General features: G+C 59.8%; 115 protein-coding genes (2 of these 115 running past the window's edge). 50 read left to right on the plus strand and 65 right to left on the minus strand.

Features of this window, described 5'->3' with window-relative positions; translation table 11 throughout:
• The 3 genes from gltB to ACMGG9_RS20750 all read left to right on the plus strand — a co-directional run.
• On the plus strand, positions 1-3,214 hold the 3' portion of the coding sequence (gene gltB, locus ACMGG9_RS20740; protein WP_089192283.1) for a glutamate synthase large subunit. 1,247 nt of this gene lie to the left of the window's left edge; only the last 3,214 of its 4,461 coding nucleotides appear in the window; its start codon lies beyond the left edge, outside the window; it ends in the stop codon at positions 3,212-3,214.
• Between the two features lie 14 nt (positions 3,215-3,228).
• Positions 3,229-4,647 (plus strand): glutamate synthase small subunit, encoded by a 1,419-nt coding sequence (locus tag ACMGG9_RS20745; protein ID WP_033644505.1) that lies wholly within the window; start codon positions 3,229-3,231, stop codon positions 4,645-4,647.
• Positions 4,648-4,811: 164 nt separating this feature from the next.
• A complete protein-coding gene (locus tag ACMGG9_RS20750; protein WP_033644504.1) occupies positions 4,812-5,291 on the plus strand; it encodes a hypothetical protein in 480 nt (159 codons plus the stop codon).
• A gap of 61 nt (positions 5,292-5,352) precedes the next feature.
• Here ACMGG9_RS20750 and sspB read toward each other — a convergent pair whose 3' ends face one another.
• From sspB to zapE, 5 genes are all read right to left on the minus strand, one after another.
• Positions 5,353-5,853: a ClpXP protease specificity-enhancing factor gene (sspB, locus tag ACMGG9_RS20755; protein ID WP_025304365.1), complete on the minus strand. Its 501-nt coding sequence runs from the start codon at positions 5,851-5,853 to the stop codon at positions 5,353-5,355.
• 5 nt (positions 5,854-5,858) lie between these two features.
• Positions 5,859-6,500: a stringent starvation protein SspA gene (gene sspA / locus ACMGG9_RS20760; RefSeq protein WP_004937082.1), complete on the minus strand. Its 642-nt coding sequence runs from the start codon at positions 6,498-6,500 to the stop codon at positions 5,859-5,861.
• 325 nt (positions 6,501-6,825) lie between these two features.
• A complete protein-coding gene (gene rpsI / locus ACMGG9_RS20765) occupies positions 6,826-7,218 on the minus strand; it encodes a 30S ribosomal protein S9 (protein WP_004937080.1) in 393 nt (130 codons plus the stop codon).
• A gap of 15 nt (positions 7,219-7,233) precedes the next feature.
• Entirely contained in the window at positions 7,234-7,662 is a 429-nt protein-coding gene (rplM, locus tag ACMGG9_RS20770) for a 50S ribosomal protein L13 (RefSeq protein WP_004937079.1), read from the minus strand.
• Between the two features lie 275 nt (positions 7,663-7,937).
• Positions 7,938-9,065, minus strand: a complete 1,128-nt coding sequence (zapE, locus tag ACMGG9_RS20775; protein ID WP_033644501.1) for a cell division protein ZapE — start codon at positions 9,063-9,065, stop codon at positions 7,938-7,940.
• A 231-nt stretch (positions 9,066-9,296) separates the two neighbouring features.
• On the opposite strand from zapE, the gene zapG reads away from it, so the two are divergent.
• The 3 genes from zapG to degS all read left to right on the plus strand — a co-directional run bounded on the left by zapG (position 9,297) and on the right by degS (position 12,390).
• A complete protein-coding gene (zapG, locus tag ACMGG9_RS20780; RefSeq protein ID WP_004937074.1) occupies positions 9,297-9,698 on the plus strand; it encodes a Z-ring associated protein ZapG in 402 nt (133 codons plus the stop codon).
• Positions 9,699-9,872: 174 nt separating this feature from the next.
• Entirely contained in the window at positions 9,873-11,243 is a 1,371-nt protein-coding gene (degQ, locus tag ACMGG9_RS20785) for a serine endoprotease DegQ (RefSeq protein ID WP_025304368.1), read from the plus strand.
• An 88-nt stretch (positions 11,244-11,331) separates the two neighbouring features.
• The gene (degS, locus tag ACMGG9_RS20790; RefSeq protein WP_042785432.1) at positions 11,332-12,390 is read left to right on the plus strand and encodes an outer membrane-stress sensor serine endopeptidase DegS; all 1,059 of its coding nucleotides are present in this window, start codon (positions 11,332-11,334) and stop codon (positions 12,388-12,390) included.
• A 71-nt stretch (positions 12,391-12,461) separates the two neighbouring features.
• On the opposite strand, the gene murA is transcribed toward degS, so the two are convergent.
• The 7 genes from murA to mlaF all read right to left on the minus strand — a co-directional run bounded on the left by murA (position 12,462) and on the right by mlaF (position 17,273).
• Complete coding sequence (gene murA / locus ACMGG9_RS20795; RefSeq protein WP_019453131.1) at positions 12,462-13,721, minus strand: UDP-N-acetylglucosamine 1-carboxyvinyltransferase; 1,260 nt, start codon at positions 13,719-13,721, stop codon at positions 12,462-12,464.
• 55 nt (positions 13,722-13,776) lie between these two features.
• A complete protein-coding gene (gene ibaG, locus ACMGG9_RS20800) occupies positions 13,777-14,031 on the minus strand; it encodes a BolA family iron metabolism protein IbaG (protein WP_025304370.1) in 255 nt (84 codons plus the stop codon).
• A gap of 140 nt (positions 14,032-14,171) precedes the next feature.
• Positions 14,172-14,474 carry a lipid asymmetry maintenance protein MlaB gene (mlaB, locus tag ACMGG9_RS20805; protein WP_033644499.1) on the minus strand — a complete coding sequence of 101 codons (303 nt, stop codon included), beginning with the start codon at positions 14,472-14,474 and terminating at the stop codon, positions 14,172-14,174.
• Positions 14,474-15,103 (minus strand): phospholipid-binding protein MlaC, encoded by a 630-nt coding sequence (gene mlaC / locus ACMGG9_RS20810; protein ID WP_033644498.1) that lies wholly within the window; start codon positions 15,101-15,103, stop codon positions 14,474-14,476. The genes mlaB and mlaC overlap by 1 nt, the downstream gene beginning before the upstream one ends.
• 14 nt (positions 15,104-15,117) lie before the next feature.
• Positions 15,118-15,666 carry an outer membrane lipid asymmetry maintenance protein MlaD gene (gene mlaD, locus ACMGG9_RS20815; RefSeq protein WP_414161698.1) on the minus strand — a complete coding sequence of 183 codons (549 nt, stop codon included), beginning with the start codon at positions 15,664-15,666 and terminating at the stop codon, positions 15,118-15,120.
• Between the two features lie 4 nt (positions 15,667-15,670).
• Positions 15,671-16,453, minus strand: a complete 783-nt coding sequence (gene mlaE / locus ACMGG9_RS20820) for a lipid asymmetry maintenance ABC transporter permease subunit MlaE (protein WP_033644495.1) — start codon at positions 16,451-16,453, stop codon at positions 15,671-15,673.
• 4 nt (positions 16,454-16,457) lie between these two features.
• The gene (gene mlaF, locus ACMGG9_RS20825) at positions 16,458-17,273 is read right to left on the minus strand and encodes a phospholipid ABC transporter ATP-binding protein MlaF (protein ID WP_033644494.1); all 816 of its coding nucleotides are present in this window, start codon (positions 17,271-17,273) and stop codon (positions 16,458-16,460) included.
• Between the two features lie 302 nt (positions 17,274-17,575).
• Between mlaF and ACMGG9_RS20830 the strand changes: the two genes are divergently transcribed.
• The 13 genes from ACMGG9_RS20830 (at position 17,576) to ACMGG9_RS20890 (ending at position 26,633) form a co-directional block, all read left to right on the plus strand.
• The gene (locus ACMGG9_RS20830; RefSeq protein ID WP_033644493.1) at positions 17,576-18,553 is read left to right on the plus strand and encodes a calcium/sodium antiporter; all 978 of its coding nucleotides are present in this window, start codon (positions 17,576-17,578) and stop codon (positions 18,551-18,553) included.
• Between the two features lie 16 nt (positions 18,554-18,569).
• Positions 18,570-19,556, plus strand: a complete 987-nt coding sequence (gene kdsD, locus ACMGG9_RS20835; protein ID WP_033651252.1) for an arabinose-5-phosphate isomerase KdsD — start codon at positions 18,570-18,572, stop codon at positions 19,554-19,556.
• 17 nt (positions 19,557-19,573) lie between these two features.
• On the plus strand, positions 19,574-20,128 hold the full coding sequence (gene kdsC, locus ACMGG9_RS20840) for a 3-deoxy-manno-octulosonate-8-phosphatase KdsC (protein WP_004937049.1): 555 nt from the start codon (positions 19,574-19,576) through the stop codon (positions 20,126-20,128).
• A complete protein-coding gene (lptC, locus tag ACMGG9_RS20845) occupies positions 20,125-20,703 on the plus strand; it encodes an LPS export ABC transporter periplasmic protein LptC (RefSeq protein ID WP_033644491.1) in 579 nt (192 codons plus the stop codon). Before kdsC ends, lptC begins: the two co-directional genes overlap by 4 nt.
• Positions 20,672-21,211 (plus strand): lipopolysaccharide ABC transporter substrate-binding protein LptA, encoded by a 540-nt coding sequence (gene lptA / locus ACMGG9_RS20850; protein WP_025160121.1) that lies wholly within the window; start codon positions 20,672-20,674, stop codon positions 21,209-21,211. The genes lptC and lptA overlap by 32 nt, the downstream gene beginning before the upstream one ends.
• A gap of 6 nt (positions 21,212-21,217) precedes the next feature.
• Positions 21,218-21,943 carry an LPS export ABC transporter ATP-binding protein gene (gene lptB, locus ACMGG9_RS20855; protein ID WP_042785437.1) on the plus strand — a complete coding sequence of 242 codons (726 nt, stop codon included), beginning with the start codon at positions 21,218-21,220 and terminating at the stop codon, positions 21,941-21,943.
• A 52-nt stretch (positions 21,944-21,995) separates the two neighbouring features.
• On the plus strand, positions 21,996-23,429 hold the full coding sequence (gene rpoN, locus ACMGG9_RS20860; protein ID WP_004937039.1) for an RNA polymerase factor sigma-54: 1,434 nt from the start codon (positions 21,996-21,998) through the stop codon (positions 23,427-23,429).
• Between the two features lie 23 nt (positions 23,430-23,452).
• Positions 23,453-23,740, plus strand: coding sequence for a ribosome hibernation promoting factor (gene hpf / locus ACMGG9_RS20865; protein ID WP_004937038.1), 288 nt, complete (start codon positions 23,453-23,455; stop codon positions 23,738-23,740).
• Between the two features lie 155 nt (positions 23,741-23,895).
• Entirely contained in the window at positions 23,896-24,357 is a 462-nt protein-coding gene (gene ptsN, locus ACMGG9_RS20870; RefSeq protein ID WP_016930212.1) for a PTS IIA-like nitrogen regulatory protein PtsN, read from the plus strand.
• A gap of 127 nt (positions 24,358-24,484) precedes the next feature.
• Positions 24,485-25,339 carry an RNase adapter RapZ gene (gene rapZ / locus ACMGG9_RS20875; RefSeq protein ID WP_015379177.1) on the plus strand — a complete coding sequence of 285 codons (855 nt, stop codon included), beginning with the start codon at positions 24,485-24,487 and terminating at the stop codon, positions 25,337-25,339.
• Entirely contained in the window at positions 25,336-25,608 is a 273-nt protein-coding gene (gene npr, locus ACMGG9_RS20880; RefSeq protein ID WP_004937034.1) for a PTS phosphocarrier protein NPr, read from the plus strand. Before rapZ ends, npr begins: the two co-directional genes overlap by 4 nt.
• A 294-nt stretch (positions 25,609-25,902) precedes the next feature.
• Complete coding sequence (locus tag ACMGG9_RS20885; protein WP_004937033.1) at positions 25,903-26,214, plus strand: type II toxin-antitoxin system HigB family toxin; 312 nt, start codon at positions 25,903-25,905, stop codon at positions 26,212-26,214.
• Positions 26,211-26,633, plus strand: a complete 423-nt coding sequence (locus tag ACMGG9_RS20890) for a helix-turn-helix domain-containing protein (protein WP_033644489.1) — start codon at positions 26,211-26,213, stop codon at positions 26,631-26,633. Before ACMGG9_RS20885 ends, ACMGG9_RS20890 begins: the two co-directional genes overlap by 4 nt.
• A 4-nt stretch (positions 26,634-26,637) precedes the next feature.
• Here the strand turns inward: ACMGG9_RS20890 and ACMGG9_RS20895 are convergent, their stop codons facing one another.
• The 10 genes from ACMGG9_RS20895 to ACMGG9_RS20940 all read right to left on the minus strand — a co-directional run bounded on the left by ACMGG9_RS20895 (position 26,638) and on the right by ACMGG9_RS20940 (position 35,641).
• Positions 26,638-28,554 carry a BglG family transcription antiterminator gene (locus tag ACMGG9_RS20895; RefSeq protein WP_033644486.1) on the minus strand — a complete coding sequence of 639 codons (1,917 nt, stop codon included), beginning with the start codon at positions 28,552-28,554 and terminating at the stop codon, positions 26,638-26,640.
• Positions 28,555-28,605: 51 nt separating this feature from the next.
• Entirely contained in the window at positions 28,606-29,820 is a 1,215-nt protein-coding gene (locus tag ACMGG9_RS20900; protein WP_164106529.1) for a lactonase family protein, read from the minus strand.
• 285 nt (positions 29,821-30,105) lie between these two features.
• Positions 30,106-30,846, minus strand: coding sequence for a 2-dehydro-3-deoxy-phosphogluconate aldolase (dagF, locus tag ACMGG9_RS20905; protein WP_033651249.1), 741 nt, complete (start codon positions 30,844-30,846; stop codon positions 30,106-30,108).
• Positions 30,843-31,961, minus strand: a complete 1,119-nt coding sequence (locus ACMGG9_RS20910) for a DgaE family pyridoxal phosphate-dependent ammonia lyase (RefSeq protein WP_042785440.1) — start codon at positions 31,959-31,961, stop codon at positions 30,843-30,845. The genes dagF and ACMGG9_RS20910 overlap by 4 nt, the downstream gene beginning before the upstream one ends.
• Positions 31,945-33,084 (minus strand): amidohydrolase/deacetylase family metallohydrolase, encoded by a 1,140-nt coding sequence (locus ACMGG9_RS20915; RefSeq protein ID WP_414161699.1) that lies wholly within the window; start codon positions 33,082-33,084, stop codon positions 31,945-31,947. Before ACMGG9_RS20915 ends, ACMGG9_RS20910 begins: the two co-directional genes overlap by 17 nt.
• Before the next feature lie 63 nt (positions 33,085-33,147).
• A complete protein-coding gene (locus ACMGG9_RS20920; RefSeq protein WP_004937013.1) occupies positions 33,148-33,798 on the minus strand; it encodes a DUF4310 family protein in 651 nt (216 codons plus the stop codon).
• 11 nt (positions 33,799-33,809) lie between these two features.
• Positions 33,810-34,586: a DUF4311 domain-containing protein gene (locus tag ACMGG9_RS20925; protein ID WP_004937006.1), complete on the minus strand. Its 777-nt coding sequence runs from the start codon at positions 34,584-34,586 to the stop codon at positions 33,810-33,812.
• Positions 34,587-34,616: 30 nt separating this feature from the next.
• Positions 34,617-34,913, minus strand: coding sequence for a DUF4312 family protein (locus ACMGG9_RS20930; RefSeq protein WP_004937003.1), 297 nt, complete (start codon positions 34,911-34,913; stop codon positions 34,617-34,619).
• Entirely contained in the window at positions 34,913-35,278 is a 366-nt protein-coding gene (locus ACMGG9_RS20935) for a glycine-rich SFCGS family protein (protein ID WP_004937000.1), read from the minus strand. Before ACMGG9_RS20935 ends, ACMGG9_RS20930 begins: the two co-directional genes overlap by 1 nt.
• A gap of 36 nt (positions 35,279-35,314) precedes the next feature.
• Positions 35,315-35,641: a glycine dehydrogenase gene (locus ACMGG9_RS20940; protein ID WP_089192640.1), complete on the minus strand. Its 327-nt coding sequence runs from the start codon at positions 35,639-35,641 to the stop codon at positions 35,315-35,317.
• Between the two features lie 444 nt (positions 35,642-36,085).
• Here ACMGG9_RS20940 and rnk point away from each other — a divergent pair, with 444 nt between their 5' ends.
• Positions 36,086-36,496: a nucleoside diphosphate kinase regulator gene (gene rnk, locus ACMGG9_RS20945; protein ID WP_004936993.1), complete on the plus strand. Its 411-nt coding sequence runs from the start codon at positions 36,086-36,088 to the stop codon at positions 36,494-36,496.
• 37 nt (positions 36,497-36,533) lie between these two features.
• On the opposite strand, the gene ACMGG9_RS20950 is transcribed toward rnk, so the two are convergent.
• The 3 genes from ACMGG9_RS20950 to ACMGG9_RS20960 are packed head-to-tail and all read right to left on the minus strand — an operon-like array spanning position 36,534 to position 39,647.
• Complete coding sequence (locus tag ACMGG9_RS20950; protein ID WP_033644477.1) at positions 36,534-37,322, minus strand: sulfite exporter TauE/SafE family protein; 789 nt, start codon at positions 37,320-37,322, stop codon at positions 36,534-36,536.
• Complete coding sequence (locus ACMGG9_RS20955) at positions 37,315-38,196, minus strand: formyltransferase family protein (protein WP_164106536.1); 882 nt, start codon at positions 38,194-38,196, stop codon at positions 37,315-37,317. Before ACMGG9_RS20955 ends, ACMGG9_RS20950 begins: the two co-directional genes overlap by 8 nt.
• Positions 38,193-39,647 carry an FAD/NAD(P)-binding protein gene (locus ACMGG9_RS20960; protein ID WP_164106538.1) on the minus strand — a complete coding sequence of 485 codons (1,455 nt, stop codon included), beginning with the start codon at positions 39,645-39,647 and terminating at the stop codon, positions 38,193-38,195. The genes ACMGG9_RS20955 and ACMGG9_RS20960 overlap by 4 nt, the downstream gene beginning before the upstream one ends.
• Positions 39,648-39,929: 282 nt before the next feature.
• Between ACMGG9_RS20960 and ACMGG9_RS20965 the strand changes: the two genes are divergently transcribed.
• Complete coding sequence (locus tag ACMGG9_RS20965; protein ID WP_033644472.1) at positions 39,930-40,712, plus strand: AraC family transcriptional regulator; 783 nt, start codon at positions 39,930-39,932, stop codon at positions 40,710-40,712.
• A 4-nt stretch (positions 40,713-40,716) separates the two neighbouring features.
• On the opposite strand, the gene cybC is transcribed toward ACMGG9_RS20965, so the two are convergent.
• From cybC to ACMGG9_RS20985, 4 genes are all read right to left on the minus strand, one after another.
• Positions 40,717-41,103, minus strand: coding sequence for a cytochrome b562 (cybC, locus tag ACMGG9_RS20970; RefSeq protein ID WP_414161700.1), 387 nt, complete (start codon positions 41,101-41,103; stop codon positions 40,717-40,719).
• Positions 41,104-41,241: 138 nt separating this feature from the next.
• Positions 41,242-42,582: a metalloprotease PmbA gene (gene pmbA / locus ACMGG9_RS20975; protein WP_042785444.1), complete on the minus strand. Its 1,341-nt coding sequence runs from the start codon at positions 42,580-42,582 to the stop codon at positions 41,242-41,244.
• 175 nt (positions 42,583-42,757) lie between these two features.
• Positions 42,758-43,096, minus strand: a complete 339-nt coding sequence (locus tag ACMGG9_RS20980; RefSeq protein ID WP_197782258.1) for a helix-turn-helix domain-containing protein — start codon at positions 43,094-43,096, stop codon at positions 42,758-42,760.
• The gene (locus ACMGG9_RS20985) at positions 43,080-43,442 is read right to left on the minus strand and encodes a type II toxin-antitoxin system RelE/ParE family toxin (protein ID WP_033651242.1); all 363 of its coding nucleotides are present in this window, start codon (positions 43,440-43,442) and stop codon (positions 43,080-43,082) included. Before ACMGG9_RS20985 ends, ACMGG9_RS20980 begins: the two co-directional genes overlap by 17 nt.
• A gap of 190 nt (positions 43,443-43,632) precedes the next feature.
• On the opposite strand from ACMGG9_RS20985, the gene yjgA reads away from it, so the two are divergent.
• On the plus strand, positions 43,633-44,181 hold the full coding sequence (gene yjgA / locus ACMGG9_RS20990; RefSeq protein ID WP_004936968.1) for a ribosome biogenesis factor YjgA: 549 nt from the start codon (positions 43,633-43,635) through the stop codon (positions 44,179-44,181).
• A 30-nt stretch (positions 44,182-44,211) separates the two neighbouring features.
• Here the strand turns inward: yjgA and ACMGG9_RS20995 are convergent, their stop codons facing one another.
• From ACMGG9_RS20995 to aaeX, 5 genes are all read right to left on the minus strand, one after another.
• On the minus strand, positions 44,212-44,511 hold the full coding sequence (locus ACMGG9_RS20995; RefSeq protein WP_182074434.1) for a barstar family protein: 300 nt from the start codon (positions 44,509-44,511) through the stop codon (positions 44,212-44,214).
• Positions 44,512-44,516: 5 nt separating this feature from the next.
• Positions 44,517-44,984: a ribonuclease gene (locus ACMGG9_RS21000; RefSeq protein WP_182074433.1), complete on the minus strand. Its 468-nt coding sequence runs from the start codon at positions 44,982-44,984 to the stop codon at positions 44,517-44,519.
• A gap of 279 nt (positions 44,985-45,263) precedes the next feature.
• Positions 45,264-47,231 carry a p-hydroxybenzoic acid efflux pump subunit AaeB gene (gene aaeB / locus ACMGG9_RS21005; RefSeq protein WP_099783905.1) on the minus strand — a complete coding sequence of 656 codons (1,968 nt, stop codon included), beginning with the start codon at positions 47,229-47,231 and terminating at the stop codon, positions 45,264-45,266.
• Positions 47,231-48,166 (minus strand): p-hydroxybenzoic acid efflux pump subunit AaeA, encoded by a 936-nt coding sequence (aaeA, locus tag ACMGG9_RS21010; protein WP_414161701.1) that lies wholly within the window; start codon positions 48,164-48,166, stop codon positions 47,231-47,233. The genes aaeB and aaeA overlap by 1 nt, the downstream gene beginning before the upstream one ends.
• Before the next feature lie 7 nt (positions 48,167-48,173).
• On the minus strand, positions 48,174-48,377 hold the full coding sequence (gene aaeX, locus ACMGG9_RS21015) for a p-hydroxybenzoic acid efflux pump operon protein AaeX (protein WP_004936952.1): 204 nt from the start codon (positions 48,375-48,377) through the stop codon (positions 48,174-48,176).
• Positions 48,378-48,691: 314 nt separating this feature from the next.
• Between aaeX and aaeR the strand changes: the two genes are divergently transcribed.
• A complete protein-coding gene (gene aaeR, locus ACMGG9_RS21020; RefSeq protein WP_004936950.1) occupies positions 48,692-49,603 on the plus strand; it encodes an HTH-type transcriptional activator AaeR in 912 nt (303 codons plus the stop codon).
• Here aaeR and ACMGG9_RS21025 read toward each other — a convergent pair.
• Positions 49,594-49,938: a hypothetical protein gene (locus ACMGG9_RS21025; protein ID WP_042785446.1), complete on the minus strand. Its 345-nt coding sequence runs from the start codon at positions 49,936-49,938 to the stop codon at positions 49,594-49,596. The two genes, aaeR and ACMGG9_RS21025, sit on opposite strands and share 10 nt — an antisense overlap.
• Positions 49,935-50,210, minus strand: a complete 276-nt coding sequence (locus tag ACMGG9_RS21030) for a zinc ribbon domain-containing protein (RefSeq protein ID WP_042785447.1) — start codon at positions 50,208-50,210, stop codon at positions 49,935-49,937. The genes ACMGG9_RS21025 and ACMGG9_RS21030 overlap by 4 nt, the downstream gene beginning before the upstream one ends.
• Positions 50,211-50,417: 207 nt before the next feature.
• Here ACMGG9_RS21030 and ACMGG9_RS21035 point away from each other — a divergent pair, with 207 nt between their 5' ends.
• Both ACMGG9_RS21035 and ACMGG9_RS21040 read left to right on the plus strand, forming a co-directional pair.
• Positions 50,418-51,359, plus strand: coding sequence for a nucleoside hydrolase (locus ACMGG9_RS21035; RefSeq protein ID WP_047026566.1), 942 nt, complete (start codon positions 50,418-50,420; stop codon positions 51,357-51,359).
• A 693-nt stretch (positions 51,360-52,052) separates the two neighbouring features.
• On the plus strand, positions 52,053-53,732 hold the full coding sequence (locus tag ACMGG9_RS21040) for a Wzy polymerase domain-containing protein (RefSeq protein WP_414161702.1): 1,680 nt from the start codon (positions 52,053-52,055) through the stop codon (positions 53,730-53,732).
• A gap of 60 nt (positions 53,733-53,792) precedes the next feature.
• Here ACMGG9_RS21040 and ACMGG9_RS21045 read toward each other — a convergent pair whose 3' ends face one another.
• The 10 genes from ACMGG9_RS21045 to csrD form a co-directional block, all read right to left on the minus strand.
• Entirely contained in the window at positions 53,793-54,557 is a 765-nt protein-coding gene (locus ACMGG9_RS21045; RefSeq protein ID WP_033644908.1) for a CDP-diacylglycerol diphosphatase, read from the minus strand.
• Between the two features lie 151 nt (positions 54,558-54,708).
• Positions 54,709-56,154: a metalloprotease TldD gene (tldD, locus tag ACMGG9_RS21050; RefSeq protein WP_033651236.1), complete on the minus strand. Its 1,446-nt coding sequence runs from the start codon at positions 56,152-56,154 to the stop codon at positions 54,709-54,711.
• A 7-nt stretch (positions 56,155-56,161) separates the two neighbouring features.
• Entirely contained in the window at positions 56,162-57,022 is an 861-nt protein-coding gene (gene nit1 / locus ACMGG9_RS21055; protein ID WP_414161703.1) for a deaminated glutathione amidase, read from the minus strand.
• Positions 57,019-60,822, minus strand: a complete 3,804-nt coding sequence (yhdP, locus tag ACMGG9_RS21060; RefSeq protein WP_369606073.1) for an AsmA2 domain-containing protein YhdP — start codon at positions 60,820-60,822, stop codon at positions 57,019-57,021. The genes nit1 and yhdP overlap by 4 nt, the downstream gene beginning before the upstream one ends.
• An 88-nt stretch (positions 60,823-60,910) precedes the next feature.
• On the minus strand, positions 60,911-62,380 hold the full coding sequence (gene rng, locus ACMGG9_RS21065) for a ribonuclease G (RefSeq protein WP_019453170.1): 1,470 nt from the start codon (positions 62,378-62,380) through the stop codon (positions 60,911-60,913).
• A 38-nt stretch (positions 62,381-62,418) separates the two neighbouring features.
• Positions 62,419-63,003 (minus strand): Maf family protein, encoded by a 585-nt coding sequence (locus ACMGG9_RS21070; protein ID WP_033644452.1) that lies wholly within the window; start codon positions 63,001-63,003, stop codon positions 62,419-62,421.
• Between the two features lie 10 nt (positions 63,004-63,013).
• On the minus strand, positions 63,014-63,502 hold the full coding sequence (mreD, locus tag ACMGG9_RS21075) for a rod shape-determining protein MreD (RefSeq protein ID WP_004936918.1): 489 nt from the start codon (positions 63,500-63,502) through the stop codon (positions 63,014-63,016).
• Complete coding sequence (gene mreC / locus ACMGG9_RS21080; RefSeq protein WP_033644451.1) at positions 63,499-64,524, minus strand: rod shape-determining protein MreC; 1,026 nt, start codon at positions 64,522-64,524, stop codon at positions 63,499-63,501. Before mreC ends, mreD begins: the two co-directional genes overlap by 4 nt.
• A gap of 94 nt (positions 64,525-64,618) precedes the next feature.
• On the minus strand, positions 64,619-65,662 hold the full coding sequence (mreB, locus tag ACMGG9_RS21085) for a rod shape-determining protein MreB (protein ID WP_003855260.1): 1,044 nt from the start codon (positions 65,660-65,662) through the stop codon (positions 64,619-64,621).
• Between the two features lie 412 nt (positions 65,663-66,074).
• A complete protein-coding gene (csrD, locus tag ACMGG9_RS21090) occupies positions 66,075-68,009 on the minus strand; it encodes an RNase E specificity factor CsrD (protein ID WP_033644450.1) in 1,935 nt (644 codons plus the stop codon).
• Between the two features lie 204 nt (positions 68,010-68,213).
• On the opposite strand from csrD, the gene ACMGG9_RS21095 reads away from it, so the two are divergent.
• The 11 genes from ACMGG9_RS21095 to fis all read left to right on the plus strand — a co-directional run bounded on the left by ACMGG9_RS21095 (position 68,214) and on the right by fis (position 77,950).
• The gene (locus ACMGG9_RS21095) at positions 68,214-69,191 is read left to right on the plus strand and encodes an MDR family oxidoreductase (protein ID WP_033644448.1); all 978 of its coding nucleotides are present in this window, start codon (positions 68,214-68,216) and stop codon (positions 69,189-69,191) included.
• 156 nt (positions 69,192-69,347) lie between these two features.
• A complete protein-coding gene (msrP, locus tag ACMGG9_RS21100; RefSeq protein ID WP_414161704.1) occupies positions 69,348-70,349 on the plus strand; it encodes a protein-methionine-sulfoxide reductase catalytic subunit MsrP in 1,002 nt (333 codons plus the stop codon).
• Positions 70,350-70,949, plus strand: a complete 600-nt coding sequence (gene msrQ, locus ACMGG9_RS21105; protein ID WP_414161705.1) for a protein-methionine-sulfoxide reductase heme-binding subunit MsrQ — start codon at positions 70,350-70,352, stop codon at positions 70,947-70,949.
• A 287-nt stretch (positions 70,950-71,236) separates the two neighbouring features.
• Positions 71,237-71,689, plus strand: coding sequence for a type II 3-dehydroquinate dehydratase (gene aroQ / locus ACMGG9_RS21110; RefSeq protein WP_004936891.1), 453 nt, complete (start codon positions 71,237-71,239; stop codon positions 71,687-71,689).
• Positions 71,690-71,721: 32 nt separating this feature from the next.
• The gene (gene accB, locus ACMGG9_RS21115) at positions 71,722-72,189 is read left to right on the plus strand and encodes an acetyl-CoA carboxylase biotin carboxyl carrier protein (protein WP_033636178.1); all 468 of its coding nucleotides are present in this window, start codon (positions 71,722-71,724) and stop codon (positions 72,187-72,189) included.
• Between the two features lie 12 nt (positions 72,190-72,201).
• Complete coding sequence (gene accC / locus ACMGG9_RS21120; protein ID WP_033651233.1) at positions 72,202-73,551, plus strand: acetyl-CoA carboxylase biotin carboxylase subunit; 1,350 nt, start codon at positions 72,202-72,204, stop codon at positions 73,549-73,551.
• A gap of 151 nt (positions 73,552-73,702) precedes the next feature.
• The gene (locus ACMGG9_RS21125) at positions 73,703-73,945 is read left to right on the plus strand and encodes a YhdT family protein (RefSeq protein ID WP_033644445.1); all 243 of its coding nucleotides are present in this window, start codon (positions 73,703-73,705) and stop codon (positions 73,943-73,945) included.
• Positions 73,935-75,380 (plus strand): sodium/pantothenate symporter, encoded by a 1,446-nt coding sequence (panF, locus tag ACMGG9_RS21130; RefSeq protein WP_033636180.1) that lies wholly within the window; start codon positions 73,935-73,937, stop codon positions 75,378-75,380. Before ACMGG9_RS21125 ends, panF begins: the two co-directional genes overlap by 11 nt.
• 11 nt (positions 75,381-75,391) lie before the next feature.
• A complete protein-coding gene (prmA, locus tag ACMGG9_RS21135; RefSeq protein ID WP_033644444.1) occupies positions 75,392-76,273 on the plus strand; it encodes a 50S ribosomal protein L11 methyltransferase in 882 nt (293 codons plus the stop codon).
• Positions 76,274-76,667: 394 nt separating this feature from the next.
• Positions 76,668-77,672, plus strand: coding sequence for a tRNA dihydrouridine synthase DusB (dusB, locus tag ACMGG9_RS21140; RefSeq protein ID WP_033644443.1), 1,005 nt, complete (start codon positions 76,668-76,670; stop codon positions 77,670-77,672).
• Complete coding sequence (gene fis / locus ACMGG9_RS21145) at positions 77,654-77,950, plus strand: DNA-binding transcriptional regulator Fis (protein WP_000462905.1); 297 nt, start codon at positions 77,654-77,656, stop codon at positions 77,948-77,950. Before dusB ends, fis begins: the two co-directional genes overlap by 19 nt.
• Positions 77,951-78,079: 129 nt before the next feature.
• On the opposite strand, the gene ACMGG9_RS21150 is transcribed toward fis, so the two are convergent.
• Positions 78,080-78,421 carry a hypothetical protein gene (locus tag ACMGG9_RS21150; RefSeq protein WP_016930249.1) on the minus strand — a complete coding sequence of 114 codons (342 nt, stop codon included), beginning with the start codon at positions 78,419-78,421 and terminating at the stop codon, positions 78,080-78,082.
• Between the two features lie 248 nt (positions 78,422-78,669).
• Between ACMGG9_RS21150 and lpxO the strand changes: the two genes are divergently transcribed.
• From lpxO to ACMGG9_RS21170, 4 genes are all read left to right on the plus strand, one after another.
• The gene (gene lpxO / locus ACMGG9_RS21155; RefSeq protein ID WP_033651231.1) at positions 78,670-79,575 is read left to right on the plus strand and encodes a lipid A hydroxylase LpxO; all 906 of its coding nucleotides are present in this window, start codon (positions 78,670-78,672) and stop codon (positions 79,573-79,575) included.
• Between the two features lie 300 nt (positions 79,576-79,875).
• Positions 79,876-80,796 (plus strand): kdo(2)-lipid IV(A) palmitoleoyltransferase, encoded by a 921-nt coding sequence (gene lpxP, locus ACMGG9_RS21160; RefSeq protein ID WP_147838562.1) that lies wholly within the window; start codon positions 79,876-79,878, stop codon positions 80,794-80,796.
• 114 nt (positions 80,797-80,910) lie between these two features.
• Positions 80,911-81,606, plus strand: coding sequence for a CTP synthase (locus ACMGG9_RS21165; protein ID WP_414161706.1), 696 nt, complete (start codon positions 80,911-80,913; stop codon positions 81,604-81,606).
• A gap of 687 nt (positions 81,607-82,293) precedes the next feature.
• Entirely contained in the window at positions 82,294-86,232 is a 3,939-nt protein-coding gene (locus ACMGG9_RS21170; protein ID WP_342173927.1) for an amino acid adenylation domain-containing protein, read from the plus strand.
• A 41-nt stretch (positions 86,233-86,273) separates the two neighbouring features.
• On the opposite strand, the gene ACMGG9_RS21175 is transcribed toward ACMGG9_RS21170, so the two are convergent.
• Positions 86,274-86,963, minus strand: coding sequence for an LrgB family protein (locus ACMGG9_RS21175; protein ID WP_004936833.1), 690 nt, complete (start codon positions 86,961-86,963; stop codon positions 86,274-86,276).
• Positions 86,956-87,378 carry a CidA/LrgA family protein gene (locus ACMGG9_RS21180; protein WP_033644436.1) on the minus strand — a complete coding sequence of 141 codons (423 nt, stop codon included), beginning with the start codon at positions 87,376-87,378 and terminating at the stop codon, positions 86,956-86,958. Before ACMGG9_RS21180 ends, ACMGG9_RS21175 begins: the two co-directional genes overlap by 8 nt.
• 139 nt (positions 87,379-87,517) lie before the next feature.
• On the opposite strand from ACMGG9_RS21180, the gene ACMGG9_RS21185 reads away from it, so the two are divergent.
• The gene (locus tag ACMGG9_RS21185) at positions 87,518-88,405 is read left to right on the plus strand and encodes a LysR family transcriptional regulator (protein ID WP_033651228.1); all 888 of its coding nucleotides are present in this window, start codon (positions 87,518-87,520) and stop codon (positions 88,403-88,405) included.
• A gap of 76 nt (positions 88,406-88,481) precedes the next feature.
• Here the strand turns inward: ACMGG9_RS21185 and ACMGG9_RS21190 are convergent, their stop codons facing one another.
• The 5 genes from ACMGG9_RS21190 to ACMGG9_RS21210 form a co-directional block, all read right to left on the minus strand.
• The gene (locus ACMGG9_RS21190) at positions 88,482-90,131 is read right to left on the minus strand and encodes a Na+/H+ antiporter (protein WP_004936822.1); all 1,650 of its coding nucleotides are present in this window, start codon (positions 90,129-90,131) and stop codon (positions 88,482-88,484) included.
• Positions 90,132-90,328: 197 nt separating this feature from the next.
• Positions 90,329-91,690 carry an NCS2 family permease gene (locus ACMGG9_RS21195; protein WP_033644434.1) on the minus strand — a complete coding sequence of 454 codons (1,362 nt, stop codon included), beginning with the start codon at positions 91,688-91,690 and terminating at the stop codon, positions 90,329-90,331.
• A gap of 333 nt (positions 91,691-92,023) precedes the next feature.
• Positions 92,024-92,431, minus strand: coding sequence for a VOC family protein (locus ACMGG9_RS21200; protein WP_015379207.1), 408 nt, complete (start codon positions 92,429-92,431; stop codon positions 92,024-92,026).
• 47 nt (positions 92,432-92,478) lie between these two features.
• Complete coding sequence (locus ACMGG9_RS21205) at positions 92,479-93,147, minus strand: glutathione S-transferase family protein (protein ID WP_033644433.1); 669 nt, start codon at positions 93,145-93,147, stop codon at positions 92,479-92,481.
• Complete coding sequence (locus ACMGG9_RS21210; protein ID WP_033651226.1) at positions 93,144-93,587, minus strand: lipocalin-like domain-containing protein; 444 nt, start codon at positions 93,585-93,587, stop codon at positions 93,144-93,146. The genes ACMGG9_RS21205 and ACMGG9_RS21210 overlap by 4 nt, the downstream gene beginning before the upstream one ends.
• Positions 93,588-93,782: 195 nt before the next feature.
• Here ACMGG9_RS21210 and bhsA point away from each other — a divergent pair, with 195 nt between their 5' ends.
• From bhsA to ACMGG9_RS21230, 4 genes are all read left to right on the plus strand, one after another.
• Positions 93,783-94,043 (plus strand): multiple stress resistance protein BhsA, encoded by a 261-nt coding sequence (bhsA, locus tag ACMGG9_RS21215; protein WP_047573541.1) that lies wholly within the window; start codon positions 93,783-93,785, stop codon positions 94,041-94,043.
• Positions 94,044-94,193: 150 nt separating this feature from the next.
• Entirely contained in the window at positions 94,194-94,943 is a 750-nt protein-coding gene (locus ACMGG9_RS21220; RefSeq protein WP_046687892.1) for a 3-oxoacyl-ACP reductase family protein, read from the plus strand.
• Positions 94,944-95,206: 263 nt separating this feature from the next.
• Complete coding sequence (locus ACMGG9_RS21225) at positions 95,207-95,419, plus strand: DUF1471 domain-containing protein (RefSeq protein ID WP_033644427.1); 213 nt, start codon at positions 95,207-95,209, stop codon at positions 95,417-95,419.
• Between the two features lie 165 nt (positions 95,420-95,584).
• Positions 95,585-96,601, plus strand: a complete 1,017-nt coding sequence (locus ACMGG9_RS21230; protein WP_414161707.1) for a cyclase family protein — start codon at positions 95,585-95,587, stop codon at positions 96,599-96,601.
• Between the two features lie 85 nt (positions 96,602-96,686).
• Here ACMGG9_RS21230 and ssb1 read toward each other — a convergent pair whose 3' ends face one another.
• Positions 96,687-97,217, minus strand: a complete 531-nt coding sequence (gene ssb1, locus ACMGG9_RS21235) for a single-stranded DNA-binding protein SSB1 (RefSeq protein ID WP_004936793.1) — start codon at positions 97,215-97,217, stop codon at positions 96,687-96,689.
• Between the two features lie 277 nt (positions 97,218-97,494).
• Between ssb1 and uvrA the strand changes: the two genes are divergently transcribed.
• Positions 97,495-100,323 (plus strand): excinuclease ABC subunit UvrA, encoded by a 2,829-nt coding sequence (uvrA, locus tag ACMGG9_RS21240; protein WP_147838994.1) that lies wholly within the window; start codon positions 97,495-97,497, stop codon positions 100,321-100,323.
• A gap of 49 nt (positions 100,324-100,372) precedes the next feature.
• Here uvrA and ACMGG9_RS21245 read toward each other — a convergent pair whose 3' ends face one another.
• Positions 100,373-100,573, minus strand: a complete 201-nt coding sequence (locus ACMGG9_RS21245) for a hypothetical protein (RefSeq protein ID WP_145957780.1) — start codon at positions 100,571-100,573, stop codon at positions 100,373-100,375.
• 78 nt (positions 100,574-100,651) lie between these two features.
• Here ACMGG9_RS21245 and ACMGG9_RS21250 point away from each other — a divergent pair, with 78 nt between their 5' ends.
• Positions 100,652-101,458 carry a MipA/OmpV family protein gene (locus tag ACMGG9_RS21250; RefSeq protein ID WP_033651345.1) on the plus strand — a complete coding sequence of 269 codons (807 nt, stop codon included), beginning with the start codon at positions 100,652-100,654 and terminating at the stop codon, positions 101,456-101,458.
• A gap of 219 nt (positions 101,459-101,677) precedes the next feature.
• Positions 101,678-102,475: a M48 family metallopeptidase gene (locus ACMGG9_RS21255; protein ID WP_158524121.1), complete on the plus strand. Its 798-nt coding sequence runs from the start codon at positions 101,678-101,680 to the stop codon at positions 102,473-102,475.
• 13 nt (positions 102,476-102,488) lie between these two features.
• On the opposite strand, the gene maa is transcribed toward ACMGG9_RS21255, so the two are convergent.
• From maa to ACMGG9_RS21280, 5 genes are all read right to left on the minus strand, one after another.
• Positions 102,489-103,046, minus strand: a complete 558-nt coding sequence (gene maa / locus ACMGG9_RS21260; protein WP_047026577.1) for a maltose O-acetyltransferase — start codon at positions 103,044-103,046, stop codon at positions 102,489-102,491.
• A gap of 146 nt (positions 103,047-103,192) precedes the next feature.
• Positions 103,193-103,546: an MmcQ/YjbR family DNA-binding protein gene (locus tag ACMGG9_RS21265; protein ID WP_042785460.1), complete on the minus strand. Its 354-nt coding sequence runs from the start codon at positions 103,544-103,546 to the stop codon at positions 103,193-103,195.
• Between the two features lie 4 nt (positions 103,547-103,550).
• Positions 103,551-103,967, minus strand: a complete 417-nt coding sequence (locus tag ACMGG9_RS21270; RefSeq protein WP_016930264.1) for a secondary thiamine-phosphate synthase enzyme YjbQ — start codon at positions 103,965-103,967, stop codon at positions 103,551-103,553.
• 125 nt (positions 103,968-104,092) lie between these two features.
• Positions 104,093-105,286, minus strand: a complete 1,194-nt coding sequence (locus ACMGG9_RS21275) for an amino acid aminotransferase (protein WP_033644416.1) — start codon at positions 105,284-105,286, stop codon at positions 104,093-104,095.
• Positions 105,287-105,365: 79 nt separating this feature from the next.
• The gene (locus ACMGG9_RS21280) at positions 105,366-105,839 is read right to left on the minus strand and encodes an Lrp/AsnC family transcriptional regulator (protein WP_025304444.1); all 474 of its coding nucleotides are present in this window, start codon (positions 105,837-105,839) and stop codon (positions 105,366-105,368) included.
• A 215-nt stretch (positions 105,840-106,054) separates the two neighbouring features.
• On the opposite strand from ACMGG9_RS21280, the gene ACMGG9_RS21285 reads away from it, so the two are divergent.
• Positions 106,055-106,822 carry a transporter substrate-binding domain-containing protein gene (locus tag ACMGG9_RS21285; protein WP_033651220.1) on the plus strand — a complete coding sequence of 256 codons (768 nt, stop codon included), beginning with the start codon at positions 106,055-106,057 and terminating at the stop codon, positions 106,820-106,822.
• Between the two features lie 44 nt (positions 106,823-106,866).
• Here ACMGG9_RS21285 and alr read toward each other — a convergent pair whose 3' ends face one another.
• Entirely contained in the window at positions 106,867-107,946 is a 1,080-nt protein-coding gene (alr, locus tag ACMGG9_RS21290; RefSeq protein ID WP_047026579.1) for an alanine racemase, read from the minus strand.
• Positions 107,947-107,963: 17 nt separating this feature from the next.
• A complete protein-coding gene (dnaB, locus tag ACMGG9_RS21295) occupies positions 107,964-109,388 on the minus strand; it encodes a replicative DNA helicase (protein ID WP_025160134.1) in 1,425 nt (474 codons plus the stop codon).
• A gap of 167 nt (positions 109,389-109,555) precedes the next feature.
• Here dnaB and ACMGG9_RS21300 point away from each other — a divergent pair, with 167 nt between their 5' ends.
• Entirely contained in the window at positions 109,556-110,539 is a 984-nt protein-coding gene (locus tag ACMGG9_RS21300; RefSeq protein ID WP_033644412.1) for a quinone oxidoreductase, read from the plus strand.
• A 299-nt stretch (positions 110,540-110,838) separates the two neighbouring features.
• On the opposite strand, the gene pspG is transcribed toward ACMGG9_RS21300, so the two are convergent.
• Both pspG and dusA read right to left on the minus strand, forming a co-directional pair.
• A complete protein-coding gene (pspG, locus tag ACMGG9_RS21305; protein WP_033644411.1) occupies positions 110,839-111,057 on the minus strand; it encodes an envelope stress response protein PspG in 219 nt (72 codons plus the stop codon).
• Positions 111,058-111,214: 157 nt separating this feature from the next.
• Positions 111,215-111,423 carry the 3' portion of a tRNA dihydrouridine(20/20a) synthase DusA gene (gene dusA, locus ACMGG9_RS21310; protein WP_033644410.1) on the minus strand. 802 nt of this gene lie beyond the right edge of the window, so 209 of the gene's 1,011 nt are visible here — the last part of the coding sequence; its start codon lies off the right edge, out of view — the gene reads right to left on this strand; its stop codon occupies positions 111,215-111,217.

The raw sequence follows: 111,423 nt of genomic DNA on the forward strand, positions 1-111,423 counted from the left end.
AAGCCGCCACCCGTATAAAGAGTGGATGGAGAAAAACGTCAAACGCCTGGTGCCGTTCGAAGATCTGCCGGACGATCAGGTCGGCAGCCGCGAGCTCGACGACGCGCAGCTCGAAACCTATCAGAAACAGTTCGGCTACAGCAGTGAAGAGCTGGATCAGGTGATCCGCGTGCTGGGCGAAATTGGCCAGGAAGCCACCGGTTCGATGGGCGACGATACCCCGTTCGCCGTGCTCTCCAGCCGGCCGCGCATCGTTTACGACTATTTCCGCCAACAGTTCGCGCAGGTCACCAATCCGCCGATCGATCCACTGCGTGAAGCGCACGTCATGTCGCTGGCCACCAGCATCGGCCGCGAAATGAACGTGTTCTGCGAAGCCGAAGGCCAGGCACACCGCCTGAGCTTCAAATCGCCGATCCTGCTGTACTCCGATTTCAAACAGCTCACCACGCTGGAAGGCGAATACTATCGCGCCGAGACGCTCGATCTGACCTTCGATCCGCAGCAGCAGGATCTGGAGCAGACCATCCGCGCCCTGTGCGACGAAGCGGAACGCAAGGTGCGTGAAGGTGCGGTGCTGTTGGTGCTGTCCGACCGCGCCATCGCGCCCGGCCGCCTGCCGGTGCCTGCTCCGATGGCAGTCGGCGCCGTGCAAACCCGCCTGGTGGAAAAAAGCCTGCGCTGCGACGCCAACCTGATCGTTGAAACCGCCAGCGCCCGCGATCCGCACCACTTCGCCGTACTGCTCGGCTTCGGCGCGACCGCCATCTATCCGTATCTGGCCTATGAAACCCTGGCCAAGCTGGTGGACAGCCAGGCGATCGACAAGAAATACCGCGACGTGATGCTGAACTACCGCAACGGCATTAACAAAGGTCTGTACAAGATCATGTCCAAGATGGGCATTTCGACCATCGCCTCTTACCGCTGCTCCAAGCTGTTCGAAGCGGTCGGCCTGCACCGCGATCTGGCGGATCTGTGCTTCCAGGGCGTGGTCAGCCGCATTGGCGGCGCCAGCTTCAGCGATTTCCAGCAGGATCTGCAGAACCTTTCCAAGCGCGCCTGGCTGAAACGCAAACCGCTGGAGCAAGGCGGCCTGCTGAAATTCGTGCACGGCGGCGAATACCACGCCTACAACCCGGACGTGGTGAACTCGCTGCAAAAAGCGGTACACAGCGGCGAGTACAGCGACTATCAGGCTTACGCCAAGCTGGTGAACGAGCGGCCGGTCGCCATGCTACGCGATCTGCTGGCCATCACGCCGAAAGGCGAACCGATCCCGGTCGATCAGGTCGAACCGGCGGAATCGCTGTTCAAACGCTTCGACACGGCGGCGATGTCGATCGGCGCGCTGAGCCCGGAAGCGCACGAATCACTGGCGATCGCCATGAACGGCCTCGGCGGCTTCTCCAACTCCGGCGAAGGCGGCGAAGATCCGGCGCGCTACCGCACCAACAAGGTGTCGCGCATCAAACAGGTGGCCTCCGGCCGTTTCGGCGTAACACCGGCCTACCTGGTGAACGCCGACGTGATCCAGATTAAGGTGGCGCAAGGCGCCAAGCCGGGCGAAGGTGGCCAACTGCCGGGCGACAAAGTCACCCCGTACATCGCCAGACTGCGTTACTCGGTGCCGGGCGTGACGCTGATCTCCCCGCCGCCGCACCACGACATCTACTCGATCGAAGATCTGGCGCAGCTGATCTTCGATCTGAAGCAGGTCAACCCGAAGGCGGTGATCTCGGTGAAACTGGTGTCCGAGCCGGGTGTCGGCACCATCGCCACCGGCGTGGCGAAAGCCTATGCCGATCTTATCACCATCGCCGGTTACGACGGCGGCACCGGCGCCAGCCCGCTGTCCTCGGTGAAATATGCCGGCTGCCCATGGGAACTGGGCCTGGTGGAAACCCAGCAGGCGCTGGTGGCCAACGGTCTGCGCCACAAGATCCGCCTGCAGGTGGACGGCGGCCTGAAAACCGGTGTGGACATCGTCAAAGCGGCGATCCTGGGCGCGGAAAGCTTCGGCTTCGGCACCGGGCCGATGGTGGCGCTGGGCTGCAAATACCTGCGCATCTGCCACCTCAACAACTGCGCGACCGGCGTCGCGACTCAGGACGACAAGCTGCGCCGCGATCACTACCACGGCCTGCCGGAACGCGTGACGAATTACTTCCAGTTTATCGCACGTGAAACCCGCGAGATCATGGCGCAACTGGGCGTGAGCCAGTTGGTGGATCTGATCGGCCGCACCGACTTCCTGACCGAGCTGGACGGCATCTCCGCCAAGCAGAACAAGCTGGATCTGTCGCCGCTGCTGAAAACCGCCACGCCGCATCCGGGCAAAGCGGTGTACTGCACAGAAAGCAGCAACCCAGCGTTCGACAAGGGCCTGCTGAACAAAGAGCTGCTGACGCAGGCGCAGCCGCATATCGAAGCGAAACAGGGTAAAACCTTCTACTTCGACATTCGCAACACTGACCGCTCCGTGGGCGCCATGCTGTCCGGCGCTATCGCCAACGTGCACGGCGATCAGGGCATGGCGGCCGATCCGATCAAGGCGCACTTCTCCGGCACCGCCGGGCAGAGCTTCGGCGTCTGGAACGCCGGCGGCGTCGAGCTGACCCTGACCGGCGACGCCAACGACTATGTCGGCAAAGGTATGGCCGGCGGCAGCATCGCGGTGCGTCCGCCGATCGGCTCCGCCTTCCGCAGCCATGAAGCCAGCATCGTCGGCAACACCTGCCTGTACGGCGCCACCGGCGGCAAGCTGTTCGCCGCCGGCCGCGCGGGCGAGCGTTTCGCGGTGCGCAACTCCGGCGCCATCACCGTGGTGGAAGGCATCGGCGACAACGGCTGCGAATACATGACCGGCGGCATCGTCTGCGTGCTGGGTAAAACCGGCATCAACTTCGGCGCCGGCATGACCGGCGGCTTCGCCTACGTGCTGGACGAAGACGGCGAGTTCCGCAAGCGCGTGAACCCGGAGCTGGTGGAAGTGCTGGATGTCGATCAGTTGGCGATCCATGAGGAGCATCTGCGCGGCCTGATCACCGAACACGTGCAGGCGACCGGCTCTTCCCGCGCGGAAGAGATCCTGGCCAACTGGCCGGAGTGGGCGCCGAAGTTCGCCCTGGTCAAACCGAAGTCCAGCGATGTCAAAGCGCTGTTGGGTCACCGTAGCCGTTCCGCAGCCGAGCTGCGGGTGCAGGCGCAGTAAGAGGTAGGTCATTAATGAGCCAGAACGTTTATCAATTTATCGACCTGCAGCGTGTTGATCCGCCTAAGAAACCGCTGAAGATCCGCAAAATCGAGTTCGTCGAGATCTACGAACCGTTTTCGGAAACCCAGGCCAAAGCCCAGGCGGACCGCTGTCTGTCCTGCGGCAACCCGTATTGCGAGTGGAAGTGCCCGGTGCACAACTACATCCCGAACTGGCTGAAGCTGGCCAACGAAGGCCGCATCATGGAAGCGGCGGACCTGGCGCATCAGACCAACAGCCTGCCGGAGGTGTGCGGCCGCGTATGCCCGCAGGATCGCCTGTGCGAAGGGTCTTGCACCCTGAACGACGAGTTCGGCGCGGTCACAATCGGCAATATCGAGCGTTACATCAGCGATAAGGCCATCGAAATGGGCTGGAAGCCGGACATGTCGCACGTGCAGCCGACCGGCAAGCGCGTGGCGATCGTCGGTGCCGGCCCCGCCGGGCTGGCCTGCGCTGACGTGCTGACCCGCAACGGCGTCAAAGCGGTGGTGTATGATCGTCATCCTGAGATCGGCGGTCTGCTGACCTTCGGCATCCCGGCCTTCAAGCTGGAAAAGGAAGTGATGGTCAAACGCCGCGGCATCTTCAGCGAGATGGGCATCGAGTTCCAGCTGAATACCGAAGTGGGCAAAGACGTCAGCATGGAGACTTTGCTGAGCGAGTACGATGCGGTGTTCCTCGGCGTCGGCACCTATCAATCGATGCGTGGCGGGCTGGAGAATGAGGATGCGCAGGGCGTGTACGACGCGCTGCCGTTCCTGATCGCCAACACCAAGCAGCTGATGGGGTATGAAACCGAGCAGCACGAGCCTTATGTCAGCATGGAAGGCAAACGGGTGGTGGTGCTGGGCGGCGGCGATACCGCCATGGACTGCGTGCGCACCTCGGTGCGTCAGGGCGCGACGCAGGTCACCTGCGCCTACCGCCGCGACGAGGCCAACATGCCGGGCTCCAAGCGCGAAGTGAAGAACGCCCGGGAAGAAGGGGTGGACTTCCAGTTCAACCTGCAGCCGCTGAGCATCGAACTGAACAGCGCCGGCCGCGTGGCCGGGGTGAAAATGGTGCGCACTCAGCTGGGTGCGCCGGATGCCAACGGTCGCCAGGCGGCAGAGCAGGTGCCGGGTTCCGAACACGTGATCGACGCCGACGCGGTGGTGATGGCGTTCGGCTTCCGCCCACACCGCATGGACTGGCTGGCGGCGCACGACGTGCAGCTCGATAAACAGGGTCGCATCGTGGCGCCGGAAGGCAGCGACAACGCATTCCAGACCAGCAACCCGAAAATCTTCGCCGGTGGTGACGCGGTCCGTGGCTCCGACCTGGTGGTGACGGCGATCGCCGAAGGCCGCAAAGCGGCAGACGGCATCATGAACTACCTGGAAGTGTAAACCTTCCGTACCGCCAAAGGCCCGGCACAATGCCGGGCCTTTGTTTTAACCGGCCACGCTTTGTAACAACCTCCCCTCTCCTCACTGCCTCAACGCGCTATAGTATTGAGTTAGCACCATTGCAGGGCGCGGCGGCGCCTGACACCGAGATAAGGATAGCGAACATGAAATGCTCCATTTCCCTGTTGGCCGGCGCACTGCTGGCCGTCAGTTTCAGCGCCTCAGCCCTGGCGCTGGATTCGCAGGAGGTCGGTTACAATATCGAAGCGCGCGGCGCGCGGCCGGTCGTGGCGCAGTTGGGCAAGGCCGGGCAGTTCAGCGCCGTGGAAAACAGTATCCGGTTGGGGGACGACAACTGGATTGCCCTGGCGCCCAAGCTGGCCGGCGGCGGCAATGCCGGATTTACCGCCGGCATTAAATCTGCCCTCTCCGCCGCCCTGATCTACAACCCGGCGGCGGTATTGCAGGCGCTCAACAAAGGCAACGATCTGCCGCTCAATGACATCTGCACCGCGCCACCGGAAGTGCAAGGCGACACCGCCATCACCAGCTTCCGTGAGCGCGCGGCCCGCGCGCTGTCCACCGTGCGCGTAGGCGATCTCAGCGCGCCGCGCGATGCCTGCATTGCCGCCTTGAAAGGCTGATCCGCTTCGTCCGGGCAAAAAAAGCACCCCACGGGGTGCTTTTTCGTTTGTTCACGCGGGCTTATTTCACCACACGCAGCGCCGGTCGGCCACCGCGTGGCGGCTGCGGCGGTTCGTCGTCCGGGCCGTCATCTTCCGCGGTATCCGGGCGATCGCCGTCGATCACCGACATCAACGTTTCCGAAGGGATCGTCTCATTGTCCAAACCTTCGAACACGCCTTCGCTTTCGTCGTAGGCGGCTTCCGGTTCAAACATCGTGCCGGCGCCGTTCTCACGCGCATAAATCGCCAGCACGGCGGCCATCGGCACCGAGACCTGGCGCGGCACGCCGCCGAAGCGCGCGTTGAACTGCACGTCTTCGTTGCCCAACGCCAGGTTGCCTACCGCGCGCGGCGCGATATTCAACACGATCTGGCCATCGCGCGCGAACTCCATCGGCACCTGAACATCAGGGCGAGTCACGTCGACCACCAGGTGCGGCGTCAGCTGGTTATCCAGCAGCCAGTCATAGAACGCCCGCAGCAGATACGGGCGACGCGGCGTCATCTGAGACATGTCCATCGCGCTTAGCCCCGGGTTTGCAGGCGCATTTCACGCTCGGCTTCGGTCAGGGAAGCCAGGAAAGCGTCGCGTTCGAAGACGCGGGTCATGTAGCCTTTCAACTCTTTGGAGCCGGCGCCGCTCAACTCGATGCCCAGCTGCGGCAGACGCCACAACAGCGGTGCCAGGTAGCAATCCACCAGGCTGAACTCTTCGCTCATGAAATACGGCGCCTGGCCGAAAATAGGCGCGATCGCCAGCAGCTCTTCACGCAGCTGGCGGCGGGCGGATTCTGCTTCCTGACCGCTGCTCTTCTCGATCTTGTCCATCAGCGAGTACCAGTTCTTCTCGATGCGCAGCATCATCAGACGGCTCTCACCACGGGCAACCGGGTAAACCGGCATCAGCGGCGGGTGCGGGAAGCGCTCATCCAGGTATTCCATGATGATGCGGGATTCATACAGGGTCAGTTCGCGATCGACCAGCGTAGGCACCGTCTGGTAAGGGTTGAGGTCAATCAGATCTTGCGGCAGGTTATCCATTTCGACCTGCTCGATCTCGACGCTGACACCTTTCTCCGCCAGTACGATGCGTACTTGATGGCTAAAAATGTCGGTCGGGCCAGAGAACAGCGTCATTACCGAACGTTTGTTGGCAGCGACAGCCATGAAAACCTCCAAGTTATCTAGAAAATACTGCGAATAGCCAACTGACAGGCTGCTATCCTGAATAATCTTGCCGCAGGCCGGCAGCACGCAGCGCGACCCGAACCCATAAAAAACCGGCCCAGGAGGTCAACTGCACGGCGAACAGGCGCAAAAGTGGGTGATAGTTTACCAGATTTTGCTTGTTTTGTGGGGGCGCTGCGGCGAATTCATGTTGAATTGTCTGATATGCCACAGATTTTAGTCGGGGAAGGCGGATTTCAGGCATAAAAAAACCCGGTGAAGCACCGGGTTTTTTGCGTAAATCGCACTGCCGAAGCAGCGGAAATTAACGCTTGGAGAACTGCGGACGACGACGTGCTTTACGCAGACCGACTTTCTTACGTTCAACCTGACGAGCGTCACGGGTGACGAAGCCAGCTTTACGCAGTTCAGAACGCAGAGTCTCATCGTACTCCATCAGTGCACGGGTGATACCGTGACGGATAGCGCCAGCTTGACCGGAGATACCACCACCTTTAACGGTGATGTACAGATCCAGTTTGCCAACCATGTCGACCAGTTCCAGCGGCTGACGAACTACCATGCGGGCAGTTTCGCGACCGAAGTACTGTTCCAGGCTGCGCTGGTTGATAACGATGTTACCGTTGCCCGGCTTGATGAAGACGCGAGCGGCGGAGCTTTTGCGGCGACCAGTGCCGTAGTATTGATTTTCAGCCATTGCCATTAATCCCGATTAAATGTCCAGAACTTGCGGTTGCTGTGCCGCGTGATTGTGCTCGGTGCCCGCGTAAACTTTCAGTTTACGGAACATAGCACGACCCAGCGGGCCCTTTGGCAGCATGCCTTTAACCGCGATTTCAATCACGCGCTCAGGACGGCGGGCAATCATCTCTTCAAAGGTCGCTTGCTTGATACCACCGATGTGGCCGGTGTGGTGGTAGTACACTTTGTCTGTACGCTTGTTGCCGGTTACAGCAACTTTGTCAGCGTTCAGAACGATGATGTAATCACCGGTATCCACGTGCGGGGTGTATTCCGCTTTATGCTTGCCGCGCAGGCGACGAGCCAGTTCAGTAGCGAGACGGCCTAAAGTTTTACCATCTGCATCAACAACGTACCAGTCGCGTTTTACGGTTTCTGGTTTAGCTGTAAAAGTTTTCATTAGAAAGCTTACCCAATAATTAGTTACACGTTGGTGAACACCCAAACGCTCGAAAACAGTTGAGGCTCACACGACCATACAAGTCCAGCAAACCTACCCCTTCGAATAGCCATTGCCGGCACTATAAAGTTTTTGGGAAAAAAAACTTTGTTGTAACGTGGGGTCGCAAGATTATAGAGAAGTCGCTCACAAAGATCGAACGGTTTTTGAATGGAAAATAAATTTATCGCCGGCGGCGGACAACCGGCGATACGGCGGCGGCAAGCCCGGCAGACTCAGGGCAAATGCGGCAGCTTGAGGTACTCTTCGCTCTGCATTTCCTGCAGGCGCGACAGGCAGCGCTGGAATTCAAATTTCAGCTGCACCCCCTGATAGATCTCGAACATCGACGCTTCGGCGCCGATCACCAGCTTGATGTGCCGCTCGTAGAATTCGTCCACCAACGCCAGGAAACGGCGCGCGGTATTCTCTTTCAGCGGCCCCATCACCCGCACATTATACAGGATCACGCTGTGATACAGCCGCGACAGCGCGATGTAGTCCAGTTGGCTGCGCGCCTCTTCGCACAGCGTGTGGAAATCCACCGCCAGCACGCCGTCCACCGAACGGATAGCCTGCAGCGGCCGATGGTTGATCTGCAGCACCGGCGCGTCCTCCCCCGCCTTGCCCGCCAGCTTAACGAACATCCGATCCAGCGTCTCGCGCGTCTGGTCGCTCAGCGGCGTTAGGTAGAGGTGCGCCTGGGTCAGGGTACGCAGACGATAGTCGATGCCGGCGTCGACGTTCATCACGTCGCAGTACTCGTTGATCAGATCGATGGCCGGCAGGAAACGCGCCCGCTGCAGACCGTTGCGGTACAGATCGTCCGGCGGGATGTTCGACGTGGCCACCAGCGTGATGCCGCGCGCGAACAGCGCCTGCAGCAGCGTGGCCAGCAGCATGGCGTCGGTGATGTCGGACACGAAGAATTCGTCGAAACACAGCACGTCGGTCTCGGCCTTAAAGCCGTCGGCGACGATTTCCAACGGGTTTTCCCGCCCCTGCAACTCGGTCAGCTCTTCATGCACCCGCAGCATGAAGCGGTGAAAGTGCAGACGCATTTTGCGATCGCCCGGCAAACTGTGGAAGAACATATCCATCAACCAGGTTTTGCCGCGCCCGACGCCGCCCCACATATACAGCCCCTGCACCGGGCGCTGCGGCGCCGTGTCGCCGCCCTTGCCCAGCAAGCGGCTGAGCTTACCGCGCAGCCCGCCGGCAGGCGCGCTCGCCGCCGGCTTTTGCAACAGAGCCTGATAAATGCGATCCAGTTGAGTGACGGCCCGGCGTTGAACCTCATCGGCCTGATATTCCCCCGCATCCAGCGCCTGCTGGTAGCGAGATAACGGTGATAGTGCCTGCATCTGTTCGATGTTCCCTAAGAACGCTTAGAAATTATTTAGCCAACGTTGGCGGCAAGTTGATGCCGATTCGCACCGTTATCGCCACAAATGCCCGCTGCGGGCGCCGCTGAAAACCCTGTAAAAATTAGGTGGAAGCGCATCAGGATTCCACTCGGACAAGGTTAACGGTTATAGTGGATATTATTAAGTGAAAAATCCCTGCGGAACAACGAAGTCAAAATAGGAGTCATCATGACCTGGGAGTATGCGCTGATTGGTTTGGTCGTCGGTATCGTGATTGGTGCGGTGGCGATGCGTTTTGGCAACCGTAAATTACGTCAACAACAAGTCCTGCAGAACGAGCTGGACAAGAGCAAAACCGAGCTGGAAGAGTACCGTCAGGAGCTGGTCGGCCACTTTGCCCGCAGCGCCGAGCTGCTGGACAACATGGCGCGCGATTATCGTCAGCTGTATCAGCACATGGCGAAAAGCTCGAACAACCTGCTGCCGGATCTGCCGATGCAGGAAAATCCGTTCCGCTATCGCCTGACCGAAGCGGAAGCAGACAACGATCAAGCGCCGGTAGAAATGCCGCGCGACTATTCGGAAGGCGCCTCCGGCCTGCTGCGCGGGCAAAGCGCGCGCCGCGACTGACCCCCCTTCGCCCGCGGGGCCATCCGCGGGCTTCCTCCGTTTACCGTCTTGACCTTCCCTCGCATTACCTTTACTGAACTTTGCACGCAAATTCACGGTCTTACCCTTCACTATGACAAGGTGATTGCCTTATCATCAAATTTTCATCGGCAGGTATTGAGAGAGTTATAATCAATGAAGAAAAAGTCGTTAATTCTTAGTGCATTGGCAATGAGCCTCGGCCTGACGCTCAGCTCCGTACCGGTGGCCAACGCGGCCCTGCCCGTCGCCGTTCAGGGGCAGCCGCTGCCGAGCCTGGCGCCGATGCTGGAAAAAGTCTTGCCCGCCGTAGTGAGCGTGCATGTCGCCGGCACTCAGGTGCAGCGTCAACAACTGCCGGAAGAGTTCAGACGCTTCTTCGGCCCTAACTTCCCCGGCCAGCAGCAAAGCTCCCGTCCGTTTGAAGGGCTGGGTTCCGGCGTGATCATCGACGCCGCCAAAGGCTATGTGCTGACCAACAACCACGTCATCAACAACGCCGATAAAATCCGCGTGCAGTTGAACGACGGTCGCGAGCTGGACGCCAAGCTGGTCGGCCGCGATGAGCAATCCGACATCGCCCTGTTGCAGCTCAGCGACACCAAAAACCTGACCGCCATCAAGATGGCCGATTCCGATCAGCTGCGCGTCGGCGACTTTGCCGTCGCGGTCGGCAACCCGTTTGGCCTGGGCCAAACCGCCACTTCCGGCATTATCTCGGCGCTGGGCCGCTCCGGCCTGAATCTGGAAGGGCTGGAAAACTTCATTCAGACCGACGCCTCCATCAACCGCGGCAACTCCGGCGGCGCGCTGGTTAACCTGAACGGCGAGCTGATCGGCATCAATACCGCCATTCTGGCGCCGAGCGGCGGCAACGTCGGCATCGGTTTCGCCATTCCGAGCAATATGGCGCAGAACCTGAGCCAGCAGCTGATTGAATTCGGCGAAGTGAAACGCGGCCTGCTGGGCATCAAGGGCAGCGAAATGACCCCGGATATGGCCAAAGCCTTCAACACCGACGCGCAGCGCGGCGCCTTCGTCAGCGAAGTGCTGCCGAAATCCGCCGCCGCCAAGGCGGGCATCAAGGCCGGGGATATCCTGGTCTCCGTCGACGGTAAACCGGTGAGCAGCTTCGCCGAACTGCGCGCCAAAGTCGGCACCACCGCGCCGGGCAAAACCCTCAAGGTGGGCCTGCTGCGCGATGGCAAACCGCAGGAAGTCTCGGTCACGCTGGACAACAGCGAGAGCGCCTCGACCAACGCCGAAACGCTGTCGCCGGCGCTGCAGGGGGTTTCCCTCAGCAATGGCGCGTTGCCGAGCGGCGACAAGGGCGTGAAGGTGGAGAACGTGGATAAAGGGTCAACGGCGGCGCAGATCGGCCTGCAGAAAGGCGACGTGATCATCGGCGTCAACCGTCAGCGCGTGGACAACATCACCACGCTGCGTAAAGTGCTGGAGGCCAAGCCACCGGTGATGGCACTCAATATCGTGCGCGGCAACGAAACCATTTATCTGCTGCTGCGTTAATTTGTGCAAAAACCGGGCTCGGTGACATACTGCGCCCGGTTAACTCATGCTATCCTCCGAACATCGTTCACCACACCACGAAAACTCCATGTTTGCTAAGCTCTTGCGTTCTGTCGTTATCGGTCTCATCGTTGCCGGCCTGCTGTTGGCCGCACTGCCCATGCTGCGTTCTTCCAACGGCCTGTTTGCAGACAAACCTGAGAGCACCAGCGACGAAACGCCAGTGAGCTACAACAAAGCGGTGCGCCGCGCCGCGCCCGCCGTGGTGAACATTTACAACCGCAACCTGAACGGCGCCGCCAACGTGCTGTCGCTCGGTTCCGGCGTGATCATGAATGAACGCGGCTATATCATCACCAACCGCCACGTGATCAAAGACGCTCAGCAGATCACCGTGGTGTTGCAGGATGGCCGCCGCTACGAAGCGCTGTTGGTCGGCTCGGACGGCCTGACCGATTTGGCGGTGCTGAAGATCGATCCCGGCAATTTGCCGGTGATCCCGACCAATAAAAATCGCGTTGCCCACGTCGGCGACGTGGTGCTGGCGATCGGCAACCCCTATAACCTGGGGCAGACCGTCACACAGGGCATCCTCAGCGCCACCGGCCGCATCAGTATGAGCACCACCGGCCGACAGACGTTCCTGCAGACCGACGCCTCCATCAACCGCGGCAACTCCGGCGGCGCGCTGGTCAACTCGCTGGGCGAGCTGATCGGCATCAACACCCTGACCTATGACAAAATTACCGACGGCGAAACGCCGGAGGGCCTCGGCTTCGCCATTCCGATCGAACTGGCCACCAAAATCATGGACAAGCTGATCCGCGACGGCCGCGTCATCCGCGGCTATTTCGGCATTCAGGGCAAAGAGATCATTCCGCTGCGCTCGTCCAATTCCGGCATCGATCGCCTTCAAGGCATCATCGTGACCGAGATTACGCCAAACGGCCCGGCGAGCAACGCCGGCTTCCAGATCAACGACATCATCATCAACGTGGATAACAAACCGGCGGTGTCCGTGCTGGAGACCATGGATCAGGTGGCGGAGATCAGACCGGGCACCGAGATACCGGTTATCGTGCTGCGTGACGGCAAGCGCATTACGTTGAAAATGACGGTGGGTGAATTCCCGGAAGACAGCAATTAAAAAAGGGCCGGCATTGATAGCCGGCCCTTTGATTTTCATCCTGCCGACGCAGCCGCGCCGGCGTTAATGCCTTACTCGCCTTTCACACGCTCGATGTTCGCACCCAGCGCGCGCAGCTTGTCTTCAATACGCTCATAGCCGCGATCAATATGGTAGATGCGATCGACGACGGTCACGCCGTCGGCGATGCAGCCGGCGATCACCAGGCTGGCGGAAGCGCGCAGATCGGTCGCCATCACCTGAGCACCGGACAGCTGTTCAACGCCATGGCAGATCACGGTGTTGCTCTCGATTTCCGCGTGCGCCCCCATGCGGATCAATTCCGGCACGTGCATGAAGCGGTTTTCGAAGATGGTCTCGGTGATAACGCCGGTGCCTTCCGCCACCAGGTTCAACAGGCTGAACTGGGCCTGCATGTCGGTCGGGAAGCCCGGGTGCGGCGCGGTGCGCACGGTGACCGCTTTCGGGCGCTTGCCGTGCATGTCCAGGCTGATCCAGTCTTCGCCCACTTCGATATCGGCACCGGCTTCACGCAGTTTGGCCAGCACCGCATCCAGCGTATCCGGACGGGTGTTACGGCACATCACTTTGCCTCCGGAAACCGCGGCGGCGATCAGGAAGGTACCGGTCTCGATACGGTCAGGCAGCACGCGATACACGCCGCCGCCCAGACGCTCGACGCCCTCGATGGTGATCTTGTCGCTGCCTGCGCCGCTGATCTTCGCGCCCAGCGTATTGAGGAAGTTGGCGGTATCGACAATTTCCGGCTCACGCGCGGCGTTCTCGATAACGGTCGTGCCGGTCGCCAGGGTCGCGGCGCTCATGATGGTCACGGTCGCGCCCACGCTCACCTTGTCCATCACGATGTGCGCGCCTTTCAGACGGCCATCGACGGACGCCTTGACGTAACCTTCTTCCAGCTTGATCTCGGCCCCCAACTGCTCCAGGCCGGTGATGTGCAGATCGACCGGACGCGCGCCGATCGCGCAGCCGCCCGGCAGGGAAACCTGGCCGCGGCCGAAACGTGCCACCAGCGGCCCCAGCGCCCAGATGGAAGCGCGCATGGTTTTCACCAGATCGTAAGGCGCGCAAAACTCGTTCACGCCGCTGGCGTCCACGAAGACCGAACCGTTGCGCTCAATCTTGGTACCCAACTGGCTGAGCAGTTTAATGGTGGTGTCGATGTCCTTCAGCTTGGGGACATTCTGCAGCTCGACCGGCTCTTCCGCCAACAGGGCGGCGAACAGGATCGGCAGGGCGGCGTTTTTGGCCCCGGAAATAGACACTTCACCGCTCAGGCGGGTCCGACCCTGCACACGAAATTTATCCATCTGACTACTCTCTGTTATCTAATCTGAAGCTGCCCGCCCGGCAGGGCAAACAGCCTTAAAATCCGTTGAGTTTGCGGTCTCGCTGCCACTCTTCAGGGGTGTACGCCTTGATAGACAAGGCATGAATGCGGTTGTCCGCAATGTATTCCATCAGCGGTGCGTAAACCGTCTGCTGTTTTTTGACGCGGCTCATGCCGGCGAACAGTTCGCCGACCACGATCGCTTGAAAATGGCTGCCGTCGCCCGTCACGTGCGCTTCATCCAGTGCCAATGCCTGCATCAGCACGTCTTTAATCTCGTTGGTTTCCATAGTATCCAGTTCTGCCGCTAAAGGATCATAAACAGCCTAGTATCTTAGTGGAATACGATGTTTTCTTAAACTAAAGAAAAAGCCCCTGCATAACAGGGGCTTTGTATCATTTAACCACGCAAAGGCGGTGCAAAACGCCGCTAACCGGCGGTATCGACAGGCATTATCGCCTGCAGGTTGTAGAGCGCGATCAGCGTTTTCAGACGCTCGGTGACGCCGAAAATTTTTAGCGCGACGCCACGTTGGCGCTGCTCTTCCTGCAGATGCAGCAACAGCGCCAGCCCGGAGGAGTCCACGCGCTGCAGTTGCGCCACGTCGATCGCGGTTTTATCCGCCATCAGCGCGTCGCGCTGCCGCCACAACGGCAGCAGCGTTTCACGGTCCAGTTCACCGCGCAAGATCAGCGTCTGCTGCTCTGATTCGAAGCTGAGCGCTGCCGACATCAGTTTTTCTTGTCCAGCGAGATGGGCTGCGCGGCAGCGGCCTGCAGCTGTTTGGTCAGGCCGTCGATGCCCTGAGTACGCAGCGTAGACGCCCACTCGTTTTGCTTGGTGGTGATCATGCTGACGCCTTCGGCGATCATGTCATACGCCTGCCAGTAGCCGGTTTTGCTGTTCTTGCGCCATTGGAAATCCAGGCGCACCGGCGGGCGGCCGCCGTTGTCGATGATGGTGACGCGAATGGCCACGATGTCGGCGTTGCCCAGCGGCTGTTCAGGCGCGATCTGGTAAGTCTGGCCGTGGTACATCGCCAGCGCCTGGCCGTAAGCCTGCTCCAGGTAAGCCTGGAAAGCGGTGAAGTAAGCTTCGCGCTGCGCAGGCGTCGCATCTTTGTAGTAACGGCCCAGCACCAGCGCGCCGGCGTATTTCACCTGCACGAACGGCATCAGTTCCTGATGCACGATGGAACGCAGGTAGTTCGGGTCCTGCTTGATCTTCGGCTGTTCGTTCTTCAAACGGCTGAAGGTCTTCTGCGCCGCGTCTTGCATCATGCTGTAAGGATTGGTTTGGTCGGCTGCGCTCGCCAGCGGCGCAACCACCAGCAGAGCCACCATCAGTAAACGTTTAAACATGCAGGTATCCTCTCTTAATGATTTGGAACAGCGGGTTGCGGTGCAGCGCCGGCAGCCGGCTCAGCGACCGCGTCTCCCGGTTTGGCGCTGTCCTGACCGCCGCTTTTATACAGGAACTGGCCGATCAGATCTTCCAGAACCATGGCTGATTTAGTGTCCTGAATGGTGCCGCCGTCTTTCAGAATGGTGGTGCCCATATCAGGATCTTCGAAGCCCACGTTAAGCGCCAGATATTGCTCGCCCAGCAGGCCGGAGGTGCGGATCGCCAGCGAGCTGGTATCCGGGATTTCGTCGTACTTTTTCTGGATATCGAGCGCCACGCGCGGCGTGTAGGTTTTCGGATCGAGTTCGATGTCCGCCACGCGGCCGATCACCACGCCGCCGATCTTCACCGGCGAACGCGGTTTCAGGCCGCCGATATTGTCGAACGTCGCGTAAACGCGGTAGGTCGGCTCGCTGCCGATCGATTTAAGGTTCGCCACCTGCAGGCAGATAAACACGATGGCGCACAGCGCGATCAGCATGAATGCCCCAACCCAGATTTCACTCTTCTTCGTTTGCATCGAATCAATTCCCAAACATCAGTGCGGTCAGCACGAAATCCAATCCCAACACCGCCAGTGACGAATGCACCACGGTACGCGTCGTCGCCCGGCTAATCCCTTCAGAGGTAGGCACGGCGTCATACCCGTTGAAAATGGCAATCCAGGTTACGGTAATGGCGAATACCACGCTCTTGATCAGACAGTTGAGCAGATCTTTTTTCCACTCTACGGCGCCTTGCATCGCCGACCAGAAGAAGCCGCTGTCGATGCCCTTCCAATCCACGCCGACCACCGAGCCGCCCCAAATGCCGATCGCCACGAAGATGATGGTCAGCAGCGGCATGCTGATCATCCCCGCCCAGAAACGCGGCGCCACGATGCGCCGCAGCGGATCGACCGCCATCATTTCCAGGCTGGAGATCTGTTCCGTCGCCTTCATCAGGCCGATTTCCGCCGTGAGCGCGGAACCGGCGCGGCCGGCGAACAGCAGCGCCGTCACCACCGGCCCCAGCTCGCGCAGCAGCGACAGCGCCACCATCATGCCGAGGCTGGCTTCAGCGCTGTAGGTGGTAAGCACGATATACCCCTGCAGGCCCAGCACCATGCCGATAAACAGCCCGGAAACCATGATGATCAGCAGCGACTGCACGCCGACGCTGTAAAGCTGTTTCAACAACAGCGGCCACTGCTTGCCGGGTTCCGGCCGGCCAATCAATGCGTTGAACAGCATCAACCCGGCGCGGCCGAAGCTGGCGCTGGTGTTGATGCCACTGCGCCCCAGAGACGCTAACGCTCTTAATAACATGAGCTTATTTACTCCCTAAGCCTAGCAGTTCAGTCTGATAATCCCCGGCCGGATAGCGGAACGGCACCGGTCCATCCGCTATACCATCCAGGAACTGGCGCACGCGCGCATCAGGATTGTTCTGCAATTGCTGCGTGGTGCCTTCGGCAATCACCCGGTGATCGGCCACGATATAGGCGTAGTCGGCGATGCTCAGCACCTCCGGCACGTCGTGCGACACCACGATGCAGGTAATGCCCAGCGCATGGTTCAACTCGTCGATCAGCTTGACCAGCACCCCCATGGTGATCGGATCCTGGCCGACGAAAGGTTCGTCGAACATGATCATCTCCGGGTCCAGCGCGATCGCGCGCGCCAACGCCGCCCGGCGCGCCATGCCGCCGGAGAGTTCATTGGGCATCAGCTGCGCCGCACCGCGCAGCCCGACCGCTTCCAGCTTCATCAGCACCGTGCTGCGCAGCAGGGGCTCAGGCAGGTTGCTGTGCTCACGCAACGGGTAGGCCACGTTTTCGAATACGGTCAAATCGGTGAACAGCGCGCCCGACTGGAACAGCATGCTCATCTTTTTGCGCGCGTCGTACAACTGACGGCGGGACAATGCGGGAATGTTGTCGCCGTCAAACCAAATCTCCCCGCGGTCCGGCGTCAGCTGACCGCCGATCAGACGCAGCAGCGTGGTTTTGCCGATGCCCGACGGCCCCATGATCGCCGTGATCTTACCGCGAGGCACCGTCAGGTTGATGTCTTCAAATATCCGCCGGTCGCCGCGCGAGAAGCTCATGTCGCGCACTTCGACCAAATTATCTGCCTTTTGGAGCATGTTAATGGACCCTTTACGACTCATCTTTTGCTGAATCTACCCGTGATGTTAAAGCAATGGGCGCAATCCGTCTCATCTTTACAAAAACTTACTGCCATTTCGCAACCAATGATGCCATTGGTTTTACTTTTCCGCGCCACCCGGTCAAAATTGGCGCCATAACGAAAAAAAACGAAAGTGTTCAACAATTAGCCGGGAAAAACCGTTGCTGCGCTCAAGCGCACGCACCGGAGGGCAAGCAATACCGCCGCATTGACGGCTTTAACCAACGAACCGGGATAATACCCGACAAAGGACCCTGCATGTTTCTCGCAATAGCATTATTAATCGTTGGTTTATTTCTACTGGTGTATGGTGCAGACCGCTTAGTTTATGGTGCTGCCGTGATTTCCCGTTCGCTTGGCGTGCCGCCGTTGATCATCGGCATGACCATCGTCGGCATCGGCACTTCACTGCCGGAGCTGATCGTGTCCACCACCGCCGCGCTGAACGGGCAGATAGATATGGCCGTTGGCAACGTATTAGGTTCCAACATCACCAACATTTTATTGATCCTGGGCGTCGCAGCGCTGATTCACCCGCTGGCTGCACGATCGGAAATACTGCGGCGCGAACTGCCGCTGATGTTAGCGGTCACAGTATTGTGCGGTTTCGTGTTGATGGACGGCACCCTGAGCAGACTGGACGGCGTGCTGCTGCTGACCGCCGCCGCCGGTTTCATCCTGCTGATGCTGAAAATCGCCCGGCTGGCGCAGCGCGAGGGCAGCGACAGCCTGACCATGGAGCAGATCGCCGAACTGCCGCAGGACAGCAGCAATACCGTAGCGGTGCTGTGGCTGGTGCTGGCGTTTATCATTCTGCCGCTCTCTTCCAGAATGGTGGTCGATAACGCGACGGTGATCGCGCACTATTTCGGCCTGAGCGAACTGGTGGTCGGCTTGACCATTATCGCCATCGGCACCAGCCTGCCCGAGCTGGCCACGTCCATCGCCGGAGCATTAAAGGGCGAAGATGATATGGCGATTGGCAATATCATCGGCTCCAATATTTTCAACACGGTGATCGTGCTGGGCGTCCCCGCCCTGCTGTCGCCGGGCAGCGTGGACGCCGCCGCCTTCCAGCGCGATTACTGGGTGATGCTGGCGGCCAGCGTGCTGCTGAGCGTGCTGTGCATCGGCCGCAAACACCGCATCGGCCACCTGGCCGGCGCGCTGTTATTATGCGGCTTTATTGCGTATCTTGCGGTGCTGTTCTTTAACCCTTTCAGTACTTTCGGCTAAACCGACGGGAATGAGTATGTCGAACATTGAGTTGCAACCGGGCTTCGATTTTCAACAGGCCGGCAAAGAAGTGCTTCAGATAGAGCGTGACGGGCTGGCTCAGCTCGACAGCTACATCAACGCAGACTTCACCCGCGCCTGCGAAACGATCGCCACCTGCGGCGGCAAAGTGGTGGTGATGGGCATGGGTAAATCCGGCCATATCGGCTGCAAGATCGCCGCGACCTTCGCCAGCACCGGCACCCCCTCATTCTTCGTGCACCCGGCGGAAGCCAGCCATGGCGATTTGGGCATGGTCACTGCGCAGGATATCGTGCTCGCCATCTCCAACTCCGGTGAGTCCAGCGAGATCCTGGCGCTGATCCCGGTGTTGAAACGGCAGCGGATCACCCTCATCTGCATGACCAACAATCCGGAAAGTTCGATGGGCAAGGCGGCGGACATCCACCTGTGTATCAAGGTGCCGCAGGAAGCCTGCCCGCTGGGGCTGGCGCCGACCACCAGCACCACCGCCACGCTGGTGATGGGCGATGCGCTGGCCGTCGCGCTGCTGAAGGCGCGCGGTTTCACGCCGGAAGATTTCGCGCTGTCGCATCCGGGCGGCGCACTCGGCCGCAAGCTGCTGCTGCGGGTTAGCGATATCATGCACAGCGGCGACGAAATGCCCCACGTCAGCGCCGACGCCTCATTGCGCGACGCGCTGCTGGAAATCACCCGCAAAAATCTGGGTCTGACGGTGATCTGCGACGATCTGATGAAAATCGCCGGCATCTTTACCGATGGCGACCTGCGCCGGGTGTTCGATATGGGCATCAACCTGCACGAAGCCAAGATCGCCGATGTCATGACGCCGGGCGGCGTGCGGGTGCGTCCCAACCTCCTGGCGGTCGATGCGCTGAATCTGATGCAGCAACGCCACATCACCGCGCTGCTGGTTGCCGATGGCGACCAGTTGCTGGGTGTGGTACATATGCATGACATGCTGCGCGCCGGCGTCGTTTAATTAAGGAATAGAACGGAATGGGTATGGTAGAAACCTGCTACGGGCCGGTAGAACAAGAGGTTATGGCGCGTGCCGGGAACATCCGCCTGTTGATTTGCGATGTTGACGGCGTACTGTCAGACGGCCTGATCTTCATGGGCAACAACGGTGAAGAATTGAAGGCGTTCAACGTGCGCGACGGTTACGGCATCCGCTGTCTGAAAACCTCCGACATCGAGGTGGCGATCATTACCGGTCGCTCCGCCAGGCTGCTGGAAGACCGCGCGCAAACGCTCGGCATCACCCATCTGTATCAGGGGCAATCCGATAAGCTTTTGGCCTTCCGCGAACTGTTGGATAAACTGTCGTTAACGGCGGATCAGGTCGCCTATATCGGCGATGACCTGATCGACTGGCCGGTGATGGCGCAGGTAGGCCTGGCGGTCGCGGTCGCAGACGCTCATCCGCTGCTGACGCCGCGAGCCCACTACGTCACCCGCATTGCCGGCGGCCGCGGCGCGGTGCGCGAACTGTGCGACATCATTCTTTTGGCTCAAAATAAGCTGGAGGACGCCAAAGGGCTGTCGATATGAGTAAAACCAAACTTTGGATCACCATCCTGTTGACGGTGATCGTTCTGGCGCTGATCGGCTGGAACATGACGGACTTCAGCGACGATACGGCTCCTGGCCCGGCTAACGATCAGGATCCGACCTACCAGAGCCAGCACACGGTCACCGTGGTGTACAATCCGGCCGGTAAACTGAATTATAAGCTGGTGGCGGAAGACGCGAAGTATTACACCGCCGGCGAGCTGAGCTGGTTCACCCAGCCGGTGATGACGCTGTTCGACGAGAATGCGGTGGCCACCTGGTCAGTTCGCGCCGATCGCGCCAAACTGACGAAAGACCGGATGCTGTATCTGTATGGCCACGTCGAGGTAAACAGCCTGACCACCACCTCGCAGCTGGAAAAAATTAAGACGGACAACGCTCAGGTAAACCTGGTCACCCAGGACGTCACCTCCGATGACGAAGTCACGCTTTACGGGACCAATTTTACCTCTAACGGCATGAAAATGCGTGGGAACCTGCGGACCAAAACCGCTGAGCTGATTGATAAGGTTAAGACCAACTATGAAATCCAGAACCAAAAACCAACTCCGTAATCTGTTGATCGGCAGCTTAGTTTTGGCCGCCAGCGCCCCTGCTCTGGCGCTGAAATCCGACTCCAGCCAGCCGGTCAGCATCGACTCGCTCAAGCAGTCGTTGGATATGCAAAGCAACGTCAGCACCTTTACTGACAACGTGGTGATCAAACAGGGCACCATCGATATCCGCGCTGACAAGGTGGTGGTCACCCGTCCGGGCGGAGATCAGAATAAGACCTATATTGAAGCGTTCGGCAACCCGGTAACCTTCTACCAGATGCAGGACAGCGGCAAGCCGGTCAAAGGCCACGCGCAGAAAGTGCGTTACGACGTGGCGACCCAGTTGGTGACCCTGACGGGCAACGCCTATCTGGAGCAGCTCGACAGCAACGTGAAAGGCGATCGCATCACCTATCTGGTGCAACAGCAGCAAATGCAGGCGTTTAGCGACAAAGGCAAACGCGTGACAACGGTTCTGGTACCGTCGCAGTTGCAAGACAAAAACGGGCAAAAAAAGAGTAACTAATCACTTATGGCAACACTCATCGCAGAAAACCTGGCGAAAGCCTACAAGGGCCGTAAAGTTGTCGAAGACGTCAGCCTGAAAGTGAAATCCGGCGAGATCGTCGGCCTGCTCGGCCCGAACGGCGCCGGTAAAACCACCACCTTCTACATGGTGGTCGGCATCGTGCCGCGCGACGCCGGGCGCATCGTGATCGACGAGGAAGACATCAGCCTGTTGCCGCTGCACGCCCGTGCGCGCCGCGGCATCGGTTACCTGCCGCAGGAAGCGTCGATCTTCCGCCGCCTGAGCGTGTACGACAACCTGATGGCGGTGTTGGAGATCCGTCCCGATCTCACCAGCGAACAGCGCGAAGACCGCGCCAAAGAGCTGATGGAAGAGTTCCATATCTCCCATCTGCGCAACAGCCTCGGCCAGGCGCTGTCCGGCGGTGAACGCCGCCGCGTCGAAATCGCCCGCGCGCTGGCGGCCAACCCGAAATTCATTCTGCTGGACGAACCCTTCGCCGGGGTGGATCCGATTTCCGTTATCGATATCAAGAAAATCATCGAGCACCTGCGTGACAGCGGCCTGGGCGTGCTGATCACCGACCACAACGTGCGCGAGACGCTGGACGTATGTGAACGCGCCTACATCGTCAGCCAGGGCAAACTGATTGCCCACGGCACGCCGGATGCTATTCTGGCCGACGAGCAGGTTAAACGCGTTTATCTGGGCGAAGAGTTCCGCCTCTAAGCGCCGGCGCGTCCTGCGGGACGACACCGTTAACGGAAGTAGACAGAAAACTATGAAGCAAGGTTTGCAACTCAGGCTCAGCCAACAGCTGGCCATGACACCTCAGCTCCAGCAGGCGATCCGCCTGCTGCAGTTGTCCACGCTTGAGCTTCAGCAAGAGATCCAGCTGGCGCTGGAGAGCAATCCGCTGCTTGAACAGACCGATCTGCACGACGAAATCGACGCCAAAGAAACCCAGGAGACCGAGGGGCTCGATACCCGCGAGGCCTTGGAGCAGAAAGACATGCCGGAAGAGCTGCCTCTGGACGCCACCTGGGATGAAATCTATACCGCGGGCACGCCGTCCGGCACCGGCACCGACTACAGCGACGACGAGCTGCCGGTCTATCAGGGCGAGACCACCCAAACGCTGCAGGATTATCTGATGTGGCAGGTGGATCTGACGCCGTTTTCCGATACCGACGCCGCCATCGCCACTTCCATCGTCGACGCGGTGGATGACACCGGCTATCTCACCGTCCCGCTGGAAGACATTCTGGAAAGCCTGGGCGACGAGAACGTGACCCTCGAGGAAGTCGAGGCGGTGCTGAAGCGCGTGCAGCGTTTTGATCCGATCGGCGTCGCCGCGCGCGATCTGCGCGATTGCCTGCTGGTGCAGCTCTCCCAATACGCCAAAGATACGCCTTATCTGGCCGAAGCGCGGCTGATCATCAGCGAGCATCTGGATCTGTTGGCCAACCACGACTTTCGCAGCCTGATGCGATCAACCCGGCTAAAAGAAGATACACTGAAAGAAGCGATGCTGCTGATTCAGTCGCTCGATCCGCGCCCGGGGCAGTCGATCAATACCGGCGAATCGGAATACGTCATTCCGGACGTGCTGGTGCGCAAGACGCAGAACAAATGGACGGTCGAGCTCAACGGCGACAGCGTGCCGCGTTTGAAGATCAATCAGCAGTACGCCGCGCTGGGCAACAGCGCCCGCAGCGAAGCCGACGGCCAGTTCATCCGCAGCAACCTGCAGGAAGCCAAGTGGCTGATTAAAAGCCTGGAGAGCCGCAACGAGACGTTGCTGAAGGTCACCCGCTGCATCGTCGATCAGCAGCAGGCGTTCTTCGAGCAAGGCGAAGAGTTTATGAAACCCATGGTGCTGGCGGATATCGCCCAGGCCGTGGAGATGCATGAATCGACGATCTCGCGCGTCACCACGCAGAAGTTTCTGCACAGCCCGCGCGGCATTTTCGAATTGAAATATTTCTTCTCCAGCCACGTGAATACCGACAGCGGCGGCGAAGCCTCCTCGACGGCGATCCGCGCGTTGGTGAAGAAATTGATTGCGGCGGAAAACCCCGCCAAACCGCTCAGCGATAGCAAGCTGGCCACCCTGCTCGCCGATCAGGGGATCATCGTGGCCCGGCGCACCGTCGCCAAGTACCGAGAGTCTTTGTCCATCCCGCCGTCGAACCAGCGCAAACAGTTGGTTTGACCTCTATTGAGAAGGAAGACACTATGCAGCTCAACATTACCGGACACCACATCGAAATCACCGATCCGTTGCGCGAGTTCGTGAACAACAAGTTCGCCAAACTCGAACAGTATTTTGATCGCATCAATCAGGTGTATGTTGTATTAAGTGTGGAAAAAGTGCAGCAAATTGCGGAAGCAACGGTGCACGTGAATGGAGGCGAGTTGCACGCCACCTCGGAAGACGAGAATATGTATGCCGCAATTGATACGCTGATCGACAAATTGGCACGTCAATTGAACAAACATAAAGACAAATTGAAGCAACACTGACACCCTGACCCATTCCGTGAGGCGGCATCCATCGCCGCCTCTCCCTTCGGCGCGTGACCCGCATGGGTGACGCGCCGAACGGTAATCAGGGTCAAAACCGACGAAAAACCGCCTTGCCGGGTTCGCCCGGCGGCGCGGTTTTAAGTGAAGATGAGATGAACAACGAATATATGCAATTAAGCTCGGTGTTAAACATCGAGTGCACCAAAAGCTCGGTACACTGCACCAGCAAGAAGCGGGCTTTGGAAATTATCAGCGAACTGGCCGCCAAACAGCTCAATCTGCCTTCGCAGGTGGTGTTTGACGCGGTTCTCACCCGGGAGCGCATGGGCAGCACCGGTATCGGCAACGGTATCGCCATTCCCCACGGCAAACTGGAAGAGGACACACTGCGGGCCGTTGGCGTGTTTATCCGTCTCGACCAACCCATCGCTTTCGACGCTATCGACAATCAGCCGGTCGATCTGCTGTTTGCGCTGCTGGTGCCTGCCGATCAGTGCAAAACCCATTTGCATACGCTGTCGCTGGTCGCCAAACGCCTGGCAGACAAAACCGTATGCCGCCGCCTGCGCGCCGCGCAGAGCGACGAAGAACTTTACCAAATCATCACCGAGTGATGCCCGGCCGGCGTGACTTCCAGCCCGGATAACGATACTGTTTTACGATGATGGATCCGGCTGCGGCCGGAATAACAAAGTTTAACGGTGGCGATGAACGCCGCCGCGATGCCAGGGGAGTTGCCACATGGTGCTGATGATTGTCAGCGGCCGTTCCGGTTCCGGAAAATCCGTCGCCTTGCGGGCGCTGGAAGACATGGGTTTTTACTGCGTTGACAACCTGCCGGTGGTTCTGCTGCCGCAGCTCGCCAATACGCTGGCGGAACGCAATATCTCCGCGGCGGTCAGCATCGACGTGCGCAACATGCCGGAATCGCCGGAAGTGTTCGAATACGCGATGACTCAGCTGCCGGACAGCTTCTCGCCGCAGCTGCTGTTCCTCGACGCCGATCGCAACACGCTGATCCGCCGTTACAGCGACACCCGCCGCCTGCACCCGCTCTCCAGCAAAAACCTGTCGCTGGAAAGCGCGATCGACGAAGAGAGCGATCTGCTCGAACCGCTGCGCTCGCGGGCTGACCTGATTATCGACACCTCGGAAATGTCGGTGCACGAACTGGCCGAAATGCTGCGCACCCGCCTGCTCGGCAAGCGCGAGCGCGAACTGACGATGGTGTTCGAATCCTTCGGCTTCAAGCACGGCATTCCGATCGACGCCGACTACGTGTTCGACGTGCGCTTCCTGCCTAACCCGCACTGGGATCCGAAGCTGCGGCCGATGACCGGTCTGGACAAGCCGGTAGCGTCGTTCCTCGATCGCCATACCGAAGTGCATAACTTCATTTACCAGACCCGCAGCTATCTGGAACAGTGGCTGCCGATGCTGGAAACCAACAATCGCAGCTACCTGACGGTCGCCATCGGCTGTACCGGCGGCAAACACCGTTCGGTGTACGTGGCGGAACAGCTGGCCGATTACTTCCGCTCGCGCGGCAAGAACGTGCAATCGCGCCACCGCACGCTGGAAAAGCGCAAGCAATGACGGTCAAACAGACGGTTGAAATCAAAAACAAGCTGGGCATGCACGCGCGCCCGGCGATGAAACTGTTCGAACTGGTGCAAAGCTTCGACGCCGAAGTGATGCTGCGCAACGAAAGCGGCACCGAAGCCGAAGCCAGCAGCGTCATCGCGCTGCTGATGCTGGACTCCGCCCAGGGCCGGCACATCGAAGTCGAAGCGACCGGCCCCGATGAAGTCAACGCGCTGGCGGCGGTGGTCGAGCTGTTCAACTCCGGGTTTGATGAAGATTAGTCGCTGAGACTCTTCCCATGCGTCGCCTCGGCGCATGTGTTGCCTCCGCCCCTCCCATAACGTAGCCCTCCCGTTTCTCATTTTGCGAATCCGCTTCCAGAATCAGCCGTAACCGCCTGTAAATTCACGTCATGGATTTACCCCCACCACGGTAATCGCAATAGTGTGTAACGCAAAAACAGACAACAGGCGGATGTTTCCCCACGCTTTGCTAGCGGGACAACAGAAAGTTTACAATTTGTGAACTTCACCGGCAGTCGCTATAATGTTCACCGGGTAGGAATCGAAGGAACGATGCATATCATTTCCAGGGAACCGTTCAATAACGCAACGAAGCAATATCCCAATGAAGCCACTGCTCTCGAGGCCATTTATAAAGCGTTGCGACGGGGTGAGTTCCGCACGCCGGACGAGTTAAAAGCGCTTTTTCCTTCGCTCGATCGTATGAAGTACAAAGAGAAATGGTGGGTCATTGACGTCGGCGGCAACCACCTGCGGATCTTGTTCTTTGCCAGCTTCGAGACACAGAAAGTCTTCATAAAGCATATCGTTAGCCACGCCGAATACGACAAGCTGATGCAGCACTATCGAAGGAGTTCGTCATGATTACAGATGCCATTAAGGCGGCCGATGCGCTACTGCGCGCCGTACCCTTATTGCAGGGCAGCCACGCTCAGCAAGACTACCGAGAAGCGCTCGAATTGGTGGAATATCTGCTGGAAAACGATGAACGCCATCCGCTGATTGACATGTTGGCAAAAAAAATCGCCGAATATGAAGACAACAGCGCCGAATTTACCGCATTCAACCAGCGTATCGCCCAACTCCCGCAGGGGGTGGCCGCGCTTCGCGTATTGATGGAACAGCACCAACTCAGCCAAAGTGATTTTGAACATGAGATCGGCAAAAAGTCGTTGGTCAACCAAATCCTGAACGGCAAAAGATCGCTGACCATTCCGCACATTATGGCGCTGGCCAAACGCTTCAATCTGCCCCCAGCCCTGTTCCTGCCGGAAGCAGATTAGCCCCTCAACTCCGGCTCAGGCAGTCCAGCGCCACCGCTTTGAAGCTGTCGAAGCTGTCACTGCCCAGCAGGCGGCTCATTGAGCGTTCACGCACGAAGGTGACGAACAGCTCGTAGATCGCCATCGCCTCTTCATAGTCGCTCTTGCTGATCGCCAGCAGGAAAATCACGTGCGCGACCTCGCCCTCGCCCCAGGCGACGCCCTGCGGCGCCAGCAGCGTCACCACCACGGTCTTTTTCGCCAGCAGCCCCAGCGAGTGCGGCAGCGCGATGCCTTCGCCCAGCAGCGTGGAGACGATCGCCTCGCGTTCGACCACCGACGGATAAAAGTCCGCGCCGACGTACCCTTCCCGCTCCAGCTGGCCGCACACCCGGCTGAACAGCTCCGCCTGCGTCAGCGGCTCGTTGAGCACCATGAAATGTTCGGCGTCGAAGAACTTCTCCAGCATGTACGGTCTGGTGCGATCCACCAGCACCAGTTTGCCCAGTTGCTCCAGCTGATAATCGGTCGGGAACGGCGACATCACCACCACCGGCTTGTTCTTCTCGCCGATGCGGGCGTTGGAAATCACGAAGTCTTCGTCGATGTGCGCGAGCATCTCGTAATCGCGCAGCGAGACGATGCGCGTCATCACCAGCTGCGGGTACTTGCGCGCAATCTGCGCCTGGATCATCCGCACCGTCGAGTTGCCGGTGTCGCACACCAGCATCACCTGCGGGTGGCGTTCATAACCGATGTTGTAATGTCGCTCCAGCCCCACGCCGATATGCAGCACCAGATAACCGATTTCGTTCTCGCTCAGCGTATAAGGCGTGTACTTGCCCCAGCTGGAGACCGCCGCCAGCGTCACGTCGTAAGCCATCGGATAGTGCTGCTTGATGTTGGCCAACAGCGGATTGGGGATGTTGATCTGGTATTTCACCCGCGTAATCATGGTCTTGATATGGGTAAGCAGATCGGCCCGCAGCTGCTCGTCGCCCTGCAGGTTGTAGTTATAGTGTGCGTTGATGTAGGAAAGAATGTAGTCCACCAGCGCTTCTTCATCGTCGGCGTTGATTTCTGTCGGCTGCACGTCTTGCACGCGGCGCGCGGCGATATTGACCCGCAGATAGGCCTCTTCGGCCATCGAGATCTCTTTGCCGGAGGCCGCACGCAGCTCCGCCGCCAGGCGGGTCGACACCTGGCGCACCGCCTCGTCGCCGTCCTCCACCTCGAAGTCCGACAGCGGATAGCCATCGTTGATGCGCCGCAGCGCCACCGCGCAGTAGAAAATCAGGTACTGCTCGCCCTCGTCGGTCAGGCGAATGGCGTATTGCGACAGCAGCGGGTGCAGCAAGCCGGCGAACGCCGCCACCTGCGGCTGCAGCAGGATCTCGTTGTTGAGCAGCGGGTTCTCGGCGTCGGCCAGCTGCAGTTGGAACAGCAGGTCGGTCAGGCAGGCGCGGATCGCCATCTCCGCGCCGAACAGCTTCATGCCGTAACGCGGCTTGGTTTCGATCGTCAATTGATAGTGCGCCAGACGCTCTCTCACCTCAGCCATGTCGTTTTGCAGCGTGCCGCGGCTGACAAACCACTCGTCAGCCAGATCTTCCAGTTTGAGGGAGAAGGCTGAGGTCAAAAAACGCACCAGCAGATAATGCACCCGCTCCTGCGCGCTGCGCGGGGTGGCGTGTTTGCGGCGCTCCTGATGCTGCAGGGCGCTGAACAGCGCAGCATTATCGACCTGCAAACGATAGCCGGCCCCGCGGCTATGCACGAAGCGCGCGCCGTATTTGTCCAGGATCTCGTTCAGCGCGGTGATATCCGCCCGCACCGTGCGGGTAGACACGGCGAAACGCTTCGCCAGCTCATCCTGCGGCAAAGTCTCGGTTTGCAAAGCATCGAACAAGTAAGCCAAACGCGGGTAAGGAAATCGCACCATTCTGTGTCCGTCAATCAGGCAACCCGCCCGGTGAACCGGGCGGGCCACGGGTTACTTCGGCGGCGGCAGGAACGCCATTTGCGAGGGGCTGCCGATCGGCAGATAGCCGCCCACAAAGCTGAGTTTGCCGTCCGTCGGGTTGACGCTGAAGCGGGTGACGTTATCGCTGCGCTGGTTCAACGCATACAGATAGCGGCCATCCGGGCTCAGCGCCAGCGAACGCGGATAATCGCCGCGGGTCCAGGTTTCCGCCACCGGTTTCAACTCACCGCCGGCGCCTACGCTGAACTGGGCAATGCTGTTATGCAGCCGGTTGGCGACGTACAGCGTGTCGCCGTTCTTGCTGAGCGCCAGCCCCGAAGCGAAGCTGGTGCCCTGATAGTCGGCGGGCAGCGCGGAAACCGCATGCAGTTGTTTCAGAGTACCTTTTTGGCGATCAAAACGGTAGCTGGTCAACGTCGAGGCCTCTTCGTTCACCAGCAGCACGGTTTCGCCGTCCGGATGGAACACAAAGTGACGCGGCCCCGCGCCGGCGGAAGAGGCGGCGATCCACGGCGGATCGTTCGGCGTCAGCCGGCCGCTCGCGGCGTCAAAGCGCCATTGGTAGATGCGATCCAACCCCAGATCGGTGGAGAACACGAACTTGCCGCTCGGATCGCTGGCGATCATATGGGCATGCGGACCGTTGTGATCGCTGATGGCGAAGCTGCCGTTCACCGCCGCCGCCGGTTTGGCCGCGCCCGCCGGGCCCTGTTGCTGCTGCACCGAGCTGGCGGCGCCCAGGCTGCCGTCCGCTTCAATCGGGAAGACCGCCACGCTGCCGCTGACGTAGTTCGCCACCAGCAGATGCCGCCCGTCCGGCGTCGAGGTGAGATACACCGGCCCCGCCCCCTGCGAATCCACCTGGTTGAGCTGCGTCAGTGCGCCATCGGCCGGATTGATCCGGTAGGCGGTGATGCCGCCGTGCTTGCCGCCGTTGAAATCGGCCACTTCGCTGGCGACATACAGCGTTTTGCCGTCGACTCCCAGCGTCAGCTGCGCCGGATTCGGCACGTTGCTGACCAGCGTAACCTGGCTCAACGCGCCGCTGGCCGGATCGACCCGCACTCGGTAAACGCCTTCGCCGTTGGGATTGTAGGTGCCGATATAGGCAAAATGAGATGACGTGGAGTTCATTGCATCCTCAGCATGCAGCGCCGGGCCGGTCACGGCCAGCAGCGCTATAAACAACGCGGTGCGTCGGGTTGGAGCCTGCCAGTTTCGCATAGTAGTCCTCAATATATACCCGTCATCTTTCAAGCCGCAGCGTTGTTGGCTGCGCAGTTACTCGGCCCATCCATGGGCCTCACCCCTTCGGGGCCGCTGCAAGCAGCGTTTAAATCTGCTCCCGGCAGATTTTTCACCCCAGTCACTTACTTCAGTAAGCTCCTGGGGCTCCTGCGCTTGCCGCCTAGCTGCAACTTGAAAGCTATAGGCTATAGGTAACGGCGCGGCATGCCGCGCCACGGGAAAACCTTCGCCTCCCAGCGTTTACCTCATCCCATTACGCGTTCAACCCACCAGCTTTTTGGTCATCGCCAGCAGGGCTTTCACGTCCTGCGGACGCGTATCGCCGCTGGTGGCGTCGATGATCGAGCTGTAGATATGCGGGATCACGCGTTTCACGCCGGCCGCCAGCGCGATCTCGACGATCGGCTCAAAGTTCTCCAGATCGATACCGCCGGTCGGCTCCAGCATGAAGTCATGCTCGGCGCAGGCCTTGGCTACGTACTGGTACTCGTCCTTGCACTTCAGGCCACCCATCGGGAAATACTTGATGGAGCTGCCGCCCATGTCTTTCAGCAGGGCGATGGCGGTTTCCACCGGCACGATGCCATCCGGCGCCGCGGCGCTCAATGGGCCGGTAGAGATCTTCACCCAACCGACGCGGCCGGTCGGCGACACCAGGCCGTTGACCACGCTGTCGTTCTGGCCCAGCAGCGCGCGGCTGGCGCCGACGCCGGTGAACACCTGGTTAACGTGCTGCGGCTGCACCTGCTGAGCGATCAGGCTGACCATCGCCGACTGCTTCGGATCGCCGGCACCCAGGCCGACCGAGAGCGCGTTTTCAATCAGGCGCGCATAGCGCAGCATGTCGGTCACCGCGCTGTCGACGTCCGGGTAGTTCTTGGAGAGCACGCCCACCAGCACATGGCCTTCCGCCGCGGCGTAGATGTCCTGCGCGTTGGCTTTGGAGCCGGCCAGCACGTTCAGGCAGACGCGGTCGCGATAGTAGTTAGGCTGCAGCTTCATGCTTGTTTCTCCGTAAACAGATTTTTGATACAGGTAAAGACGGTCATCAGTTGCCGCTCGTCGACGCTGCGCACGTCGACCTCAATCTTGCCCTCGTTGGCCTTGTAGCCGCGGAAGTAGATGGCGATATCGCCGGTTTTCAGCGCCTGGACGATGTCATAAGTCGACCGCCCCAGCACCGCTTCGTCAAAGGCGATCTCGGCGCGGGCGATATCGCGGCCGGCGCTGTCCCAGACGGTCCTGGCGCTGACGCCGGTCAGGGTGTTGAGGCTGTCGAGGAACGGCGTCATCCGCTCCACCATCTGTTGCCCGGTGGTTTTCTCAAGCGTCAGATAGCTTTCAATCGCCTGGGTCAGGCCGAGGATGCCCTCTTTGCCGACCTTCATCGCCCGGCCGATGCCGCCGGATTGCAACTTCACCCACTCGACGTACTGTTTCTTGCCGATCACGAGACCGCTGGTCGGCCCCTCGATGGCTTTGGCGCCGCTGTAAATCACCAGATCGGCCCCCATCTGGTAATAACACATCAGATCTTCTTCCGCCGCGGCGTCGACGATCAGCGGCAGGTTATGTTTGCGCGCCACCACCGCCGCCTGCTCGACGGATAGAATGCTTTTCTGCACGCAGTGGTGCGATTTGACGTACAGGATCGCCGCAGTCTGCGGCGTGATGCAGGCTTCAATCTGCTCCGGCGAACATTCGTTGGCGTACCCCGCCTCCACCACCTTGCCGCCGCCCAGCGCCACCATGGTGTCCACCGGCGCGCCGAAGTTGACGTTGTGACCGCGCGGCAGCACGATCTCGCGCGGCACGGCGATCGGCGCCGAATGCAGGTTCACCAGCAGATTGGCGTTATCTTTAACGATCACCGCCGCCACCGACTGGGCGATGCCCGCCGAGGCGCAGGAGACGATCACCGCATCTTCCACGTTGAGCAGATCGGCGATGTAGGCGCCGGTCTTGTTGACCAGATCCTTGATTTCGAAATAGTGGTTCAGGCCGTAATCAACGGCGTCGATCACGTCCTGGCGCGGCGTGGAAACGCCGAGAATGGTCATGCGGCCGGAGGTGTTGATCACCTGCTTCAAACCGTATTTTTCATAAATCGAAGACATGGCTTGCCTCCCCTTGTTCGGTTAATAGGATTTCCCCGGCCACCACCGCGGCCAGCGGCACCAGCAGCCGTTCGCCCTCGGCGGTTTGCCCTTCGGCGTCGGCGAATACCTGCGGTTCGCAGCGCAGCTCAAACAGCGTGAAATCGGCGTCATAGCCCGGCTCCAGCCGCCCTTTGCCGCTCAGCTGCAGGGCCGACGCGGCGTTCTCCGTCACGCAGGCGATCACCTGCGGCAGCGTCAGGCCGACGCTGAAGAATTTGGACATCACCGTCGCCAGGCTGTGCACCGGCCCGTTCATGCGGTTGCGGCAGTAAATATCGGAGCTGATGGTGTGCGGCAAAATGCCCAGTTTGATTGCCTGGCGCGCCACCTCGAAGCTGAAGCTGGCGGTGCCGTGCCCTACGTCGAGCAATACGCCGCGCCGCAGCGCGCGCTGGATAGACTCGCGCAGCGTGCCCGCCGGCGTCAGAATGCGGTTCGGTTTGCCGTTGTAGCAGTGGGTGATAATGTCGCCACGGGTCAGCAGATCGGCGATGTCGTCCAGATCCGGCGGGTTATTACCGATATGCACCATCAGCGGCAGCTGGCGGTTTTCCTGCTGGATCTCTTTGGCCAACACCAGCGGCCGGGTGCCGTTCTTGCCCACCACGCTGCTGCTCATGCGCGCCTTGATGCCGATGATAAAGCCGGGGTGGTTGGCGATGGCCTGGCCGGTCTCGCGCTTGTCGATGTCCGTCAACTCCGCCAGCTCGTTCTGCCGCAGCAGGCCGATGCGCGAGATATTGAGGAAGGCGAAAACGTTGGTTTTGGCGCTGCGCGTCAGCTGATAAAAGGCGTCGATATCGTCGGCACCGGCGCTGCCGGCATCGACCACGCTGGTGACGCCGCTGGCGACGCCGACCCGATCCGGCTCGTCATGGTAGATCGGCGATTCGGGATAGCAGTGCACGTGCGCATCGATCCAACCGGCACTCAGGCGGCAGTTGCCCGCCAGATCCAGCTGGCGAACGGCGCTGACGTCCGCCGCCAACCGCCCCACCGAGGCTATTTTGCCGTCTTTCACCGCCAGATCGATCAGCGTATCGTCCGCCAGTCTGGCGCCTCTGATTACTAAGTCATACATACCGCATTGCTCCTGTTAGCCCGGGCGCCGCCGCAGCATCGGGCGGCGCCTGGCGCAGGCCTCTTAAGAAATGGCTACCGGGAAGATCGCCCCCAGGATCATCGCGCCGAGGATCGCTCCGCCGGTGATCGGTTTACCCCAGATATAGAACAGCAGCGCGCCGAGCAACGAACCGATGCCGATCGGGATCGAGGCGGTCATCGCCGACAGGATGATCAACGGCCCGAGGAAGCGGCCCGAGGAGTTGCCCGCGCCCATCATCACGTCAGCCCCGTAGGTGGAGTTGCTCTGATTGATGGTGAATTTGCGCGCCAGAATGATCACATAACCGATCGCCAGGCCGATGATCAGGCCGGTAGCCAGCGAAGCGGCGAAGTTGGCGACCGGGAACACGATGCCGGCCCCCAAAAGCAGCGCCGGTACGCCCAGCCCGACGCCGGTCTGGATCGCGCCGCCAATGTCGAGGATGCCTACCAGCGAACCTTCGATGATGCGCGCGAACAGGAAGCTGGCGCCGAACGCCGCCACCGCGCCGTACACGCCGGTATCCATCCCCGCCCGCAGCATGGAGACGAAGGCCACTTCGTTAAAGGCGCCGATGCCGTACAGGTAGTACATGTGCGTCCCGGCGAACACGCCGGAGGACAGCAGGCCAACAAAAATCGGGAATGACCAGTCGGCGTACCAGAAGCCTTTTTGGGTTTGCTCTTCCATCATCCCGCTCCTTATTTACCGCTCAGGGTGTTGTGAATGGCGTCCAGCCAGCCCGGCACGCCGAGGCTGAAGGACTCGAGAACTTTCATGTCGAAGCCGCGGAAGAAGCCGCTCAGCACGAACAGCAGCACGATCACCGCCATCATGATCTTGGTGATTTTGTTCCAGCCGCTCTCTTCCACGCCTTTGCCGATCAGAATGCCCAGCACCAGGCCCGGTACGGCGTTGCCCATGATCAGCTGCGCCAGGCCGCCGAAAATGGTGCCCCAGAAGCCGGAACGGCGCCCGGCGTCGATCGCCGCCAGCCAGAAGATCACCGGCATCACGGTGTTCACCAGCAGGTTGGCCGCCGGCACCAGCACCTTGATCGCGGTGACCTGCAGCGCGGCAGGCACGGCGGAAGCGGTGGTATTGAGGAAGGCCACCACCAGCATGCCGATGATGCCGCAGGCGATGGCCATTTTTTTCGGATCGTGCAGCGTTTGCGCCAGATTGCGGTTCTTGACCATCAGGGCCGCCGCGCCCCAGTGCGGGATGATGCGGTGATCGACGTCCTGCGTGAAGGAGCCCGCCGCCACGGAAGACGCCCAGGCGTTGAAGAAGAAGCCCAGACCGAATGAGAAGTGGGAAGCCGGATCGCCCTCGCAGGAGTTCAGCTCGCCCAGGGTACGAAACGCCCCCATGCCCTGTGTTGTCGGCGCGTGGAACATGCGTGCGGCGCCGGCCCCTACGCCGACCCCCACCAGCCCACCGATAATAATCGATTTAAATAAGATGATTAAAAACATCAGTATACCCTTTCATTTATGCTAACGTTTTTATTTCGTGACGAAGACAACCTTCTCGGTATTGATAATGGTTACGTTCACGGTTATTTCCAGAGAAACGGCATAGCTCTTTCTTTCACGCGGCAAAAAGAAGAAAAGAAATTTCTCTTTTGTTATTTTCTCTTCCGCTTTCACCACGCTGACGTCCTGCGGCTCGATGCGCAGCAGAATATTGTTGGTGGACTTTAATACCGCGCCCTGCACATTAGCCAAGGCGGAAGCAAAAGCTTTCGCTTTGCTGTCGCCTTTACCCTCCACCTTTACCGATGTGGTATATTGCTCTTTCATTATGGGTTGCCATGTTTTTTGACGTAGGCTTCCACCAGTTTCTGGCCCAGCTCTTCTTTATCCATAAAGCCGAACCCCAGCACGTTGCAGCCTTCGTTAATTGCCGTCACGCCCTCTTCCACCGAACGCATGCCGTATTTGGCTTTGTAGCCGTATTTGGTTTGCGCGGTAATCGCGCCGGCGCCGCCGCTGCCGCAAAAAGAGATGCCCAGCTGCGCGTTTTCCGCTTTCATGACGTCGCCCAGCTTCATATCCGCCGCCACGCCGGGGATAACCACCGCTTTTCCGCCTGCGTTTTCAACGCCCTGGCCGACTTTTTGCCCTTTGCCCAAACGATCGCCGATCACTACGGTAATTTGACCCATGGTATATTCTCCTGATTGAAATCGATGCGTTAACCGCTATGCGTTATTATCTTTCGCCACTTCGAAGTGCACTGAAAGCAAATAGGCTTCTTCGATAGGCAATGTGCCAAACTGATCCACCACGCGCTCCGCCATTTGCATGGACTCGGCGGAAATTTCGTCGAACAGTGATTTATCCACCTCCGGCAACGGCTCACCGGTTATTGAGCGCAGCACCATGGCGCGAATATGCGATTCCAGCATCTGTTGCTGCACCGCATTGGTATAAATATTCTCAGCATTCAGCATCGCGGTAATATCCGCCAGCACCCGAGCGGTGATCTCACCGGCTTCGCTGATATCGGATTGTTCAATTTCTTTTATCGAAGCAGATCCATCATTCACTTTTCAGTACCCCTAGATCCCACATTAATCAGTAAGCCGTAAAGCGCATCACCTGAATAACCCGCTTTCTGTGATGTCTTTACCCTACCCCCGGTAAGATTTTCTGTGGAGACCGGTTTTTTCCAGTTCGAAGTGGAAATCGAATGACGCGCGGAGATCCATTTCGCAAAACGGCGTTAAGGCGAAAAAGTAAATGAGATAACAATTACATAACCCGGCTAACGGTTTTTTTTGCCTCGATTGACGATAAAAGCCTTCGTGATCGGGATCTCTTTCTTTTCTCGCCCCAACCGCCTACTATCAATGGGACAAATCGACATTACCCACACCCCCGCTCCTCTGGCGCGGGGGTGTTGCTTTGTGTTGTTTTTCCGAATTTATGGGTGCACAGACTGGCGCCCTTTGATTTGACTGGAGAGTGGAATGACCAAACCCATCATTACTATTAATGAGCTGGATGCGGAACGCCTGGATGCGCTATTGGAACAACCGGCCTTTGCCAACACCGACGTCGCCGCCGCGCTGAACGACGAGTTGGATCGCGCGGAAATCCTGCCGCCGGAGAAAATGCCGGCCAACGTGGTGACCATGAACAGCCGCGTGCGTTTTCGCGATCTGCACACCGATGAAGAGCACGTGCGCACGCTGGTTTACCCGGCCTCGCTGAAAGACAGCCACGATCAGCTGTCGGTGATGGCGCCGCTGGGCGCAGCGCTGCTCGGCATGCACGTCGGCAAGCAGATCTCCTGGCAATTGCCGAACGGTGAAGAAGCGCGGATTGAAGTGCTGGAATTGCTGTACCAGCCGGAAGCGGCGGGCGAATACCACCGTTAAGCGGTTCTCAGGGCGGCATCCGGCCGCCCTTTCTGTTTCAGAGGCAGATAGCGATCAGCACGGCGATCAGCAGCAGCACGTAGATTTTGGCATGCAGCGCATCGCTCACCTTCGGCAAACAGCGCCTGGCAAACACGATCCCCGCAATCCCCGCCACCACCAGCAGCCCCAAAATGTTCAGATTGACGTAGCCCAGATACTGCGGCCCGCTCATCTCGCGCCACCCCAACACGATATACATCAGCGCCCCGATCACCGCCACCGGGATCGACAGCGGGTTGGCGGCGCTGACGCAATACTTCATGTCATAGCCATGGCGGCGCAGCAGCGGCACGGTCATCACGCTGCCGCCCACCCCCAGCAGCGTGGCAATGCCGCCGATCAGCGGCCCGCCGCCCCACAGCGTGGCAGGGGAAAGTTCAGCGCGCGCCGGTTTGGTCAGGAACCCCCGGCGGAACAGACAGTCGGCGATGGTCACCGCCATATAGGCCACGAACAGCACGCGGATCACGCCGTCCGCCAGCAGCGAGGAGGCAAACGCGCCCAGCGCCGCGCCGATGCCGATGAAAAAGATCAGCGGCACGATGGTTTCCCGCAGCAGGTTGCCGCTGCGCCAGTTGGTCAGGGTGGCGTACCCCGCGTTGAGGATCATCACCGCCGTCGAGGTCGCCACCGCAATATGCATCGCCTGGCCGGGCTGCTCGCCTGAGGCGGAGATCAAATGGTAAACGAAAGGCACCACCACAAAGCCGCCGCCGAAGCCGAACAGAATGGTGGTGATGCCGGTCAGAAAACCGGCACCCAGAACGATTAACATTTCAATCATGGCCGTGCGCCCGCACGAAGTCGTCGAACCCGGCGCAGAACTGCCCCGCCAGCGGGTGGAAACGATCGCCGACGAACAGCCCCAGATACTGCTCGCGCACGGCGTCGTGATCCACCAGCTCAATGCCCGCCTGTTCCGCCTGCGCCAGCGTCTGCGCATCCGGGAAGCCCCAATAGCGCGAATCGCCCTGCTTTTCCGCCGCTATCGCTTCGCTCCGTTCCGCCCGCATCAGCTGGCGCGCCAGGAAGGTGCCGCTCTGCACGCCCAGCAACATCATGTTTTCCAGGAACGACAGGTCGTGGCGCAGCTCGGCGGGCAGGCGGGCGAGCACCGGGCCGGCATCCCAATGTTCGTCCATTTCATGCAGCGTCACCGCACAGTCCTTGTCACCGTTCATCATCGCGCGGAACAGCGTCATCACCCCGCGATAGCGCGGCAAGTCGCCCGGATGCAGGTTCCACAGCAGCTTGCCGCGCCGGCTGAAGGCGCGCACATAGTCGGCGGAAAATTTCTGATAACAGCGCAAAGAAATCACCCCGTCCATATGACCCAGGCTGCTGATAAACGCGGCGTCATTGATGTCGAGAATGCGATGCGCTTTAACCCCGGCGGCGGCCAGGAACAGTGCCGGCGGCTGATAGGCGCCCTCACAGGCGGCGGCGTTGCGGCCAACGAACGGGAACACGAAATCGTTCAGCACCTCGCGCTCATACAGCCCCAGGCGGCGAACCGCCGGCTCTTGGGCGCGGCCGCCGCTTTTCGCCAGGGGGAAATACACCGTAAAAGCACACTCGCCTTTCAGGGCGGCGATCAGATCCTGACACACCAGCCAGGAGAAAATGTCGTTGCCGACAAAGAGCGCTACGTTTTTCATGCTTCAGCCTTCTTTGCGTTGAAAATAGGGTTGTTAAACACGATTTTGCTGATATCTCGCGTGATGGATTCCATCGCCGAGGTGTAAAAAAGGTCGCCCTTGGCGGGCGCACCGAGCGAGTAGAGATGCTGCTCGCGGCCGCGGCGATCGGCGATTTTCAGCGTGTGCGGGTTGCACTTCACGCCGCCGAACAGGTTCTCCTGCACCACCCCGTCTTGCAGCAGTTGATGGCTCAGGCGGTTGGGCGGCAGTTGATAGGAAGGCGTGGTGCAGTTGAACAGATACTGCGCATGCACCCGCGTCTCATGGCAACGAAGGATAAATCCGTCCGTCCCCTTGCTGATATCCGCCAGGCCACCGCAGGCGCGCAGGCGTTGGCTCTCCAACGCCGCCACGATCTTGTAGGCGTTCTTGATCGGCATGGCGTGCCGATTGCGCATCCAGGAGGAGTTGTAAAAGCGCATGAAGATCTGCCGGTTGTTGGCATCCATTTTGACCCAGGCGGCGCACACCGTCGGATGGATCGCCGCCAGGTAGCTGCAGATGTGCTCCCGGGCAAAGCGCGCCCGGTCGAGGCTGTCCGCCAGATCGCGGTAGCAATCGCGCCTTTCCCCCAGCGCCGAGAGCACCGTCAACCGTTCCGGCCCCGGATAGTGACGCGCCAGCGCGGCGTTGATCGCATGCACCAACTGATGCGCATCAATAAAATCGTTACCGGCGACAAAGCGCCGCAGCCCCTCAACAAACGCCTCCGGCGGCGGACGCATCAACGCCGGTTGCACGCTGGGGAACAGGCCCGAACGCGACAGGGCGCAGATATCGGTGGCCCCCAGGCGCTCCATCAGTTCAACGATGGCGTCGATCGCCGTCAGGCTGCAGCCGATCACGCCGATGGTTGAGTAAGGGTTGATCGGCGGCAGATCCCGGTGGGCCTGATAAGCGATCACCCCGTCCACCGGATAGAGACATTCCGGCGGGTTATGCCCAGAACACAGCACCAGCGCGTTCATCTGTTCGGCGGCGCCGCAGGCGGTGGTCAGCCGATAGCCTGCCTCGTGCGGCGCAATGGCATTCACTTCGGCGGTCACGAAATTCAGCGCCACGTTGCTGTCCGCCGCCATATACATCGTCATGTCGCGAATAAAATCGAGATATTCCCGATACAGCCAACGCGGCGGATAACGATCCTGGCAAAACTGCGGGAAATGCATGGCGATCCAATCGACGAAGTGCGCGTCGTCGAAAATATCCGCCGACATATTTTCTGGCGTCATATTTAATATATGGCTGTCAAAATCGCTGCTGTATGCCATACCGCCCTTGAAGCCCTGCTTGTCGAACACCGTCAGGGAAAGCGGCCTTTTGCAATGATTAACCGACTTATTTTTTATAAAGTTATACGCAAAAGAGATGCCGGCGGCTCCGCCGCCAATCACACCGAACTTATACATGAAATATCACCTTATAGTCATTGAACTGCGCTAAGAACTATTGCTTCAGGTGTTGGAATAAAATGACGATTTATTCCTTATTAACTTCTTGTATTGCGAGAACGAAAACCTTCTTCTCACCCCGGTGTGAAAACTTGCGCGGGCTTTATGGCCGATAAAATAACGGCGCCCCGGACAAGCGTTATTTTTCTGCCCCGATAGTAGGGCGACCGCCGCTGGCTTGCTTTATATGAAAGGCCAACTATCATTGCGTTTCGGCCAACCTGCCGCCAAAGGGGACACATGCGCAACGTCCGCATTGATGACATCGACCACGTAGCGCGCGCGGTAATCGCCATCGGCACCGATTATCCGCCGGGGCATTTGCTGCCGATGCACAGCCACCGGCGCGCGCAGTTGCTGTACGGCGCCACCGGCGTCATGCACGTTTTCACGCAGCAAGGCAATTGGATCGTCCCGCCGCAGCACGCGGTGTGGCTGCCGCCACAGATGCCGCACGCGGTGAGAATGGTCGGCGTCACTACCCGCAGTCTGTACCTCGAACCGGGCGCGTTGCCCGCCGAACAGCCTCAGGTTTGCCAGGTGGTTAGCGTCACCCCGCTGATGCGCCAACTGTTGATGGCGGCGGTGGACATGCCGCTGGAGTATGAGCGGGAGGGACGCGACGGGGCGCTGGCGACGCTGCTGCTGCACGAGCTGGCCCGGCTGCAACCCTTGCCGTTGCACATCCCGCTGCCCGCCGATCCTCGGCTGGGCGAGCTGTGCCGCGCCTTTTTGCAGCACCCCGACGCCCACGACTCCGCGCAGCAATGGGCCCCTCGTCTGTACATGAGCATTCGCACCTTCAGCCGCTTCTTTCGCGCGCAGACCGGCCTGCCTTTTTCGCAATGGCGTCAGCGCGCCTGCGTGGTGCTGGCGTTGGCGCTGCTGGCCGAAGGGCGCAGCGTGACGCAGGTGGCCATGGAGATGGGATATGACAGCAGCGCGGCGTTTTCAACCATGTTTCGCCGCGTGCTGGGGCAGGCGCCCTCCTCCTATCTGACGGAAGACGGGCGCGACGGTTGACGGGTTAGCGGAATTTCTTGTGGTTGGCGTCGCGGGTCTGCTTGAAGCCCTGCGCCAGCTGCTTGGCTTCGGCGACTTTGCCCTGATTGGCCAGCGCCAGCGCCTGATCGATCTGGCCGATCAGGGTATCCAACCCGCTGCGGAAATCTTTCATCTCCGGGCTGTCGGCGGTTTTGCTCTCCAGTTTCGGCGGAGTACCCTGCTTGGCATCCTGCGCGGCGGCGCGCATGTTCTGCAGGCTCTGTTTGAGGGTGGCGGCGGAGTCGGTATTCAGCACCGTTTTGTAGTTTTCCGCCAGGGTGTCCATATCGTCGCCCAGATCGGCGGCGGCCGCCAGCGAACTGGCCGCCAGCAGCGTCAACGCCGCCAGCGCTTTCAGGGTATTCTGCATGTTTGCTCACCTTCCAGTTATTGTTTTAGTTAACCCACCGCTACCATAGGCAAGGCCGGGCAAAATCGAAACCGGAGATTTGTAAGCAAGGTTGAGGCGGGATAACGCGCGGCCGGCGGGCGCCGACCGCACAGAGGATCACTGGCCGGCGATCTTCATTTCCGGCAGCAGCACCGAACCGCACTGGATATTGCTGCGGGTTTCGATATCGCTGCCGACGCTGACGATGTTGCGCAGCATGTCTTTCAGGTTGCCGGCGATGGTGATCTCGCTGACCGGGTACTGGATCTCGCCATTTTCCACCCAAAAACCGGCGGCGCCGCGAGAATAATCGCCGGTGACGCCGCTGACGCCCTGGCCCATCAATTCGGTGACCACCAGGCCGGTGCCAAGCTGTTTCAGCATGCCGGCGAAGTCTGCGCCCTGCCCGGCAATGCGCCAGTTATGGATGCCGCCGGCATGGCCGGTGCTGTGCAGGCCCAGCTTGCGCGCCGAGTAGCTGGTCATCAGCCAGGTTTGCAGCACGCCATCCTTGACGATATCGCGCCGTTGGGTGCGCACGCCCTCGCTGTCGAACGGCGTTGACGCCAGCCCTTTCAGCAGATGCGGGTGTTCCTCGACGGTCAGCCACGACGGCAGGATCTGCTTACCGAGCGCGTCCAGCAGGAAAGTGGATTTGCGGTAGACGCTGCTGCCGCTGATGGCCCCCACCAGATGGCCGAACAGCCCGGTGGCCACTTCGGAGGCGAACAGCACCGGCGCCTTCATAGTCGACAGTTTACGCGGCGCGAGACGCGCCAGCGTGCGGCGGGCGCACTCCTGCCCCACCCACTCGGGGCTGTGCAGATCGCCCATCGCACGGCCGATGGTGTAAGCGTAATCCCGCTCCATGTCGCCGTCCTGCTCCGCAATGACGCAGCTGGACAGCGAATGACGGCTGGAACAGTAGCTTTGCAGCATGCCGTGGCTGTTGCCGAACACCTTGATGCCGTAGTGGCTGTTGAAGCTGCCGCCTTCGGTGTTGGTAATGCGTTTGTCCGCCGCCAGCGAAGCCTGCTCGGCGCGCGCCGCCAGCTCGATGCCGCGCTCGGCGTCCAGCTCGGTCGGGTGGAACAGATCGAGATCCGGCGCCTCAAACGCCAACAAATCTTTCTCCGCCGGGCCGGCGCAGGGATCTTCAGAGGTGTAACGCGCGATGTCCAGCGCCGCCTGTACGGTGCGGGCGATGGCATCCGGGCTGAGATCGGTGGAAGAGGCGCTGCCTTTGCGCTGACGGTGATACACGGTGATGCCCAGCGCGCCATCGCTGTTGAACTCGACGTTTTCCACCTCGCCGAAGCGGGTGCTGACGCTGATGCCGGTCGATTTGGTGACCGCGACTTCCGCCGCGTCGGAACCGGCGCGTGCCAGCTCCAGAGCCTGAGAAACGGCCTGTTCCAGCGCCTTGCGCTGTTCTGCAACTTGAGTGACTACTTTCATCAATCTGCCATAATTAATCAGAAAATCGTTGAGAAAAGTGCCGGAGCGGCGTAGTTGTGCACGCGGGGCGGCGCGCAAAAATCCTGAGATCTCTGCCGTTGAGTCTAACAGGAACCGCGTTGAATTTCGCATAAAGCCGAACGGTAAGGCCGGGATAAAATACAAAACTCGCGCGTCACTCGACGATAAGTTTTACCGACTTGCCGATATTCGCCATCATGTTGACCAGCGCATCCAACGTAAATTTCTCGGTTTTCTGATTCACCACGTCGGACACGCGCGGCCGGGAAGTGTGCAGATAACGCGCCGCCTCTTCCTGGCGATAGCCTTCTTCCTCAATCCACGCGCTGATCTCTCCCATCAGCTGTTTTTTTAGTGCGATAAGCTGCGCAATCTCCGCATTGGACTGTGCTTGCAATTGCCGAGCCTCATCGTCGGAAAACCCCAAATCCGCAAACACATTGCCGCCTGCTGGCGTAATGTGGCGCGAACCGGTATCAATCGGCTTGGTCATGACCTTTACTCCGCTCATTAATGACCGCGTCATAACGCGCTTTGATTATCTGAATATCGTGGCGGCTGGTTTTCTCCGCCTTCTTTTGAAAGCTGTGCAGAACGTAGATCGCTTCGCTAAACTTTGCCACATAGACCACCCTGAACGCTCCGCCGATGGCATATAAACGGATTTCGATAACGCCACTTCCACAACTGGTCATCGTTTTCCAATTACCGGGCTCCAAACCTCTTTGCACTTTACTCAGTTCAAATCCTGCCGCTTTTCGCGCATCTATTGGAAAGGCCAACAAATCCTCTAACGATGAACCGCGCCAATCAATGGCTTTCTCGATGCCATCATCCATGAATACCACCTCCTTTTGTATAAAATTTTATACAAACATGATGATAAAAACAACAGCATGAATTCAGAGGACAGGAACCTAGACATGATAATGCCCCAGCGCGGCAGCTATACTCAGTTTGCTCAGGGCACTCAATTGGCGGGTTGCCGGACAACCTGTTAGGATTAGCCTCTTTTTAACGGAGCCTACCATGAACAAACAGCCTGAAGACTGGCTCGACGATGTCCCGGAGAATGAAAACGAGGACGATGACGAGATTATCTGGGTCAGTAAAAGTGAAATTAAACGTGATGCCGAAGCGCTGAAAGACCTGGGGGCCGAAATGGTCGATCTGGGCAAAAACGCGCTGGATCGCATTCCGTTGGACGAAGATTTGCGCGCCGCCATCGAGCTGGCGCAGAAGATCAAGAAAGAAGGCCGTCGCCGTCAGCTGCAGCTGATCGGCAAGATGCTGCGCGCCCGCGATATCGAGCCGATCCAGACCGCGCTCGACAAGCTGAAAAACCGCCACAACCAGCAGGTTTCGCTGTTCCATAAGCTGGAAGCGCTGCGCGACCGCCTGGTGGAAGAAGGCGATGACGTCATTCCGTCGATCCTGGATCTGTATCCGGCCGCCGATCGTCAACAGCTGCGTTCACTGGTGCGCAATGCGCAGAAAGAGAAGGCCGCCAACAAGCCGCCTAAGGCTTACCGCCAGATCTTCCAATACCTGCGCGAGCTGGCCGAAGCGGCTGACTAAGCGCCGCCGCCATCCCGGGATGAACCCGTTTCATCCCCGGTGATGCGCCGGTTCGCCGCTGCTTTCGCGGATATTGAAACGCAGGCTGCCTTCCAGCTCTTCTTCCGCTTCTTCAAACAGCAGAATGATCGCGCCAAAACGACGCTTGCTGCGGGCATTGAGGTGGGTGAACTCGATTTCCACCGGCAGACCGATATCGCCGGTCACCACGTCCCACAGCGCGTCGAGGTTGGCGCCAAACCCCTCGTCCAGCGCAAACTTATGCGCGAAATCGCGGTAGAAGGCCGGCACATCATGGATCTGCTCAAAATCAAACTCTACTTTTGCCATCAAACTCACTCCACACGAATGAAGTTTTTGTAATGGTCACGCGAGACGAAGATCAGACCGTCGCTCGAATACAGCAGGCGATCGGCGCCGCGCCGGCCACACTGGTAATTGATGTCCGCTTCACGCCAGACCCGGCCGCCGGCGCTCGGCAGTTGCCCTTCACGGTTAGAAAATCGATCGCCGCCAATCGCCTTGCCCGGCAATACCGAACAGAGGTTGCCTGAACGCGGGTCCCAGCCCCGCTCGCGCGCCTGCTTCTTGGTGATGTAATAATCCGGCAGCCGCTGATGCTGCTGCAGGTAACTCACCACCGTTTGCTGCTGCGTGAGCCGATCGATGCTCTGTTGCTGCCCCGCCGGCGCTTGCACCACCGCCGCATTGCCGCCAATCGCACGGTGCTCGTTGCCGCGCAACGCGCTGAAGACGGCGATGACCACGGCGATGACAATCGCCAACAGAATCCGCTTGTTCATGACATTCCCTGAAATTATGCCGCCGGAGGCGCCGCAGCTCCCCCAGGCTAGTTAGGTATATAGTCGACCTGGATGAAACTAAGATGACCGACACGTTGCGTTTTCGCGGCGGTGAGGGTTTCATCCATTCATGTCAATGATGCCACTTTCCAGCCGTTCTGGCACTCGGAGTCTCTCTGAAAACGAGCCGCCTGCTCTGAGACGGCCCGCCGAACAACGACTGCTTACAGTATAGTCAGGGAAGGCGCCGCACAGCGCGGCGCAACAGGAGGGAACGCATCAATCGATCAAGGCGTGGCGATAGCGGTGCAGCATGTCGGCCAGGCGTTTCACCGGCCCGGTGACGCTGAGCGGCGCCTGATTGTCGACCAGCTTCTGTTGGTACTCGTTCATTTCGCCCAGCAAGCGATCGTAGTAGTAGGCGCGCTTGACGTCGTTCTTGGCGGAGACCACCCGATCGGCGGTGCTGCGGATCTGGCGGTGGAAGGCCGACAGCTCTTCGCTGGCCGGAATTTCCGCTCGCTGCATGCGCTGGTGGGCGATGATCAGGTTCAGCGCCAGACGATACTTGGCAATGTCGTTCGGGAACATCATCAGCAGCTGGTTAAGCTGCTGATACAGCGCAGGCAGGTGGTTTTGCCGACGGCGCGCCGCCTTGGTGGTCAGCGCCGACACCGCGCTGCTGACGAACTGGTTGAGCAACGTGCGGCCGGTGCGTTCGCGCGAATTATCGCGGATCAGCAGCAGCACCATCAGCCCGACACAACTGCCGAGGAACTGGCCCAGCGCCCCGTCGAGAAACTGGGTCACGTTGAACTCCATCGGGTTGCTCAGCACCAGAATGTTGATGGTCCCCGCCAACAGCCCCAGCGAACCGAGCCGCCGCTTCTGCACCTCGATGCCGATGAAAAACGCCAGCAGGCCAAGGCTGAGACACAGCAGCAAAATGCTCTGCTGGGTCGCCGGCAGGATCACCATGAAGAACAGAGAACCGACCGGGATTGCCGCCAGCATGCCCAGCACGAAATCCATCGCCACCATGCGCGGCGCCGGGGTGCGCATCGCCAGCGAGGTGATCACCGCAATGATCACCATAAAACCGCTGCCGGACGTCCAGCCGGTCCACAGCCACAGCAGGCAGCCGAAGGCCGTCGCCACAAAGGTGCGCAGACCGTTGATCATCGCGTGATGCCCTTCCGCCGAGGTCGGCTTGACCACGGTTTCATTGCTCAAGACGCCCTCTTCCACCGCGCTGATGCTGCAGTTGGTGTGCACGCCTTTCGACAGCAGCAGGTAGCGCGTCGCCGCGCCGACCCAGCCGGTGATGGTCGGCAGCGTTTCCTCGGAGCGATGCGTGGTCAGCACCTGACGCAACAGCTTCATGCGCTTGTGGATCTCCTGCGGGGTCTCCGCCGGAACCATCAGCTGTTCCCGCAAACTTTCTTTCAGCGCCTCCGGGTGATTCAACAAGATCAGATAGGTTTCACAGGCCTGGGTGATCAGCGTCAGCGACAGGGTATGCAGCGCTTTCACCCGTCGGTTGACCTTCTGCCAGCGCGAGGATTCCATCATCAGGTTGTTGCGCATGCCGTCCAGCGCCGTGGTGCTCTTCACCAGATTGCTCCAGGCGCGGTCGATGTCCTCTTTATCGGCATGGCTGATGCACATCTGCATCAGGCGGTATTGATCCACCAGCAGCTTATCCACCGCCCGATCGATGTCCTGCTTGATCGAACGCGGCGAAAACAGCAGATCGGCCAACACGGCGCTGACGATCCCCAGCACGATCTCGCTGCAACGCTCGATGGCGAACTGCGGCGCTTCCAGCAGGTGGGCCTCGCTGGTGGCGACCGTCACGATGATGATCAGCGCGGTATAGCCGGCCAGCCCCCAGGCGTAGGAGTTCTCCACCTTGATAAGCGAAGAGAGCCAGGTGCAGAAACCGGCCCACATGCAGCACAGCATCAGCATCACTACCGGCGCGCGGGCGGTGGTGATGATGATGAGCAGGCCGACGAAGCAGCCGATAAAGGTGCCGATGATGCGCAGCCAGCCGCGATGGCGAATGGCGCCGGAGAAGGGTTCACCGCCGGCGGCAAAGGCCGGGCCGGCGGCGACGATGGCGGCGGTCATCGCCGACCAGCGCGGGGTTTCCAGATTGAGATGGAAGCCGACGAACAGCGCAAACACAATCGCGAAGCTGAGTTTGAAGGCAAATCTCAGCCGGATAAAGGTTGGGCTGCTCATTAGCCGAACTCACGCAGCCGGTGCATCAGGCGCACAAAAGGCGAGCCGCTGTCGGCATTGCGATCGTTCTTGCCGACGATCACCACGGTGGCGGTGGTGCCGGCCGGGTACGGATGCTGTTGGTCCTTGGCGTCCAGCAGGATCTTCACCGGCACGCGCTGCGCCAGGCGCACCCACTCCAGGTTGCTGTCGATCGAGGCCAACCCTTTGTTGTTCACCGTGCTGCTGCTATTGTTCACCGCCGCCGCCACGCTATCGACGGTGCCATGCATGATGCGGTTGCTGCCGAGCGGGGTAATCTCCGCGCGATCGCCCTTATTCAGGCCGTTCAGCTTGGTCTCTTCCAGGTACGCCAGGATGTAGAAGGAATCTTTCTTCACCAGCGCCACCGCGACCGACCCGCGGGTGATGTATTCACCGGCGTGTACGTTGAGGTTGGTGATCCAGCCATCGGCCGGGGCGCGCACCGTGGTGCGCTCCAGATCCAACTGCGCCAGCTCGCGAGCCGCAATGGCCTTCGCCAGCTGGTGCTGCACGGTCTGCAGCGAGTTGTTCGACTGGTCAATCTCTTCCTGCGACATCGCCTGCACGCCCAACTTCACGCGGCGGCCGGCCTCACGCCGTTTTTCCGCCGCCAGCGTCTGATAGTAGGCGACGTCGGCGCCGGCTTCCGCCAAGGCCTGCTCATAACGCGGCCGATCGACCACGAACAGCACCTGGCCTTTCTTGACCAGTTGGTTGTCCAGTACCGGCACGTCGGTCAGCAGGCCGCTGACGTCCGGCGCGATCGCCACCACGTCGGCGGTGAACTTGGCGTCACGCGTCCACGGCGACTCGGTGTAGAACACCCAGGCCTTGAATACCGCGGCAATGCCCAGCAGCACAAGAATCAAAGTGATCGCGATTCGGGTTATTTTTATCGAAAAATTTTTCACAGCGACCTCAAACAAAAAGACACGAAATCAGATAAAACAAGCAGCAATACAGCGCGGTATTAAACAGCGCCGGATGCCAGACAAAATCGTAAATCCCCGTCGGCTGCAGCAGGCGGCGCAAAAGAAAAAACAGCGCCAGCGACACCAGCAGCTCGAAAAACACCGGCGGAAACGACAGTCCGAAGATGACCATAACCGGAAGCAAACTCATCACTTTTTCCTTATTGTTCACTGCGCCGGGGAAAGACAGGTCTCGCCATTCACATTCTCTTTACATTTTAGCGTGCGCGCGCCACAAATCTTGACCAGGCAGCTTGTCCAGGTCACGAACCCGAAAAAAGGTTAAACTTTGGGGCAGACATCCACGACAGGGATTGCGAGGGTGCCGGAGGAGCGGCAGGATGACGTCGCCGCTCGCTCTCGCACGTTGGTGAGGTCTATTCACCCGACCACGTTATATTAGCCTGCTTACTATCAAGGCATCAACAATCTGTGATCTAAATCACTTTTAAGCCAGAGTGAATAATGGAAAGATTAAAACGCATGTCGGTATTCGCCAAAGTGGTTGAGTTCGGGTCGTTTACCGCGGCCGCGCGTCAGCTCGACATGAGCGTTTCATCGATCAGCCAAACCGTCTCGAAACTGGAAAATGAGCTGCAGGTCAAGCTGTTGAACCGCAGCACGCGCAGCATCGGCCTGACCGAGGCCGGCAAGATTTACTATCAGGGCTGCCGACGCATGCTGCAGGAAGTCAGCGAAGTGCATGAGCAGCTGTACGCGTTTAACAATACGCCCGCCGGCACGCTGCGCATCGGCAGCTCGTCCACCATGGCGCAAAACGTGCTGGCGAACATGACCGCCGAGATGATGAAAGAGTACCCGGGTCTGACGGTCAACCTGGTGACCGGCATACCGGCGCCGGATCTCATCACCGACGGTCTGGATCTGGTGATCCGCACCGGCGCGCTGCAAGACTCGAGTCTGTTCTCGCGCCGCCTGGGGCAGATGCCGATGGTGGTGTGCGCCGCCAAAAGCTACCTGAGCCAGCACGGCACGCCGCAGAAGCCGAGCGACATGGTCAACTTTTCCTGGCTGGAGTACAGCGTGCGGCCCGACAGCGAATTCGAACTGATGTCGCCGGAAGGCATCACCACGCGCATTTCCCCGCAGGGGCGCTTCGTCACCAACGACTCCTCCACCATGATCCGTTGGCTGAAAAACGGCGCCGGCATCGCCTACGCCCCGCTGATGTGGGTGATCGAAGAGATCAAACGCGGCGAGATCGAGATCCTGTTCAAAAGCTACCATTCGGATCCGCGGCCGATCTACGCGCTCTATACCGAGAAGGACAAACTGCCGCTGAAGGTACAGGTGTGCATCAACTATTTAACCGACTATTTCGAACGCGTAGCGGCGGTCTATCAGGGCTATCGCTGAGCAGCGCTTAAATAGCGGCGCGCCAACGCGGCCAGCAGCATCAGCGCCAACATGCCGATGCCCCACAGCAGCCAGACGGCGTAGCCCGCCCAGGCCAGCAGCAGAGGAAAATAGCTCGCCAGCCCGCTGCCCAGCTGTTTCAGCCACGGCAGCCAGGCGTCCAACACCGTCTGCGGCACCAGGCTCAGCGCACCGTTCACCGGCAACGTTGCGTTCCCGGCCGCCTCCGCCAACGTCGGCAGCCAGGTCAGCAGGCCGGATACGCCCCAGGCCAGCAACGTCCACAGCGCCATGGCGCCGAGCAGCAGCGCGACCGTCCAGCCGCCCCGATTCACGGCACACCGCCGCCGCACTGCGGACAAAAGCGGCTGCCCGGCGGCAACGGCGCGGCGCACTGTCCGCAGGTGGCGCTCACCGCGGCAAACGGCTGGCCGCAGCGGTGACAATAACGCGCGCCCGGCTTATTCACGGCCTGGCATTCCTGGCACTGCGGCCCCTGTTCGCCATGCTGGCTATAGCGGTTGCCATGGTGGCCACCGCCGTGGCCCGCGCGCCGATGACCGCCGTTAATACCGCCTTGCCCCAACAACCTTTTCAGTAAGCTCATCCCGCCTCTCCTCTGTGCATTAACGCTGAAGCTCACTGTAAACCCTGGAGTAAACTCCAGGGTAAAGCCCGGCGATGAGGATTTACGTTTCATTACATCGTAATAATGGCAAGGCTTTGATGCCGTTAACAAAAGCATCATCGGCATTATCCCACGCCGCTGCGCTGCGTTATGCTGCGGGCACCTCTCCCTGCATCAGGAATAACCATGAAAAAAATCATACTGGACTGTGACCCGGGGCATGACGACGCCATCGCCCTGCTGCTGGCCTGGGGCAATCCGCAGATCGACCTGCTGGCGGTCACCACCGTGGTGGGTAACCAAACGCTGGACAAAGTGACGCGCAACGCCCTGGCGGTGGCGCGCATCGCCAACATCACCGGCGTGCCCTTCGCCGCCGGCTGCCCGCGCCCGCTGGTGCGCGATATCGAAGTGGCGCCCGACATTCACGGCGACTCCGGGCTCGATGGCCCGGTGCTGCCGGAACCCCACCTGCAGCTGGACTCGCGCCACGCGGTTGACCTGATCATTGAGACCGTGATGGCTCACCCGCCCGGCAGCGTGACGCTGGTGCCGACCGGCGGCCTGACCAATATCGCCATGGCGGTGCGTAAAGAGCCGCGCATTGCCGAGCGGGTCAAAGAAGTGGTGCTGATGGGCGGCGGCTATCATGTGGGCAACTGGAGCGCGGTGGCGGAGTTCAATATCAAAATCGATCCCGAGGCGGCGCACATCGTGTTCAATGAAAAATGGCCGCTGACCATGGTCGGGCTGGATCTCACCCACCAGGCGCTGGCCACGCCGGCAGTCTGCGAACGTATCGCCGCCCTCGGCACCCGGCCGGCCACCTTCGTCGGCGAACTGCTGGCATTCTTTGGCCGTATGTACCAACAGGCGCAGGGCTTCAGCGCCCCGCCGGTGCACGATCCTTGCGCAGTGGCCTACGTGATCGATCCGAGCGTTATGTCGGTGCGCAAAGTGCCGGTGGATATCGAGCTGACCGGCACCCTGACGTTGGGCATGACGGTCGCGGACTTCCGCGCGCCGCCGCCGCCGGACTGCCACACCCAGGTCGCGGTCAAACTGGATCAGGATAAATTCTGGGATCTGGTGGTGGATGCGCTGGAGCGGATCGGCGACGTGGAGTAAGCGCACAAGAGACGAGATTAACGCGCTTGGGCAGGCGCGTTAGTCCGTATTCTGCCGCGGCAACGGGAGGCTCAAGTCATAACCGCTTTTATTTCCAATGCGGCAGAACAATCCTAATAATAAATTATTTCATGAAAATTTAAAAAAATAGATAAAGACAGGAAGAATCTTAATAAAATTAAAACCATGAAAATCACATTGAATTTAAAAACCAGCAATGGGAAACGATGAAGTAAATCTCCGCCCTCACGCCGCCACTGACGGCATCAATTAAACAAGCAGATACCTCTTTTATTCTTAACACTGCCTGCCAATATAGACCATTGCCGGGATGCCCCTCGATATCCACACACGCGATAACCACAGACAAGACATTGATTTTAATTAATAAAAATAATATTAAGATTAAAAATTGACTGAATCACAATAGATTTGAGAAAATAACGCGTCTGTTTTTGCAAACAACAAAAATGCCTTTTGCGAGTGAAAAATACGGCTTAACCTTTCTTTGGGCAAACAGCCTCGCGCATTCTCAGGGCAAACATTATTTATCGCTTTACCATAAAGACGGTTTAAATTTCCCGTGAGACATTGTCGACTTCAACATTACACGCACTTCAATACCAGGATAAAGGATAGGGAATAATCAAAGCATGCATTTAATAAACGCTATCAGGCCTTGGCAGGTTAACCATGGCCGATAAATCTCCCGCTAACGCAGCGACCATCGCCGTGCTGCCCCTGCTGCTGATCTGGATGGCGGCGGTCCTGCCGGTCTATCATCCCAACATGGGCGGCGACGGTCTGGCGCTGCCGCAAAACATTCTGGCCTGGGGCGTCATGGCGCTCACTACGCTGATCGTGACGTTTACCGTTTGCCTGGGTCGCATCCACCTTTCGCTCACGCCCACCGCGCGCCTGTTGCTGCTCGGCATCGCCGTGCTGGCGCTGCCGTTGCTGTATACCCGCCCCGAATGGCGCGAAGACGCCCTGTGGCGCTGCGCCGGCCTGCTCGGCGGTTGGTTGTTCTATGTCGCCTGCCTGCAGCTGCGCGTCACCGCCCGGCAGCGCGAGCTGCTGCTGTTCGGCCTGTTGTTTGCCGTCGGCATTCAGGCGTTGTTGGCGGCTTTACAGCTGTTCGCCCCCGCGCTGGCCTGGGTATCCCCTAACGGCGGCCGGGTCTACGGCGTCTTTCAGCAGCCGAACGTGCTGGGCAGCTTTATCGCCACCGGGCTGGCTTTGGCGCTCTGGCTGCTGCTGGCTCCCTTCTCTGCGCCGACACGGCGGCAAATCCCGCTGCTCGCGCTGCTGGCCGCTTTCTCCGCCCTGCTGGTGCTGATCCAGTCGCGCGCCGCCTGGTTGGGGGCCGCATTGGCGGCGGCGCTGCTGCTGTGGCGCTTTGCCCGCCAACGCCCGGCCGCAAGCCGCTGGGCCGGCGGCGCGCTGCTGCTGGGCGCCGCGATCGGTCTGACGGTGCTGTTCACCGGTTTCGGTCTGGAGACAAGTGGCGTCTTGCTCGACCGCGAGTTCTCCAACAGCGCGCGCCTGACCATGCTGCACGACGTCGGCGCCATGATCCTGGCCAAGCCGCTGCTGGGCTGGGGCTACGGCGGCTTCGAATACAGCTTCGCGCACTTCCGCCTGCAGACAATGCCCTGGAGAGAAGTGCTGGAAGTCGCCGGGCATCCGCACAATGAAATCCTGCTGTGGTGGGTCGAGGGCGGCCTGACGGCGCTGGCGGGTATCGCTATCGTCCTTGCCGCCGGCGTACGGCTGCTGAAAAGCGCCTGGCAACGGGATCGAGAACAGCCGAACGGTGCGCGCGTCGGCCTGTTCCTGGTGCTGCTGCCGATGCTGATACACACTCAGCTGGAATACCCTTTCTATCTGTCTGCGCCGCACTGGCTGGCGTTTCTGCTGCTGCTGGCGCTGCTGGACGGCCAAACCGGCGAGCCCCGCCAACTGCCGTTCGCCAAAACCCTGAGCCTGCCGGTGGCGCTTGCGGCGCTCGGCGTGCTGGTGATGGCGGCCTTCGCCTGGCAAGGGCGCATGGCGCTCACTCAGTCGGAGCGCACTATGCTGGCCAACATCGACAGCATCGAGCAGATGCCGCCGCCGGCCGCCTGGATCTACCGGGAGCGCAAAACCTTCGACGAGCAATCTCACGCGCTGCTGGTCTATAACCAAACGCGCGATGATGCCCTGTTGACCGGCTATCGGCAGTGGGCCAATGCCTATCTGCAGCACCGCATCGACGCCAACGTCTACGCCACGCTGATCATGATCTTGCGCTATCAGGGGGATCAGGCACAAGCCGATGCTCGCCAGCGGGAAGCCGCTTTTCTGTTTGCGCGGGATGCGCGGTTCAGGTAGGGACAACGAGGTGAGAGCGATGCTTCGCCGCTCTCACCTGCGTCATTTTATGTCGCAAAATTAACGCGGCAAAATCGCGCACTCTTTATCCAGCAGCGACTCTACCGAAGCGCGGTTGCCGACGTCCCAGCCGCGCTTCGAGGCCAGCAAAATAAACCCCCGTTGGCCGCCAAACGTGGTGGGCACTAACGCCACGCCATATTCCGCCATCTGCGGCGGCGACAGATGGAAATAATCCGCCAGATCCTTAATCGGGTAAACGCCCATCGCGGTTGGCTGCATCACGCGGCGCGCGTAGTAGGTGTGGCGCAACAGCTTATCCGGCAAGGGCCGCCATTGTTCCTGTATGTAGGGGCGTTCCGCCTGCAATTGACGCCGCACGTCCTCACGCAGACAGGTCAGGTGAATATGCAATTGGTTTTGGCTACGGCCGTATGCGGAGTTGATCGCCATGCCCAACATATCATCCGGCACCGGCCCGCCATATTCGGCGGCCAGCCGATAACGCATCAGCCAGGCATAGCCAAAATAGTCCGTCCGTTCCCCGGCCAACAGCTGCGGGCTTTCGATGCCGGAGAGCGGCGCCGTCGGAACCAGAATAAAATGATAGGGGTAACGCGGATTTTGCAGCACGCTAAAGCCCTGGGCCTTCCCCTGCGGCATATAAATCTGCTCACAGGGCGCCGGATCGCGCTTTTGCTGATAATTGGCCATGCAAAGCTTATCGACCACGCCCCACAGCGCATCGGAGCGGGCGCAGCCCGTCAGGGACAGGACGCCCAGCGCCAGCAGCCAACGCCGGGCGGGTATAGCCAGACGCGTCATCATCGTATTGCTCTGTTTTTTCGCCACGTCAATTTTATTCCATTATATCGTGCAGGCTACGGCGTCCTGCCGCGCTTAGCGTTACGAATGCGAGAAAGGCCGCAAAATGGAGCATGATTGAGGGGCCAACGCGGGGCCCCTGGAGGAAAAATTACGCCGTGCCGCCGACGGTGAGCGTGTCCAGTTTCAGCGTCGGTTGGCCGACGCCCACCGGCACGCTCTGGCCTTCTTTGCCGCACACGCCCACGCCTTTATCGAGCGCCAGATCGTTGCCGACCATCGAGATCTGCTGCATCGCCTCGATGCCGGAGCCGATCAGCGTCGCCCCCTTCACCGGTTTAGTGATGCGGCCCTTCTCGATCAGATAGGCTTCGGTGGTAGAGAACACGAACTTGCCGGAGGTGATATCCACCTGGCCGCCGCCAAAGTTCGGCGCGTACAGGCCGTATTCAACGCTGGCGATGATCTCTTCCGGCGTCGATTTACCCGCCAGCATGTAGGTGTTGGTCATGCGCGGCATCGGCAGATGCGCGTAGGACTCGCGGCGGCCGTTGCCGGTCGGCGCGACGCCCATCAGGCGCGCGTTGAGCTTGTCCTGCATGTAGCCTTTCAGCACGCCGTTTTCGATCAGCACGTTGTACTGGCCCGGCACGCCTTCGTCGTCGATCGCCAGCGAACCGCGGCGCCCTTGCAGGGTGCCGTCGTCCACCACGGTACACAGCTCAGACGCCACCCGCTCGCCCATATGGCCGCTGAACACCGAGGTGCCGCGCCGGTTGAAGTCGCCTTCCAGGCCATGGCCCACCGCTTCGTGCAGCAGCACGCCCGGCCAGCCGGCGCCCAACACCACCGGCATATTGCCGGCCGGCGCCGCTACCGCGCCGAGGTTGACCAGCGCCATGCGCACCGCTTCTTTGGCGTAGGCATCGGCACGCACGTCGCCGTCGACGGTTTCCAGGAAGTAGTCATAGCCGAAACGGCCGCCGCCGCCGCTGGAGCCGCGCTCACGCTTGCCGTCCTGCTCCACCAGCACGCTGACGGAAAGGCGCACCAGCGGGCGAACGTCCGCCGCCAGCGTGCCGTCGGTGGCGGCCACCAACACCTGCTCGTAAACGCCGGTGATGCTGGCGTTCACTTCCTGCACCCGCGCATCGGCGGCGCGCGCCACCTTGTCGACGCGGTGCAACAGGGCGATTTTCTCTTCGCGCGGCAGGCTTTGCAGCGGATCGAGCAGCGGGTACAGCGCTCGATAACCGATTTCGCCCAGGGTATGCGCCCGCCCGTCGCCCTGCTCGCGCACGATGCTGCGCGCCGCCTGGGCGCTCTGCTGCAGCGCATTCAGAGTGATCTGATCGGCATAGGCGAACCCGGTCTTCTCACCGCTGACGGCGCGCACGCCGACGCCCTGGTCGATATTGTAAGAGCCATCCTTGATGATGCCGTCCTCGATCACCCAGGCTTCGTGATAGCTGGACTGAAAATAGAGATCGGCGTAGTCGATACGGCGTTCTGCCAGTTGACCCAGTACCGAGTACAGGTCTTGATGACTCAGCTTGTTGGTAGCGAGTAACTGCTCACTGACAAACGTCAGACTCATAATGGTTTCACTCTTGATTGGAGGATAACTTGTCAGACGGCGCCGTCAGCGACGTCTGGAATCGGTTGTGCTGCAGCACCGGCATCTGCACACGAATATTTTTCAGGCTTGCGGCGTCCACGCGCACCTTCAGTGCCGCCACGGCGTCCGGGTTCTCGGCCAGTACCTTGCCCCAGCCGTCGACGGCCAGCGTGTGGCCCCAGGTGCGACGGGTCGGCCCGTGGCGCCCCACCTGCGCCGGCGCCAGGATCATGCACTGGTTCTCGATCGCTCGGGCGCGCAGCAGGATTTCCCAATGCGCCTCGCCGGTTACCCGCGTAAAGGCCGCCGGCACCGAAATCAGTTCGGCGCCCTGCGCCCGCAGCGCCTGGAACAGCGCGGGGAAGCGCAGATCGTAGCATATGGTCATGCCCAAACGCCCGACCGGCGTATCCACCACCGTCAGGTGCTGCCCATGCTGGTAGGTATCCGACTCGCGGTAATGGCCGTGCGCGTCGTTGATGTCCACATCGAACATGTGCAGCTTGTCGTAGCGGGCGCGGATCTCGCCCTGCTCGTCGAACAACAGGCTGCTGGTGGTGATAAGCTCCGGGTTCTCACGGCTGACGAGCGGTATCGAGCCCACCAGCAACCACACGCCATAGCGGCGCGCCAGTTCGCGCACCGCATTCTGCAGCGGGCCATCGCCCTGTTTTTCCGCCTGTTGGCGGTAGGCTGCGGAGTTGGCGAACAGCAGCGCGTTCTCCGGCGTCATGACCAGTTTTACCCCGGCATTGAGCTGCTTAATCTGCTGTTCAATCTGGGCCAGGTTATCGCGCACCTGATCGCCACTGCACAACTGCAACAACGCAACGTTAGCATTCCTCATGACGCCTTATCCTCCTTTGACTTACGCTGTACCTCATTGATCTTCGGCTGGTCGAGATCGCCGCCGATATGGTAGCGAATCAGCGAAATCTTGCTCCACAGCGGCCCCAGCACCTGCGAGGCGGCGAACACCGCCGCGCCGACGATCGGGTTAACGACAAACGCCGTGGCCACGCCGACGGTCGCTGAAATCGCCGGCGCCACCACCGCTTCCATATCGATGCGGCGGCGCGCCAAATCGATCTGGCCGCTCATAGCAATATCCGCCGCCAAGCCATCGATCAATAGATTATCAGTATGCATTATGCCATCTTTCAGCCAGGCGGTACTGCGGATGGAATCAAAGTAGAAGCCTTTGCCGAAGGTATCGCTGAAGTCGAACTGCAGCTTGCGCAGCAAAGCGTCGAAGCTGACCAGCCGCAGCAGCTGACCGGCGCGGCCGCCGCCCATGCTGTCGATCTCGCCCTTGCCCATTTTGACCTGCAACGCGCCGCTCAACGTATCGACCCGCGGCTGCCACGGCGTGCCATGCCAGTACAGATCAAAATCCACGTCGTAAGGCGCCCCTTTGAGCGGAATGGTGATGCCAAAGAAGGCGGCGGTTTCATCAATCTTGCCGCCGAGCAGCTTGCCTTTCAGCGAGCTGCGCTCTTCCTGCGCGTTTTGTTTCCACAGGCCGGTGGCGGTCATGCGCCCTTGGCCGGTATCGACCAGGCCGTGATCCAGCGTCAGAGTATCGCCCCGATTAGTCAGATCCGCCTCGACCTTGCCGAGGTTCTGCCCCAGTACCCAGCACGACTTGCAGCGCAACATCAGCGAAGGCCAGTCGCGGAAGGAAACTTTTTCGGTCGACGGCGGTGGCGTGCCCGCCGCGTTTTTCGTCTCTGCGAACTGCGGGTTGTAATACAGATAATTGATATCGGCGCGCCACGGCCCGCGATCGGCCACCCGCAGGCTGCCGTCCACTTCGTCGCTCTTGGCGCTCACGAGGGTAGCGCCAAGCTGTTTCTCGGCCGACAGCGTCAGCTTATGCCAGGCCTGGCCGCCCAACAGCAACTGCGGCGTGGTCAGCGCCACGGTGGTGGGGAAGCTGAAACCGCCCACCTGGCCGCTGCCGCCGCCCTGTTTCAGCGCCGGCGCGAGCAGCGCCAGCCACTGCTCACCGTCCAACGCCGGCAGATTCAGCGTCATCGACTTGCCGGCCGGCAGCGGCGGCGTGCCGCCCCCGTTGGTTTGCCAGGCGGCGCGCGCCAGATTCACCTGTTTTTTATCGAAGTTCCATTCACTGTTGAAACGGTTCTGTTTGCCCGCGCTGCCGGTCAACATGAAGCCGTTCAAACCGCCTTTGACCTTGACGTTCACCGGCAGCGCCTCTCCTGGCGCCTTGTCCAACGGCGAAGGTAAGTGACTGCTCACTTTCTTCAAATCCGCCTCGAGACCGATATCGTAGCTGGCCGAACCTTGGTGCGGCAGCGTGATGGCCACCTGGCTCTGCCAGGGCGCGCTGCCGCTGAGCGCATCGGCGGCCTCTTTCGGCAGGCCGGGGAACTTGCCCGGCTGCCAGTCTCCTTTCAGACCAACGTTGACCTTGTAGTCACGCTCGCCTTCCTGCGTAGTGAAGTTGACCGCCACCGGTTGCCCGAACCAGTTGGCCGACAGGGTGTCGCTCTCCAGATTGCCGTTGTTGAAACGGAATTTGCCGCTGAGCTTCTGCAGCTCGCTTTCCAGCGGTTTTATCAGCAACGAATTATTGTTCAGCGCCACTTCACCGGTGGCTTTGACCTGCTCGCCGTCCAGCGGGATATCCAGATGTAAGCGCCCACTGACATCGCCGCCGATCTGCAGCTGCTCCAGCGCCGCCCCCAGCGAATCGTGCAACGGCGTCTGCATAAAGTAGTCATGCACATCGCTGCCCGCACCTGCGACTTCGGCGTCGATCAGCAATCGCTCTTTCAGGTAATCCGGGATCACCGCGCTGATATTTTTACCCGCCACCTTGCCCAACCGGGTTTGCGGCGCATGCATCCACAGCCCCTCGTTGGCGAAATCGAGATCGATCGCCAAATCGGTCAGCGCCGGCCAGCCCGGTTGGAACTGGAAGGTGGCATGGCGCAGCGGTACGAAGACTTCGAACTGTCCTTCGTTTTTGCGATACGGGAAGTGCTGCGGATCGCCGGAATAAATCAGCGTGGCGTTATCCACCTGGCCGCCCTGAATGGCGCCGCTCAGGTAGTCCACCAAATGCTTGCCCATCAACGGTTCCGGGAAATAGCGCCAGGCGTCGGCGCCGTCATACAGGCGGATGCCCGCCAGGATGTTCAGCCACGGATCGCCCTTGGCCGGCTGCTGATAACGGAAATCGCCGTTGACCCACAGCGACTTCGCCTTGACGTCCAGCCCCTGGCTCGCCAGTTCCCAGCCCTGATCGTTGTAACGCCAGGTCAGCGCGCCACGCGCGCTGCTGATTTCAAGCGGCGCGCGGAACATGTCGCCGTAAGGCAGAGTGCTGTCGGTGAGCCCCAGCGTCAGGCGGCCGTTCTCCACCCCGCCGCTCAACGCCCCAGAGAAGTGGTTAACGCCCGGCAGCAGTTCCCAACGCCGCCAGCTGACATCGCGCCACAGCGCCTGGAAACGGCTCTTTTCCGGCTGCTTGAGCGGAATGTCCAGCGCCAGCGCTTCCAATTGCCCCTGCGGCTGCAGATCGTTCCAGCGGTCGAGCACGTCCGGGCTGAGGAACGAGAAGGTCGGCAACAGCGCCGACAGACGCTCCAGCTGAATATCAGTCGCGCGCACACGCAGTTCTTCATTCTGCGCCGGCCCCATGAATTCGGTGTTTTCCGGCAGCCACAGCGCGGAAAGCCCGCCCTGCGGCCAGGCCTGGCCGTCGGTGCTCAAACGCAGTTGCGGCACGTCGAGCTGCCAACCGGTGCCCTGGCGGCGCAGCGACAGCGCCAGATTATCCACGTCCAGCCGGTGCTGCGCGGCGCCGGTGTCCCAGTTGGCCGCCCCCTGCTTGAGCAACGCATTGCCGCCGGCGATCTGGCCGTTCTGCACCTGCAGCCAGGCCGCCAGGCTGAAGTCGGCGCTTTCCAGCCCGGTGTTGGCGCGCAGCCAGCGGGTAAACCAGGGTTTCATGTCGATGTTATCGGCCTGCAGGTAGACCGTGCCGGTATCCAGCAGGCCCTGATTATCGCGCAGGTCCATGCGCAGCTGCACCACGCCGTGTTGGCCGTTCAGCGTAGACAGACTGATCTGCCCCTCGGCGCGGTGGCGATCGCGGCCGTTGAGCCAGGTCAGCTGGGGAATGTCAAATTCGGCGCGCGCGCCGGCGGGCGTCAGGAACGAGATACGGCTGTCGCGCAAATCGAAGTGATCGAGCTGGCGCAGCATCAGATCGCTGATCTTGCCCGGCTCAAGGCCTTCGCCCTGCTGGTCGCCGCCCAGCGTGGCGTTCAAGTCGAGGCGGAATTGGTAGAAGGTCAGATCGCGGAACTGCCAGCGCCAGTGCAGCAGCGACTGCCACACGTCCAACGCCAGCGTCACGCGCTCGATATGCACATCGCTTTTGGGCAGCGTAGCGCTCAGGTTGCGCATTTCAAGCTGCGGGCCGAACGTTTCCCAGCTGCCCTGCACGAAATCCATCCGCACGGGCACGCCGGACAGCTTCTCCACCTGCGCCAGCAGTTGCGGGCGGTAGTCGTTCAGCTTCGGCAGCATCAGGCGCAGCCCGCTGATCAGCAGCGCCACAATCACAATTAGGGTGGCGCCTGTTGCTAACAGAATCCCAGGCAGTCGCCTCACGCAGTTCTCCTTGCTCCGCTGCCTGGCAACGGGAATATCTATGCACTGACGGGCCCGGCGTGCCGGGCCCCTACCGATGTCGGGCGGGCTACATCATGACGACGTCGAACTGCTCCTGGCTGTACAACGGTTCGATCTGCACCTTCACCTGTTTGCCGACGAAGATCTCCACTTCGGCCAGCGCGTGCGACTCTTCGCTCTTCAGCGCTTCGCCGACCGCCGCGGAGGCGTACACCAGGAAGCGATCGGAATCGTAGGCGTGATGCACGCGCACAATTTCGCGCAGAATCTCGTAGCACACGGTTTCCACCGTTTTCACGGTGCCGCGCCCATTGCAAGTAGGACAATCGTGACAGAGCACATGTTCAATGCTTTCACGCGTTCGTTTACGCGTCATTTCAACTAAGCCTAGCTGAGAGAAGCCGTTGATCGTGGTTTTTACCCGATCTTTACTCAACGCCTGCTCCAGCGAGTGCAGCACCCGGCGGCGATGCTCTTCGTTGTTCATATCGATGAAGTCGATAATGATGATGCCGCCCAGGTTGCGCAGCCGCAGCTGGCGGGCAATGGCCTGCGTCGCCTCGATGTTGGTATTGAAGATGGTTTCATCGAGGTTGCGGTGGCCGACGAAGGCGCCGGTGTTGATGTCGACGGTGGTCATCGCCTCGGTCTGATCGATGATCAGATAGCCGCCGGACTTCAGCTCCACCTTGCGCTCCAGCGCGCGCTGGATCTCGTTTTCCACATCGTACAGATCGAAAATCGGTTGGCTGCCGGTGTACAGCTCCAGCTTGCGGGTGATGTCCGGGATATACTCGCCGGTAAACTCCACCAGCAGATCGTGCGTCAACCGCGAATCGACGCGAATGCGATCCAGCGCCGCGCCGGCGAAGTCGCGCAGGATGCGCTGCGCCAGCGCCAGCTCGCCGTACAGCTTGTATTTGGTCTGGTTGCGCTTCTTGCGCTCCATCACCTTGGTCCACAGGCGTTTGAGGAACGCCGCGTCCTGCGCCAGCTCCTCCTCGCCGATGCCCTCCGCCGCGGTGCGGATGATAAAACCGCCCAGCTCGTCGCAGTGCGGCGCAACGATGGACTTCAGGCGTTCGCGCTCGGCTTCGCTTTCAATGCGCTGCGACACGCCGACGTGCGCCGCGCCCGGCATGAAGACCAGATAGCGCGAAGGCAGCGTAATGTCGGTAGTCAGACGCGCGCCCTTGGTGCCGAGCGGATCTTTCACCACCTGCACCATCAGGTCTTGCCCCTGGCGCACCAGCTCGGCGATGTCGCGCACGTGGAAGTTTTTCCGCTCGTCGCCGGCGACGCATTCGGTATGCGGCATGATGTCGGAGGCGTGCAGGAAGGCGGCCTTGTCCAGGCCGATGTCGACGAACGCCGCCTGCATCCCCGGCAGGACGCGGCTGACGCGCCCTTTATAGATATTGCCGACGATGCCGCGTTTGGATTCGCGTTCGATATGAATCTCTTGCAGAATGCCGCCATCGATATAGGCGACCCGCGTTTCAGACGGTGTGATATTAACCAGTAGCTCAGCTGTCATGCCTTCTCCTCAGAGCCGGTCGATAATGGCAGCGCCCATCAACCGGTTCTTACATCACGTAATGCGACAAAATTACTGAGCAGCTCATGTGTTTCGACCAGTGGCAGACCGACCACCGCGTGATAACTCCCGGTTATCGTTCTGACGAAACAACCACCCTTTCCTTGAATGCCGTAGGCGCCCGCTTTATCCATCGGTTCGCCCGTAGCAATATAGTCGCGGATATCCTGTTGCGACAGGCTGCGGAACGTCACGTCGGTCACCACCAGCTGGCAACGCACGTCTTGGCGATCGGCGATCGCCACCGCCGTCATCACCTGATGCTGTTTGCCCGACAGGGCCGCCAGCATCTGTGCCGCATGGGCTTCGTCGCGCGGCTTCTCCAGCACCCGGCCGTTGAGCACCACGATGGTGTCGGCGCCCAGCACCGGCCGATCTTCCTGCGCCAGCGCCACGCCCGCTTTGGCCTTGTCCTGCGCCAGGCGGCGCACATAGGCTTCTGCGGCTTCGCCTTCCCGGCGCTGCTCTTCGGTATGCGTCAACAGGATGTCGAACGATACGCCCAGCAGGGTCAGCAGTTCACGTCGACGTGGGGAGCCGGAGGCCAGATAAAGCGAAGTCATTGAGATACCCTTACTGTACGGCGAACTGACGGCGGATTTTGCGCATCAACAGGAATAACCACGGCCACAAAATGCCGTTTACCACACTACTCCAGAACACCTCTGGGCGGAAAGAGACGTTGATCACTAAAAACTCAGCCCAGAACACCACCACGTCCATCGACAGCGACAGCAGCACGACGATCAGCGCCTGTTGCCACAGCGCCATATTGCGGAACAGTTGGAATTTGAACGCCACCAGGTAGGCGATGATGCCCAGCGCCAGCGCGCGCACGCCCAGCGTGGAGCCGAGGATCAGATCCATGATCAACCCCAGCACGAAACCGGTGCCGACGTTGACGCGGTGCGGCAAGGCCATCACCCAGTAAATGAGGATCAGCACCAGCCACGAAGGCCGGAACATGTAGATCTGTTCCGGCCACGGCATGATTTGCAGCACCAACGCCACCAGGAAAGACAGCCAGATGATCCAGCGCCCGTGGCTGCGGTAACTGTTCATTGCACCACTCCCGCCGCGGCAGGCTGGGCTGGAGGCTGGGCAGACGCCGGAGCGACGGTTTGCGGCGCCACGCCGGTGGCCGGCGCCGGCAGCTGCGGCCCGACCGAACCGGCAGGCGGCAGCACCTGCGGCATCATCTGCATCAGGCGCTCATTTGCCACGCGGTGAACTTCGTCCGGCGGCAACGGCATGTCGCCGTTGCGATCGGCGCCCCACAGCAGCAGCAGGTAGCGCAAGCGCTGCAGACCGGCGGTCGGCCGCGCCTGAATCACGGTGTAAGCGCGTTGATTGTCGACCTTGACCGAAGAGACTACCGCCACCGGATACCCTTCCGGGAAACGGCCGCCGAGGCCGGAGGTCACCAGCACGTCGCCAACGCGGATATCGGTATTGTTCGGCAGGTGTTCCAGCTGCAGATCGTCGGCGCAGCCGCTGCCTGCGGCGATCACCCGAATATCGTTGCGCAGCACCTGAATCGGCAACGCGTGCGAGGCATCGCAGATCAGCAGCACGCGGCTGGTCACCTTCGCCACCGCCACGACCTGGCCAACTACGCCCTTGTCACTGATCACCGGCTGGCCTTCATAGACGCCGTTGTCCGACCCTTTGTCGATAACGACCTGGTCGCTGTACGGATCGGAACCGGTGGAGATCACCTGGGTGACCATCTTGTGTTCGTCCTGGCGCAGCGGTGAACCCAGCAGCTCGCGCAAGCGGGCGTTTTCCTGCTTGAATTGGCCAAGAAGAAGAATATCGCTGTTTTTCAGCAGCAGTTCCTGCCGCAGAGCTCGGTTTTCCAGCTCCAGCTGTTGGCGGGTGGCCAGCGTTTCCGACACGCTGTCCAAAACTTTACGCGGCCCGTTGGCCAGAAAATAGAAAGGGCTGACTGCGGTGTCCATGTAGTTACGTATCTTCACGAACGTGCCGAGCCGGCTGTCGGCAACGATCAGGCCAATGGCCGCGATCACCGCCAAAAAAAGTCGCAGTTGCAGGGAAGGCCCCCTGCTAAAAATCGGCTTCATAAATTATGCGAGTTCCTCGACAACAGAAAGAGGAACCGTACCCGATTTTCGCTGTGCGCATTCATCCGATACGATTCCTCCTTCCAGGGGCTGACTATTCTTCGCTGAACAAATCGCCGCCGTGCATGTCGATCATTTCCAACGCCTTGCCGCCGCCGCGCGCCACGCAGGTCAGCGGATCTTCCGCCACCACGACCGGGATGCCGGTTTCTTCCATCAGCAGGCGATCAAGGTTGCGCAGCAACGCGCCGCCGCCGGTCAAGACCATGCCGCGTTCGGAAATGTCGGAGGCCAATTCTGGCGGGCACTGCTCCAGCGCAACCATCACCGCGCTGACGATGCCGGTCAGCGGCTCTTGCAGGGCTTCGAGGATTTCATTGGAGTTCAGGGTAAAGCCGCGCGGTACGCCTTCAGCCAGGTTACGGCCGCGCACTTCGATTTCGCGCACTTCGTCGCCCGGATAGGCAGAACCGATTTCGTGCTTGATGCGCTCTGCGGTGGCTTCGCCGATCAGCGAGCCATAGTTGCGGCGCACATAATTGATGATGGCTTCATCGAAACGGTCACCGCCGATGCGCACGGAAGAGGAGTACACCACGCCGTTCAGCGAGATCACCGCCACTTCAGTGGTACCGCCACCGATATCCACCACCATGGAGCCGGTCGCTTCGGAAACCGGCAAACCTGCACCGATCGCCGCCGCCATCGGCTCTTCAATCAGGAACACTTCACGCGCGCCGGCCCCTTGGGCGGACTCGCGGATAGCGCGGCGTTCAACCTGGGTTGCGCCGACCGGCACACAGACCAGCACGCGCGGGCTTGGGCGCATAAAGCTGTTGCTGTGAACCTGTTTGATAAAGTGCTGCAGCATTTTTTCGGTCACGAAGAAGTCGGCGATCACGCCGTCTTTCATCGGGCGAATAGCCGCGATGTTGCCGGGGGTTCGGCCCAGCATCTGTTTGGCGTCATGACCGACGGCCGCTACGCTCTTTGGGGAGCCGGCACGATCCTGGCGAATGGCAACCACCGAAGGTTCATTCAGTACGATGCCTTGCCCTTTAACATAAATCAGGGTATTGGCGGTACCCAAGTCGATGGACAAGTCGTTGGAAAACATGCCACGAAATTTCTTAAACATAACGAAAGGATAATCCTGCAAGCTGGGGGCGGAAAATAAAATCCGCCTACTTTACCAACCACACGAAGCAGCGACAAGGCGCAAAAACGTTCTACTTCGGTGAAAAATAGTCTGTATTGTTTCTGCTCGAATGCACGGAAATTGGATGAGGCCTGAATTCCCTGAACAAAGGCTCAGTTTACCACCCTGTCAACGCACGAAACGGCGTAACACAGCTCATAAAATCTAACATATTCCCTGATTGCCGCCGGTGGTAAGCACCTACCAACGTCAACCAGATAAAGGCAGACAAGAGCCTATCTCAAATAGGCGTTGTTGTCGCAGGCAGTTTGGAAAAAACTCCAAAAAGACGGTAACGAGGCCCAGATGGATCCGGTCCTCATTCTACGTCAATTTTTGTCCGTCAATCAGCTTAAACACGATAACGACGTGAATATTTTTTACGCCCTACGTCGATCGGTTCCGGCGACGCGAAAAAGTCGCCCTGCCCGCCATGGATCCCACGCTCTTTCAGCGTCTGCCATTCGTTGCGCGTACGTACGCTGGCAGCGAACACCTGAGCGCGCGTGCCCGCGCAGGCGCCGGTCAGGCTCTGCACGAACAGCTGATTTTCGTCCCGCTTATCGATACTCCGCACCAACCCCGGGTGGAGCTTGACGATCTCCACCTGCAACGACTTGATATAGGACGTACTGACCACGGTTAACCCCGCTTTGGACACCGCCAGGCGGCAACCCAGCCCTGACAGCAACCTCAGCACCGGACGCAAACGGTCGATATGTTGACACACATCTGCCTCCGCAAGTTCAATCAGAATTCGTCGACGCTGACTTTTTTCGCACTGCAACAGCGTATCCCGCAACCAGCGTTGGAAAGAACGCTGCAAAATCGAGTCCACGCACAGCGGGAACGCCAGCGTTTCTTCAGGCCACTGCGCCAGCAACGGGATGATGCGGCTCACCTGTTGGCGATCGTAACTCTCCGCCAACCCCAATTGCTCCACCAGCGGCATATATTCCGCCGGCAGCAATTCCTGGGCGCCGTCATAAATTCGGCTCATGATCTCACGGTGGTGCACCTCGCCTTCCACGGTCACCGCCGGTTTCTGATACAGCCGCGGGCCGCCGCGCGCCAGCACCTGTTCCAGCAGCGTGCGCCACTTGACGCTGCCGCGCCCCTTTTCCGGCACCTGGCTGTCGTACACGTACCAACCGTTTTCGCCCTGCAGCGTAGCGTGCCGCGTCGCCTGCTCCGCGTAATCGATCACCTGCTCCGTGGTCTGGCCGCTGCGGTACGCCACGATGCCGATGTGCAGGAAAGCCTCACGGTCGATCATCGCCGTGGAAGGCAAGGCATCGATGGCGTTGACCAGCTGTGAGGCGATGCCGTCGGCCTCCTTCAGCGTGCGATGCGGCAGCAAGACGGTAAAATCGCTGTGAAAATAGCGCGCCAGCAGCGCCGACGGATAGCGCATCACGAAGGTAGACAGCAGATTGACCAGCGAATACATCAGCTCCTGCACCGCCACGCTGCCGTGCGTGTCGCGCAGGGTCTCGAAATCGGGCAGCCGCACCATCATCACGATGCCGTGCGAGCCTTCCTCTTCCAGCTGAGTGGTCAATTGGTTATCGAAGAACAGGCGATTGTTCAGCCCGGTTTTGGCGTCCTGCGCCGCGAAGGCGCGGATCAGCGTATCGACCCGGCTGCGCTCCTCCCGGGCTTCCGCCAGATCGGCCAGCAGGCGGTCGAGCGCCCCGCTGACGTTGGCCGGCCATTCGCGCACGTCGCCCTGCATGACGTTTTCGCGCTCGCCGTTCAGAATGCGCCGCGCGCGGCGCTCCAGACGATCCTCGCCGTCGGCCTGTTCACGCAGCCAGCGCAGGCTGAACAGCAAAATCACCACCATAACGACGATCGACAGCGTGACGGCGGCCGTGGATTGCAACGTGCGCACATCGCTGGCGAAGGGATCGAGGTAGGTGATTTGCAGCGTACTGCCCGGGTGCTGCAACAGCGGCCGCGAGACCTGACGATAGCCGTTCAGCGCATCCCAGGGCTCTTTTTTCGCCGTCGGCAATTTATAGTCGAGGAGCTTGCTGGCGCCGGCCTCTACGCGGATCGACACAATGCCGAGCGGGCGCATGACAATCGGCAACCATTTCTCCTGATCGCGCGGCGACTCGCGCAACATGGCTTGATCGAGAGACGTGACCAGCGAATCAAAGCGACGCTCCTGGCGATCCTGGGTAACGTAAAAGAAGCTGTATGAGCATCCCATCAGCATCAAAAACATCGCCAGCGCGACCAACAGAGTGATCAATGCAGAGAGTTTGGTGGTAAATCGCATCCCTGTGCCTTGTCCGCTATGGTTAAGTGAGTGTTCACCCTTTAGCTAAAAGGGGCCGTCCAACCCTAACAAGCCTTGCTGAGGAATTAAACCTGCAAGCGCCGTTTTTGTCCTTTATCAGGACTTGGGCCGCTTATTATGCATATAGTCAAATAAATGTGATTCAGCCATTGATAGAAAAGTGTAAACGAGAGGAAGAGTGACATGCGTGCACTGTTATTGGAACAACAAGACGACCAAACTCTGGCTCATATCAAAGATATCGGCAGCGATCGGTTGCCGGAAGGCGATGTTACCGTCGACATCAACTGGTCCAGCCTGAACTACAAGGATGCGCTGGCGATCACCGGGAAAGGCAAGATCGTGCGTCATTTCCCGATGGTGCCGGGCATCGACTTCGCCGGCACCGTGCGCCACAGCGGTGACGCTCGCTTTAAAGAGGGGCAAAGCGTGGTGCTCACCGGCTGGGGCGTGGGTGAACACCACTGGGGCGGCCTGGCCGAGCAGGCTCGCGTCTCCGGCGAGTGGCTGGTGCCGCTGCCGAACGGCCTGGATGAGCGCAAGGCGATGATCATCGGCACCGCCGGCTTTACCGCCATGCTCTGCGTGATGGCGCTGGAGGAAGGCGGGGTACACCCGGACGACGGCGATATCCTGGTTACCGGCGCCAGCGGCGGCGTGGGCAGCACCGCCATCGCCCTGCTGGCGGCGCTGGGGTACCGGGTGACCGCCATCAGCGGCCGCGACAGCAATACCGACTACCTGAAAGCGCTCGGCGCCAAAGAGGTGATGTCGCGCGATGGCTATATCGACACGCCGCGTCCGCTGGAGAAACAGCTGTGGGCCGGCGCGGTGGACACCGTCGGCGACAAACTGCTGGCCCGGGTGCTGGCGCAGATGAACTATAACGGCACCGTCGCCGCCTGCGGCCTGGCCGGCGGCTATCAGTTGCCGACCACCGTGATGCCGTTCATTCTGCGCAATGTGCGCCTGCAAGGGGTGGACTCGGTGCATACGCCGCTGCATCGCCGCCAAACCGCCTGGGAACGGCTGGCCGGCATTCTGCCGGACAGTTTCTATCAGCAAGCCACGCACGAAATCACCCTCGAACAGGCGCCGGCCACCGCCGCCGCGCTGCTGAACAACCAAATCACCGGCCGCACTCTGGTGAAAATCCGCTGACGGACTCCCCCCGGCGACGGGGGGCTCACCGGCGTCTGCGAAATTTCATATTTTCCCGCGTCCCCTCGCTTCCGGCCGGCTTTAGCGCCATGCTTATTTCATGGAGCCCCGTTAACCGCTCGCGGGCGGCGGGCATCAGTCGCGGAGAACATAAGCATGAACAAACACCCCAAATTGACCGAGGCCGACGTCACGCCGGAGAGCGTATTCCACCAGCGGCGCAAAGTGCTGCAGGCGCTCGGCATCACCGCCGCCACGCTGGCGCTGCCTACCGGCGCGCAGGCGGACCTGCTGTCGTGGTTCAAAGGCAACGATCGTCCCAAAGCGCCGCCGGGCAAAGCGCTGGAATTCAGCAAACCGGCCGCCTGGCAGGCGCAACTGGCGATGACGCCGGAAGACAAGGTCACCGGCTACAACAACTTCTATGAGTTCGGCCTCGACAAGGCCGATCCGGCCGCCAACGCCGGCGGGCTGAAGACCGAAGGCTGGAAAGTGCGCATTGACGGCGAAGTGGCGAAGCCGATAACGCTGGATATCGACGATCTGATGAAGCGTTTCCCGCTGGAGCAGCGCATTTATCGCATGCGCTGCGTCGAGGCCTGGTCGATGGTGGTGCCGTGGATCGGTTTCGAACTGGGCAAACTGATCAAGCTGGCCGAGCCGAACGGCAACGCGCGCTACGTGGCCTTCCAGACGCTGTACGATCCGGAACAGATGCCCGGCCAGAAAGATCGCTTTATCGGCGGCGGCCTGAAATATCCCTACGTCGAAGGGCTCCGGCTGGACGAGGCGATGCATCCGCTGGCGCTGCTGACCGTCGGCGTGTACGGCAAAACCCTGCCGCCGCAAAACGGCGCGCCGCTGCGGTTGATTACGCCGTGGAAATACGGCTTCAAAGGCATCAAGTCGATCGTGCATATCCGTTTGGTGCGCGATCAGCCGCCGACCACCTGGAACCAATCTGCGCCGAACGAGTACGGTTTTTACGCCAACGTGAATCCGCACGTCGATCATCCGCGCTGGTCGCAGGCCACCGAGCGTTTCATCGGCGCCGGCGGCATACTCGACGTCAAACGCCAACCGACTCTGCTGTTTAACGGCTATGCCGATCAGGTGGCGTCGCTGTATCACGGCATGGACCTGCGGGAGAATTTCTAAGTGCGCCTGACGCCTGTTCATATCAAATGGCTGAAAGCCGCCCTGCATCTGGCGGCGTTTTTGCCCTTTCTCTGGCTGGTGTTGGCGGTGGATCAGGGCTGGTTCAGCGCCGATCCGTCCAAGGACATTCAGCATTTTACCGGCAGGATGACGCTGAAACTGCTGCTGGCCACGCTGGCTATCGCCCCGCTGGCGCGCTACGCCCGGCAACCGCTGCTGATCCGCTGCCGCCGCCTGGTCGGGCTGTGGTGCTTTGCCTGGGGCACGTTGCACCTGATAAGCTACTCCACGCTGGAACTGGGGCTGAGCAATCTCGGCCTGCTGGGCAGCGAGCTGGTGAATCGCCCGTATCTGACGCTCGGCATCCTCACCTGGCTGATCCTGCTGGCGCTGGCGGCCACCTCGACGCTGTGGGCGATGCGCAAACTGGGCGCCAAATGGCAAACGTTGCACAACTTCGTCTATCTGGCGGCGATCCTCGCGCCCATCCACTATCTGTGGTCGGTCAAAACGTTTTCACCCCAGCCGTTCATTTACTCGCTGTTGGCGGTGGCGCTGTTGGGCCTGCGTTACAAGAAATTCCGCGCCTGGTGGCGCTGAATCGCGCGGCGGCGCGTGGGATTGCCGCTGAAAAACGCGCGCCGCCGGCGGGAACTTTTTTTGTGTTCCAGCGCTCATATTCCTGTCACGGCTCCCCGAGTTCGTCGATTTGGGGTTGAATATCTTCGCTGATAAGACCAGTATTTAGCTGCGAATTGCTACGATATCGTTATAATGCCCGACCTTGTTTCTGTTCTCAGGGTGAATTTGCCCCTTAACAGGTGACAAATCGGTAACATCGGGTTATTTTCTACGATGATGGTTTTATTGCCGGAGATACCAGCACAATGGCGGATAAGTTTCACATTTTGCTTCTGAACGGCCCCAATCTCAATCTGCTGGGGACGCGTGAGCCGGAGAAGTACGGCAGCACGACGCTGACAGAGATTGTTAACGGATTGGAAAACCAGGCATCCGCATTGGATATTACCCTGAGCCATCTGCAGTCCAACGCCGAGCATCAGCTGATCGATCGCATCCATCAGGCGCGCGGCAATACCGATTTCATTCTGATAAATCCGGCGGCGTTCACGCATACCAGCGTGGCGCTGCGCGATGCGTTGCTGGCGGTGCAGATCCCGTTCATCGAGATCCACCTGTCCAACGTGCACGCCCGCGAACCTTTCCGCCATCACTCTTATCTCTCAGACGTAGCGGTAGGCGTGATTTGCGGCCTCGGCGCGGATGGCTACGCTTTCGCTTTACAGGCAGCGGTTAACCGTCTGTCGAAAACCCACTAATTGCTCCACAAAAAGAGTACGGAATCACACTCATGGATATTCGTAAAATCAAGAAACTGATCGAACTGGTTGAAGAATCAGGCATTTCTGAACTGGAAATCTCTGAAGGCGAAGAATCGGTTCGCATCAGCCGTGCCGCACCGGCGCAGGCTTATCCCGTCATGCAGCAGGCCTACGCGATGCCGGCACAGCAGCAGCCAGCCCTGGCTAACGCCGTTGCCACCGCGCCTGCGGCAGAAACCCCTGCAGCACCGGCGGCCGTGAGTGGCCACGTCGTTCGTTCCCCAATGGTAGGCACCTTCTACCGCACCCCAAGCCCGGACGCGAAAGCCTTCGTGGAAGTGGGCCAGAAAGTGAACGCCGGCGATACCCTGTGCATCGTTGAAGCCATGAAAATGATGAACCAGATCGAAGCGGACAAGTCCGGCGTCGTGAAAGCCATCCTGGTGGAAAACGGCCAGCCGGTCGAATATGACGAGCCGCTGGTCGTCATCGAATAACGAGGCGCCCCCATGCTTGATAAAATTGTTATCGCCAACCGCGGCGAGATCGCGCTTCGCATCCTGCGTGCCTGTAAAGAACTGGGCATCAAGACCGTTGCGGTTCACTCCGCGGCCGACCGCGATCTGAAACACGTTCTGCTGGCCGACGAGACCGTCTGCATCGGTCCTGCGCCATCGGTAAAAAGCTATCTGAACATCCCGGCCATCATCTCGGCGGCGGAAATCACCGGCGCCGTGGCGATCCACCCGGGCTACGGCTTCCTGTCCGAGAACGCCGACTTCGCCGAGCAGGTTGAACGCTCCGGTTTCATCTTCATCGGCCCGAAAGCCGAAACCATCCGCCTGATGGGCGACAAGGTTTCCGCGATCAACGCCATGAAAAAAGCCGGCGTGCCATGCGTGCCGGGCTCCGACGGCCCGCTGACCGATGACATGGATAAAAACCGTGCCTTCGCCAAGCGCATCGGTTATCCGGTGATCATCAAGGCCTCCGGCGGCGGCGGCGGCCGCGGCATGCGCGTCGTGCGCAGCGACAAAGACCTTGAGCAGTCCATCAACATGACGAAAGCGGAAGCCAAAGCGGCTTTCAACAACGACATGGTGTACATGGAAAAATACCTGGAGAATCCGCGTCACATCGAGATTCAGGTATTGGCCGACGGCCAGGGCAACGCCATCTATCTGGCCGAGCGCGACTGCTCCATGCAGCGTCGCCACCAGAAAGTGGTCGAAGAAGCGCCGGCGCCGGGCATCACCAGCGAAATGCGCCGCTATATCGGCGAGCGCTGCTCGAAAGCCTGTGTGGAAATCGGCTATCGCGGTGCGGGCACCTTCGAGTTCCTGTATGAAAACGGCGAGTTCTATTTCATCGAAATGAACACCCGTATTCAGGTAGAGCACCCGGTTACCGAAATGATCACCGGCGTGGATCTGATCAAAGAGCAGCTGCGCATCGCTGCCGGTCAGCCGCTGTCGATCAAACAGGAAGAAGTGAAGATCCACGGCCATGCGGTAGAATGCCGTATCAACGCCGAAGATCCGAACACCTTCCTGCCGAGCCCGGGCAAGATCACCCGCTTCCACGCGCCAGGCGGTTTCGGCGTGCGTTGGGAATCTCATATCTACGCCGGTTATACCGTACCGCCGTACTATGACTCCATGATCGGCAAACTGATCACCTACGGCGAAAACCGTGACGTGGCGATTGCCCGCATGAAAAACGCCCTGGCTGAACTGATCATCGACGGCATCAAAACCAACGTTGAGCTGCAGCAGAAGATCATGAACGACGAAAACTTCCAGCACGGTGGCACCAACATCCACTATCTGGAGAAGAAGCTGGGTCTGCAGGAAACCTAAGCAGGCACGCAGCATCGTCTGACGAAAGGCCGGTTAATCACCGGCCTTTTTCTTTGGCGCTGACGCCAGTAACGGCTTGGCAAAACGCCGTCATGCCGTAAAATTCCCTACCTTTGATGAATCCATCACCGTAAACCTATGGGAGACACGGATGGACAAACGCTTTATTCAGGCGCACCGCGAAGCGCGCTGGGCGCTGGGGCTGACGCTGCTCTACCTGCTGGCCTGGGGGCTGGCGGCCTACCTGCCGGACAGCGCCATCGGCGTCACCGGCCTGCCGCACTGGTTCGAAATGGCCTGTCTTCTGGTGCCGCTGCTGTTCATCGGCCTGTGCTGGCTGATGGTGCGCACGGTGTTCCGCGACATTTCGCTGGAGGACAGCGATGCAAACTGAAGTGATCCTGCCGCTGGTCGCCTACCTGTTGCTGGTGTTCGGCCTGTCGGTGTATGCCTATCGCCGCCGTCAGAACGGAAATTTCCTCAGCGAATACTTCCTCGGCAACCGCTCGATGGGCGGCTTTGTGCTGGCGATGACCTTGACCGCCACCTACATCAGCGCCAGTTCGTTTATCGGCGGGCCCGGCGCCGCCTACAAATACGGCCTGGGCTGGGTACTGCTGGCGATGATCCAACTGCCGGCGGTGTGGCTGTCGCTCGGCGTGCTGGGCAAGAAATTCGCCATCCTGGCGCGGCGCTACAACGCCATTACCCTCAATGACATGCTGTATGGCCGCTACCAAAGCCGCCTGTTGGTGTGGCTGGCCAGCCTCAGCCTGCTGGTGGCGTTTCTCGGCGCCATGACGGTGCAGTTCATCGGCGGCGCCCGCCTGTTGGAGACCGCCGCCGGCATTCCTTATGACACCGGCCTGCTGATCTTCGGCATCAGCATCGCGCTGTACACCGCCTTCGGCGGCTTCCGCGCCAGCGTGCTGAACGACGCCATGCAGGGGCTGGTGATGCTGCTTGGCACCGTGCTGCTGCTGGTGGCGGTGATCCATGCCGCCGGCGGACTGGACAGCGCAGTAAGCAAACTGCAGCAGATCGATCCGGCGCTGGTGTCGCCGCAGGGCGGCGATCAGATCCTCAGCCTGCCGTTTATGGCGTCATTCTGGATCCTGGTGTGCTTTGGGGTGATCGGCCTGCCCCACACCGCCGTGCGCTGCATCTCCTACAAGGACAGCAAGGCGGTGCATCGCGGCATTCTGCTCGGCACCGTAGTGGTGGCGGTGCTGATGTTCGGCATGCACCTGGCCGGCGCGCTCGGCCGCGCGGTATTGCCGGATCTCAAGATCCCCGATCAGGTGATCCCAACGCTGATGATCACCGTGCTGCCGCCGTACGCCGCCGGGATCTTTTTGGCGGCGCCGATGGCGGCGATCATGTCGACCATCAACGCCCAACTGCTGCAATCCTCCGCCACCATCATCAAGGATCTCTACCTGGGCGTGCGGCCGCAGCAGATCCACAACGAGCGATTGATCAAGCGCTTCTCCAGCCTGACCACGCTGATCCTCGGCCTGCTGGTGCTGCTGGCGGCCTGGCGGCCGCCTGAGATGATCATCTGGCTCAACCTGCTGGCTTTCGGCGGGCTGGAGGCGGTCTTCCTGTGGCCGCTGGTGCTGGGCCTGTATTGGGAACGCGCCAATGCACAGGGAGCGCTTAGCTCAATGGTGTCGGGTGCGGTATGCTATACGCTATTGGCCAGCTTCAACCTGCAACCAGCAGGGCTGCACCCTATCGTGCCTTCGCTGTTGCTCAGCCTGTTGGCGTTTTATCTCGGTAACGTCGTCGGCGAAAAGCGCCGGACGGCGTCATCATTACCCTCTTGAAGAGAATTGCTATGCCTTGGATCCAACTCAAACTGAACACCACCGGCAGCCAGGCGGAAGACCTGAGCGACGCGCTGGTGGAAAGCGGCGCCGTGTCGGTGACCTTCCAGGACACCCACGACAATCCGGTGTTCGAACCCTTGCCGGGTGAAACCCTGCTGTGGGGCGATACCGATGTGATCGGCCTGTACGACGCCGAAACCGATATGGCCGAGGTGGTGGCGATGCTGGAACAGCACCCGCTGCTGGGCGCCGGTTTCCGCCACAAGATAGAACAGCTGGAAGACAAGGACTGGGAGCGCGAGTGGATGGACAACTTCCACCCGATGCGTTTCGGCGAGCGCTTGTGGATCTGCCCGAGCTGGCGTGACGTGCCCGATCCTGACGCGGTCAACGTGATGCTCGATCCGGGCCTGGCGTTTGGCACCGGCACCCACCCGACCACCGCGCTGTGCCTGCAGTGGCTGGACGGCCTCGATCTGGCCGGCAAAACCGTTATCGACTTCGGTTGCGGCTCCGGCATCCTGGCGATCGCCGCGCTGAAGCTGGGTGCGGCGCGCGCTATCGGCATCGACATCGATCCCCAGGCCATTCAGGCCAGCCGCGACAACGCGCAGCGTAACGGCGTTTCAGAGCGTCTGGAGCTGTATCTGCCGAAAGACCAGCCTGCCGACCTGCTGGCGGACGTGGTGGTCGCCAACATCCTCGCCGGCCCGCTGCGCGAGCTGGCGCCGCTGATCGGCTGTCTGCCGAAGGCCGGTGGCCATCTGGGGCTGTCCGGCGTGCTGGCCAGCCAGGCGAGCAGCGTAGCGGAAGCCTACGCAGAGAAGTTCACGCTCGACCCGGTCGCCGAGCGCGAAGAGTGGTGCCGCATTACCGGCCGCCGCAAGTAAGCGTCACGGTATAGTGTCCCTCTCGTCGACCGGCCCTGCGCCGGTGGATTTTTTTTGCCCGGCGATCGGCCCTCGGGCGGCACAAAATTTTATGCAATTTTTCGCCGCTCAACGACTGATCGCCCTGAGAATGCGCCTTCCAGGCAGGCTATCCCGGCAAAAATAGCGGGCGAATGCAGATAATATCCTGCGCAAAGGCGAATATTTTGCCGCACACAAAATAAGCACTTTTCGTCAACTTATTGTAAAATATATATAATATTTTTATGAATCGCCGCGTAGCGTATTTTTCGTCCTAATATCGGGCCAATTGGTTAAAGTTTGGCCTTTCATCTCGACGCAAAAATGCGTAATATACGCGCCCTTGCGGACACAGTATGGTCACTCTTTGTCTATGCGCATTGGACACCACCAGCTTACTAATTGCCTGATTGCGGCCCCGATGGCCGGTATTACAGATCGCCCGTTCAGAACCCTCTGTCATGCAATGGGTGCTGGGATGGCTGTATCCGAAATGCTCTCCTCCAACCCGGAGGTGTGGCGGACGGATAAGTCGCGTCTGCGTATGGTGCATAGCGATGAACCTGGGATCCGCTCCGTGCAAATTGCCGGATGCGATCCTGATGATATGGCCGCCGCCGCGCGTATCAACGTGGCCAGCGGCGCGCAGATCATCGACATCAACATGGGATGCCCGGCCAAAAAAGTGAACCGGAAGCTTGCCGGGTCCGCTTTGTTGCAGTACCCGGATCTGGTTAAACGGATCCTCCACGCGGTGGTCGACGCGGTGGATGTGCCGGTAACGCTGAAGATTCGCACCGGCTGGGCGCCAGAGCACCGTAACTGTGTAGAGATTGCCCAACTGGCCGAAGACTGTGGTATTCAGGCCCTGACGATTCACGGCCGAACCCGCGCCTGTCTGTTTAACGGCAACGCGGAATACGACAGCATTCGGGCAGTTAAGCAGAGTGTTTCCATTCCGATTATCGCGAATGGGGATATTACTGACCCGCATAAAGCCAGAGCAGTGCTCGACTACACCGGGGCCGATGCCCTGATGATAGGCCGCGCTGCTCAGGGGAGACCCTGGATCTTCCGGGAAATCCAGCATTATCTGGACACTGGGGAGTTGCTGCCGCCGATGCCGCTTGGCGAGGTGAAGCGCTTGTTGATTGGGCACATTCGGGAATTGCACGGCTTTTATGGCCAAGGCAAGGGATTCCGGATTGCTCGTAAGCACGTGTCCTGGTATCTCCAGGAACACGCTCCGAATGACCAGTTTCGGCGCACATTCAACGCCATAGAGGATGCCAGCGAACAGCTGGAGGCGTTGGAGGCATATTTCGAAAATCTTAGCGTAAAAAAAGAGCTGACAGAACTATGTTCGAACAACGCGTAAATTCTGACGTACTGACCGTTTCTACCGTTAACTCACAAGATCAGGTGACTCAAAAGCCTCTGCGTGACTCGGTTAAACAAGCACTGAAGAACTATTTTGCTCAACTGAACGGTCAAGACGTAAATGACCTGTATGAGCTGGTACTGGCTGAAGTTGAACAGCCACTGTTGGACATGGTGATGCAATACACCCGTGGCAACCAAACCCGCGCAGCCCTGATGATGGGCATCAACCGCGGCACGCTGCGTAAGAAGCTGAAAAAATACGGCATGAACTGATACTAGTCAGTTAACGTGTTGAAAAGGCGCTTTATCTCATTTGATAAGCGCCTTTTTCTTTGGGGCACGCCCGGTTTGCAGGCAATAAAAAAGGCCGCAACGCGGCCCTTGGGGTAAAAAGCGGAGACCTTACTCGGTCGCTTTGTTTTTGAGGCTTTCCGCCCCTTGCTTGGTCTTGTCCCAAGCCTTCTCCGTACCCTGTTTGGTGGAGTGCCAGGCTTTTTGCGAGCCTTCGCTCACTTTACTGCCAACGCTATCGCTCTTGCCTTCGGCGGCGTGCTTGGCTTTCAGCTTCAGCTCTTCACCCTTGTCCTGAGACTGGTGCAGCTTTTCTTTGGCGGTATCCGCCCCTTTATGCGCCTCAGCGACAACCTCGTTGCTGGCGTGAGCGGCGGTGTCGGTCGCGGTTTCAGCAGCGAACACCGGGGAAGCGAGCAGCAGTGCAGACAAGGCAATGATTGATTTCTTCATAAGTCCCTCTTTTCTCAGATACGTGCCATTCGTCATGAAACAAGATGGCATGAAACGCCCCTTGAACGATTTAAGAATAGGACTAAAACCAAAAAAATCGATATAAAATTTTATTGCAAACAGTTTTATTGATTTTTTATGCCACTAAGCAGCATGAGCGGGGAAAGCGCACGAAAAAGTTAAATTTTTCCTGTCACAAAACTATAATTTGTACGAATTTTTAACAAGCACTAACAGGGATGGATTCTATGGTTGCCGCGATCATTATCGGCATTTTTATCATCAGCTTCCTCTACGCACACTCCCGCGGCAAAGAGAAACAAAAGCTTACCCGTCAGCTGTTCGATCACTCCACGTTTATGGGGCCGATCAACATGTTTATGACCGGTTTCTCCCGTTTGCCCGCCAAACAGCCCTATTTCGACGAAAAAGGCTTCCCGGAGCTGCAGACGCTGACCGACAACTGGCAGACGATCCGCGAAGAAGCGGTGCGCCTGCAGGATCACATCAAAAAGGCGCAGTCGCATAACGATGCCGGCTTCAACACCTTCTTCAAACGCGGCTGGAAACGTTTCTATCTGAAATGGTACAGCGACAGTCACCCTTCGGCGCAGACGCTGTGTCCAAAAACCGTCGAGCTGCTCAACCGCATCCCGTCGGTCAAGGCGGCGATGTTCGCCGAGCTGCCGCCCGGCAGCCACCTGGGTAAACACCGCGATCCTTACGCCGGCTCGGTGCGCTATCACCTGGGGCTGATGACGCCCAACGACGATCGCTGCTTCATCGAAGTAGACGGCGAGCAGCACAGCTGGCGCGACGGCGAGGCGGTGATCTTCGACGAGACCTACGTGCACTGGGCGCAGAACGCCACCGATCAGACGCGCATCATTCTGTTTTGCGACGTCGAGCGGCCGATGAAATGGCGCTGGGCGCAGGCGGTCAACCACTGGGTCGGCGCTACGCTGATGTCGGCGGCCAGTTCGCCGAACGACGATCAGGACCGCACCGGCGGCATCAACCGCATCTTCAAATACGTCAACGCGGTGCGCGATGCCGGCCAACGCCTGAAAGCGCGCAACCGCCGCGGTTACTACCTGCTGAAATGGCTGGTGATCGCCGCGATCTTCGCCGCGATTATCATTCCCAGCCTGTAAAACGCGCCAATCCTCAACTCAGGGGCAACGCGAATGAGAATATTCGCATGCCCCTCTTCCGCCACACCCCGTACCCTGTGTTAGCATAAGCATTCCTAGAGCCGCCTCCGCTGGCCAACAGCTATCCCTCCGAAGCCTGATAGCAGCGCAAACCGCCCTTCGAATGTAAATGTTTAGTCAATTATGGAATTCCGACTAAACCCTGGCCGTACCCGGGTGTCTGAGTAGTCGTATCGCTATCGAGTGGAACCTTTATGCGTTACAGCTTGCTGCCCCTTTTAACGTATAAAACGAGTTTCTATGAAATCAGCCAAAGCATTTCAACTGGCCTTGCTGCACCCGCGCTACTGGCTAACCTGGTTCGGCCTCGCTCTGCTGTTCCTGCTGGTACAGCTCCCCTATCCGCTGCTCTACCGTCTGGGGGGGTGGATGGGACGCACCTCGATGCGTTTTCTCAAGCGCCGCGTCACCATCACCCGTCGCAACCTCGAGCTGTGCTTCCCCGAGATGGACGAAGCGCAGCGCGAGCGCAAAGTGGTGGGCAATTTCGAATCCCTCGGCATGGGCCTGCTGGAAACCGGCATGGCCTGGTTCTGGTCAGATAAACGCGTCAAGCGCTGGTTCAACGTCTCCGGCATCAACCACCTCAAAATGGCGCAGCGCGACGATCGCGGCGTGCTGGTGATCGGCGTGCATTTTATGTCGCTGGAGCTGGGCGGCCGGGCGATGGGCCTGTGTCAGCCGATGATGGCGATGTACCGTCCGCATAACAACAAGGCGATGGAATGGGCGCAGACCAAAGGCCGCATGCGTTCCAACAAGGCGATGATCGATCGCAAGGATTTGCGCGGCATGGTGCATGCGCTCAAGCGCGGCGAGGCGGTGTGGTTCGCGCCGGATCAGGACTATGGCCCGCGCGGCAGCGTATTCGCGCCGCTGTTCGCCGTCGATAAGGCCGCCACCACCAGCGGCACCTTCATGCTGGCGCGCATGGCCAACCCGGCGCTGGTGCCGGTGGTGCTGATCCGCCGCGAAGGCGGCCGCGGCTATGACCTGCTGATCCAACCGGCTCTGGAAGACTATCCGCTGAGCGACGAACAGGCGGCCGCGGCTTACATGAACAAAGTGATCGAGAAAGAGATCATGCGGGCGCCGGAGCAATACATGTGGCTGCACCGCCGTTTCAAAACCCGACCGGCTGGCGCGCCCTCGCTGTACTGACCCTCTTTTTCAGCCCGGCCAACGCCGGGCTTTTTTGTGCGCCGCGTTTAAAAAATCTGCGGCTCGGGCTCCCGCTTTCCTGTAATCTCCTTTTTTACCCGCACAGGAAAGGAAATGATGAAAGCTCAAGTCCGCATTGCTCTGGTCGGTGATTACAACCCGCAAGCCGTGGCCCACCAGGCTATCCCCGTGGCACTCCAGCTCACCGCCGCCCACCTCGACATCGACGTTCAGCCCCAGTGGCTCCCGACCGAAACCCTGACCTCCCCCGACGCGCTGCAAGATTTCGACGCCATCTGGGTAGTGCCAGGCAGCCCGTATCGTCACGACGACGGCGCGTTTATGGCGATCCGTCATGCGCGGGAAAACGACGTGCCGTTCCTCGGCTCCTGCGGCGGTTTTCAATACGCCATCGTCGAATACGCCCGCAATGTGATGGGCTGGCACGACGCCGGTCATGCGGAAACCGACAGCGGTGGCCGGCTGGTGATCGCCCCATTGAGCTGCTCGCTGGTGGAAAAAACCGGCGACATCGTTTTTCAGCCTGACACCCGCGTCGCGCAGGCCTACGGCAGCCTGAACGCCCATGAAGGCTACCACTGCAACTTCGGCGTGAATCCGGACTTCGTCGCCGATCTGCAGCGTTTCCCGCTGATCATCAGCGGCCACGACACCGAAGGCGACGTACGCGCCATCGAACTGCCGGGCCGGCGTTTTTACGCCGCCACGCTGTTCCAGTCGGAACGCGCCGCGCTGCGCGGCGAGCTTTCACCGCTGGTGGTGGAACTCGTCAAAGTCGCCACACGCTAATCCGGCGCTCTCCCTGACCAAGGGGGCTTACCGCCGCAGCGGGGCAACATTCCCGCTGCGTTTTTTCATTTGAATACCTTTCAGCGTTCCCCCTATGTATTTATCCGCTCATCCAAGTTAACCGATTAATTTCCGCATAATGGATTATTCACCGCAGTTTAATTTAATCGTCACATTAACCTGCTGGTTTACAGCAAAATTAAAAATAAACAAAACCATAAATCGGCAATAAACTTCATTTTTATCATTGCATTTATAATTATATAACATAAGAAATTCTTTATAATATTTTATGATTCAGTCCGTTATCCTTTCCTGATAAAGAAGCATCCATGCTCTCCCAAGTGATACCCTCACCGCCCCCGGCAATTCACGCCAAACTCAAAATAAATAAAAATCACCATAAAACAAAAACATACACAAATTTAGTCGTTCAAAAAACCAACAAAAACGATCTTCCGTGATAGTCACCTGAAAGCAGAATGAGGAAATAATTAATTTAAAATTAAAGTCATTATCAATTATTTCATATGAAATAAGAACAATAAAAATAATTACACAAAAACAATTAAAAATATTTAATGTAAAAGCAGGCTAATTTAACAACCACCTTTTATAATGTTCGAGTGCTTGGCTACGACTCACTCTATTTAATTCGCTTAATTCCTTATTTGTGGAGGTGGTTCCGTGTCCGCTTATTCCCTGTCGACCGTGCAACAAGCCGTGTGGCTAGACCAATCTTTAAACCCCGACATCCCCTTATATAACGTTGGGTGTTTATGGCGCGTAGAGCGCGAGATTTCGCTGCCGCTGTTTCAAGAAGCCATACGGCAAATACAACAACAGCATGATGCGCTGCAAACCACGCTGAAAGAAACGCCGCAAGGCATTATTCAGGAACCCCGCGACCGGGCCTATATCGACCTGCACTACCACGACTTTTCACAGAGACAGGATGCCGTCGGCCAGGCAGAAACACACCTTCGTTCTCAATTCCTGCAGCCTTATTCACTGTATGACAGCCTGCTTTGGCGCTGCCACCTGGCCAAAGTCAGTGAATCCAGCACGCTATGGCTACTCGCTTCCCATCACCTGATCGCGGACGGCACCTCAATTTCGCTGCTGAGCAAAATGATCATGGAGCGTTATAAGCAATTAAAAACAGGAGTAAAAAACGAAGTCACCCGCTCACGTTACCAAGACTTCGTTATCAGCGATCGAACCTATCAACAGTCGCCACGCTACGAGCGCGATCGTGATTTTTGGTTGGAACGCTTCGTCAACGCGCCCCCCTCCATGCTGGAACGCCGCCAAAATCACTGCGAACAACAAACCTACCCCAGCAACCAGATAATCAAGCGGTTGCCACGCGAGCGTTTCCTTCAGTTGGAGCAATACGCCGCCGCACAGGGCGGTTCTGCGATGCATTTTTTTAGCGCTCTGCTGGCCACCTGGTTCGCCCGGATTTGGCAAACCGATCAATTCACGCTAGGCGTGCCGGTACATAACCGCAGTACCGCCGAACACAAGCAAACGTTGGGCATGTTTTCCTCAATGATCCCACTGCGCATCACGGTCGATTCACAGCAATCCTTCGGCCACTTACTGCGGCAAATCGGCAGCGAACTGCGCCAATGCTATCGCCACCAGCGCTTTCCCATTGCCGAACTCAACCGCCAATTGAACCTGCATCAGCAGGGGCGGCGCCAGCTGTTCGACATCAGCTTTTCGCTGGAGGTTTTTCCGACTGACATCGAACTGGAGGGCAGCCAGTTCAAGGTTGAAAACCTGCACCACGGTCAGGAACAGTTGCCCCTCGGCATCTACCTGCGCCATTACCATCCAGGCGACGATCCGCTGCTGGAATTCAACCTCAACCAGGCCTGGTTCAGCCTGGAAGACGGTGAGCGCATCGCCGCCCGTATACTGCACCTGCTGGATACGCTGCTGGACGGCGATCCGGCACTGCCGCTGGGGCAGTTACCGCTGCTGTTGCCGCAGGAAAGACAGCAAATCTTCCATCAATGGAATGAAACCCGGCAAACATGGGCAGACATGCCTGAAGGCATACACCAATTCTTGGAACGGCAGGCCGCGCTGACGCCGGAAGCACCGGCGTTGTGCTACGAAAACCAAGAGATCAGTTATCAACAGCTCAATCAGCGGGCTAATCGATTGGCTGCTTTTCTCCGGCTGCAGGGCTTACAGACTGACGATCGCATCGCGGTATGCGTCAACCGCAGCCCGAATATGGTGATTGCTCTGTACGCCATCCTGAAGGCGGGCGCCGCCTATGTACCGATCGATCCCGACTACCCACAAGACCGTCTGCGTCACATGCTGCAAGATTGCGGTGCCCGATTCGTTCTGATCGACGATGGCGGCGAACACGCGCTGCGCCCGCTACGCGACATCGCCGTGCCACGGTTACACCTACAGCGTGAGAGCTACCTGTGGCGACAAGCGCCGGATGACAACCCGCCGCCACTGGCCGCCGATGTGCAACGCAGCCTGGCTTATGTGATCTATACCTCCGGCTCGACGGGAAAACCTAAAGGGGTGATGAATGAGCATCGCGGGGTGATCAACCGTTTACTTTGGATGCAGCAGGCTTATCCACTGACGCCGGAGGATGTTGTGCTGCAGAAAACGCCGTTCAGCTTCGACGTTTCTGTCTGGGAGTTTTTCTGGCCGATGATGATCGGTGCCCGGCTGGCCATCGCCAAACCCGGTGGTCACCAGGAACCGGATTATCTCAGCGCCTGCATCGCGCAGCACGGCGTGACCACACTGCATTTTGTCCCCTCGATGCTACAACTGTTTTTACGTCACGGTGATATGGCGCAGTGTGCCTCTCTGAAACGCATTATGTGCAGCGGCGAGGCGTTGCCGCTCGCGACGGTACAACGCTGCCTGCAGCAGTTACCGCAGGCGGAACTGCACAATCTCTACGGCCCGACCGAAGCGGCCGTAGACGTTTCCAGCTGGCAATGTCTACCCGATGATCCACGCCCCTTGGTACCGATCGGTAAACCGATTGCCAATACCCAGCTCCATATTCTCGATGACCAACTGCAGCCGTTACCCCCTGGTATCGCCGGTGAATTGCATATCGGCGGTATTCAGGTTGCTCGCGGCTATCTGAATCGCGAGGAGCTGAGCGCCGAACGCTTCATCGCCGATCCCTTCAGCCCCGAGCCGCAGGCTCGCCTGTATAAAACCGGCGATCTCGCCCGCTGGCTGCCGGATGGCAACATTGAGTATCTGGGCAGAAACGATTTCCAGGTCAAAATCCACGGCCTGCGTATTGAATTAGGCGAGATCGAACAGCAGCTCAGACAGTGTCCGGGCGTTGAAGACGCCGCCATTCTGGCGCGGGAAGACGAAAGCGGCGACAAACGCCTGGTCGCCTATGTCATCGCCCCTGAGCAAACGGCCGACGTCACCGCATGGCGTCGGCAATTGCAGCAACACCTGCCGGACTTTATGGTACCGTCCTGTTTTATCCGGCTGGATGCTTTCCCGTTGTCGCCCAACGGCAAGCTGGATCGCAAGGCTTTACCGGCACCGGCCAACATGCATAAAACCGCTGCTTATGAAGCCCCGCAAGGCGATCTGGAACAGCAGCTTGCCGAACTGTGGAGCGAGCTGCTCGGTACAACGCGTATTGGCCGCGACGATGACTTCTTCGCGTTGGGCGGCCATTCGTTGCACGCCATTCAACTGCTGGTCAAACTGAAGCGACACGGGCATTCGCTAGGCATTAAAACGCTGTTTGCTCACCCGACGCTGCGCGGCCAGGCCCGTATTCTCACCGATGGCGTACCCGCAACGACGCCGGCCACCTCAGAACCCCTGCAGCAGCTGTTGACGCGTCTGAATCAAGCCAGTTTTACCTTTAAACAGGTGGAGCGCCTGAATCACGCCATCGCCGCCGAAAGCGTCTGGATGATCCACCCAGCCGTCACCGGCTGCGACGTGTATCGCGATCTGGCGAACTATTTAGAAAAAGATTTCAATGTGTTAGGTATCAACAATTACAATCTGTTCCAACAGCCGCACATCACTTCGCTACGCGAGCTGGCGGCGTATTATCTCGGCCATATGCGGCTGTCACCGGCACGCCCCGTCCGTCTGTTGGGTTGGTCGCTAGGGGGCTTGATCGCGCTGGAAATGGCCGCTCAGCTGGAAAGTCAGGGCTATCGCGATATCCAACTGTTCCTGCTTGATACCTTCTACCGAACCCCATTCCAAATCCGCAGCGAGCCGGGCATGTTGGCGGCGATGCTGGCCATGTTGGGTATTGACGGTGAGGCCGCTGACCGGGCATTAAAAGCAGAGCCGACGGAACTGGCTTTGGCGAAACAAACGCTCAGCGCACCGTTGCAACATGCCCGCATCACGCTGTTCAAGGCAACCGAAGATGCAAACCTGAATATCACCGGCCTGGGCGATGAGCGGGAACTTCTGGCGATTGCCGACAATGGCCTGTCGGCAATCAGCCAACATCTGCAGGTGCACCCGCTAGCCTGCAATCATCACTCTATTATCTTCAGCCACGAGGAGATAGGACGCGCCTTGCGACAGTCATTGCGCACGCCGGCGATGCTCGGCAACCTTCCTTGACGCTCTACGGCCTGCGGCGCCGTTCGCCGCAGGCCATCTCCTTACCACATCAGCCGGCCGATCAATGGCGCGGCCACGACCGTGATGATGCCGGCCAGCATCATCACCAAACTCGACACCACGCCCTCCTGCGGCCCCAGCTCATAGGCGCGGGCAGTGCCGGCGCCGTGCGACGAGGCGCCAAATCCGGCGCCCTTCGCCAGACGGCTGCGCACCGCCAGCCGCAAAAACAAAATATCCCCCACCGCCATGCCGAACACCCCGGTGATCACCACGAACAGCGCCACCAGATCCGGCTGCCCGCCCATCTGTTTTGCGGCCTCCAGCGCGAACGGCGTGGTGATCGACCGCACCGCCAGGCTGCGCTGCACCTCTTCCGGCAGCGTCAACAGGCGCGCCAGCCACACCGAGCTGTACACCGCCACCAGCACCGCGGTCGTTACCCCGGCGGTCAGCGACAGCCAGTGGCGACGGATGATATGCAGATTCTCGTACACCGGCACCGCGAAGGCGATGGTCGCCGGCCCCAGCAGCCACAGCAGCCAGTGGGTTTCACCGATGTAGTCCTGATAGGAGATATGGGTGACCACCAGCAGCAACACCAGAATCATCGGCGTCAGCACCAGCGGCATCAGCAGCAACGTGCGGCGGCGGCGATAGAGTTTCTTGTTGGCGAAATACAGCGCCAGCGTCGCCAGAAAACAGGCCAGGCTAAGGATAAAATCATTCATGGCGCTGCTTCCGCCGCTGCAGCCAAATCTCCAGCCGATACACCCTGTCCACCACCAGCCCGGTGGCGCCCAGCGTCAGCATGGTGCTAACTGCGATCACCAGAAAGATCTTCCAGCCCTCGACCATCAGCAGCTGGGCATAGTTGACCACCGCCACCACCGCCGGCACGAAAAACAGCAGCATTTCCGCCAGCAGCCAGCGGGAGCCGGCCTTGACCCAGTTGAGCGGCAGAATGCGCAGCAGGATCAGCGCCAGCAGCATCAGCATGCCGACGATATTGGCGGGGAGCGGCAGGTGGAATTGTTGCACCAGGCGATCGGCGATCAGGAACAGCGCCGCATACAACGCCACCTGAATCGGCACCTGCAAACGGGTCAGCAGGGAGGGGGCAACGCGGCGTAACGCCAGAGACATGAAAGATGACCTCAAACAATAATTGACGGCCTACAGTATACGCAGCCGGGAAACCACGCCTGAAATGAATTAAAATTATCGACATCATGCCGTCCGGGAATAGTTTCCCGCCGGTAGCGTCCCCAAGGAGAACCCTAACGTGGATGTCCGCACCCTGCGCTACTTCGTTGAAGTGGTGCGCCAGCAAAGCTTCACCCGCGCGGCGGAAAAACTGTTCGTCACCCAGCCCACCATCAGCAAAATGCTGCGGCATCTGGAGGAGGAGCTGGAATGCACGCTGCTGATCCGCGAAGGCCGCAAGCTGCGCCTGACCGACAGCGGCCAGGCGGTGTATCAGCGCGGCCTGACGATCCTCGACGAATTCCGCCAGTTGGAGGCGGAGCTGGAAGACATCAGCTCGGTGAAAAAGGGCGTGTTGCGGCTGGGCATTCCGCCGATGGTCGGCAGGCAGATCGCCGATCTGATCCGCCGCTTTCGTCAGACCTACCCCGGCATCGAATTGAAGATTTCCGAGCTGGGCGGGCTGTCGGTCGAACAGGCGGTGATGTCCGGCGAACTGGATCTGGCGATGACGGTGTTGCCCTTCGACTCGGAGCAGCCGCTGACCTTTCTGCCGCTGCTGGGCCACCCGATGTGCGTGGTGGCGCCGCGCACGCCGCAGTGGCTCAACCGCACCAGCATCAATATCGCCGAATTGGCCGACAGCCCGATCCTGATTTATAACGAAGACTTTGCGCTTTACAAGATGCTGATGAAGGCGTTTCGCCTGGCCGGTTTTGAACCGCAAATCGCGGTGCGCAGCGGCCAATGGGACTTCCTCGCCTCGATGGTGCAGGCCGGCGTGGGCATCGCCATGCTGCCGGAGCCGGTTTGCCGCTGGCTGGATAAGGAAAACCTGGTCTGGCTGCCGCTGGAACCGCGCATGGAATGGAAAATCGGCCTGATCTGGCGCCAAGGCAGCTATTTGTCGCACAGCGCGCAGGCCTGGATCGCCTGCTGCCGCGACTACTGGCCGCCGGTCAAGTAGCCAAAAAACAAGGGCCGCACAGGCGGCCCTTCAGGATGGGGATAACGGGGAAAACCGTTTATTCCTCCCTCTGCGTTTACCCCTCGCGCTCGATCAACAGCGCTTCGAGCAAATCGAGATCGTGCAGCAGTTTTTGCAGCGTCTCGTTGCTGATTTTCTGCGTGGCGCGCAGGTGATACAGCTCGCCGCGCTCGGCGCGCAGCGCCGTCAGGCGGAAACGCCGCTCGAGGTTTTCCATCGCCAGCGCATTCTCGATATCGTCTTTCGACGCGATACGCCGCCGCAGCATGCCCGTCACCCGCGAGCTGACCTCTTTCAACACCTGCGGATCGAGGTTCTCTTCGGTATCGGCGACCAGGCGCTCTTCCATTTTATTCACGCTCTCGATCGCCACCTCGGCCGCCATGGCGATCGCCATGCGCTCTTCCTGCTTGCTGGCGCTCTTGTCGGTCACCTGCACGCCGCGCAACAGCAGCGGCAATGCCAGCACGCCGACAATCAACGACAGCAGGATCACCCCGGCGGCGATAAACACCAGCTGATAGCGCGCCGGGAAGGCGGTGCCGTCGCTCAGCAACAGCGGTATCGACAGCACGCCGGCCAGGGTAATCGCCCCGCGCACCCCGGCGAACGACGCCACCCACAGCTCACGCGTGCTGTAATCGCCGAACTGCAGCGGACGCTTTTTCATAAAGCGGTTGCTGGCCTTCTTCATCACCCACAGCCAGGTGAAACGCAGCACCAGCAGCGCGGCGTAGATGGTGGCCACGTCGGCGAACAGATACCAGGTCTGGATGGTCGGATCCAGCTCCGCCTGCAGGATGGAGGTTTCAAGAATGCCCGGCAGCTGCAGGCCCAGCATGATGAACACCATGCCGTTGAACACGAATTCCAGCATCGCCCACACGCTGTTGGCGCGCAGGCGCATCGCCAGCGGCGCGTTGCGGATCACGCCGGATTGGCTGATGGTCATCCCCGCCGCCACCGCCGCCAGGATGCCGGAAACGCCGATATGTTCGGCGATCAGGTAGGACGCGAACGGCAGCAGCAGCAGGAACACGATCTGGGTCGCCGGATCGTCGCCGCTCCAGCGGCTCATCACCCGCAGCGATTTACTGTAAGTCCAGGTGACCGCCACGCCGGCCAACAGGCCGCCGATCGCCACTTTGAGGAATTCAAGGGTCGCGCCGCCCACGGTGAACACCATCGTGCCCATCGCCACCGCGATGGCGAACTTGAGCGACACCAGGCCGGACGCGTCATTCATCAGCGCCTCGCCCTCGAGCACGCCCATGATCGGCTTGGGAATCCGCCCTTTGCCGACGATGCCGGACAGCGCCACGGCATCGGTCGGCGACAGCACCGCCGCCAGCGCGAAGGCCGCCACCAGCGGAATGCCCGGCACCATGGCGTAGATCAGATAACCGACGCCGACCACGGTGATCAGCACCAGCACCAGCGCCAGGCCGAGAATTTCACGCCCGTGATGCAGGAACTCGCGCGTCGGCGTTTTCCAGCCGTCGGCGAACAGCAACGGCGGGATGAACAGCACCAGGAACAGTTCGGGATCAAAATCGACGTGCAGCCCGAAATGCGGCCAGGCCAACAGGGCCCCGATGGCGATTTGCATCAGCGGCAGCGGCACCTGGAACGGCAACATGCGCGTCACCACCCCGGACAGGGAGACCACCAGGATCAAAATGAGGATTGTAAAAAAGATTTCCATGCTTTCCTTAGACTCTACGATTCAGACGACATCGGCTCAGGGCCTGCGTTGGTCCCGATAGTAGATCACTTTTTTTACAGCCGTTAAAGCTTGTTGTGCCTTTCAAAACGCGGTGCAGAGCAGAAGAAGACTTATCTTAAGAAGGGAATTGCCGTCACAGGCTCCCCCGCCCGATGGGCGAGGGAAACCCAAGAGGCTTAAATCGCCCAGCCGCCGGCGTAGAACGCCACCAGCGCCACGGCGATCAGCACGGTGCCGATGTTCAGCTTGCGCCATTCGCCGGAGAAGATGCGGCCGATGACCAGCGAGCTGAAGCCCAGCATGATGCCGGTGACGATGTTGCAGGTCAGCACGATGAACACGGCGCACAGCAGGCCGGCCATCGCGTCGACGAAGTCGTTGAAGTCCAGCTTGGTGACGTTGCTCAGCATCAACAGGCCGACGTACATCAGCGCCGGCGCGGTGGCGTAGACCGGCACCAGATAGGCCAGCGGCGACAGGAACAGGATCAGCAGGAACAGAACGCCGACCACGGTGGCGGTCAGGCCGGTCTTGCCGCCCGCGGCGGTGCCGGCGGCGGACTCGATGTAGACCGCGGCGGGCGCGGCGCCCACCAGCCCGGAGAAGATGCTGCTCAGGGAATCTGAGGTCAGCGCCTTGCCGCCGTTGATGATCTGGCCGTCTTTGTCCAGCAGGTTGGCCTGCCCGGCTACCGCGCGGATGGTGCCGGTGGCGTCGAACACCGCGGTCATCACCAGCGCCAGCACGCTCGGCAACACCACCGGCTGCAATGCGCCCATGATATCCAGGCTGAAGATCAACGATTTGCCGTCAGCGTCCGCCAGGCTCGGCATGGCGAACAGCCCCTGATATTTTACCGCCGGGTCGAAGATCAGGCCGATGATGGAAATGGCGATGATCACCAGCAGAATGCCGCCGGGCACGCGCAGTTTCTCCAGGCCGAAGATCACCGCCAGGCCGACCAGCGTCATGACGACCGGGAAAGAGGTGAACGCGCCGAGCGCCACCGGCAAGCCATCCAGCGGGTTCTTCACCACCAGGCCGACGCCGTTGGCGGCGATCAGCAGCAGGAACAGCCCGATGCCGATGCCGGTGCCGTGCGCCACGCCCATCGGCAGGTTGCGCAGGATCCAGGCGCGGATGCCGGTGACCGAGATGACGGTAAACAGCACGCCCATCAGGAACACCGCGCCCAGCGCCACCGGAATGCTGATATGTTGGCCGAGCACCAGGCTGAAAGCGGTAAAGGCGGTCAACGAGATCGCACAGCCGATGGCCATCGGCAGGTTAGCCCACAGCCCCATCAGCAGCGAGCCCAGACCGGCCACCAGACAGGTGGAAACGAACACCGCCGCCGGCGGGAAACCCGCTTTGCCCAGCATGCTCGGCACCACGATCACCGAGTACACCATCGCCAGGAAGGTGGTCAGCCCCGCCACCACCTCCTGACGCACGCTGCTGCCGCGCGCGGAAATTTTAAAATAGCCATCAAGCCCGCCGGTTGGTTTTGCGGCGTGGTTCGCTTGAGAGTTCGACATAGGTTACTTCCCCTGTGTTTCATGAATCGGCCCGTCGCAGCAGGCCTGTAATCTCGCCCGCGCCTGATCGCCACGTAATCGTTTACGTCACGTTCCGCTTCCTTGCCCTTCCGTCGCACCGCCAACGGCGATGCGCACCAAGGCAAACGTTTAACTCGCAGCGCGCGGTACGGGTGATTTATGGTGGTTTATTCAAGGCAAACGATTATCCTGCCTTCCCTAGCGTCTAATCAACTAAAGATCGCGGCAATTTATGCAGAAAGCGGCGGGAAGGGCTTCTGCGCGAAAAGACGGGGCGATCCGGCGCCCCTGCCGACCTGCTTCACGGCGATCTTATTGCGCCTGCACCGCTGCGGGATCCATATACATCAATTCCCAGATATGGCCGTCCAGGTCCTGAAATCCGTGGCCGTACATCACGCCATAGTCCCGCGGCGGATGATAGGTATTGCCGCCGCCGGCGATCGCCTTGCGCACCAGTTCGTCCACCGCCGCCCGGCTGGGTTGCGACAGGCACACCAACACTTCGGTGGCCTGTTTGGCGTCGCCGATCGGGTTCGGGGTAAACATCCTGAATTTGTCGTGGGTCAGCAGCATCACGTAAATCGTGTCGCTGACCACCATGCAGGCGGCGGTATCGTCGGTAAATTGCGGGTTGAAGCTGAAGCCGAGCTGGGTGAAAAACGCCATTGAGGCGGGCAGATCGCGTACGGGCAGATTTACGAAGATTTGCGTAGCCATGGGCTACCTCCGATGAAGAATGACCCCATCGAGTATAGCCCATCCGCTTAACTCAGCAGGTCGTAAGGGCCGCCCTGTTCCAGCGCCCGCTGGTAAGCGGGCCGGGCGTGGATGCGCTGCAGGAAGCCACGCAGTTTCGGGCAATTGTCCAACGCGCCGCGCGCCGCCATCGCCTCGAGCGGGAAGCTCATCTGTATGTCCGCCGCGCTGAAATCGTTGCCGACGAACCAGCTGCCCTTGTTCAGGTGCTGTTCGAGATACTCGCAGTGCGGCGCGATCTGTTTGTCGAGGTATTCGCGCTGTACGCCCTTGCCGATCGCGCCCGCCACCGGCCGCAGCAGCCAGGGGATCGGCGGCTGGCCGAGACGGCTGAACACCAGCTTCATCACCAACAGCGGCATCAGCGATCCCTCAGCGTAGTGCAACCAGTAGCGGTATTGCTGGCGCGCGTGGAAGTCCGTCGGCATAAACATGCCCTGTGCGTCGTAGGCTTCCTGCAAGTATTCGATAATGGCGCCGGATTCCGCCAGCGTCAGATCGCCATCGACGATCACCGGCGATTTGCCCAGCGGGTGGATCTTTTTCAGCGCCGGCGGCGCCAGCAGAGTGTGCGGATCGCGCTCGTAGCGTTGCACCTGATAGGGCACGCCCAGCTCTTCCAAAAACCACAGAATGCGCTGCGACCGCGAGTGATTGAGATGATGAACAATGATCATGATGACGCTCCTGTCCGCTGCCACACCAGTTCGCCGATCTGCACGCCGTTGCCGAGCTGCAGCGGCGCCGTGCGCAACGTCAGCCGATCGGCGTTAAAGGCGTAAAAGCGCACCTGACGGCTGCCTATCCAATTGGGGAACGAGCAGCCTTCAACCTGATGCACCACCCGTTGCTCGCTTTCTTCCACCTGATAACGGCCGAAATAGCAAATCATATTGATGAAGGCGGCATGGATCTCCCGCTCGGATCCCTGCGCCAAATCGTCGGCGACGAAACGCGGCCGCACGGCGCTGTATAGCTGCGCCGCCATCGTGCCGTTGGCCTCATAGTGGATGCGCCCCAACACCTGCTCGCCCAGCGGGTAATTCAGCTCGCCGTTCTGGTTTTTGAACGCCGACGACACCAACGCCCAGCTGCCGATAAACGCGTTTACCGTCATGACGCTTCTCCGGTTAAGGATCGTCTGTAAAGGGTAGTGGCAATTTTTGCCGCACGCCAACGGCTGAAAAACCGTCAATTTATTTGACAGAGATACTCAAAACTCTCCGATTTTTTATTCACACCCGGTGCACTAGTATTTAACACATCGAGAGACAACGCGCTCTCACCTAATAAATACTCTGAGGAACACATCATGAAAAACGTCAAAATTTTTGCTACCGCTGCACTGCTGGCTACCGCTTCTTTCGCTACCTTCGCCGCTGAGCTGCCAACCAGCCAGCCAGCCGCAGACGCGCAGAAAATCGGCGTAGTCACCGTGAGCGGCGCCGCCAACCTGAGCGCGCTGGAAAGCGAACTGGCCAGCAAAGCCGCCGCGTCGGGCGCCAGTTCCTACCGCATCGTCGCCGCCGGCGGCCAAAACAAACTGTACGGCACCGCAGAAATCTTCAACTGATCGTCGGACAGCCAATCGACGGAAGAAAGAAGCCCCGCAAGGGGCTTTTCTCGTTTCAGGCGGCCAGAGCTCTTTGTGGACAGTGATCGCCATTCATTTCACCCATACTGAATGACAACGCAATCCCCTCACCCACTTTGGAGAAATAGCATGACGACAGCACAACCTCTGCAAGGCAAAGTCGCATTCGTTCAGGGCGGCTCCCGCGGCATCGGCGCCGCCATCGTGAAACGGTTGGCGAACGAAGGCGCCGCCGTCGCCTTTACCTATGCCGCCTCGGCCGATCGCGCCGAAGCGGTGGCGAGCGCCGTGACCGCCGCCGGCGGCAAAGCCCTCGCCATCAAGGCCGACAGCGCCGATGCTGCGGCGCTGCAGCAGGCGGTTCGCCAGGCGGTGAGCCACTTCGGCAACCTGGATATTCTGGTGAACAACGCCGGGGTATTTACACTGGGCGGCACCGAGGAACTGGCGCTGGACGACCTGGATCGCATGCTGGCGGTCAACGTGCGCAGCGTATTCGTCGCCAGCCAGGAGGCGGCACGCCACATGAACGACGGCGGCCGTATCATCCACATCGGCAGCACCAACGCCGAGCGCGTGCCGTTCGGCGGCGCGGCGGTGTACGCGATGAGCAAATCGGCGCTGGTCGGGTTGACCAAGGGCATGGCGCGCGATCTCGGCCCGCGCGGCATCACCGTCAATAACGTGCAGCCCGGCCCGGTGGACACCGAAATGAACCCGGACGCCGGCGAGTTCGCCGATCAGCTCAAGCAGCTGATGGCGATCGGCCGCTACGGCAAAGATGAAGAGATCGCCGGTTTTGTCGCCTACCTGGCGGGCCCGCAGGCGGGTTACATCACCGGCGCCAGCCTGAGCATCGACGGCGGCTTCTCGGCGTAACATCCAAGCCCCGCGAGGGGCTTTTTATTGGCTTGCCGCGGTATGCAAGCCTGACGACGTCGATGCACGCTTGTTTCCCCTTCCCACGCTTTACGCCGCCAATCCCGCGTGAAAGACAACAATCGAATCAGTTTATGTACAAAAACGGAATAGTTTATTGACGATTCTGTTATTTATTCACCTCACTGCCCCCTTTATCCTTCGTTCCATCGTGTCGTACCGGACACCCTTATTTTTCGAATCTTCGAACACAGGATAAAGATATGAAAACCATGACCACCGTTATTTCACTCGCTCTGTTTTCCACGCTGTCGTTTAACGCTGCAGCAGAGAGCGTTACCGCAACCGGCAGCACGCTGGATTCCACCGAAGCCCTCATCGCTAAAAAAGCGCAAGAGGCCGGCGCAAGCGGCTACAAAATCACCAGCGCCTATATGGGTAATTTCGTCACCATGAGTGCTGAGCTGAAAAAATAATATCAATGACGCCGCTCGCCCGGCGTTCTTTATTTCCGCATAAGGAAGTCATCGTCGGGTGGTTATTCACCACGCCTTGTTATAAGGCATTACGCTAATACACCCCGCGCACCCAAAAATGAGCTTCTTTCTCCACCGGTTATTATTCGGCGGCCTGATGTCGCCATGTCCGGACGGCTCATTTTCATTCACCCTGCAATACGTTGTTATAAGGATGAGTCACTGATGAAATCATTGTATCGCCTCTCCCTCTTGCTGCCTTTGCTTGCCACAGTGCCTGCACACGCCGCAGAGTCCGCCGCTCAGCCGTCAGACTGGTATCCTTCCGTTTACGGTGCAAAAGACGAAATCGGCGCCGCCAACCTGCTCACGCCAGAAGTGGTATTACAGTCCGTGCAGTTGGTAAAACAAGGCAAGACATTGTCATTGGCGGTGCCCGTCGATAAAGATTTCCCGGCGTTCCGCCACCGCAGCTTCCGCTTATATAATATTCAGCCTGGTCAGCAGGACGGTAAAACGCTTGGCCCAAATAAATTCACCTTTAATGATGAATTGGTGAATGCCTGGACCGGCGTCGGCACTCAGTTGAATGGCATTGGCCATATCGGCATCGACAATGTTTATTATAACGGCAATAAGGCGGCGGATTTCGTCACCGTAGATGGCGTGAAAAAATTGGGCGTGGAAAAAGTGCCGCCCATGGTCACACGCGGCGTCGTACTCGATATGACGGCTTATTATCATAAAGACATCGTTCCGGGCGGCACCGAATTTTCCGTTGCGGATATTCAAGCGGTGCTTAAAAAGCAGGGCATCAGTTTACGCAAAGGCGACGTTGTCTTGTTCAACACCGGCTGGCTGGAGCTGATTGGCAAAGACAATAAAAAGTTCCTGGAAGTTGAACCGGGTATCGGCATGGAAGCGGCGAAGTGGTTGGCTGACCAAGGCATCGTGGCCTTTGGCGGTGATACCTGGGCTTCCGAAGTATACCCTAACCCGAAAAATGACGAAGAGTTCCCGGTCAACCAATACCTGCTGGCCAAACGCGGCGTCTATAACCTGGAACTGATCGACAGCCGCCCACTGGTGCGCACGAAAACCTGGGAATTCCTGTTCGTACTGGGGCAACCGCTGTATGTCGGTTCAACCCAGGTCAACATCAACCCGGTAGCAATTTACTGATTGGCGACACCGCCGTAGAAAATCGGCAGTGAGCGCCCACAAAAAACCCCGCCTGAGCGGGGTTTTTTTAGCGCTGTTGCCAGGCTTAGAACGGAATATCGTCGTCGAAATCCATTGGCGGTTCGTTGCTGGTCGCCGGAGCGCTGTTCTGCGCCGGACGAGACTGCTGCTGGCCGCCGCTGAACTGGTTGCCGCCCTGTGGCTGCTGAGGCTGACCCCAACCGCCCTGGCCGCCGGCAGATTGACCGGCCGGTGCGCCGCCGCCCTGACGGCCGCCCAGCATCTGCATGGTGCCGCCGACGTTAACCACGATCTCGGTGGTGTAGCGATCCTGGCCGCTCTGATCCTGCCATTTACGGGTCTGCAGGGAGCCTTCGATGTAGACCTGAGAGCCTTTACGCAGGTATTCGCCCGCCACTTCGGCCAGTTTGCCGAACAGCACGACGCGGTGCCATTCGGTCTTCTCTTTCTGTTCGCCGGTCGCCTTGTCACGCCAGCTTTCGGAGGTCGCCAGGGTAATGTTGGCCACTGCGCCGCCGTTCGGCATGTAACGGACTTCTGGATCCTGACCCAGATTCCCGACCAGAATTACTTTGTTTACGCCTCTGCTGGCCATGAGCACTTCTCCCGATGATTGATTTCTACACAGTATAAACGCGTCAGTTTACCACGCTGAGTACGAAACCACACCCGTGTTGATAAGTGCGAATTGCATTCCAGAATTGTCTTTCCAATCGACCTTATTGCATTCGCATACTGGATATCCATTCAGGTTTTTTTGTGTCATAATTATGCGTTTCGACCTGGCTGTGCCGGTTTTTTGCGAGATCCATCACAAAATCCCCCGCAAAAATCGCGACAGGCGCGGTGTATCATCAAGACGGGAAGTGTAAATGGACAATATCGAAGTTCGTGGTGCTCGAACCCATAATCTGAAAAACATCAACCTGATCATCCCGCGTGACAAACTGATCGTCGTCACCGGCCTGTCCGGTTCCGGCAAGTCTTCGCTGGCTTTCGATACGCTGTATGCCGAAGGGCAGCGGCGCTATGTCGAATCACTCTCCGCCTATGCGCGCCAGTTCCTGTCGCTGATGGAAAAACCGGACGTCGACCATATTGAAGGTCTGTCGCCGGCGATCTCCATCGAGCAAAAATCCACCTCGCACAACCCGCGATCCACGGTCGGCACCATCACCGAGATCCACGACTACCTGCGCCTGCTGTTCGCCCGCGTCGGCGAGCCGCGCTGCCCGGATCACCATGTGCCGCTGGCGGCGCAAACCGTCAGCCAGATGGTCGATAACGTGCTGAGCCAGCCGGAAGGCAAGCGCCTGATGCTGCTGGCGCCGGTAGTGAAAGATCGCAAGGGCGAACACACCAAAACGCTGGAAAACCTGGCCACCCAAGGCTATATCCGCGCGCGCATCGACGGTGAAGTGTGCGATCTGTCCGATCCGCCGAAGCTGGAGCTGCAGAAAAAACACACCATCGAAGTGGTGGTCGACCGTTTCAAGGTGCGCGACGACATGGCGCAGCGCCTGGCCGAATCGTTCGAAACCGCGCTGGAGCTCTCGGGCGGTACCGCGGTGGTGGCGGACATGGACGACGAAAAAGCGGACGAGCTGCTGTTCTCCGCCAACTTCGCCTGCCCGATCTGCGGCTACAGCATGCGCGAACTGGAACCGCGCCTGTTTTCCTTCAACAACCCGGCCGGCGCCTGCCCGACCTGCGACGGACTGGGCGTGCAACAGTTCTTCGATCCGGATCGCGTGGTGCAAAACCCCGAGCTGTCGCTGGCCGGCGGCGCGATCCGCGGCTGGGATCGCCGCAACTTCTATTACTTCCAGATGCTGCGCTCGCTGGCGGAGCACTATGAGTTCGACGTCGAAGCCCCGTTCAACACCCTGAGCGCCAACGTGCAGAAGGCGGTGCTGAGCGGCTCCGGCAAAGAGTCGATCGAATTCAAATACATCAACGATCGCGGTGACACCACCGTGCGCCGCCACCCGTTCGAAGGCGTGCTGCACAACATGGAGCGCCGCTATAAAGAGACCGAATCCAGCGCGGTGCGCGAAGAGCTGGCGAAGTTCATCAGCAACCGCCCTTGCGCCTCGTGCCACGGCACCCGCCTGCGTGAAGAGGCGCGCAACGTGTTCGTCGAAGACACCACGCTGCCGGAGATCTCCGATCTGAGCATCGGCCATGCGATGACGTTCTTCCAGAACATGAAGCTCAGCGGCCAGCGCGCCAAGATCGCCGAGAAAGTGCTGAAAGAGATCGGCGATCGCCTGAAGTTCCTGGTGAACGTCGGCCTGAACTATCTGTCGCTGTCCCGGTCGGCGGAAACGCTCTCCGGCGGCGAAGCGCAGCGTATCCGCTTGGCCAGCCAGATCGGCGCCGGTTTGGTGGGCGTGATGTACGTGCTGGATGAGCCGTCGATCGGCCTGCACCAGCGCGACAACGAGCGCCTGCTGGAAACGCTGATCCACCTGCGCAACCTCGGCAACACGGTGATCGTGGTGGAGCATGACGAAGACGCCATCCGCGCCGCCGACCACGTGATCGACATCGGCCCCGGCGCCGGCGTGCACGGCGGCCAGGTGGTGGCGGAAGGCACCGTCGATGACATCATGGCGCAGCCGGAATCGCTGACCGGCCAGTTCCTCAGCGGCAAGCGCGAGATCGCCATCCCGGCGCAGCGCGTGCAGGCCGATCCGACCAAGGTGCTGAAGCTGAGCGGCGCGCGCGGCAACAACCTGAAGGACGTGACGCTGACGCTGCCGGTCGGTCTGTTTACCTGCATCACCGGCGTGTCCGGCTCCGGCAAGTCGACGCTGATCAACGACACGCTGTTCCCGATCGCCCAGCGCCAGCTTAACGGCGCCACCATCGCCGAGCCTGCGCCGTTCCGCGAAGTGACCGGCCTGGAACATTTCGACAAGGTGATCGATATCGATCAGAGCCCGATCGGCCGCACGCCGCGCTCCAACCCGGCCACTTACACCGGCATCTTCACCCCGGTGCGCGAGCTGTTCGCCGGCGTGCCGGAGTCGCGCAGCCGCGGCTATACGCCGGGTCGCTTCAGCTTCAACGTCAAGGGCGGGCGCTGTGAAGCCTGCCAGGGCGACGGGGTGATCAAGGTCGAGATGCACTTCCTGCCGGACATCTACGTCCCGTGCGACCAGTGCAAAGGCAAACGCTATAACCGCGAAACGCTGGAAGTGAAGTACAAAGGCAAGAGCATCCACGAAGTGCTGGAGATGACCATCGAAGAAGCGCGCGATTTCTTCGACGCGGTGCCGGCGCTGGCGCGCAAGCTGCAAACCCTGATGGATGTCGGCCTGTCCTACATCCGCCTCGGCCAGTCGGCCACCACGCTCTCCGGCGGTGAGGCGCAGCGCGTCAAGCTGGCGCGCGAGCTGTCGAAACGCGGCACCGGCCAGACGCTGTATATTCTCGACGAGCCGACCACCGGTCTGCACTTCGCCGATATCCAACAGCTGTTGGCGGTACTGCATCAGCTGCGCGATCAGGGCAATACCATCGTGGTCATCGAGCATAACCTGGACGTGATCAAAACCGCCGACTGGATCGTCGATCTGGGGCCGGAAGGCGGCAGCGGCGGCGGCGAGATCCTGGTCGCCGGCACGCCGGAAACGGTCGCCGAGTGTGAAAAATCGCACACCGCGCGCTTCCTGAAACCGCTGTTGGAAAAATAACGGCGGATGATACGCTCAACGAGGCGCCCTATTCCGCCTCGTTGAGCAATCAACCTATCCCTCTGCGAGAAACATTAAATACGCTTCTCTGCATCATTCCTTTAAAAACAGGCGCTTTGAACCCAGCCAATAATAAACTCGCCCCATCATGCCATTTGTTTGGCTTTTGTTTATTCCCCATGCGTTTCACTATTGCGGTGAAATAACGCCAATGGCGCGCCGTCGCCTGTCGATTAATCAATATAAACATGGCGTTTATCAATAAGCCGTCATTTAAACGCGGGCCTGCGGGCCGTTTATTCAATGGGATGATATAAAGGTGTTTAACGTGGATAATAAACTGGGTACCTCTGCCGCCGCCCTGCTCTTTCTTTTTCCCCTCGCCGGTCAGGCGCAGGACGGCGAAGCGTCTTTAACGCTCGCCGGCGGCCTCGCCGTCGCTCCCGCCTATGAAGGCTCGTCTTTTTACAGCATTGAACCGCTGTATCAGGTGAATGCCGGCTATCAAAACGCCAGCTGGGGAGAATTCAGCGCGGGCAGCGAAGGGGCGCGCTGGCAATTCCCCATCGCCGGGCCCGTCGGCATCGCGTTATTGCTCAACTATGACGCCGGCCGTGACGAGGAAATCAAAACCTTGCGCGGGCGCAACACCCGGCTCAAAGGCATGGGCAAACTGGGCGGCGCGCTGGAAGCCGGCGCTGAGCTGAGCTACCAACTCGACCCCTTCCGCGCCTATGTCAAAGGGATGCAGGCGACGCGCAAACGCAGCTACGGCGGGGAAGAACTGGGCCACACCGCCTATGTGGAAAGCGGACTGACCGGGCAATATCCGCTCAGCGAACAGCTGACGCTTATCGGCAATCTCTCCACCACCTGGGCCAACAGCGGCTATCAGCGCGGCTATTTCGGCGTGACGTCGCAGCAGGCGCAGCACAGCGCCTTCAGCGCGTATCGGCCGGGCAGCGGCTTTAAGGACGCGACGCTCACCGCCGCGCTCAACTACCAATGGCGACCGAACGTGGCCTTCCAGGCCGGGGTCGGCGTAACGCGCCTGCTGGGCGACGCGGCCGACAGCCCCATCGTTGAGAAAACCACCTCGGGCATGGCCTTCACCAGCGCCAGCTACAGTTTCTGACGTTTTTGCCTAAGTCTGTGCAGGAAGGGATAAACGCCATGATTAAAAAACGAACTACAGTTTAGCTGAGTGTTAGGTAAACGGATGGATAATTAAACATTCATTATTTACCTGACAATGTCAGGCGTGGCTTTCCCTTATTAAGGATATTTTATGTGTCAACATCATGCGACGGAATGTCGTAATTTCACCGCATTTCGCCACCGCTGGGAAATGCCCATGATCTGGCTATCGGCGATAATTACCTTGTTCGGTTTTTTATTTGGCATCGCCGCCGTCGTGGTAAATACGGATGGAACTGCACTTGGGTTGGGAGACGACGCCAAGGAAACATTGGATACCCTCAGCCTGCTCGCGTTATTACCGCTGATCCCGATCGCTTTCTATATTTACCGTTTCTATCTCGCCGCACAGGCGAAATCCAACGCCTTGCGCATCGGGCCGGCGCAATTTCCGGAACTGTTCGCGCTGTATCAGGATATCGGCCGTCGGCTGGAACTCAAGACGCTGCCCAAGCTTTATCTGACCAACGGCAACGGCGTGGTCAACGCCTTCGCGCTGGAATGCAACCGCCGCCAGCGCTACGTGGTGATCCATGCTGAAATCGCCATGCTGATGCCCACCGCGCCGGAGATCGTGGAGTTCGTGCTGGCCCATGAATTGGCCCATCACAAGCTGCGGCACGTGTCGCTGTGGCGTCTGGCGATCGGCGTTGTGCCGCAGTCGCTGGTGCTGCCCGGCCTGGCGACCACTCGCGCGCAGGAGTATTCCGCCGATCGCGTGGCGCTCGCGGTGTGCCCGAACTACGCCAACACGGTGCGGCTGCTGGCCGTCGGCCCCTGGATGCAGCACGGCGTGAATCCGCAGGCCTGGCTGGAGCAGTGCGAAGAAGAGAACAAGGAGTTGTTTGTTCGCATCAGCAATCTGCTGTCAGACCATGCGGTGATGGTCAAACGCTTCAAGGCGCTCAAAGACATCGAGATGCACGGCTTCGAGCGCCATGGCAGCATGTTTTAATCCGCCCGAGGGCTTACAGCGTTTTCAGCACGCGCGCCGGGTTGCCGCCCACCACGCAGTTGGCCGGCACGTCTTTGGTCACCACCGCGCCGGAGGCCACGACCGCATTATCGCCGATGGTCACGCCCGGATTGATCACCGCGCGCCCGCCGATCCACACGTTGTTGCCAATCTTGACCGGCTTGCCGAACTCCGCGCCGCCGGCGCGGGTCTCGGCGTCCAGCGGATGGGTGGCGGTGTAGATATGCACGCCCGGCGCCAGCAGGCAGTTGTCGCCGATATGCACCTCGCACACGTCGAGGATCACGCAGTCGAAATTGGCGTAGAAGTTCTTGCCGAGATAGATGTTATAGCCGTAGTCGCAGCGGAACGTCGGCTCGATGGCGCCGCCTTGATAGCCGCCCAGCAGCTCGTCCAACCATTGTTTGCGCAGCTCGCCCTCTTCCGGCGATGAGTGGTTGTAGCGATGCGTTATCTGGCGCGCGCGCCGACGCTCGCTGCGCAGCAATTCATCGCCGGCGTCGTACAGTTCTCCGGCGATCATCTTGCGCTTTTCTTCGCTCATGGCCATGTCGGCCTCCTTCATCCGCGTTTCTTGAATGCCCAAGCGTAGCCGCTTTAGCCCGGCAATAAAAAGGGAACGTTCCCAATTTAAAGCCCTGATCACGGTTTAACGCGAGAAAGCAGGAGAAAACGGGCGGCGCCGCCGCCCGGCAATCAGGCGCGCAGTTCCTGGCGCACGTGTTCGGGCAGGCCTTCCACCACCAGCTGATAGGAGCTGTCGATCAACGCATAAAACTGCGAGTTCGGCAGGTTGCCGTCGAGAAATACCGTATTCCAGTGCGCCTTGTTCAGGCCGTCGCAGGCGACGATCTCAGGGTGGTGTTCGCGCAGGCTTTCCGCCAGCTCCGGGCTGGACTTGACCGCCAGCGCCGGCCGCCCTTCCACTTCGCACACCATGGCGAACATCACGTCGCCCACCTTGATCTGGCTGGCCTGCCACTGGTTCTGGTCGCTTTGCTCCGCGCCCGGCTTCGCCATGCAGTACTCCAGCAATGCGCTGTTATTCATTGGGTTATTCCCCCTGTAATGTGGCCACAATACGGCGTGCTCCGCCGTGGATGCGGTGCTCCCCCAGCCAGATGCCCTGCCATGTGCCCAACATCAGCCGCCCGTGCCTGACGGGCAGCGTCAAGGAAGCGCCCAGCAGCGAGGATTTGATGTGCGCCGGCATGTCGTCCGGCCCTTCGTAGTCATGTTGATAGGGGGCGTTTTCCGGCACCTGACGCAGAAAATGCTGCTCCATATCGGCTCGCACCGTGGGATCGCAGTTCTCGTTGAGCGTCAGCGAGGCCGAGGTATGCTGCAGCAACAGATGCAGCAGGCCGGTTTGCAGGCGGTGTAAGTGGGTTAACTGGTTGGTGATCTCGTCGGTAACCAGATGAAAGCCACGCGCTTTTGCGCTGAGGATTAGCGTTTGCTGATGCCACATGAGTGAGCGCCCCTCAATCAGTATATTCTCTCTCCGGTTTGCGGCAACTTCGGCGGCGCGCCGGCAATAAAAAAGGAGCGATATCGCTATCGCTCCCGATGAACGTCCGTTCAGACTAACAGGCGTTACTGCACCGCGGCAAACGCCTCGGCCACCTGACGCACGTTGTCGTGGTTCAGGCCGGCCACGCACATGCGGCCGCTGTGGATCAGGTAGACGCCGAACTCTTCGCGCAGGCGATCGACCTGCGCCGCGCTGAAGCCGGTGTAGCTGAACATGCCGCGCTGCGCCAGCAGGTAATCGAAGTTGCGCTGCGGCAGCGCGCTCTTCAGGGTGTCCACCAACGCGTGGCGCATTTCGAGAATGCGGGTGCGCATGCTTTCCACTTCATTGAGCCACTGGGTTTTCAGCTCAGCGTCGTTCAGCACTTTAGCCACCAGCTGCGCGCCGAAGTTCGGCGGGCTCGAGTAGTTGCGGCGCACGGTCGCCTTCAGCTGGCCCAGCACGCGCCCGGCCGCTTCTTCGCTTTCACACACCACCGACAGGCCGCCGACGCGCTCGCCGTACAGCGAGAAGATCTTCGAGAACGAGTTGCTCACCAGGCACGGCAAGCCGGCCGCCGCAATGGCGCGAATGGCGTAGACGTCCTGCTCCATACCGCCGCCGAAGCCCTGATAGGCGATGTCGAGGAACGGAATGATCTCACGATCGGCGATCACCTTGATCACTTCGTCCCACTGGGCGGGGGTCAGGTCTGAGCCGGTCGGGTTGTGACAGCACGGATGCAGCAGCGCGATGCTGTGCTTCGGCAGCTGTTTCAGCGCAGCCAGCATGGCGTCGAACTTCACGCCCAGGCTTTCGCCGTCAAAATACGGATAGGTATTCACCTTGAAACCGGCGCCGCTGAAGATGGCGACGTGGTTTTCCCAGGTGGGATCGCTGACCCACACCTGCGAATTCGGGAAGTAGCTTTTCAGGAAGTCGGCGCCCACTTTCAGCGCGCCGGAACCGCCGACGGTCTGAATGGTGGCGATGCGCCCCTGCTGCAGCATCGGGTGCTGCTCGCCGAACAGCAAATGCTGGATGGCGGTGCGGTAGGATTGCAGCCCTTCCATCGGCAGGTATACCGAGGCGCCGTGCTCGACGCTGTTCAACTGCGCTTGCGCCGCGGCGACCGCACGCATCTGCGGAATAACGCCCTGCGCATCGTAGTACAGGCCAATGCTCAGGTTCACCTTGTGCGCGCGCGGGTCTTGTTTGAATTTTTCCATCAGCGACAGAATGGGATCGCCGGCATAGGCGTCAACGTTCTGGAACACGTTTTTTTCTCCTGGTTTATTTATTGTGGTTTGGGCACAGCGTTACGTTCCTAATATAGACGGAAAAGCGCATTCGGTTTCAGCTTTCTCGCGTCACCGGCAACAAACCGTTTTCCTTGATGCGATTGAGCACCACCGCCGTTTTGATATGCGCCACGCTTTTGTGCGGCGACAGCGTCTGGCTGATGAACTCGCTCAGCGCCGGCAGGTCCGCCACCGCCACTTTCAGCAGGTAATCGGCGTCGCCGGTGGTCTTGTAAGCGTCCAGGATCGCGTCCACGTCCTCCAGCATCTGATGAAAGCTGTCGATCTGCTCCTGAGCGTGCGTGATCAGGCTGACTTCAATCAGCCCCACCAGCCCCAGGCCGACCGCCTCCGGCGCCAGCCGCGCGTGGTAGCCGCGGATCAGCTGCGCCTGCTCCAGGCTGATGCGCCGCCGTGAACACTGGGAAGCGGAAAGCCCCACCAGTTCGCTCAGCTCCTGATTGGTCAAACGGCCGTTGGCCTGTAACAGCGTCAGGATTTTCATATCAAAATCGTCAATGTTGTACATAGCCACCTGTAAACTGTGTTAATAAATGTTGACGTTACAGCCTACCAGTTTTTTTACCGTTGCCGACGTCACACCCTGGCGCTTAAATCGCGTACAGCAGCAACGCCCGGCGTTTTCGCCGGTAAGCGGCATAAAAAACGGCTAACTCATGCAGGCAAACGACAATTAACGGCGAAGTAACGCATAAAACCACGAATGTATAAAAAGGACGCCAGATGAAAAAGTTACTCCCTCTCGCGCTGCTGCTCGCCGCCGGCAGCGCCGGCGCGCAATCCCACCTGGACAAAGTGCTGCAGCAAAAGACCCTGGAGGTCTGCACCACCGGCGACTACAAGCCCTACACCTTCCTCAAGGAAGATGGCAGCTATGAAGGCATCGATATTGACATGGCGGAATCGCTGGCGAAGAGCCTCGGCGCCAAGGTGAAGTGGGTGAAAACCAGCTGGAAAACCCTGACGCCGGACTTCGCCTCCGGCAAGTGCGACATCGCCATGGGCGGCATCTCCGTCACGCTGGAGCGACAAAAACAGGTGTTCTTCGCCGACAAGCTGGATACCGACGGCAAAATTCCGCTGGTGCGCTGCACCGACGTGAAGAAATACCGCACGATAGAACAGATCAACAAACCGTCGGTGCGTCTGCTGGAACCGGCGGGCGGCACCAACGAAGCCTTCGTACACGCCTATCTGCCAAAAGCCAAGCTGACGCTGACGCACGACAACATGAGCATTTTCCAGCAGCTGGTGGATCGCAAGGCGGACGTGATGATCACCGACGCCTCCGAGGCGCTGTACCAGCAGAAGCGCTATCCGAAGCTGTGCGCGGTGAATCCGACCAAACCGATGCAGTACGGCGAAAAGGCTTACATGCTGCCGCGCGACGATCTGAGCTGGAAACTGTATGTGGATCAGTGGCTGCACCTGGCCAAGGCGACCGGCGAGTATCAGAAGGTTATCGACAAGTGGTTGGCGGTAAAGAAGTAACCCGCTGAGAAACGGGGCCGACGCGCGTCGGCCCCTGCGGCGTATCAGTCGCCAATGTATTCCATCGCCACGCGCTGCGTGAGCTTGGTGATCAGTTCATAAGCGCTGATACCGGTACAGGCGGCGATGCGCTCGACCGGCAACGCCGGCCCCCACAGCACCGCTTCATCCCCCACCTTATCGGCGGCGTCCGGCCCGAGATCGACCGAAATCATGTCCATCGACACCCGGCCGACGATCGGCACTTCGCGGCCGTTGATCAGGATCGGCGTGCCGGTCGGCGCGCTGCGCGGGTAGCCGTCGCCGTACCCCATCGCCACCACGCCAAGGCGAGTATCGCGCGGGCTGATCCAGGTGCCGCCATAGCCCACCGCTTCACCAGCCTTGTGCTCGCGCACCGCGATCAGGCTGGATTTCAGCGTCATCGCCGGCTGCAGACCATGCTCGGCGCCGCTGCCGCTATCCAACGGCGACACGCCGTACAGAATGATGCCGGGACGCACCCACTCGTTGTGGGCGTCCGGCCACAGCAGCGTGCCGCCGGAAGCGGCGACCGAGCGCTGGCCCGGTTTACCGCGCGCGAACTGCTCAAAGCAGGCGATCTGTTTCAGGGTGGCGTCGGACTCCGGCTCGTCGGCGCGGCTGAAGTGGCTCATGATATTGACCGGCTGCGCCACGTTGCGGCAGGCGCACAGACGCTGATAAAACGCCTCCGCCTGTTCGGGACGCACCCCCAGCCGATGCATGCCGGTATCGAGCTTCATCCACACCGGCACCGGGCGCGCCAGCTCGGCCTGTTCCAGCGCCTCGAGCTGTTCGATGCTGTGCACCGCGGTTTCGATGTTGTTCGCCACCAGCACCGGCAGGTCTTCGGCGCTGAAGAAGCCTTCCAGCAGCAGGATCGGCTTGACGATGCCGCCGGAGCGCAGCATCAGCGCCTCGCCGATGCGCGCTACGCCGTAGCAGTCGGCGTCTTGCAGGGTGTGTGCTGTTTCCAGCAGGCCATGTCCATAAGCGTTTGCTTTCACAACGGCAATCAGGCGGCTTTGCGGCGCCTGGCGGCGCACCTGTTGCAGATTATGTCGCAGAGCGCGGCGGTCGATTACAGCGGTTGCCGCTTTCATTTCAGTTCCTTAGCTGATTATTCGTCATCGTATTGTGGCCCCGCGTAGTTATCGAAACGCGACCACTGGCCGTTAAAGGTAAGGCGCACGGTGCCTATTGGGCCGTTACGCTGCTTACCGATAATAATTTCCGCGATCCCTTTCAGATCGCTGTTCTCGTGATACACCTCATCACGATAGATGAACATAATCAGGTCGGCGTCCTGCTCGATGGAGCCGGATTCACGCAGGTCGGAGTTGACCGGGCGTTTGTCGGCGCGCTGCTCCAGGCTTCGGTTCAGCTGCGACAGCGCCACCACCGGCACCTGCAGCTCTTTCGCCAGCGCCTTCAGCGAGCGCGAAATCTCGGCGATCTCCAGCGTACGGTTGTCGGACAAGGCCGGCACGCGCATCAGCTGTAGGTAGTCGATCATGATCAGGCTAAGCCCGTCGTGTTCACGGAAAATGCGCCGCGCGCGCGAGCGCACCTCGGTCGGCGTCAGGCCGGAGGAGTCGTCGATGTACATGTTGCGCTTCTCCAGCAGGATGCCCATGGTGCTGGAAATGCGCGCCCAGTCCTCGTCGTCGAGCTGGCCGGTACGGATGCGCGTCTGATCCACGCGCGACAGTGACGCCAGCATACGCATCATGATCTGCTCGCCGGGCATCTCCAGGCTGAAGATCAGCACCGGTTTCTCCTGGGTCATCGCGGCGTTTTCGCACAGGTTCATGGCGAAGGTGGTTTTCCCCATCGATGGACGGGCGGCGACGATGATCAGATCGGACTTTTGCATGCCCGCGGTTTTCTTGTTGAGGTCCTGATAGCCGGTATCTACCCCGGTCACGCCGTCATGCGGCTGCTGATACAGCTGTTCAATGCGCGAGACGGTGTCTTCCAGGATGCGTTCGATGCCCTTCGGGCCCTCGTCTTTGCTGGCGCGGTTCTCGGCGATTTGGAATACGCGGGATTCCGCCAGATCGAGCAGGTCTTCGCTGCTGCGCCCCTGCGGATCGTAGCCGGCGTCGGCGATTTCGTTAGCCACCGAGATCATTTCGCGCACCACCGCGCGCTCGCGTACGATGTCGGCGTAGGCGCCGATGTTGGCGGCGCTCGGGGTGTTTTTCGACAGCTCGGCCAGGTAGGCGAAGCCCCCCACCGAGTCCAGTTCGCCCTTCTGTTCGAGCGATTCGGACAGGGTGATGAGGTCGATAGGCTTGCTCATCTCCAGCAGACGCTGCATCTCGGTAAAGATCAGGCGATGCGGGCGGCTGAAGAAGTCGTTGGCGACCACGCGTTCCGCCACGTTGTCCCAACGCTCGTTATCCAGCATCAAACCGCCCAACACCGACTGCTCGGCCTCCAGCGAGTGCGGCGGCATCTTCAGCCCTTCCATCTGACGATCTCTGGAACGCTCTCTGGTTTCGTCCGCGTTTGTTTTGTTGGTTGGTTTTTTTCCTGCCATGAAACGTAGTCTTTATCCGGTTGCGAATGAAGGATCCTGACGCGAGAGTATACGTGATTTTTGCGTCATAACCGATGCAAAAAAGGTATTGACCCCCGCACGGGCGAACTGGATCTCCGATACTAAAAAGAATAGGGTGAAATCAGACACTCCAACGAGGTAACCCTATGGCCAAGCGCATTCAATTCTCCGCCGTCGGCGGACCGGAAGTCTTGCAATACGTTGATTTTACACCGCTCGATCCGGCTGCCGGTGAAGTGCAGATCGAGAACAAGGCGATCGGCATCAACTACATCGACACCTATGTGCGCAGCGGGCTGTACGCGCCGGCCAGCCTGCCGAGCGGCCTCGGCACCGAAGCGGCCGGCGTGGTGGTCAAGGTCGGCGCCGGGGTCAGCGCGATCAAACCGGGCGACCGGGTGGTGTATGCGCAGTCGTCGCTCGGCGCCTACAGCGAGATCCACAACGTGCCGGAAGAGAAAGTGGCGCTGCTGCCGCACAACCTGAGCTTTGAGCAAGGCGCCGCTTCTTTCCTGAAAGGGCTGACGGTGCACTATCTGCTGCGCCAGACCCACGAAGTGCAGCCGGGTGAAGTATTTTTGTTCCATGCCGCCGCCGGCGGCGTCGGGCTGATCGCCTGTCAGTGGGCCAAAGCGCTGGGCGCGCGCCTGATCGGCAGCGTCGGCTCCGACGAGAAGGCGGCGCTGGCGAAGCAGGCCGGCGCCTGGGCCACCATCAACTACCATAAAGAGGATATCGCCCAGCGGGTGGCCGAGCTGACGCACGGCGAGAAGGTCGGCGTGGTATACGATTCGGTGGGGCAAAGCACCTGGCAGGCCTCGCTCAACAGCCTGAAGCGGCGCGGCCTGATGGTCAGCTTCGGCAACGCGTCCGGCCCGGTGACCGGCGTCGATCTGGCGCTGCTGAATCAGAAGGGGTCGCTGTACGTCACCCGCCCTTCCCTCAACGGCTACATCACCAACCGCGCCGAGCTGCAGTACGCCAGCAACGAGCTGTTCTCGCTGATCGGCAGCGGCGCCATTCGGGTGGAGGTGAGAGACGAGCAGAAATTCGCGCTGGCCGACGCCCAGCGTGCGCACCAGGTGCTGGAAAGCCGCAGCACCAGCGGTTCCAGCCTGCTGATCCCCTGATTGCGGCCAAAGAAAAGGGCTCCTTGCGGAGCCCTTTCTGTTACTGCGTTTTGTAGGGGTAGAGCAGAGTCCGCCAGAGACAGGGGTTGCTTTAGCAACACGAATTTTAGGTGTCTCTCACGGTGATGAAATCGGTCGCATCACTGCATCGACCAACATCCTAACAGCCCCGTCCGGCAAAAAACACGCTTTATGTGCCACATCGCCGGGGAAAACTGCCAAGCTGTGATCGCTGCCGCATTCGCGGTGCGGGAAATTGTGCAAGTTTCAGTGTGACTGTCTGATTATTCAGCAAAAAATCAGTAACGCCGGATCTGGGGTTTCTGCATTGAACGGTAAATCCATACCCCAACCACCGCCAAAATCAGCCACGGCAGCAGCTTAATGACCACTGCGAACAGCCCGCCCAACAGCATGAATGCCGCCGCCACCAACAGCGCAGCGAAAATCCCCAGCAGCGAGATGCCGGTCACCATCAGCATCACCACAAAACCAATGAGAAAGAAGATTTCCAACATGATTGCTCCTTTGCAATACAACGTATCTGCAGAGTGGATTACAAGAAGCGTGCCAGAACGGCGGATGGGCTAACCCATTGAAAACAGAGGACAGGCATCCGGTAACGCACCGAACGCCTGGCGAAAAACACTAACTGTTGGTCAAATTTTTTGTGGATTACGCCATTTCGACGCGTGGCTGACGCACCAGCGCCAGCGCCTGCTCCACCACCCGCGCATCGGCGCCCGGCTTGTGGGCGTTCTCGCTCAGATGGCGACGCCACTGGCGCGCGCCCGGCACGCCCTGGAACAGACCGAGAATATGGCGAGTAATGTGGCCAAGATAGGTGCCGTTAGACAGCTCGCGCTCGATATACGGATACAGCG

The sequence above is a fragment of the Serratia sp. BNK-10 genome, from assembly GCF_047456065.1.
Lineage (GTDB): Bacteria > Pseudomonadota > Gammaproteobacteria > Enterobacterales > Enterobacteriaceae > Serratia > Serratia ureilytica.

Excerpts from the sequence above, each read along its gene's own strand:
- ACMGG9_RS20750 (WP_033644504.1), top strand. The coding sequence starts at position 4,812 with ATGAAATGCTCCATTTCCCTGTTGGCCGGCGCACTGCTGGCCGTCAGT.
- ACMGG9_RS20995 (WP_182074434.1), bottom strand. The coding sequence starts at position 44,511 with ATGGCAAAAGTAGAGTTTGATTTTGAGCAGATCCATGATGTGCCGGCC.
- ACMGG9_RS21285 (WP_033651220.1), top strand. The coding sequence starts at position 106,055 with ATGAAAAAGTTACTCCCTCTCGCGCTGCTGCTCGCCGCCGGCAGCGCC.
- ACMGG9_RS21225 (WP_033644427.1), top strand. The coding sequence starts at position 95,207 with ATGAAAACCATGACCACCGTTATTTCACTCGCTCTGTTTTCCACGCTG.
- accB (WP_033636178.1), top strand. The coding sequence starts at position 71,722 with ATGGATATTCGTAAAATCAAGAAACTGATCGAACTGGTTGAAGAATCA.
- lptB (WP_042785437.1), top strand. The coding sequence starts at position 21,218 with ATGGCAACACTCATCGCAGAAAACCTGGCGAAAGCCTACAAGGGCCGT.
- ACMGG9_RS20955 (WP_164106536.1), bottom strand. The coding sequence starts at position 38,196 with ATGAAAAACGTAGCGCTCTTTGTCGGCAACGACATTTTCTCCTGGCTG.
- ACMGG9_RS21300 (WP_033644412.1), top strand. The coding sequence starts at position 109,556 with ATGGCCAAGCGCATTCAATTCTCCGCCGTCGGCGGACCGGAAGTCTTG.
- ACMGG9_RS20930 (WP_004937003.1), bottom strand. The coding sequence starts at position 34,913 with ATGAAAGAGCAATATACCACATCGGTAAAGGTGGAGGGTAAAGGCGAC.
- lptA (WP_025160121.1), top strand. The coding sequence starts at position 20,672 with ATGAAATCCAGAACCAAAAACCAACTCCGTAATCTGTTGATCGGCAGC.
- ACMGG9_RS20920 (WP_004937013.1), bottom strand. The coding sequence starts at position 33,798 with ATGGAAGAGCAAACCCAAAAAGGCTTCTGGTACGCCGACTGGTCATTC.
- ACMGG9_RS21200 (WP_015379207.1), bottom strand. The coding sequence starts at position 92,431 with ATGGCTACGCAAATCTTCGTAAATCTGCCCGTACGCGATCTGCCCGCC.
- ACMGG9_RS20960 (WP_164106538.1), bottom strand. The coding sequence starts at position 39,647 with ATGTATAAGTTCGGTGTGATTGGCGGCGGAGCCGCCGGCATCTCTTTT.
- dnaB (WP_025160134.1), bottom strand. The coding sequence starts at position 109,388 with ATGGCAGGAAAAAAACCAACCAACAAAACAAACGCGGACGAAACCAGA.
- mlaF (WP_033644494.1), bottom strand. The coding sequence starts at position 17,273 with ATGCTCCAAAAGGCAGATAATTTGGTCGAAGTGCGCGACATGAGCTTC.
- mlaC (WP_033644498.1), bottom strand. The coding sequence starts at position 15,103 with ATGTTTAAACGTTTACTGATGGTGGCTCTGCTGGTGGTTGCGCCGCTG.
- ibaG (WP_025304370.1), bottom strand. The coding sequence starts at position 14,031 with ATGGAAACCAACGAGATTAAAGACGTGCTGATGCAGGCATTGGCACTG.
- ACMGG9_RS21280 (WP_025304444.1), bottom strand. The coding sequence starts at position 105,839 with ATGTACAACATTGACGATTTTGATATGAAAATCCTGACGCTGTTACAG.
- dagF (WP_033651249.1), bottom strand. The coding sequence starts at position 30,846 with ATGAAGCTGCAGCCTAACTACTATCGCGACCGCGTCTGCCTGAACGTG.
- ptsN (WP_016930212.1), top strand. The coding sequence starts at position 23,896 with ATGAACAACGAATATATGCAATTAAGCTCGGTGTTAAACATCGAGTGC.
- mreD (WP_004936918.1), bottom strand. The coding sequence starts at position 63,502 with ATGAACAGTTACCGCAGCCACGGGCGCTGGATCATCTGGCTGTCTTTC.
- nit1 (WP_414161703.1), bottom strand. The coding sequence starts at position 57,022 with ATGAGGAATGCTAACGTTGCGTTGTTGCAGTTGTGCAGTGGCGATCAG.
- ACMGG9_RS21255 (WP_158524121.1), top strand. The coding sequence starts at position 101,678 with ATGATCTGGCTATCGGCGATAATTACCTTGTTCGGTTTTTTATTTGGC.
- prmA (WP_033644444.1), top strand. The coding sequence starts at position 75,392 with ATGCCTTGGATCCAACTCAAACTGAACACCACCGGCAGCCAGGCGGAA.
- maa (WP_047026577.1), bottom strand. The coding sequence starts at position 103,046 with ATGGCCATGAGCGAAGAAAAGCGCAAGATGATCGCCGGAGAACTGTAC.
- mlaE (WP_033644495.1), bottom strand. The coding sequence starts at position 16,453 with ATGTTATTAAGAGCGTTAGCGTCTCTGGGGCGCAGTGGCATCAACACC.
- aaeR (WP_004936950.1), top strand. The coding sequence starts at position 48,692 with ATGGAAAGATTAAAACGCATGTCGGTATTCGCCAAAGTGGTTGAGTTC.
- pmbA (WP_042785444.1), bottom strand. The coding sequence starts at position 42,582 with ATGAAAGTAGTCACTCAAGTTGCAGAACAGCGCAAGGCGCTGGAACAG.
- bhsA (WP_047573541.1), top strand. The coding sequence starts at position 93,783 with ATGAAAAACGTCAAAATTTTTGCTACCGCTGCACTGCTGGCTACCGCT.
- ACMGG9_RS21270 (WP_016930264.1), bottom strand. The coding sequence starts at position 103,967 with ATGTGGCATCAGCAAACGCTAATCCTCAGCGCAAAAGCGCGTGGCTTT.
- ACMGG9_RS21000 (WP_182074433.1), bottom strand. The coding sequence starts at position 44,984 with ATGAACAAGCGGATTCTGTTGGCGATTGTCATCGCCGTGGTCATCGCC.
- tldD (WP_033651236.1), bottom strand. The coding sequence starts at position 56,154 with ATGAGTCTGACGTTTGTCAGTGAGCAGTTACTCGCTACCAACAAGCTG.
- ACMGG9_RS21205 (WP_033644433.1), bottom strand. The coding sequence starts at position 93,147 with ATGATCATTGTTCATCATCTCAATCACTCGCGGTCGCAGCGCATTCTG.
- ACMGG9_RS21095 (WP_033644448.1), top strand. The coding sequence starts at position 68,214 with ATGCGTGCACTGTTATTGGAACAACAAGACGACCAAACTCTGGCTCAT.
- ACMGG9_RS20745 (WP_033644505.1), top strand. The coding sequence starts at position 3,229 with ATGAGCCAGAACGTTTATCAATTTATCGACCTGCAGCGTGTTGATCCG.
- ACMGG9_RS20830 (WP_033644493.1), top strand. The coding sequence starts at position 17,576 with ATGTTTCTCGCAATAGCATTATTAATCGTTGGTTTATTTCTACTGGTG.
- mreB (WP_003855260.1), bottom strand. The coding sequence starts at position 65,662 with ATGTTTAAGAAATTTCGTGGCATGTTTTCCAACGACTTGTCCATCGAC.
- pspG (WP_033644411.1), bottom strand. The coding sequence starts at position 111,057 with ATGTTGGAAATCTTCTTTCTCATTGGTTTTGTGGTGATGCTGATGGTG.
- lpxP (WP_147838562.1), top strand. The coding sequence starts at position 79,876 with ATGAAATCAGCCAAAGCATTTCAACTGGCCTTGCTGCACCCGCGCTAC.
- dusB (WP_033644443.1), top strand. The coding sequence starts at position 76,668 with ATGCGCATTGGACACCACCAGCTTACTAATTGCCTGATTGCGGCCCCG.
- ACMGG9_RS21125 (WP_033644445.1), top strand. The coding sequence starts at position 73,703 with ATGGACAAACGCTTTATTCAGGCGCACCGCGAAGCGCGCTGGGCGCTG.
- mlaD (WP_414161698.1), bottom strand. The coding sequence starts at position 15,666 with ATGCAAACGAAGAAGAGTGAAATCTGGGTTGGGGCATTCATGCTGATC.
- ACMGG9_RS21220 (WP_046687892.1), top strand. The coding sequence starts at position 94,194 with ATGACGACAGCACAACCTCTGCAAGGCAAAGTCGCATTCGTTCAGGGC.
- panF (WP_033636180.1), top strand. The coding sequence starts at position 73,935 with ATGCAAACTGAAGTGATCCTGCCGCTGGTCGCCTACCTGTTGCTGGTG.
- ACMGG9_RS20895 (WP_033644486.1), bottom strand. The coding sequence starts at position 28,554 with ATGGTGCGATTTCCTTACCCGCGTTTGGCTTACTTGTTCGATGCTTTG.
- zapE (WP_033644501.1), bottom strand. The coding sequence starts at position 9,065 with ATGCAGGCACTATCACCGTTATCTCGCTACCAGCAGGCGCTGGATGCG.
- ACMGG9_RS20965 (WP_033644472.1), top strand. The coding sequence starts at position 39,930 with ATGCGCAACGTCCGCATTGATGACATCGACCACGTAGCGCGCGCGGTA.
- uvrA (WP_147838994.1), top strand. The coding sequence starts at position 97,495 with ATGGACAATATCGAAGTTCGTGGTGCTCGAACCCATAATCTGAAAAAC.
- lptC (WP_033644491.1), top strand. The coding sequence starts at position 20,125 with ATGAGTAAAACCAAACTTTGGATCACCATCCTGTTGACGGTGATCGTT.
- fis (WP_000462905.1), top strand. The coding sequence starts at position 77,654 with ATGTTCGAACAACGCGTAAATTCTGACGTACTGACCGTTTCTACCGTT.
- rapZ (WP_015379177.1), top strand. The coding sequence starts at position 24,485 with ATGGTGCTGATGATTGTCAGCGGCCGTTCCGGTTCCGGAAAATCCGTC.
- ACMGG9_RS21175 (WP_004936833.1), bottom strand. The coding sequence starts at position 86,963 with ATGAATGATTTTATCCTTAGCCTGGCCTGTTTTCTGGCGACGCTGGCG.
- aroQ (WP_004936891.1), top strand. The coding sequence starts at position 71,237 with ATGGCGGATAAGTTTCACATTTTGCTTCTGAACGGCCCCAATCTCAAT.
- ACMGG9_RS21190 (WP_004936822.1), bottom strand. The coding sequence starts at position 90,131 with ATGGAAATCTTTTTTACAATCCTCATTTTGATCCTGGTGGTCTCCCTG.
- rplM (WP_004937079.1), bottom strand. The coding sequence starts at position 7,662 with ATGAAAACTTTTACAGCTAAACCAGAAACCGTAAAACGCGACTGGTAC.
- ACMGG9_RS20985 (WP_033651242.1), bottom strand. The coding sequence starts at position 43,442 with ATGGATGATGGCATCGAGAAAGCCATTGATTGGCGCGGTTCATCGTTA.
- msrP (WP_414161704.1), top strand. The coding sequence starts at position 69,348 with ATGAACAAACACCCCAAATTGACCGAGGCCGACGTCACGCCGGAGAGC.
- ACMGG9_RS21245 (WP_145957780.1), bottom strand. The coding sequence starts at position 100,573 with ATGTTTATATTGATTAATCGACAGGCGACGGCGCGCCATTGGCGTTAT.
- ACMGG9_RS20925 (WP_004937006.1), bottom strand. The coding sequence starts at position 34,586 with ATGTTTTTAATCATCTTATTTAAATCGATTATTATCGGTGGGCTGGTG.
- npr (WP_004937034.1), top strand. The coding sequence starts at position 25,336 with ATGACGGTCAAACAGACGGTTGAAATCAAAAACAAGCTGGGCATGCAC.
- kdsD (WP_033651252.1), top strand. The coding sequence starts at position 18,570 with ATGTCGAACATTGAGTTGCAACCGGGCTTCGATTTTCAACAGGCCGGC.
- ACMGG9_RS21070 (WP_033644452.1), bottom strand. The coding sequence starts at position 63,003 with ATGACTTCGCTTTATCTGGCCTCCGGCTCCCCACGTCGACGTGAACTG.
- ACMGG9_RS20915 (WP_414161699.1), bottom strand. The coding sequence starts at position 33,084 with ATGTATGACTTAGTAATCAGAGGCGCCAGACTGGCGGACGATACGCTG.
- aaeB (WP_099783905.1), bottom strand. The coding sequence starts at position 47,231 with ATGAGCAGCCCAACCTTTATCCGGCTGAGATTTGCCTTCAAACTCAGC.
- mreC (WP_033644451.1), bottom strand. The coding sequence starts at position 64,524 with ATGAAGCCGATTTTTAGCAGGGGGCCTTCCCTGCAACTGCGACTTTTT.
- rnk (WP_004936993.1), top strand. The coding sequence starts at position 36,086 with ATGACCAAACCCATCATTACTATTAATGAGCTGGATGCGGAACGCCTG.
- ACMGG9_RS21180 (WP_033644436.1), bottom strand. The coding sequence starts at position 87,378 with ATGTCTCTGGCGTTACGCCGCGTTGCCCCCTCCCTGCTGACCCGTTTG.
- rpoN (WP_004937039.1), top strand. The coding sequence starts at position 21,996 with ATGAAGCAAGGTTTGCAACTCAGGCTCAGCCAACAGCTGGCCATGACA.
- ssb1 (WP_004936793.1), bottom strand. The coding sequence starts at position 97,217 with ATGGCCAGCAGAGGCGTAAACAAAGTAATTCTGGTCGGGAATCTGGGT.
- aaeX (WP_004936952.1), bottom strand. The coding sequence starts at position 48,377 with ATGAGTTTGCTTCCGGTTATGGTCATCTTCGGACTGTCGTTTCCGCCG.
- ACMGG9_RS20910 (WP_042785440.1), bottom strand. The coding sequence starts at position 31,961 with ATGTCTTCGATTTATGAAAAATACGGTTTGAAGCAGGTGATCAACACC.
- ACMGG9_RS21265 (WP_042785460.1), bottom strand. The coding sequence starts at position 103,546 with ATGAATAACAGCGCATTGCTGGAGTACTGCATGGCGAAGCCGGGCGCG.
- sspA (WP_004937082.1), bottom strand. The coding sequence starts at position 6,500 with ATGGCTGTCGCTGCCAACAAACGTTCGGTAATGACGCTGTTCTCTGGC.
- ACMGG9_RS20980 (WP_197782258.1), bottom strand. The coding sequence starts at position 43,096 with ATGACCAAGCCGATTGATACCGGTTCGCGCCACATTACGCCAGCAGGC.
- lpxO (WP_033651231.1), top strand. The coding sequence starts at position 78,670 with ATGGTTGCCGCGATCATTATCGGCATTTTTATCATCAGCTTCCTCTAC.
- rng (WP_019453170.1), bottom strand. The coding sequence starts at position 62,380 with ATGACAGCTGAGCTACTGGTTAATATCACACCGTCTGAAACGCGGGTC.
- yjgA (WP_004936968.1), top strand. The coding sequence starts at position 43,633 with ATGAACAAACAGCCTGAAGACTGGCTCGACGATGTCCCGGAGAATGAA.
- ACMGG9_RS20950 (WP_033644477.1), bottom strand. The coding sequence starts at position 37,322 with ATGATTGAAATGTTAATCGTTCTGGGTGCCGGTTTTCTGACCGGCATC.
- mlaB (WP_033644499.1), bottom strand. The coding sequence starts at position 14,474 with ATGTCGGCAGCGCTCAGCTTCGAATCAGAGCAGCAGACGCTGATCTTG.
- ACMGG9_RS21035 (WP_047026566.1), top strand. The coding sequence starts at position 50,418 with ATGAAAAAAATCATACTGGACTGTGACCCGGGGCATGACGACGCCATC.
- ACMGG9_RS21030 (WP_042785447.1), bottom strand. The coding sequence starts at position 50,210 with ATGAGCTTACTGAAAAGGTTGTTGGGGCAAGGCGGTATTAACGGCGGT.
- ACMGG9_RS21040 (WP_414161702.1), top strand. The coding sequence starts at position 52,053 with ATGGCCGATAAATCTCCCGCTAACGCAGCGACCATCGCCGTGCTGCCC.
- ACMGG9_RS21165 (WP_414161706.1), top strand. The coding sequence starts at position 80,911 with ATGATGAAAGCTCAAGTCCGCATTGCTCTGGTCGGTGATTACAACCCG.
- ACMGG9_RS21150 (WP_016930249.1), bottom strand. The coding sequence starts at position 78,421 with ATGAAGAAATCAATCATTGCCTTGTCTGCACTGCTGCTCGCTTCCCCG.
- csrD (WP_033644450.1), bottom strand. The coding sequence starts at position 68,009 with ATGCGATTTACCACCAAACTCTCTGCATTGATCACTCTGTTGGTCGCG.
- ACMGG9_RS21045 (WP_033644908.1), bottom strand. The coding sequence starts at position 54,557 with ATGACGCGTCTGGCTATACCCGCCCGGCGTTGGCTGCTGGCGCTGGGC.
- ACMGG9_RS20935 (WP_004937000.1), bottom strand. The coding sequence starts at position 35,278 with ATGGGTCAAATTACCGTAGTGATCGGCGATCGTTTGGGCAAAGGGCAA.
- degS (WP_042785432.1), top strand. The coding sequence starts at position 11,332 with ATGTTTGCTAAGCTCTTGCGTTCTGTCGTTATCGGTCTCATCGTTGCC.
- kdsC (WP_004937049.1), top strand. The coding sequence starts at position 19,574 with ATGGGTATGGTAGAAACCTGCTACGGGCCGGTAGAACAAGAGGTTATG.
- ACMGG9_RS20885 (WP_004937033.1), top strand. The coding sequence starts at position 25,903 with ATGCATATCATTTCCAGGGAACCGTTCAATAACGCAACGAAGCAATAT.
- ACMGG9_RS21195 (WP_033644434.1), bottom strand. The coding sequence starts at position 91,690 with ATGTCGAACTCTCAAGCGAACCACGCCGCAAAACCAACCGGCGGGCTT.
- accC (WP_033651233.1), top strand. The coding sequence starts at position 72,202 with ATGCTTGATAAAATTGTTATCGCCAACCGCGGCGAGATCGCGCTTCGC.
- ACMGG9_RS20890 (WP_033644489.1), top strand. The coding sequence starts at position 26,211 with ATGATTACAGATGCCATTAAGGCGGCCGATGCGCTACTGCGCGCCGTA.
- ACMGG9_RS21210 (WP_033651226.1), bottom strand. The coding sequence starts at position 93,587 with ATGACGGTAAACGCGTTTATCGGCAGCTGGGCGTTGGTGTCGTCGGCG.
- alr (WP_047026579.1), bottom strand. The coding sequence starts at position 107,946 with ATGAAAGCGGCAACCGCTGTAATCGACCGCCGCGCTCTGCGACATAAT.
- murA (WP_019453131.1), bottom strand. The coding sequence starts at position 13,721 with ATGGATAAATTTCGTGTGCAGGGTCGGACCCGCCTGAGCGGTGAAGTG.
- cybC (WP_414161700.1), bottom strand. The coding sequence starts at position 41,103 with ATGCAGAATACCCTGAAAGCGCTGGCGGCGTTGACGCTGCTGGCGGCC.
- rpsI (WP_004937080.1), bottom strand. The coding sequence starts at position 7,218 with ATGGCTGAAAATCAATACTACGGCACTGGTCGCCGCAAAAGCTCCGCC.
- ACMGG9_RS20900 (WP_164106529.1), bottom strand. The coding sequence starts at position 29,820 with ATGCGAAACTGGCAGGCTCCAACCCGACGCACCGCGTTGTTTATAGCG.
- sspB (WP_025304365.1), bottom strand. The coding sequence starts at position 5,853 with ATGGACATGTCTCAGATGACGCCGCGTCGCCCGTATCTGCTGCGGGCG.
- degQ (WP_025304368.1), top strand. The coding sequence starts at position 9,873 with ATGAAGAAAAAGTCGTTAATTCTTAGTGCATTGGCAATGAGCCTCGGC.
- zapG (WP_004937074.1), top strand. The coding sequence starts at position 9,297 with ATGACCTGGGAGTATGCGCTGATTGGTTTGGTCGTCGGTATCGTGATT.
- hpf (WP_004937038.1), top strand. The coding sequence starts at position 23,453 with ATGCAGCTCAACATTACCGGACACCACATCGAAATCACCGATCCGTTG.
- ACMGG9_RS21230 (WP_414161707.1), top strand. The coding sequence starts at position 95,585 with ATGTCCGGACGGCTCATTTTCATTCACCCTGCAATACGTTGTTATAAG.